Genomic DNA, 110,202 nt, shown 5'->3' with positions numbered 1-110,202 from the left:
GAAAAGGTGAAGCAGCCGCTGGCCGAGGAGCTGCTGTTCGGCAAGCTCGTCCACGGCGGCGAGGTGACCGTGAAGCTGAAGGACAATGCGCTCGCCTTCCAGATCACGCCAGCCGCGCCCAAGAAACCGGGCAAGCCCAAGGGCGGCAAGAAGGCCGAGACCGAAAAGGCGTGACGTTGGCGGGCGGGTGGAGCGCGGCTTCATCCGCCCACAATCTGAACGCTATCCCGCGCCACCGATCCGCGCGCGAAGCCTCATCCTAATGGATGACCCGCTTAACGGGTAATTAGCCCTTCCCCACCTAGACGGGATCGATGTCGGGGGATGTGCTTGTTCGGACGCTGCTGGCCCTGATCGGGGTCGCGACGGCCATGCTTGCGCAACCCGCGGCGGCGCAGGCGGGGCTTGCCGGCACGCCGCTCGCGACGTGCATCGCGCGCGTCCTGCCCGGCGATACCCCGGCGACGGTGCTGCGGGCGCCGGGACGGTTCGACTGCACCACCCCGCAGACCGATTTCGGCCCCGGCGATTATTGGGTGCTGTCCGCCCCGATCGCGACCAGCACCAGCAAGCGCCATATCCGCGTCCGCATCGGCAGCCTGTGGCAGGAGCGCCTGACGCTGCACACCGTCTATGCCGACGGCGCGGTGGCCACGACCGCGACGGACAGCACCACGGTGTCGCGCCACGTCCAGCTCGGCGCGATCGTGGAATTCGCGCCGCCGTGGCGCGCGGCGCCGGTGACGCGGCTGCTGTGGCGCGTCGACGGGTCGGCCAACACCCGCGGCATCATTTTCGGCCAGCGGATCGCCGATGCGCAGGAAAGCGCCCACGCCAATACCACGATGGCGGCGATCTATTCGGCGTTCGCGGGCCTCGCCATCGCGTTCCTGATCTACAACCTGTCGCTATGGGGGGCGCTGCGCCACCGGTTCCAACTGACCTATTGCGCGATGGTCCTGGCGCTGCTTGCCTACGCGGCCTCGTCCTCCGGTGCGCTCGCCTGGGCGTTTCCGGGGATCGACAACAACGACCGCATGCGCATCAACTATGCGACGCTGGGCCTGGGGGCGAGCATGGCGATCGTGTTCGCGCGCGCCTTCTTCGAACCGCGCGTCTTTTCGGGCTGGCTGGGGCGGACGACCTGGGTGGCGGCGGTGCTGCTGGGGATCAGCGGCTTCTGCTTTGCGGCGCTGTCGCACATCAACATGCCCGTGGCCGACCGGATCGCGTCGATAATCTTCCTGTTCGGCCTCACCGTCACCATCCCGATCCTGTGGAACGCCTGGACGCGGGGCAGCAGCTATCTGTGGCTGTTTTCGCTCGGCTGGGCGGCGCCGGTCCTGTTCGCAGGCGCGCGCATCCTGTCGGCGCTGGGCCTGTACCAGAGCAATTTCTGGCTCGACAATTCGACCGTCTTCTCGCTCGCGTTCGAGGCGCTCGTGTCGAGCATCGCGATCGCCTATCGCGTGCAGATGCTCAGCCGCGAGCGGGACGAGGCACTCGCCAGCGAAACCGCCGCGCGCCTGCTGGCCGATGCCGACCCGCTCACCGGCCTGCTCAACCGCCGCGCGTTCCTGGCCCAGTCGATCGGGCGCCGCGGCATCCAGACGCTGCACGTCATCGACATCGATCATTTCAAGGCGGTCAACGAAACCCTCGGCCACGACGGCGGGGACGAAGTGCTGCGCGTCTTCGCCCGCACCCTGCGCCAAGCGATCCCGACCGGCGCCGTCGTCGCGCGGATCGGGGGCGAGGAATTCGCGATCGTGCTGGACGCCGATATCGCGCTGGAGGCGGATCGCATCCTGGCCGCGCTGCGCGCTGCGCGCATGCCCTTCGACCTGACCGTCACGTCCAGCATCGGCAGCTGTTCGGGGTCGCTCGACACCGAACTCGACTGGAAACGCCTGTACCGCAGCGCCGACCGCGCGCTGTTCGAGGCGAAGACCGCGGGCCGCGACCGCGCCCGCCGCGCAGCGCCGCTGACGCCCGATCCGCCCATCGCCAGCGCCGCCTGAAATCCGCTTGGCGCACGGCTCGCCGCGCTGTACCGTCCCTTCATGGACAAGCGCCGCACCGCCATCGTCGTCGCCGCCGCACTGGCGCTGATCGCGCTGACTCCGCATCCGACCGCCGACATCCGCATCGAAACCCACGACATCGCCGATGTCGCCCCGCGCCGCTTCCAGGCCGCGGTCGACCTGGGCGTGATGGCGGTGAAGGTGCTGGTGACCTGGTCGGCGGAGGTCGCGACCCGCTGAGCGGTGCTTGCCCGCGCGCGGCAAGCAACTTACACCTGTGTCAATGAGCGATTCCGAGACCGCCGCACCCGAACCCGCCGACCCGGAAGCCATCTGGCGCAGCGCGTTCCTTCATCCCGGCGCCTGGGATCGCGATTTTCCGCCGCTCTCGATGGTCGATCTGTTCGACGCCAGCGCGACGCGCGCGCCTGACGCCCCGCTCATCGACTTCCTCGGCCGCCGCTACAGCTATGGCGAGACGCAGGACGGCGCCAACCGCGTCGCCTGCGGGCTGAAGGCGCTGGGCTATGGCCGCGGCGACCGCATCGGGCTCTTCCTGCCCAACGTCCCCCACTATGTCGCGGCCTATTACGGCATCCTCAAACTCGGCGCGACTGTCGTCAATTTCTCGCCGCTCTACACCGTCGACGAACTCGCCCATCAGGTCGCGGATTCGGGAACCCGGCTGTTGTTCACGCTCTCGGCAACCGCGCTGCTGCCGACCGCGGTCAAGGTGCTGGAGCAGAGCGCGCTCGAACGGCTGGTCGTCGGCTCGGTCGCGGGCGCGCTGCCGGCGACCAAGTCGTTCTTCTACCGCATGTTCCGCAAGAGCGAGGTCGCCGCGCGGCCCGACGACGCGCGGATCACGGCCTTTTCCGCGCTGATCGCCAACGACGGCGCCTGCGTGACGCCCGCGATCGATCCGGCGCGCGACGTCGCGCTGATCCAGTACACCGGGGGCACCACCGGCGTGCCCAAGGGCGCGGTGCTGACCCACCAGAACCTGTCGGCCAACGCGCGTCAGGTCGCAGCCCTCGACCCCGATCCGCAGACGCCCGACAGCGTGCTCGGCGTGCTGCCCTTCTTCCACGTCTTCGCCAACACCTGCGTCCTCAACCGGACGGTGTGCACCGGCGGAGAGATCGTGATGCTGCCGCGTTTCGAGGCGGGACAGGTGCTGGCCGCGATCGCCCGGACGAAGCCGCGCGCCCTGCCCGGCGTGCCGACGATGTACCAGGCTCTGCTCGACCATCCGAAGTGCGGACACACCGACTTCGCCTCGCTGCGCTACTGCATCTCGGGCGGCGCGCCGCTGTCGGCGGAATTGAAGTCGAAGTTCGAGGCCGCGACCGGCGCCACCGTGATCGAGGGCTACGGCCTGTCCGAAAGCTCGGGGGTGGTCTCGTGCAATCCCTACGCCGGGCCGCAGCATCCCGGCACGATCGGCCAGCCGCTGGCCGCCACACGCGTGCGCCTGGTCGATAAGGAAGACCCGACCCGCCCGCCGCCAGTCGGCGAGCCCGGAGAGATCGTGCTGGCCGGCCCGCAGATCATGGCCGGCTACTGGCAGAGGCCCGACGCCGATGCCGAGGTGTTCGTCACCGACGCCGCCGGCACCCGCTGGCTGCGCACCGGCGATGTCGGCACGATCGATGCGGAAGGCTTCATCCGCATCGTCGACCGGCTGAAGGACATGATCGCGGTCGGGGGCTTCAAGGTCTTCCCCAGCCAGATCGAGGCGCTGCTCCACCACCACCCCGCGGTGAAGGAGGCGCTGGTCATCGGCCTGCCCGACACCTACCGCGGCGAAGTCCCCCGCGCCTACGTCACGCTGAACGACGGCTTCGACGACGCGGGCGCGGCGCTCGCGGCGTGGCTCAATCCACAACTCGGCAAGCACGAACGCGTCGATCAGGTGGTGGTGCGCCTGACGATGCCCAAAACGATGATCGGCAAGCTCAGCCGAAAGGACTTGCTGGCCGAGGTGATGTCAGAGGGTGAAGCCGCGTAGATCGCGGTCGGCGGATAGAACCCGAGCTATCGTCACGATGTCGTCGTCGATCCGGTAGAAGATGATCTGGCGTCGCTCGAAAGTGATCGAGCGATAGCCTTTTCCGAAAACAGACCGGTCCGTGCCACGGTTCGGAAAATCGGCGAGCGTTGCGATCTTGGCGCGAATCCTCCTGTCATACGCGTCCGCACCCGCGCGACTGGCTACTGCCTCGATATAGATGCTGAGAGAATCGAGGTCGGCCACGGCGACCCCCGAAAAGCGAACGATCACGCGCGGCGTCGTGCCTTGGCCTCGTCCAGCTGCCGAAATGCCTCTTCCATCGAGACAGAAGGTCGCGGGTCCGCCAGCGCCTCGGCGATCTTCTCCCGCACGATCGCGTTGAACGCTTCCTGCTGCCGCTCGAGCGCGTTCAGCGCCGCCTCGACGACATGGTCGATCGATTCGAACGCCCCGCCCGCGACAAAACGCGCGGCGCGTTCGGTGTATTCGCCCAGATTGATCTCGGGATCGCGGTCGGCCATCTGACGCTTATAGCATGATCCGCCGGACCCGCTACCGCATCACCGCCTTCAGGTTCATGAATTCGTGCAGCCCCCACGGCCCCAGTTCGCGCCCGTGGCCGGAGCGTTTGACGCCGCCGAAGGGAGCTTCGGGCACCGACGCCAGCATCGCGTTCACCGCGGTCATCCCGGCCTCGATCTCGCGCGCGAACCGCTCCTGCTCGGCGGCTTCGGTCGTCCACACGCTCGATCCCAATCCGAACGGCACGTCGTTCGCGAGTGCAATCGCGGCATCGATATCGGGCACCCGGAACACCATCGCGATCGGGCCGAATATCTCCTGCTTGGCGAACGCACCCTCGGGCGGCACATCGACCAGTACGCCCGGCGTCATCCACGCTCCTGCGCGGTCGATTGCCTCGCCGCCGAACAGCAGCCGCGCGCCTTCGCCTTCCGCCTCGGCAATTTGCGAAACGACCGTATCGCGCTGCTCGACGCTGGAAAGCGGACCCATATCGGTGCCGTCCGTCATCGGATCGTCGATTTTGACCGCCTGCATTCCGTCGGAAAAGCGCGCGAGAAAATCGTCATGCACGTCCGCGTGCACGATGAAGCGTTTTGCGCAGATGCACGACTGGCCGGCGTTCTGCGTCCGCGCCGTCACCGCGACCTTCGCCGCCTTCGCCACGTCGGCAGACGGCATGACGATGAACGGGTCCGATCCGCCCAGTTCCAGCACCACTTTCTTCAGCGCACGGCCCGCCGCCTCGGCCACCTTCATCCCGGCGCCCTCGCTGCCGGTCAGCGTCACCGCGACGATACGATCGTCGGCGATCAGCCCGCCCACTGCGTCCGAGGGGATCGCCAGGTTCTGGAACACCCCGTCGGGCGCTCCCGCCTGCCGCACGATATCCTCGATCAGCGCAGCACACCCTTGCGTCAGCGAGGCGTGCTTCAGCAGCCCGACATTCCCCGCCATGATCGCCGGCGCCATGAAACGGACCACCTGCCAGTACGGGAAATTCCACGGCATCACCGCCAGCACCGGCCCCATCGGCAGCCACCGCGCGGTGGTGCTCCCGCTCGCGGTCTGCACTTCGGTATCGGACAGCAGCGCCGGACCATGCTCGGCGTAGTAGCGGAAACCGCTCACGCACTTCTCGACCTCGGCGACCGCGGATTTCAGCGTCTTGCCCATCTCCCGCACCGCCATCTCGGCGAGCGCACTCTTGTTCGCCTCGAACGCATCGCCGATCCGTGACAGCAACGCGGTTCGCTCGGCGTAAGCACTCGTCCGCCACCGCGCGTACCCGGCATGCGCCGCCGCCACCTTCGCCTCGATCTCCGCGGCGCTCAGCGGCGCATGGGTCGCGATCGTCTCTCCGGTCGCCGGGTTGATGCTCTTGAACATGCCGTACTCCATCCTTGCCCGCCCAAACGTCACGCCCGTGCTTTGGGTTGCAAAGCGATCCGCCCCTGCCGCATAGGTCGGGCATGGCAGAGGACAGCACGATCGAAACGCTCTCGTTCGAGGACGCGTTGAAGGAGCTCGAGACGATCGTCGGGCGGCTCGAAACCGGCACCGCGCCCTTGCAGGAGGCGATTGATCTCTACGCGCGCGGTGACCTGCTGCGCCGCCAGTGCGATGCGCGGCTGAACGCGGCGCAGGCCCGGATCGAGGCGATCCGCACCGATGCCGATGGTCGCGCGACCGGCACCACCCCATTCGCCGCCGGATGATCGCCGGCGTGACCGCTCCGTCCGCGCTGCTCGAACCGGCGCTGCGCGACATCGCGGTCGAGGTCGATCGCCAGTTCGACCAACTGCTGCCCGTCCCCGACGACGCCCGCGGCGACCTGTACCACGCCATGCGCCATTCCGCGATCGGTGGGGGCAAGCGCCTGCGCCCGCTGCTGACGACGGCCACTGCCGACCTGTTCGCGGTCGACCGCACCTGCGCCGTCCGCGCCGGGACCGCGATCGAGTGCATCCACGTCTACAGCCTGATCCACGACGATTTGCCGGCGATGGACGACGACGACCTGCGCCGCGGCAAGCCGACCGCGCACAAGGCGTTCGGCGAAGCGGCGGCGATCCTTGCCGGCGACTGCCTCCACGACCTGGCGTTCGAGATCCTCGCCGACCCCGAAACCCATCCCGACCCGTTCGTCCGCATCGAGCTGGTTGCCGACCTCGCCCGCGCCGCCGGCCCCGCGGGCATGGCGGGCGGCCAGATGATGGACCTGAAGGCCGAGAGCGAACAGTTCGACCTCGCCACCGTCACCCGCCTGCAGGGCATGAAGACCGGCGCGCTGATCGCCTGCGCGGTGGAGGCGGGGGCGATCCTGGGCCGCGTCCCGCCCGAGGGGCGCACCGGCCTGCGCGGCTACGCCCGCGACATCGGCCTCGCCTTCCAGATCGCCGACGACCTGCTCGATGCCGAGGGGGACGAGGCGCTGGCCGGCAAGGCGCTGCGCAAGGATGCCGAGGCGGGCAAGGAAACCTTCCTCTCGCTGCTCGGCATCGATCGCGCACGCGAACAGGCGCGGATGCTCGTCGACCAGGCGCACCAGCATCTGCGCAGCTACGGTACCGAAGCCGACCTGCTCCGCGCCATCGCGGACTATGTCCTGGAGCGCAGGAAATGACCCGCATCGGCGTCTATCCGGGCACGTTCGACCCGATCACTTTGGGCCACATGGATATCATCCGTCGCGGCGCGAAGCTGGTCGACCGGCTGGTCGTCGGCGTCACCACCAACCCGTCCAAGTCGCCGATGTTCAGCGACGACGAGCGGCTGGAGATGGTCCGGCGCGAGGTTGCGGGCGTCGATGGCGACATCGCCGTCGTCGGGTTCGATTCGCTGCTGATGGACTTCGCCGAGCGCGAGGGCGCGAGCATGATCGTGCGCGGCCTGCGCGCGGTCGCCGACTTCGAATATGAATATCAGATGGCGGGCATGAACCAGCAGCTGAACGCGAGGATCGAGACGGTCTTCCTGATGGCCGACGTCTCGCTCCAGCCGATCGCCAGCCGGCTGGTGAAGGAAATCGCGGTCTACGGCGGCAACATCGCCAAATTCGTCAGCCCCGCGGTAAAGGCAGAAGTCGACGCCCGCGTCGAGAAACTGGGGCGCCGGGGTGAGCGGTGACGCCGATGTTCACTTTGCCGCAACGTCGAATTTGATCTAAGCGCGCACACGAACATCTCGGGTTGGGGTACTTACGAACATGCGTTTCCTGTCCGCCGCGACCGCGCTGGCCGCCGCCATCGTCGCCCCGCTTGCCGCCACGCCCGCCGCGGCCCAGCTGATCCCGGTGCCCGGTCGCGCCGCCGCACCGGCGACGACCGACAAGCAGAACCTGTGGCTGCTCGACCTGTCGGACGGTGGCCGCGTCACCATCTGGCTGCGGCCCGACGTCGCGCCCAAGATGGTCGAGCGGATCAAGACGCTCACCCGCCGCAAATTCTATGACGGGCTGCTGTTCCACCGCGTCATCGACGGCTTCATGGCGCAGGGCGGCGATCCAAAGGGGGACGGCACCGGCGGATCGGACCTGGGCAACGTCCCCGCGGAGTTCAACTACCTGCCCCACGTCCGCGGCGCGGTGTCCGCCGCGCGCGAGGGCGCGCCGGAGGGTGCGACCCCCGAACAGAAGACCAAGGCCGAGAACAGCGCCGACAGCCAGTTCTTCATCGTGTTCCAGCCGCGGCTGTCGCTCGACAAGAAATACACCGTGTTCGGTCGCGTGATCGAGGGGATGCAGTACGTCGACGCGATCGAGCGGGGCGAGCCGCCCGCCGCGCCGACGAAGATCGTCCACGCCTATATCGCCGCCGATGGCCCGCCGCCCTACGCCGCGGCGCCGGCACCCGCCCCGGTGATGGTCGATCCGATCAGCCTGCCACCGGGTCCGGGCCGCAAGCTGCCGCCCAGGGCTCCGTCGCCGCGCAAGTAACCGCCCGCGCCGGGCTGTGACCGAAGCCGCTTTCCGATGAACGTCGACCTGTTCGATTTCGCGCTGCCGAACGACAGCATCGCGCTGCGCCCCGCCTCCCCGCGCGACGCGGCGCGGCTGCTGGTGCTCGATGGCGACGCAACGCGCGACCTGCACGTCGGCGACCTCCCCGCGCAGCTCCGCGCCGGCGACCTGCTGGTCTTCAACGACACCCGCGTCATCCCCGCCCAGCTGGAGGGCACGCGCGGCGAGGCCAGGATCGGCGCGACGCTGCACAAGCGCGAGGGGCCGCGGCGCTGGCGCGCCTTCATCCGCAACGCCAAGCGGCTGCGCGACGGCGACGTCATCGATTTCGGGCAAGGGGTATCGGCGACCGCCGGCGACCGCGGCGACGACGGCAGCTTCGCACTCGATTTCGCGGGGACCGAGCCGGTCGAGCTGCTGCTGGAGCGCGCCGGTCGCATGCCGCTGCCCCCCTACATCGCCGCCAAGCGCCCGACCGATGCGCGCGATGCCGACGATTACCAGACGATGTTCGCGAACGAGCCGGGTGCCGTCGCTGCGCCGACCGCGGCGCTGCACTTCACCCCCGACCTGATGGCCGCGCTCGACGCCGCGGGCATCGGCCATGCGACGCTGACCCTCCACGTCGGCGCGGGCACCTTCCTGCCGGTCAAGGCCGACGACACCGCCGACCACCTCATGCACGCCGAATGGGGCCGCATCGACGCCGCCACCGCCGACCGCCTCAACGCCGTCCGCGCCGCCGGCGGACGCGTCATCGCGGTCGGCACCACCAGCCTGCGCCTGATCGAAAGCGCCAGCGGCGACGACGGCATCGTCCGCCCGTTCGAGGGCGACACCGCGATCTTCATCACGCCGGGCTATCGCTTCAAGGGCATCGACGGCCTCGTCACCAATTTCCACCTGCCGCGGTCGACGCTGTTCATGCTGGTGTCGGCACTGATGGGGCTGGAGCGGATGCAGGCCGGCTACGCGCATGCCATCGCGAGCGGCTATCGCTTCTATTCCTACGGCGACGCCTCGCTGCTGCTGCCGTGACGGACGCGCGGTCGCCCGAACCGTCGATCGCAGCCCGCGAGCCGGCCGAGCCCGCAAGCCCCCCGCCCTGCCACCTGCTCGATCTCGTCGCGGAGGGTCTGCTGCCCGCGGGCTGGGAGGAGACGGTCGCCGCGCTGGCGGACGCGCCGGAATGCCTGACGCTCTCCCGCACCGATCAGTGGAGCTTCTCGGTGGTGCAGGGCGATGTCGTGTGCGACCGGCTGGGGTGGCTGTGGGAACTGTACCACGGGGTGTTGCGCGATTTCGCCACCCGTGCGTGCTCCCGCCCCGTTGTCGCCGCCGCGCGGTTGCGCTCCACGATGACGCTCAACATCCTGTCCGGGCCCGGCGCATCGAGCGACTGGCACCGCGACAACAACGCCGTCACCGGCCTGTTCTTCGCGACCGCGCGGACCGACGGCGGCGGCGATCTGCTGTTCCGCGATGCCGCGGGCCGCGAAAGCGCGGTGACCCCGCGCCCCGGCCTGTTCGTCTGCTTCCCGGGCGCGATCGAGCACCGCGTCGCGCCGATCGCGGACGGGCGGCGCCTGTCGCTGCCGATGGTGTATCACGACAGCACCGCCGACCAGCCGCCGGCTTATGGCGACGATGTTTATGTGCTGTAGAACCAGTCCAATGCGGCGGCACCCCGCCACCGTGCCGGGGAACCGACCATGATCCTTGCCGCCCTGCCCGTTATGGCCGCGCTTGCCCTCACCCAGGCCGCGCCGGCGCAGCCGCCGCGTCCGGGCGATCCCTACCGCGCGGCGCCCGCGACGATCGTCGCCGAGCCGGTGGCACTGCTGTTCGCCGGGTTCGACCGCGACGGCGACGGGCGCACGACGCTGGCGGAGATGCGCGCCGGCCTGCGCGCGACCGCCAGCGGCGCGGAATGGGCGACCGGCGTCGGCTATCTCGCCTTCGCCGACTGGGCGGCGCGCTATCTCGGCGACCGCAACGGCGTACCGACCCCGTTCGAGGTCGACCGCAACGGCGACAACCGCATCACCCTCGCCGAGCTAGAGGACCGGGTCGAGGCGCTGTTCACGCGCTACGACCTCGACAGGGACGGCGCGCTGACCCGCACCGAATTGCTCACCATCCGCACCACCCCCACGGGCGAACGTCGCCGACGCGATCGCGACGGCGACCAGCCGGCCATGCCGCCGCGGCGGTAACGGACCTCGATCCTCCCCGGCACGGGGAGGGGAACCAGCCGAAGGCTGGTGAGGGGGCGGGCCGCAAGCGTTACGTGCGCGGACGGCCCCCTCCGTCAGCGCATAGGCGCTGCCACCTCCCCGTGCCGGGGGAGGATCAGAAGTCCGTCCCCTTCCCACGGTCGGGAATTTTGATGTGTCGACACGCTGGCAAAACCACCGTCTTGCCCGCTAAGCATCGGACATGGGCGGAAACCACGGACACGCGAGCCATCACGGGCACGATCATGGCCATGCCCATGCGCCCGCCGACTTCGGCCGCGCCTTCGCGATCGGGACGGCGCTCAACCTCGGCTTCGTGGTGGTGGAGGCGGGGTTCGGCATCGCCGCCGATTCGGTCGCGCTGCTGGCGGATGCCGGCCACAATCTGTCCGACGTCCTCGGCCTGCTCATCGCCTGGGGCGCCGCCACCCTCGCCAAGCGACCGGCATCGGCGCGCTACACATACGGCCTGAAAAGCTCGTCGATCCTCGCGGCACTCGCCAACGCCGTCCTCCTGCTGGTGGCGGTCGGCGCGATCCTGCTGGAGACGCTCCAGCGGCTGAACGATCCCCCGGCGGTGCAGGCGAACGTCGTGATCTGGGTTGCGCTGGTCGGGATCGCGGTCAACACCGCGACCGCCCTGTTGTTCGCGCGCGGGCGGCACGGCGACCTGAACATCCGCGGCGCCTATCTCCACATGGCCGCCGACGCATTGGTCTCGGCCGGCGTCGTCGTCGGCGGGCTGCTGATGCTGTGGAGCGGCTTTGCCTGGATCGACCCGGTCGTCAGCCTGGCGATCGTCGCGGTCATCCTGTGGAGCACCTGGGGGCTGTTCCGCGACGCGCTCGGCATGGCGATGCAGGCGGTGCCCGCGGCGATCGATCCGCACGCGGTCCGCACCGCGCTCGTCGCGCTGCCCGGTGTCGAGCGCCTCCACGACCTCCACATCTGGTCGATGAGCACGACCGAGAATGCGCTGACCGCCCACCTCGTCATGCCCGCCGGCCACCCCGGCGACGCGTTCCTGCGCGATCTCCAGCACCGGCTAGACCATGATTTCGGCATTGGCCACGCGACGATTCAGATCGAGGTCGGCGATGGCACCGGCTGCCGCATCCACGCGCATTGACGTTTTCGCTGTCCTACAGCGGTGACGGCGTGCTTGAGTCGGGCATCGGAGAATCGCGGGACAGGATGGGGTGAAAGTTCCGATATGCGGTCGTTTCGCGGAACTTTCCGAACCTTCGCTACCCCTCGAAATGCACCGCCAGCCACACGACCGGCGGCGTCGTGCTGGTAAAGGTCACCCAATGCGGCACCCCCGCGCCGATCCGCACATGATCGCCCGCCGCCAGCGTTATCTCGTCCGAATCGGCGATCCGCATCCGCGCCTCGCCCTGCAGGACGATCACCCATTCGTCGCGGTCCTGCACCATCGGCGCGTCTTCTGGAGTCACCTGCCCCTTCGACACGATCCGCTCGACCCGAACGCCGCGCGTGTAGACCAGCGTGTCGAACGCCTCCGCCCGCGCCGCCGCGGGCAGTTTCGCGTAAACATTCGACAGCTCCGGTTTGAACCGGGGTTTGGGTTTCGGGGCCGGTTCGGGCTTCGCCTCGGGCGCCGCCTTGCGCCGCTTCAGGCCCTTGGTCGACCCCGCCCAGTCGGCGTGCATCGCGCCGCGCAGATAGGCTTCGACTTCGGCGGCGCTGGCGGTCAGCCCGTCATCGCCGATCCCGAGCACGGCCTTGCCCCCCGCATCGACCAGCCCGAACTTGCCGAAGTCCCCGCCCGCCTTGCGCCGCCGCGACGCCTTCAGTTTCAATCCGCGGTGCGTCGCCATCGCCCGCAGCGCATCGGTGCTCGCATCCGCCATCGCCCGCCAACGCGCGAGCTTTGCCTTGCGTTGCGCGGTCGCTAGAGGCGTCGCCATGCCTCCCCGTTTCGACTTCAGCATTGCCGCCACCGATGGTCGTGCGCGCACCGGTACTATCGCGATGCGTCGCGGCGAGATCCGCACGCCCGCTTTCATGCCGGTCGGCACCTCCGCCACGGTCAAAGCGATGAAGCCCGCCGACGTCCGCGCGACCGGCGCCGACATCATCCTTGGCAACACCTATCACCTGATGCTGCGCCCCGGTGCCGAGCGGGTCGCGCGACTGGGCGGCCTGCACGCGTTCATGGGCTGGGACCGCCCCATACTGACCGATTCGGGCGGCTATCAGGTGATGAGTCTGGCCGACCTGACCAAGCGCAGCGAGGAGGGCGTGGCTTTCAAGTCGCACCTCGACGGCACGCGCCACATGCTCAGCCCCGAACGCTCGATCGAGATCCAGCGGCTGCTCGGCTCGAACATCACCATGGCGTTCGACGAGCTCGTCCCGACCACCTCGACCCGCGAGGTGCAGGCCGCGGCGATGGAGCGGTCGATGCGCTGGGCCCGTCGGAGTCGCGACGCCTTCGACGCCGCCGAGGACCATGCCGAGGGCAACGCCATCTTCGGCATCCAGCAGGGTGCGCTCGACGAGGGGTTCCGCAAGGCGAGCGCCGACGCGCTGATCGACATCGGCTTCGACGGCTATGCGGTCGGCGGCCTCGCGGTCGGTGAGGGGCAGGAGGCGATGTTCGGCTGCCTCGACTTCGCGCCCGGCCAATTGCCCGCCGACAAGCCCCGCTATCTGATGGGCGTGGGCAAGCCAGACGACATTGTGGGCGCGGTCGAGCGCGGCATCGACATGTTCGACTGCGTGCTCCCCACCCGCTCGGGCCGCACGGGCCAGGCCTTTACCCGCTCCGGTCCGATCAACATCCGTAACGCCAAATTCGCCGAGGACACCGGCCCGCTCGATCCCGCCTGCGCCTGCAACGTCTGTTCGACGTGGAGCCGCGCCTATCTCCACCATCTGGTCCGCGCGGGCGAAATCCTGGGGGCGATGCTGATGACCGAGCACAACCTCGCCTTCTATCAGGCGCTGATGGCCGATCTGCGGAGCGCAATCGCGGCAGGCGGGCTCACTGCATTTGCCAACGACTTCCGCGCGCAATATCGCAGGGACAAGGGAGAGTAGGCGTGTCCGAAGAGAAGACCAACGAGATCGTCGCCGCCGCGCGCGCGGCAAAGGTGCGGGCGAAGCGCGAGGCGAAGTCCGGCAAATGGCCGCTGAAGGCGATCGGCCTGGGCGTGGGCATCGGATCGGCGGCGGTGGCCGCGGCGATGCTCTACGCCAATCGCGACCGCGACGACGATGGCAATGGCGACGGGGATTGACGAGAAGTTAGCGTCGAATTCGTTCGTGCCGCACTGGGACAGCACGAAAATCGCGGCGGAAATCGACAGGATTTGGGGCTAAGCGCGCTTGTGATGGGCAAGCGGTGGATTTCGGGACGCTGGCTACCGGGCCAGGGACGCGGCGCGGTCGCCGCATTGCTGGTGTCGCTCGCCGGGGCCGGCTTCTCGGCCCACGCCGGGCGCGACCTGCCGGCGCTTGCCGCCCCCCGCCCCAGCCCGATTCCGGTCGGGTACGAGGCGCAGGATCACTTTCCCGGTGCCGCCCTGCTCTACGTCGATACGCCGCTCGCGACCCCGGCGAAGGGCGTGACCGGCACCGTGGCGCTGCCCGACCTGCCGCCCGAGGCCGCGCAGTTCGCCGGCGCCGCCTCGATCCAGCCCGCCTCGCCCTGGGTGCTGCGCGGCAGCCAGCTCGACAAGGCGCGCGCGCTCCAGTGCCTGACGACCGCCATCTATTACGAGGCGGCGAGCGAGCCCGACGACGGCCAGGCCGCGGTTGCGCAGGTCATCCTGAACCGCGCCCGCCACCCGACTTTTCCCGGCACGGTCTGCGGCGTCGTCTATCAGGGATCGGAACGCCGCGGCTGCCAGTTCAGCTTCGCCTGCGACGGTGCGCTCGCCCGCCTGCCGATGCGCTCGGCATGGCTAAGGGCACAGCGGGCCGCGGCCAGGGCGCTCGCCGGTTACGTCTTCGCGCCGGTCGGCATGGCGACGCACTACCACACCTATGCCGTCACCCCGGCGTGGAACCGCAGCCTGGTGATGACCGGCGTGTTCGGCGCGCATTTCTTCCACCGGTGGAAGGGGTGGTGGGGCACCGCCGCCGCGTTTACCCGCAGCTATGTCGGCGGGGAGCCGATGCCCGGGCCGCACGCCCCGATCGAGACGCCCGCGCCGCTGACGCCGGTCATCATCGCCGCCGCCCTGCCCGCCAGGCCCGCGCCGATCCTGCCCGAGGTCCAGCCCCAGCATGTCGCGAGCGGAACGGTGCAGGAGCAGTACGCGACCAGCGACTCCCAGATCCTCGACAAGTGGAAAGATTCGGGCAAGCCGCTGCGCTGACGCGAAAAAGGGCCCCGCCGTCGCCGGCGAGGCCCTTGTCCGTTCGATAGGGATGGATCAGTAGCGGCGACCCTGGCGATCATGCCGCTCGTACTTGATCCGCGCCGACAGCGCGTCGAAGCGGCGGTCGAGGTCGCGGCGCTCGCCGATCGACAGCCCGCCGCGGCGATAGCGTGCCTCCAGATTGGCCAGCCCGCGGAATTCGGCGCGCAGGCGCATCGCCTCGTTGCGGTTCAGCGAGCCGTTGCGGATGCCGACGTCGATGCGGCGGTCGAGGTTCGCCTGGCGCGCGTTGATCGGCTGCCAATTGCCGTAGTTCTGCGCGCTCGCGACCGAGGGGATGGTGGCAGCGGCGATGCCGAGGCCGGCGATCATCAGCGTGAATTTCTTCATGGTACGCACTCCTCTTTGCCTGCCCGTCGGGGCATGCTCGCAATGTGGAACGCACGTGTCGCAAAGCCGTGCCGCCGAACCCGAAAAAGTGTCGCAGGTTTGTCGCGCCGGCGCAGAAATGTTCAGCTTTTCGCCTGCGACGCTATCCATTTCGATACATGCCCCTCCAGCACGTCGAGCGGCACCGATCCCTGCTCCAGCACCGCGTCGTTGAACGCGGCGAGATCGAACTTCGCGCCCAGCGCCGCCTCCGCACGACGCCGCAGATCGAGGATCTTCAATTCGCCGAGCTTGTATCCGAGCGCTTGCGCCGGCCAGCTGATGTAGCGATTGACCTCGGCATCGATATTGGCCGGCGACAGCGCGGTGTTGTCGAGCATGAACGCAACCGCCCGCTCCTTCGTCCAGCCCTTCGAATGGATGCCGGTATCGACCACCAGCCGGCACGCGCGCCACATGTCGTAGCTCAGCCGCCCCATCTGCTTCTCGGGCGTGTCGTACAGGCCGATGTCGTTCCCCAGCGTCTCGGCATAGAGCCCCCACCCCTCGGTAAAGGCGGTGAAGCTGGCGAGGCGGGTACGCAGCGGCGGCAGGTCGAGTTCCTGTTGCAGCGCGATCTGGTTGTGATGCCCCGGCACCGCCTCATGCGCGGTCAGCGACGGCAATTCCCACAAGGGTCGCTGGTCGAGTTTCGAGGTGTTGACGAAATAGGTGCCGGACAACCCGTTCTGCGGACTGCCCGATCCGTAATAGGCGGTCGTCGTCCCCTCCGCCGTCTCCGCCGGGATCGGCTTCACACCGTACGGCAGCCGCGGCAGGCGGTGGAACAGGCCGGGCATCCTGCCGTCGATCGTCTTGGCGACCCGCGACGCGGCGGCGAGCAATTCGTCGGGCGTTTTCGCGTAATATTTCGGGTTGGTGCGCAGCTCGGCGATGAATGCCTCGCGCGTGTCAAAGCCCGCCGACGTCGCCACCCGGGTCATCTCGGCGCGGATGCGCGCGACTTCGCCCAGGCCGATCTGATGAATCTGGTCGGGCGTCAGGTCGGTCGTGGTCAGCTGGCGCGCGCGGAAAGCGTAATAGGCCGCCCCGCCCGGCTGCGCCGACACCCCTGCCGTCTTCGCGCATTTGGGCAGGTAGCGGTCGCGGAAATAGTCCGCCGCCTTCGTGTAGGCCGGGTTCAGCCGCGCCATGATGACTGTCTGGGCACGCTTTTGAAGCGCCGTCCATTCGGCCTCGCTCGCATCGCGCGGGCGCGTCCCAGCGAAGGGAATGTAGAAGCGCGACGCCACCGGATCGGCGGTGACGACACCCCGGATCGTCCCTTCGAACCCGACCAGCGACACGCACGGCTGGACATACCCGCCCTGCACCGCCTGTGCCGTGATCGCCAGCAATGCGTCGTTAACCGCAGGCCATTTCTCCGATCGGGTCAGATAGTTGGCGAAATCCTGCTTGCCGCGAAACGCCAGGCGCTCACCCATCCCGGCCATGCCCTGCCACGGCGAGGAATAGCTGGTGAAGACGATCATCCGTTGGCCGAATCGATTGGCCTCGACGTCCTCCGACAGCAGCCGGCGCAGCACCGCCTTATTGGCGCGTTCAACCTCCGACAGGCCGACGTCGGGGATGGCGTCGAGGCGCTTCAGATAGGCAGCGGCCTGCGCGGCGCGGCGGTCCTCCGCGGCAAGCGACGGGTCGCCGAGGTCGGTGTCGTAATCATGCACCCCGACCGAGGACGCAAATTGCGGACTCTCCCGCAGCGTCCACGCCCAATGCTCGGCGAGCAGGGCTCTCAAATCATCGGCAGGCGCGGCGAGGGACGGCGTGGCGAGCAGCGCGCACGCCGCGACGGCAAGGGTGCGGAAAGCGCGAAAGGAGCGGCGCGAGGATCGAATCGTCATGCCGGGCAGGCTGCACCAGATCGCGCCGTTCCGAACAGGATTTTCTGCGCGCGTCGCATCCCGACCGAACGCGAGAACTCCGGGGTGGCGCGGCGCCGGTCAGACCGGCAGGCCGAGCGCCTTCAGGTTGTCGCGCAGCGCCGCCGCGTCGGTGAAGCGGATCGCATGGATGCCGATCGCCGCGGCGGCGTCGACATTGGCGGGCATGTCGTCGACGAACACCGCCTGTTCGGGCGCCAGGCCGAATCGCGTCAGCGCCAGCCGGTAGATAGCCGGATCGGGCTTCACCAGCTTCTCCGCACCCGAAACGACGATATCGCGGAAACGGTCGAACAGCTCGGCTTCCTGCGCGCGGAACGGCGGCCAGAATTCGTGCGAGAAATTGGTGATCGCGAACAGCGGCACGCCGGCATCGTCGAGATCGGCGACCAGCGCGGCCATGCCCGGAATCGCCGGCCCGATGCTTTCGTTGAAGCGCGGCCCCCAGTGGCCGATCAGCTCGGCATGCTGGGGAAACTTCGCGACCAATTCCTCCGACGTCTCGGCGAAGGGCCGCCCGGCATCGTGCTGGAAATGCCAGTCCACGGTCACCACGTCGCGCAGGAACGCGAAAAGCGCCTCATCGTCGGGGATGAGGCGCTCGTAAAGGAATCGTGGATCCCAGTCGTACAGGACACGACCGACGTCGAAGATGACGGCGGTCGGCACCGGGGGCGAAATCAGCCCTGGCGCGCCTTGAAGCGACGGTTCGTCTTGTTGATGACGTAGATGCGGCCGCGACGACGGATCACGCGGTTGTCGCGATGACGGTCCTTGAGGGACTTGAGCGAGTTGACGATCTTCATGGGCGTGGGCCGATTCTCGAACTATTGGTTGTCGGAAATTTCGAGGCGCCCGCCTATCCACCGCCCTGTCCCAAGTCAAGATCGAACGCGCCCTCCCTCCTGCGCTTGGAACCGGCGTGCGCCACGAACGCTTCATCGCTCTCAGGAGAATTGGTCATGACGATGCGTACCGCGATCACCGCCCTTGCCCTCGGCTGCGCCGCCGCGGGTTGCGCCACCACCGGCGGCGTCGATCGCGCGGGCACCGATGTCACCCGCTATCACCTCGGCGCGCCGATCCCGGCGGGCAGCGTCGCGACCGAACCGATGGCAATGTCGGGCGCGGTCACCAGCCCCGAATATCGGCTCTACGCCGATGCCGTCGCCGCGGAGCTGGGGCGGATGGGCTTCGCGCCCACCGGGACCGGGACGTCGCAATATATCGCCGCCGTGTCGTTCCAGCGCACGTCGCGCGGCACCGTTCGCACCCCGCCCAAATTCTCGATCGGCATCGGCGGCGGCGGCTTCAGCGGCGGGCGCGGCGGCGGCGGGGTCGGCCTTGGCGGCGGCCTCAGCACAGGGTTCGGCAGCAAGACCAAGGACATCCTGGTCAGCGAGCTCGCCGTGCAGCTGCGCCGTCGCAGCGACGGCACCGTCGTCTGGGAAGGCCGCGCGCAACGACAGTTCCTGTCGGGCGACCGCGGCAGCCAGCCCGTCGATACGGCGGGTCGCCTCGCAAATGCACTGTTCAAGGGGTTCCCCGGGGAATCGGGAATCACTATCAGCGTGAAATGACCATCATCGTTTCGGCCGCGTTCGATAGCGGCAACATTCGCGTCACCGGCATCGACGGTGACGTCGTGTCACTGGAAATCGTCACCGATCACTTGTCCGACTTCTATCAGTGGTTCCACTTCCGCGTCGCCGGGGCGCGGGGGCGGACGCTGACCTTCCGGATCACAAATTGCGCAGGGTCGGCCTATCCGTTCGGATGGCCGGGATACCGGACGCGCGTATCGACCGATCGCGAGACGTGGGCGATGGCGCCCGACACGCGATACGACGACGGCGTGCTGACGTGGACGCACCGGTTCGACACCGAGCTTGCCTGGTTCGCCTATTTCCAGCCCTATACGATGGAGCGCCACGACGCGCTGGTGGCGAAGGCCGCGCTGGCCGAGGGCGTCACCCACCGCGAGATCAGCCAGAGCCTCGACGGGCGGGCGATCGACTGCCTGTCGGTCGGTACCGGCGCCAAGCAGGTTTGGCTCTACGCCCGCCAGCATCCGGGTGAGCCGATGGCGGAATGGTGGATGGAAGGCGCGATCGAGCTGCTGACCGACGCCACCGACGCGACCGCGGCGACGCTGCGCGAAAAGGCGACGATCCACCTCGTCCCGAACATGAACCCCGACGGATCGTACCGCGGCCATCTGCGCACCAACGCCGCGGGCATGAACCTGAACCGCGAATGGGACAGCCCAAGCGCCGAGAAGAGCCCGGAAGTGCTGTGCGTCCGGAGTGCGATGGACGAAAGCGGCGTCGATTTCGCGATGGACGTGCACGGCGACGAGGCGATTCCGGCGAATTTCCTGGCCGGGTTCGAAGGCATTCCGTCGTGGACCGACGCGCTCGGCGCGAAATTCTACGAGTTCGGGCGCCGGCTGGCGCAGGCGACGCCCGATTTCCAGACCGAGAAGGGCTATGACAAGGCCGCACCCGGCCAAGCCAATCTGTCGATGTCGACCAACCAGCTCGCCGAACGCTTCGGCGCGGTCGCGATGACGCTGGAAATGCCGTTCAAGGATCACGATCCCAACCCCGATGCCACGCACGGCTGGGACGGCCCGCGCTCGAAGGCGCTGGCGCACGCCTGCCTGAAGACGCTGGCGGGCATGATCGACGAGATTTGACGCCCGGCTTTCCCATCCCCCATCCAGAATACCGGAGTTGCCGATGCCCACCCTCGTCCTGATCCGCCACGGCCAGTCGGCCTGGAATCTGGAAAACCGCTTCACCGGCTGGTGGGACGTCGACCTGACCGAACAGGGCCGGCAGGAGGCGTGGGCGGCGGGCGAGGCGATGCGCGCGGCGGGGCTCGACTTCGATCTCACCTTCACCAGCTTCCAGAGCCGCGCGATCAAGACGCTGAACTTGGCGCTGGAGGCGATGGGGCGGTTGTGGCTGCCGACCGAAAAGGACTGGCGGCTGAACGAGCGGCATTACGGCGGGCTGACCGGCCTCGACAAGGCCGAGACCGCGGCGCTGCACGGCGACGATCAGGTCAAGATCTGGCGCCGCAGCTTCGACATCCCCCCGCCCCTGCCCGCCGAAGGAAGCGCCTACGACCTGTCGAAGGACGCGCGGTATAAGGGGATCCCGATCCCCCAGACCGAAAGCCTGAAGGATACGATCGCGCGCGTGTTGCCATACTGGGAAAGCCGGATCGCGCCCGAACTGAAGGCCGGCAAGCGCGTCCTGATCGCCGCCCACGGCAATTCGCTGCGCGCGCTGGAGAAGCATCTGTCGGGGATTTCGGACGCCGACATCACCGGCCTCGAAATCCCGACCGGACAGCCGATCGTGTACGAGCTCGACGCGGAACTCAAACCCGTCGACCGCTATTACCTCTCCGAGAGGAGTGCGGTGCATGACGGAGAAAAAGGGCAAGGGTAGCGCGGTTGCCCAGCGCGCCAACGCGATCGCCGCGAAGGAAGGCGAGAAGAACCCGCGCAAGTCGAGTGCCGCGCAGGCGGAATTGGGCAAGGCCGGGGCGAAGGCGAAGAAGGGCTAGCCTCCAGCCGTTCGTTTCGAGCGCAGTCGAGAAACAGGTTTCGCCACCGACGATGCCGTTCGCGCTGAGCCTGTCGAAGCACGTGCCCCGCGCGAATCGTCCGTGGCACGCACTTCGACAGGCTTAGTGCGAACGGTATGAGTGGGATCGCGTTTCTCGACTGCGCTCGAAACGAACGGGTGGGGATGGGATCAGCTGGCGCCAGGTCCGGCGGCTGGCTGTGCCGAACCCTGATCGCATTCCGCGCACACGCCGCGCACCTCGATCACCGGGCGCACCGGCACGAACCCCGCGCCCTTTGCGGCGTTGCGCACCGTGCCGGTGATACTATCGTCGTCGATGTGCGTTGTCTGACCGCAGCGATCGCATACGAGGAAGATGCAGTCGTGCAGGCAATCGGGATGCGCGTTGGCGACATAGGCGTTGGCGCTTTCCACCCGCCGCGCGAGGTTCGCGCCGACGAACAGGTCGAGGATGCGGTACACGCTGTTCGCGGCGACGCGGCGACCCTCCGTCTTCGACACCGCATCGGCGATGTCATAAGCGGAGGCCGGCTTGTCGAACCCGGCCAGCGCGCCGAACACCTGCGCGCGCATCGTCGTCCACTGCTCGCCGGCCTTGACCAGAGTGGCTTCGGCGGCGCGCGTCAGGTCGGCGCCTGCATGTTCGTGATGGTGGTGATGGGCGGCCATGCGGGCGAATGTAGGCGCGGGCGCGGTGCCCGGCAAGCGAGCCGTCAGTAGGTCGCGCGGCGGTTCAGTTCGTGGCCGAGCGCGAGCGTGCCGACACCGATCAGCGTGTACAGCACCTCGACCTCGCTGTGCGGCAGCGTCAGCGCGCCGGCCATGACGCCGAGGCCGAGCCCGCCGATCGCAGAGGGCATCATATAGCCGTGCGTCCAGATGCCCCGCCCCAGCGCCAGCGCGCCAAGCGGGATCGCGATCGCCAGCCCGATCTCATGAATATGCGGGTCGAGCAGCAAGCCCCCCGCCGATGCCGCCAGCGCGACCAGCACCGCGGTCGCCAGGCAATGGACCATGCATAGCCCCGACATCCCGATCGCAAGGCGATCGAGGCCGGAAATCCAGCCGAGGCGAGTCGTGGTGTCCATCGTCCGCCCCAGATAGGCCAAAGCACGCGACGTTACAATATCACATTGCGGATTTTTAGCGGCGTCTGGAGACTTCCGCGGGGCGTCCGCCTCGGCTATCGCGCGCGCCATGCTTCGCCCTTCGCTGACGCCGATCACCGCCCGCCCCGCCGCTCTCGCGCGGTGGCTCTACGCCGTCGCCGCGCTGATCGTGCTGATGGTCGTCATCGGCGGGATCACGCGCCTGACGGAATCGGGCCTGTCGATCACCGAATGGAAGCCGGTAACGGGCACCCTGCCCCCGCTAACCGACAGCGCGTGGGCGGCGGAATTCGCGAAATACCAGCGCATTCCAGAATATCAGCAGCTGAACCGCGGCATGACGCTGGCCGAGTTCAAGGGCATCTTCTTCTGGGAATATCTCCACCGCCTGCTCGGGCGGGTGATCGGCCTCGCTTTCGCGCTGCCGCTGCTGTGGTTCTGGGTGCGCAAGGCGATCCCGCACGGGTTCGGCCTGCGCCTCGTCGCGCTGCTGGCGCTCGGCGGGCTGCAGGGCGTCGTCGGCTGGTGGATGGTGACGTCGGGTCTGTCGGTGCGCACCGACGTCAGCCACATCCGGCTGGCGGTGCACCTCAACCTGGCGCTGGCGATCCTCGCGGCGATCGTGTGGACGGCGCGCGACCTGAACGTGCTCGCCGCCGATCCGCAAGCCCGGCCCGCGCGGCTGACCGGCGTCGGCGCGCTCGCGCTCGGCCTGTTGTTCGTGCAGCTGATCTACGGCGCGCTGATGGCCGGGCTGAACGCCGGGCTGGCGGCGAAGGACTGGCCGCTGATGAACGGGCGGGTGTTCCCGTCCGCGGAGTTCGCGGCGCATCCGATCGGCGATGCGATCGTCAACGATCCTTATACGGTACATTTCATCCATCGCTGGTGGGCGTTCGTCGCCTTTGCCGGGCTGATTCTGCTGGCACGGGTGGCGAAGCGATCGGGCGCGCGGCGCGAATCGGTGCTGATCCACGCCGCGGTCGGCACGCAGATCCTGCTCGGCATCGGTACGGTGATGATGGGCGTGCCGATCTGGCTCGCCGCGCTGCACCAGCTGACCGGCGCGCTGCTGCTGATCGCGACCGTCTTCGGCGCGCATAGCGTCGGTCGCGCGCCGCGGTGAGCCAGATCGCGCTCGTCTCGACGACGTTCGCCGACGCGGCGGAGGCCGAGCGGATCGGCGCGTCGATGATCGCCGAGCGGCTGGCGGCATGCGTCACCGTAGGCCAGCCGGTGCGCTCGATCTTCCGCTGGCAGGGCGAGGTCGATCGCGCGCATGAAATCCCCGCCACCTTCAAGACGAGCGGCATGCGCGCCCGCGCCCTGCGTGACCGGATCCACGCGCTGCACAGCTACGAACTGCCGGTGATCGAGACCGTCACGGTCGAGGTCGCGGCGGACGTTGCGGCGTGGGTCGCGGACGCGACGGCGTGATCGCACTGTTGCTGCCGCTGGCGCAGGCGATCGCGCCGCAACCCGCCGCGCCCCCGGCATTCGCGCCGCCGCCCGAGCGCCGCTATGTCCTGACCCAGACCGAGACCCGCGACGACGGCCACGGCGTGCAGCGGTTCGTGCTGGTCCGCCACGTCACCTTCACGCCGCGACCGGGCGGCTATCTGGCGACCATCGAGGGCGTGCGCGTCGATGGATCGGGCGCGCCCGGAGGAGCGGGTGCGCGCTTCGACGCGATGCTGCGCGGCACGATCGGGCGCCGCTTGCGCCTTCTGCTCGACGATGCCGGCACGGTCGTCGACGTGCAGGACCGCGCGGCGGAATGGGCGCGGCACATCGGCGCGATCGAGCGTGCACTGGCCGGACGCCCCGCCGCGCGCGTCGCGCTGGCGCTGAAGCCGCTGCGCAACATGACCCCGGCGCAGCAGATCGCCCAGCTGGGAGAGGCGGTGGCGCCGCTCGTCGCGACCGGCGTCGTCGCGCGCGGCGCGTTCGCCGATCGCCCGGTTTCGATCGCCGGGACGACGCCGGTCGGCGCGGTGGCGCTGACGGGGCAGGAGCGGGTCGAGCGCCGGGGAGACGGCACGCTCGCGCTCGATCGCACGACCGCCGGCGGCGCGATCACCCGCCGCGAAAGCGCGATTGTCGATGCCGCGACCGGCATCGCCCGCCTGCGCACCGACACCAGCGTCGTGACCAGCGCCAGCGGCAGGTTGACCATCACGCGCCGCTACACGATCGACTGACCGGTATTATTTTACCCGTCAGCAAAGCCCCACTTTGCTTGACTTTTGGGACCGTCAGCGGCAATGGCCCCGCATCCGCGCCGCTCCACGCAAGGGGCGGCGCGATGCATTTAGAGGTCTCGCGCCCCATGAAGGCACTGTTGAAGACCACCAAGTCGGCGAAGCCGCACGAGGTGGAGAAGAAGTGGCATCTGATCGATGCCGAGGGTCTGGTGGTCGGCCGCGTCGCCGTCATCATCGCCAACCTGCTGCGCGGCAAGCACAAGACGAGCTTCACCCCGCACGTCGATTGCGGTGACAACGTCATCGTCATCAACGCCGAAAAGGTGCAGTTCACCGGCAAGAAGCGCACCGACAAGATCTATTACAAGCACACCGGTTATCCGGGCGGGCTGAAGGAAGTGACCGCGGACAAGATCCTCGACGGCCGCTTCCCCGAGCGCGTGCTGGAAAAGGCCGTGGAGCGCATGATCCCGCGCGGTCCGCTGGGTCGCCAGCAGATGCGCAACCTGCGCGTGTTCAACGGCGCCGAGCATGACCATGCCGCGCAGAACCCCGAAGTCCTCGACGTCGCGGCGCTGAGCCGCAAGAACAAGGTGGGCGCATAATGTCCGACAATCGCCAGTCCCTTTCCGATCTGGGTGCGATCGCCGCGGGCCAGCCGGCCCCGACCGAGGCGCCTGCCGCCGGTGCGGATACCGCCACCGACGCGACCGCCATTGAAACCGTGATCCCCGCACAGCCCGCCGCGCCGACCACGCCGCTGCGCGCGCAGGAGATCGACAAGTTCGGTCGCGCCTATGCGACCGGTCGCCGCAAGGACGCCGTCGCACGCGTCTGGCTGAAGCCGGGTTCGGGCAAGATCACGGTCAACGGCCGCGACCAGGAAGTGTATTTCGCACGTCCCACGCTGCGTCTGGTCATCAACCAGGTGTTCGGCGTCGCCGGGCGCGAGGGTCAGTATGACGTGATCTGCACCGTGAAGGGTGGCGGGCTTTCGGGCCAGGCCGGCGCGGTCAAGCACGGCATCGCCCAGGCGATCACCCGCTACGAGCCGGCGCTGCGCTCACCGGTCAAGGCCGCTGGCTTCCTGACCCGCGACAGCCGCACCGTGGAGCGCAAGAAGTACGGCAAGGCCAAGGCCCGCCGCAGCTTCCAGTTCTCGAAGCGTTAAGCTGGAGCCTTCGGGTTCGAAGGCATCGCAGACGAACAAGGGGCGGTCCGGCAACGGGCCGCCCTTTTTCGTGGCCTCACCCCGTGCATTGACCGGTCCGCGCACCCCACCTACATCCCGCCCCGCGGCGACCACGTTCCCGCCCCGCCACGGGTGATCAAGACCGGGACGGCCCGGCAGTCCTTTGTGAGGAGGCTGCTGTGGCGTGGATTTTCTTAGGGATTGCGGGCGTGCTGGAGATCGTGTGGGCAGCGGCGATGAAGCAGTCGCACGGCTTCACCCGGCTCATGCCCAGCATCGTTACCATCGTTGCGATGATCGCCAGCTTCGCCCTGCTGTCGGTGTCGATGAAGACGCTGCCGCTCGGCACCGCCTACACGGTGTGGACCGGCATCGGCGCAGTCGGCGCGTTCCTGGTCGGCGTGCTGGTGCTGGGCGAACAGGCGAGCGCGACGCGCATCGCCGCTGCGGTCCTGATCGTCGGCGGCCTGGTGCTGATGAAGCTGTCGTCACCGGCCTGACCGCGCGCAAACGCGCCCAACGCCGCGTTAGCATTCTTCTGCGCTTCCTGCCCCATCCGAACTAGGGTAAACCTGCGCGCGGGGCCGATGCACGGGGGTGCGTCGGGAGCGGGGATTTCGGGCATGACGGGCATGCACGCGCTGCGGATGGTGATGACGTCGGCGGTGGCGATGGCCGTGCTGTCGGGGTGCGGCGGTGGCGGTACGTCGGGATCGGGCGGCGGGCTGGTCAGCGTCACGCCGACGCCTTCGCCCGCGCCATCCACACCGACGCCGACCCCGGTCACGTCGGTCGATGCGGTCCGCCTGGCGCAGCAGGCGACGTTTGGACCGACGCCAGAGGTGGTGAACCGCATCGTCGCGCTCGGCATCACCGGCTGGATCGACGAGCAGCTTGCCGCCACCGGCAGCCGCTACGACGATATCGCCGCCTCGACCGCGGCGCTGCAGGATTTCTGCACCGCGGGCGCGGGATCGACCGACACCGCGTGCAACCGCAAATATTTCAGCCGCGAGCCCGTCGCGATGCGCTTCTACGCCGATGCGATGAACGCGCCCGACCAGCTGAAGCAGCGCGTCGCCTTCGCGCTGTCGCAGGTGCTGGTCGCGTCCGAGCTGGAGGTGAACGAAACCAACGGCATCGCCGCGTACCAGCAGATCCTGCTCGACGGCGCGTTCGGCAACTACCGCGATATCCTGCAGAACGTCACGCTCAGCGGCTATATGGGCGATTATCTCGACATGGCGGACAGCAACCGCACCGCCCCGTCCGAGAATTACGCGCGCGAGCTGCTCCAGCTGTTCAGCATCGGGCCGGACCAGCTGAACATGGACGGCACCCGACGGCTGGATGCGACCGGGGCGGCGATCCCCAACTATACGACCGACGACATCAAGGGCGTGGCGAAGGCGCTGACCGGCTGGACCTACGCGCGCCTGGGCAGCGCGGCCCTGACCGACAACAATGCCCGCGACTATTCGAAACCGATGGTGCAGGTCGCCGCGCGCTACGACACCACGGCGAAGACGTTCATGGGCACCACGGTGCCCGCCGGCGCCACCCAGGCCGACAGCGTGAAGGCGGTGGTCGACGCCGCGTTCAACAATGCATCGACTGCACCGTTCGTGGCAAAATCGCTGATCCAGCAGCTTGTCACCTCCAACCCCTCGCCCGCTTATGTCGGGCGGGTTGCGGCGAAATTCGCCGACAACGGCAGCGGGATCCGCGGCGACATGAAGGCGGTGGTCCGCGCGATCCTGACCGATGCCGAGGCGCGCGGGGGCGTGCGCAGCGGTGCCGGCGACGGCAAAGTGAAGGAGCCGATCCTGACGCTGACCGCGACGATGCGCGTCGTCGGTTTCTCGACCGACGGCTATCCGTTCGTCACGCAGGATGCCGGCGTGTTGCAGGGCGTGTTCCGCAGCGGGTCGGTGTTCAACTTCTACCCGCCCGACTATCCCCTGCCCGGCAACACGACGCTGCGCAGCGGGCCGTCGAAGCTCATCACGACCTCCAACGTCATCCGCCTGCACAACCTGATCTACAACTGGACGGTCAGCGGCGATCAGGCGCGCAGCGAATTCACGACCAACCCCGGCATCCCGGGCTGGACCGGCAGCAGCACGACGTGGACCGCGTGGGAAGCGCTGGACACCGCCGGCATGATCGACCGCATCAACCTGCTGATGATGGCGAACACGATGAGCGATGCGCAAAAGGCGGCGCTGACGTCGGCGGCGAGCGCGATCACCAACGCGACCCCGTCGCTGCAATCGCGCCGGCGGGCTCAGATGCTGCTCTACATCGTCGCCACCAGCCCGCAGTTCCAGGTCGATCGGTAGGAGCATGGGCATGGATTTCTCCCGCCGCGATTTCTCGAAATTCATCGCCGGGGCCGGGGCCGCCGCCGCGCTCGGCCAGTTGGCTCGCACCTCCGCGATCGCCGCGGGGGGCACCGGCTACCGCGCGATGGTCGGCGTGTTCCTGTTCGGCGGCAACGACGGCTGGAACATGGTGGTGCCGACCGACAGCCGCTACGCCGGCTATGCCGCATCGCGCGGCACGGTCGCGCTGGCGCAGGCGCGGCTGACGACGCTCGGCGGCGCGGCGTTCGCGCTGCACCCGGCGATGGCACCCCTGAACGCGGTGTGGGACGAAGGCGCGCTCGGGCTGGTGCTGAATGCCGGCACGCTGTTCGCGCCGTTGACCAAGGCGACGTACCAGAGCCGCAGCGATCTGAGACCCACCAACCTGCTCAGCCATTCCGACGAACAGGCGCACTGGCAGGGGTTGCGCGCGCGGACCGACAATTTCGATGGATTCATGGGCCGCATCGCCGACAGATCGGCAACCCCTGCGACGCCCGCGCTGATCTCGCTCGGTGGATCGAACCTGGCGGTGATCGGCCAGACCTCGGCGCCGCTGATCCTGCCGTCGACAGGGACGCTCAGCCGCACCGGCTACACCACGGGCAGCTCGGCGAAGAACAGCGCGATCGACGCCTTCGCGACCGCCGCGGGCATGGGCACGATCGCTGACGTGACCGCGAAGCAGATCACCGCGGCGTACACGCAGGCGACGACCGCCAATACGATCCTCACCGCGACCAGCGGCGTCGACGCGTTCTTCGTCAACCCAACGACGGGCGCGACGCTGACCAGCGACGTCTCGCGCCAGCTGCTGCGCGTCGCCCGCATGATCGAGGCGCGCGGCAGCCTCGGCCACGATCGCCAGACCTTCTTCGTGACGCAGGGCGGCTACGACAATCATTCGGCGCAGGTGAACACCGACACGTCGGCGGGCACCCACGCCAATCTGCTCGGCGACCTCGCGCTGGCGCTCAGCGCCTTCCACCGCGCGCTGAAGTCGCTGGGCGTCGCGGACGGCGTTACCACCTTCACGATGAGCGATTTCGGACGGACGTACAAAGGCAATGCGCAAGCCGGGACCGACCATGCGTGGGGCAGCAACCATCTGGTGATGGGGGCGGCGCTGAAGGCGCGGACCGTCCACGGCCTCTACCCCGCGACCACGCTGGGCGGCGCCGACGACGTCGCGTCGGAGGGGCGCTTCCTGCCGCAGATCGCGCAAGAGGAATATCTGGGCGCGATCGCGCGGTGGCACGGCGTGACCGACACCGACATGCCCTATGTCATGCCGAACTGGTCGACCTGGACGACGGGCGGGCGCGGGCCGCTGGGACTGTTCGCCTAGCGCGTGTGGACGCAGCGGCCGGCGACATAGGTCGCCGAGACCGCGCGGTCGTCGCCGAGGATCTGGAGCGCGAACAGCCTGTCGGCGAGCGGCTGCCCCGCGGTGCGACGCGCGAGCAACGGCGTCGCGGCGGGATCGAGCACGACGAAATCCGCCTCCTGCCCCGGCTGCAGCGCGCCGATCCGGTCGTCGAGCCCGAGCACCCGCGCGCCGCCCGCCGTCGCCAGATGCAGCGCGCGGAACGGGTCGAGGCTGACCCCGCGCATCTGGGCGACCTTATACGCCTCCCCCATCGTCGCCAGCAGCGAGAAGGTCGTGCCCGCACCGACATCGCTGCCAAGGCCGGTCTTCACCCCGAAGCGGTCGGCGGCGGCCAGATCGAACAGGCCCGAGCCGAGGAACAGGTTCGACGTCGGGCAGTGCGCGATGCCGCTGCCGGCCTCGGCCATCCGCGTCATCGCGCGGTCGCTCATGTGGATGCAATGCGCGAACACCGATCGCGGGCCGACGAGGCCGAAGCGATCATAGACGTCGAGGTAATCGGTGGCGTCGGGGAAGCGCGCGGCGACCGCGGCGCATTCGCCGGCATTCTCGGCCAGATGGGTGTGCATCAGCACGTCCGGGTGTGCCGCCAGGATCGCGCCGGCATCGGCGAGTTGCGCGTCGGACGAAGTCAGCGCGAACCGCGGCGTGACCGCATAGCCCAGCCGCCCGCGCCCGCGCCACCGTGCGATCAGCGCCTCGGTCTCCGCCCGCCCCGACGCCACATCGTCGCGCAGGGTCGCGGGGCCGCCGTCCATCAGCACCTTGCCCGACACGATCCGCATGTCGCGCGCCAGCGCCGCTTCGAACAGCGCATCGACCGAGGTCGCGTGGACGGTCGCGAACACCAGCGCCGACGTCGTGCCGTTACGCAGCAGCTCGTCCAGAAACACGCCCGCCACCGCATCCGCGTGGGCGCGGTCGGCGAACTTCGCTTCCTCCGGGAAGATGTGCCGCTCGAGCCATTCCAGCAATTGCTCGCCGTGCGCGGCGATGCGGTCGGTCTGCGGGTAATGGACGTGCGCGTCGACGAAGCCGGGCACGATCGTCTTGCCGGGAAAGGCAGTCACCGGCACATCCGCGAATTGCGCGCCAAGATCGGCACGATCGCCGAACGCGACGACGTGGCCATCCTCGACCACGAGCAGACCATCGGCGTGATGCAGCACTCGTCCGATTGCGGGGACGCTCAGCAATTCGGCACGATAGGCGTGGATCATGGGTGGGATTCTCAAGCAGGCGTGGACGATGCGGTGACCGCGGGCGATGGGCCGTGCGTCGGCGGTCGAACTTGGCCGCGGTGTGACCGCGATGGCGCCGGTACGCAACTGTCGAGGATAGAGCGGCCTCGGGCCGCGCACCGCGCTATAGCGTCACGCCCCGCTTCCAGATCGCGATCTCGCGTTCGTCGTTGCGCTCGGCGGCGGTCGCCTCGCCCGACGCGATCGCGATCACGCGGTCGAGCAACCCGGTCGCCGCACCGTCGGCATCTTCAAGCGCCTGCCCCGCATCGAAATCGATCCAGCCCGGCTTGCGTTCGGCGAGCGCGGTGTTCGACGCGATCTTGATCGTCGGGACCGGGAAACCGAGCGGCGTGCCGCGCCCGGTGGTGAACAGGATCGCGGTCGCCCCCGCCGCCGCCAGCGCGGTGCAGGATACCGCGTCGTTGCCCGGCGCCTCCAGCAGAGTCAGCCCGCGCCGGCGCACGCGCTCGCCATAGCGGCGCACGTCGGTGACGGTCGCGTGCCCCGCCTTCTGCACCGCGCCCAGCGACTTTTCTTCAAGCGTGGTGATGCCGCCGGCGATGTTGCCGGGCGACGGATTCTCCGACACCGGCTGCCCGGCATCGACGAAATAGCGTTTGAAGCCGTTGACCATAGCGACCAGCCCCGCGAACACGTCGGCATCGGCGGCGCGGTCCATCAACATCTGTTCGGCGCCGAAGATCTCGGGGATTTCGGTCAGGATCGCGGTCCCGCCTGCCGCCGTGACCGCGTCGCTCATCCGCCCGACCAGCGGATTGGCAGTCAGGCCCGAAAAGCCGTCCGACCCCCCGCATTTGACGCCCAGCACAAGCTCGGACAGCGGCACCGCCGTCCGCTCGACCGTCTCCGCCAGCGCAACGAGTTCGGCGACGTGGGCCACGCCCTCGGCCACTTCGTCGGTCGCCGACTGCGCGCGCACCGTGCGGATGCGGTCGCGCAGGGCGGGGTCGATCATCGCCACCAGCCGGTCGAGCTGGTTCGATTCGCACCCCAGCCCGACCAGCACAACGCCCGCCGCATTCGGATGCTGCGCCAGTGCGGCAAGGATCGCGGTCGTGCCGTCCAGATCGTCGCCCAATTGCGAGCAGCCGAACGGGTGGACCAGCGCGTGGATCCCGTCGATGCGCCCGCCGTGCAGGGCATCGCCCCGCGCCGCGATCTTCTGCGCCGTCCGCGCGACGCAGCCGACGGTCGGGATCACCCACACTTCGTTCCGGGTCGCGACGCACCCGTCCGCCCGCCGATAGCCGAGGAACTCGCGCGGCGCCGGCGGCGTGGCCATCGACGCCGCCTGCGGTACGTAGCGATAGTCGCCGTGCGTGCAGAGCGCGGTCGCGACATTGTGGACATGAACATGCTCGCCGACCGCGATGTCCCGCGTCGCGCGACCGATCGGGAAGCCGAACTTGATGACCGGCGCCCCCGCCGCCACCGCGCGCACCGCGATCTTGTGCCCGACCGGAACCGCGTCGCGCACCACCAGTCCGTCGATCGCCTCCCCCGGCTCCAGCGCGCCGAGCGCCGTCGCGACATCGTCGCCGGGATCGACCTGAAACACGCGCTCGCCTGCCATGCCGCCCGCCATACCGGGCGGGAAGCGTCACCGCCAGCGGCTTATGACACCGGGATCAATCCTCCGCGGCGATCCGCACGCGCAGGCCGTCGAGCGCATCGGTGAACTCGATCTGGCAGGAAAGGCGAGACGTTTCGTCGCGGTCTGCAGACGAATCGAGCAGGTCGTTCTCGTCCTCGCTCATCGACTTCAGTTTGGCCGCAAATTCCGGGTCGATATGGACGTGGCACGTCGCGCACGAACAGCAGCCGCCGCACAGCGCCAGCAATTCGTCGAAGCCGTTGTCGCGGATGACTTCCATCACCGACAGGCCCGCCTCACCCTCGACCGAGCGTTCTTCCCCCTCGCGGGTCGTGACGATAAGTGTCGGCATCTGTCCTCATTCTCCAAAGCGTGTCGCGACCGGCCATGCCTTGCCGCCCGCGCGAATTCAAGAAAGCGTGGAAACCGCATGGGCCTGTCCGCCGACCAGCTTCGCACCTCGCTCGACGCGCTCGCGGATATCGAGCCGGCCTTTGCCGCCGCGATCGCGCGATCGGGCTATCCCGAGCCGCGGATCAGCCAGCCGGGCTATGCCACCTTGCTGCGCACGATCGTCGGCCAACAGATAAGCGTCGCCGCGGCGGCCTCCGTGTGGGCAAAGCTGGAGGCGGCGCTCGGCGACCTGACCGACCCAGCGGTCGTCGCTGCGGCGTCCGACGAGACGCTGCGTACCGCCGGGTTCTCCCGCCAGAAGGCCGGCTACGCCCGCAGCCTTGCCGACGAAGTGACGAGCGGGCGGCTGGACCTTGCCCACCTCCCCGCCGACGACGAGGCTGCGATCGCGCAGCTGGTGCGAGTGAAAGGCATCGGGCGGTGGTCGGCGGAAATCTATCTGCTGTTCGCGGAGGGGCGCGCCGACGTCTGGCCGGCGGGCGACCTGGCCGTGCAGATCGAGGTCGGGCGCATCCTCGGCCACGACGCCCGCCCGAGCGAAAAGGCGACGCGCGCGCTGGCCGAGGCCTGGCGCCCCCACCGCGGCGCAGCGGCGATCATGGCGTGGCATCATTACAAGACCGACATGGCGGTCATCTGAAACGCGAAACGGCGACCGGGTCGCCCCGGCCGCCGTTCCTTCGTCATCGTTGCCGATGGCGTCGCGTCAGAAGCGGAACGCCGCCGTCGCGCGCAGGCTGTGCCAGCGGAACTTGTCGTCCGAACGGCGGAAATCGGTGCCGGTCGTGTTCGGCGCCAGGATGAACGGGTTGGTCGCAGGCGCGGTGCCGGCGCTGGCGCGGACGCGGTAATCGTCGTCCTTGTACTCGTGGTACATATACTCGACGCCGACCGAGAAGTTGTTGCCCAGCAGCTGCTCGATACCGCCGCCGGCCTGGAAGCCGAGCTGGTTGCGCTTGCCGCGGCCGGCGAAGGCGTTGGCAGTGTTGCTGGTGAAGAACTCGTTGTCGATGCGGGCGTAGCCGAGGCCGCCGGTGCCGTAGAACAGCGTGCTGTCACCCGCGACATAGCCGGCGCGCAGGCGGGCGGCGCCCTCCCACTCGATGCTGCGGCGCATGGTGTAGCTCGCCGGCGTCGTCGAGAAGGCCGACACGCTGTCGTTGATCTCGCTCTTGCCGAATTCGCCGACCGCACCGAACACGATCTTGCCCGACTGGATGTCGAAGCCGATCTTGCCGTTGTACGACCAGCCGTCCTTGTCGTTGCGGCACGCGGTCGGCGCGCTGCTGGTGGCGCGGCCGTTGCAGAAGCCGGGCGAAAAGGCATTGGCGCCTGCCGCCGTCGTCACCGTGTCGCCGAACGTGCCGTCCAGGTTGCGATCGAACAGGATGGTCGAGCCGTCGTCGTTCGGCTGCACGTCATAGCCGCCCGACGCGCCCACGTAGAATCCGCCGAAGCGGTTCTCGGTGGTGTCCTGCGCCATCGCGGGCGCGGCCAGCGTCATCGCGGCAGTGCCGATCAGGGTGGCGTAAGCCAGTCGCTTCATCATCGGAATTCCCTTTGTTATCGAGGTTGTCCCCGGTGTTCCCGGCAGGATGTCCGTCGCTGAACGGCGCTTGGATGCATTCGTATCCGCCGCGGCGCACAACAATCTCGATCAGTGACATTTCCGCAACAGCCGTCAGGTCGCCCGCCTTGGCAGCGTCGCGCGATGCGCTCTATAGCTTGGCTCATGTCGTCCGACCTCTTCGCCGCCGGTTCCGCGGCGCCATCATCCGATTACGATGCCTCGTCGATCGAGGTGCTGGAGGGGCTGGAGCCGGTGCGCCGGCGTCCGGGAATGTATATCGGCGGCACCGACGAACGCGCGCTGCACCACCTGGCCGCCGAAGTGCTCGACAACGCGATGGACGAGGCCGTCGCCGGCCACGCCACCCGCATCGAGATGACGCTGGAGCCGGGCAACCGCCTGACCGTCGTCGACAACGGCCGCGGCATCCCGGTCGATCCGCATCCGAAGTTTCCGGACAAGTCGGCGCTGGAAGTCATCCTCTCGACGCTGCATTCGGGCGGCAAGTTCACCGGCAAGGCCTATGCGACGTCGGGCGGCCTGCACGGCGTCGGCGTCAGCGTCGTCAACGCGCTATCGAAGGACACGGTGGTCGAGGTCGCGCGCGGGCGCGAGCTGTACCGCCAGAGCTTCGCGCGCGGACAGACGCTGGGGCCGCTCGAGCATCTCGGCGGCACCCCCAACCGGCGCGGGACCAGTGTCGCCTTCACCCCCGATGACGAGATTTTCGGGCCGGAAATGCACTTCAAGCCCGCGCGCCTGTACAAGCTCGCGCGGTCGAAGGCGTATCTGTTTGCGGGCGTGGAAATCCGCTGGAAATGCGCGCCGGAGCTGATTTCCGACGACACCCCGGCGGAGGCGGTGTTCCAGTTTCCGGGTGGGCTTGCCGATCACCTGCGCGAACAGGTCGGCGCACGCGAATGCGCCACCGCACAGGCGTTCACCGGTCGTCAGGACTTCCCCGACGGCCAGGGCAGGGTCGAATGGGCGGTCGCGTGGCCCTTGTGGTCGGACGGCAGCTACAGCTGGTATTGCAACACCATCCCGACCCCCGACGGCGGCACTCACGAACAGGGCCTGCGCCAGGCGCTGACCCGCGGCATCCGCGCGTTCGGCGACCTGGTCGGGCAGAAAAAGGCGAAGGATATCACCGCCGACGACGTGATGGTCGGCAGCGAGCTGATGCTGAGCGTCTTCATCCGCGATCCGCAATTCCAGAGCCAGACCAAGGACCGGCTGACCAGCCCCGAGGCGACCGGCCTGGTCGAGCGTGCGGTGCGCGACCACTTCGATCATTTCCTGTCCGACAATATGGAGCGCGGCAAGGCGCTGCTCGGCTATGTCATCGACCGCATGGACGACCGCCTGCGCCGCAAGCAGGAGCGCGAAGTCAAGCGCAAGACGGCCACATCGGGCCGCAAGCTGCGCCTTCCCGGCAAGCTGACCGACTGTTCCGCCGACGACCCCGCCGGCACCGAATTGTTCATCGTCGAGGGCGATTCCGCCGGCGGCTCCGCCAAGCAGGCGCGCGATCGCAAGACCCAGGCGATCCTGCCGATCCGCGGCAAGATCCTGAACGTGGCCAGCGCGACCAGTGCGAAAATACTCGCCAATCAGGAAATCGCCGACCTGATCCAGGCGCTCGGCTGCGGCACGCGCAAGGACTGTAGGCCCGAAAACCTGCGCTACGACCGCATCGTCATCATGACCGACGCCGACGTCGACGGCGCGCATATCGCCACGCTGCTGATGACGTTCTTCTTCCAGGAAATGCCCGACATCGTCCGGCAGGGGCATCTCTACCTCGCCCAGCCGCCGCTCTACCGCCTGACGGTCGGCGCGAAGTCGGTGTACGCCCGCGACGACGCCCACCGCGCCGAGATCGAGGCGGGCGTGTTCAAGGGTAAGAAGGTCGACGTCGCCCGCTTCAAGGGGCTCGGCGAAATGAACCCGCAGCAGCTGCGCGAGACGACGATGGACCCGCGCACCCGCGGCATGTTGCGCATCACACTTCCCCAGGAATATGAAGAACGTGCCGGCGTAAAGGATCTGGTCGACCGTCTGATGGGCACCAACCCTGCCCACCGCTTCGCCTTCATCCAGGAAAACGCCGCGCGGCTGGAAGAGGAGGCGATCGACGCATGATGCTGTTGTGGATGGCGCTCGCGGCGCAGGCGGTTCCAGGCACGGTGTTGCGTCCCGACAAGGACAGCGACGTGATCGTCGTGATCGCCCGCGATACGCGAAAGAGCAAGGCCGCGCTGGACGCCTGCATTCGCCGCAAATGCCCCCCGCAAGAGGATATCGCCGCGACGATCACGCACGCTGAAAATCAGTTCATCGATGGCGATTTCGAAAATGCCTGGGCGACGTTGCGCAGAAGCAGGGGACGCAACGATCGATACGCCTCGACATTGCCCAAGTCCGTCAGCGGGTTGCGACAGTTCAGCGCGGATATGGCGACCGTGCTTGGCGAGCCGGATCTGGCCCGGGTCGGAACGATCGATTCGCTTTCGGCCCTGAAGGCGAAAAAGAACGCGTCGCAAGCCGATCTGGAACTCAAGCGGCTGGAGATCGGCGACGCGTTCGCGCGCCAGAGCAACCTGGAGGCGGCAACGACGCCGCTACCACTGCGCAGCCGGCTGCAGATGGCGGTCAGCGTGTATGATGCGGTGGCGAAGCGGGCCGCAGAAGCCCGTCTGCCGGACGTGCAGGGGCGGGCGATGCTTCGGTCGGCGTCGCTGTTTGCGCAACTTGCCAGCGACAACGCCATGTACCGGCAACAGGCGAACCGACGCATCGCGGCGCTGCGGGCGACGACCGACCCGGCGATGCAGACCTATCGCGAGGCCGCCGAAATTCTGGTGGCACGCGCTGCTTATGATCGCGGCGATCCCGCCCCGATCGAGCGCCTGCTCGACACGTATCCGAGCCGCACACGCTCGCCGATGCTGGTGGTCGCTCCGCGGCTCAGTCTCGGAGAAGATGGTAGCTGCGTCGACGCTGGCGCGAACGGTCCCGATGTTCAGGACCAGTGGATCGACTATGACTTCGTAATCGATGCCGGCGGACGCGTCGGCGACATCGTCGAAAGGCGCCGGGGCAAGCATGCCGATGGCGCCTGGATAAATGTCGCCCAATCATCGCTTAGAGGCCGGCGATACCTGCCGCTGGAGATGGCTCAGGGCATGACCGGCGTTTCCCGCCGGGAGCGGTTCGTCCTGGTGGCCGACCGGGCGACGAAGACCGGGACGCGCATCGCAAGCGGCTGCGGGCCGGCGAAGATCATCACGGTCGATCTGACCGGAACGATAACGTCCGCCTCACGATCCTGAAGGCGCTGGAAATCGCCGGGTCAATTCCCGCCGATCAGGTCCCCGAACTGTCCCAGCACGCTGCCTTCTCCGCGATTCTGGCCGCCGCGTGAGCCCGCCGCGGCCAGCATGCGGCCGGCTAGGCGTGAGAACGGCAGCGACTGGATCCACACCTTCCCCGGGCCGCGAAGGCGGGCGAAGAAGGCGCCTTCGCCGCCGAAGATCATGCTCTTGACGCTGCCCGCGCGGACCAGGTCGAAATCGACGCTTGGGGTGTAGGCGGCCAGGCACCCGGTATCGACGTGCAGTTCCTCGCCCGCGGCCAGTTCGCGCTCGACGATAGCGCCGCCCATCTGGACGAAGACCCAGCCATCGCCCTCAAGCCGCTGCATGATGAAGCCTTCGCCGCCGAACAGGCCGGTCATGATCTTCTGCTGGAAGTGGATGCCGATGGCGACCCCCTTCGCGGCGCACAGGAAGCTGTCCTTCTGGCAAATGAGCGTACCGCCGACGCTGTCCAATTTCAGCGGGATGATCGCGCCCGGCGTGGGCGAAGCGAAGGCGACGCGCGCCTTGCCGCTGCCGAGATGCGTGAAGACGGTGGTGAACAGCGATTCGCCGGTCACCAGCCGCTTTCCCGCGCCGAGCAGCTTGCCCATGAAGCCACCGCCCTGCCCGCCCGATCCGTCGCCGAACACGGTCGTCATGTCGATGCCGGCATCCTTCCACACCAGCGCCCCCGCCTCCGCCACCGCGCTTTCGCCCGGATCGAGCTCGATCTCGACGAACTGCAGTTCCTGGCCCTTGATCTCGAAATCGATGTCGTCGGCGAGGCCCGCCTTACGATGATGGGTCCAGGGGCTGGGTGCGGACATCGGCGATTCCCTTCTTGCGGCGGCGCGCGGCTGGTGTAACACTACACTAATACACAAAGAGGGGCTCCATGCGCAATATCCTCGCCATCGCACTCGCCGCCATGCCCTTCGCCGTGGCCGCGCCCGCTACCGCACAGGTTGCCCCCGCCGCCCCGGTCGTGGCCGCACCGCAGCTGACCGCGCGGATCGAAGAGGTGCTGACGATCCTGAAGGGCGGCGGCGACTATGACGCCACGTTCGCGCCGCCATTCCGCGCGCAGGTACCCAGGGAGAAATTTGCCGCCGTCACGAAGCAGTTGACCCAGGCCGCTGGCGCGCCGCAGCGGATCGCGTCGGTCAGGGCCGTGAGCCCCTATGCCGCGGTCGTGACGATCGCCTGCGAACGCGCGGTCGCCACCTTGCAGATAGCGATCGATGCGACCGCGCCCTACCAGGTGTCGGGCCTGCTGCTGTCGGGCGTATCGGCGGCGGAGGCGAGCGTCGGTGCCGTCGATGCTGCGCTCGCGGCACTGCCCGGCACGACCGGCTTCCTGCTCGCTCGGCTGGACGACGGCGGTCCGAAGTCGATCGTCGCGCGCAACGCCGACCGCGCGTTCGCGATCGGGTCGGAGTTCAAGCTGGTGATCCTGGCCACGCTGGTGCGCGATGTCGCCGCCGGCAAGCGTCGCTGGGAAGACCGCGTGACGCTGGACGGCAGTGAGCGGCCCGCGGGCGGCTGGGCGCGGGCGGCAAAGGGCACGCAGGTGTCGCTGCGCGATCTGGCGGCGAAGATGATCTCGGTCAGCGACAACAGCGCGACCGACATTCTGCTGGAAACGGTCGGGCGGTCGCAGGTCGAGGCGATGATGCCGGTGGTCGGCATCGCCGCGCCCGCACGCTCGCGCCCGTTCCTGACGACGGCGGAAGTGTTCAAGCTGAAGGCGGTGTCGGCGCTCGCCGACCGCTATCTTGCGCAGACCGAGGCAGGCCGCCGCGCGATGCTGGCCGGGGAGATCGCGCGGATGCCGCTGTCGGCGGTCCCCTCGACGCTGTTCGCCGATGGCAAGCCGGTGCGGATCGGCGAGCTCGAATGGTTCTTCTCGCCAAGCGACGTCGCGCGCACGCTAGACTGGATCCGCCGCGCGAGCGCGTCCGGCCCTGCCGCCGACGTTCGCGCGATCCTGGCGATCAATCCGGCCCTGCCGCCGGCGACGGCATCGCGCTGGACCTACGCCGGGTACAAGGGCGGGTCGGAGCCGGGCGTAATGGCGATGAGCTGGCTGCTCCAAGCGAAGGACGGGCGCTGGTATGCGGTGTCGGGCAGCTGGAACGACTCCGCCAAGGGCGTGGACGAAATGCGTTTCGCGTCGCTGATGCAGCGCGCGGTCGAGCTTGCCGTTCCCTAGAGCCCGCGCATCCGCCCAAGATGATAGCGCGCACGGCGGACGATGCCGATCAGCATCAGCCCAAGTGCCGTGACGATCAGCACCAGCGGTACCAGCTCCGGCAAGCCCGGCATCACTGTCCCGCGCAGGATCGCGGTCAGGATGCCCAGCCCGGCGAGCAGGAAGCCGAGCTGGCGGGTGCCGGCGGCGACGTGGCGCAACTCCGCCTTGTAGCGAGCGAGTTCGACCGGGTCGGCGAGGTCGGGGGCCGGATCGCTCACCGCCGCCATTCCTCACGCAGCAAGCCCCATATCCACGCATCGCGCACGCCGATGTGCGTTTCCCATTCGCCGCGCAGATGCCCCTCGCGGGTGAAGCCCAGCCGGGTCAGCAACGCGTTCGAGGGTAGGTTTTCGGGATCGGTGTCGGCCCAAACGCGTCGGTACCTCTCGGTTTCGAACAGCAGGTCGATCAGCCGCGACACGCCCTCGCGCGCCAGGCCGCTGCCCCAGTCGCGCCGCAGGACCATATAGCCGATCTCGGCGACGCGCGGCTTGGTCTCGCACGCGGCAAGCGTGCCGACGACGCGGCCGTCGTCCTTGGCCCGTATGGTCCAGCCACGCCAGTCGGTGGAACGCGCCCCGTCGGCGAGGTAGATGCGGGTTTCGTCGATGGACGCATGCGGCGCGCTCGACCACCACGTCATCGCTGCGACGTCGCTATAGGCGGGGTGCAACGCCTCGGCATCGTCGATCGACTGCGGGCGCATCGTCAGCCGCTCGCTGTCGAACTCCGGGTTCAGGAACGCTGTCGGCTCCGCCCCGCTCATTGCGCCAGCGCGTCGACCAGTGCGCGGACCTTCTTCTGGCGCCACTGCGGCAGCGGCGCGACCAGCCAGTATCCGCGGCCCGACGCCCGCGGCTCGCCCACCAGTACCACGCGGCCCGCAGCGATGTCCGCGCGCGCGACCAGTTCGGGAACGCACGCGCGCCCCAGCCCGGCGGCAGCGGCATCGACCGCTAGCCCCGCGTCGGCAACCCGCACCTGCGCGCCGGCATCCTCGCTCAGACAGCCCGGCCACGCGATCGGCGTGTCGGCCCCGCCCGCAGGCGCCGCCACCGTCACCATGCCGTCCGATTCGATCGCCTCGCCCTCATGCTCGCCCGGCCCCTCGCCCCAGCGGATCGCGAGGTCGAGGTTGGCTTCGCTGAAGTCGACGCTCTCGTCGCCGACGATGGCAAAACGGATTTCGCCATCGCCCGAAGAAATCTCGGCCAGCCGCGCCATCAGCCATTTCGAGGTCAGGTCGCGCGGGGCGGCGATGGTCAGCGCCTTGGACGACTGGCCCGCCTGCATAGCCCGCACCGATTCCTCGAACTGGAGAAAGCCGGCGCGCAACGGCGCAAGACCCGCCTCGCCCTCCGGCGTCAGCTCCAGCCCCTTGGTGGTACGGCGGAAGAGGACAGTACCGAGCGTATCCTCCAGCGCGCGGATCTGCTGGCCGACCGCGGCGGGCGTCACCGCCAGTTCGTCGGCGGCACGAGTGAACGACAGATGCCGCGCCGCCGCGTCCAGCACGCGCAGGCCGTTCAGGGGGAGGTGGGTACGCTTCAAAACCGCAACTCGTATCGATGAAGCGCGCCCCGCCCGTTCGCCTTGAGCTTGTCGAAAGGCGTGCCCGGAACACGTGCTTCGACAAGCTCAGCACGAACGGGTTTTTGGAGATAACCACTCACGCCCCCACCGCCGGCGCCATCAGCGCGAAGTGCGGGATCGCGACGTCGAACGACGCGCCGTCGTCGGCGATCATGCGGTAGCTGCCGCGCATCGCGCCGGTCGGCGTTGTCAGCGGGCAGCCCGAGACGTAATCGTAGCTTTCACCCGGCGCGATCACCGGCTGTTCGCCGACGACGCCCTCTCCCTCCACCGTGTGCCGGGCACCGCGACCGTCGGTGATGATCCAGTGGCGGGTCAGCAGCTGGACGGTGCGTTCGGACGTGTTCTCGATGCGGATGTGGTACGACCAGAACCAGCGCCCCCGCGCCGGCTCAGACTGGTCGGCGAGGTAGCTGACCGCGACCCGCACGACGATGCCGTCGGTGTCGGCGACCTGCCCGAACAGCCGGTCCATGACGCCGCTCACGCTACAGCCCCACCGTGCGGAGCGCCTGGTCGAGATCGTCGATCAGGTCCTGCGGATCTTCCAGCCCGACGTTCAGGCGCAGCATCCCCTCGGTCACGCCCATCTCCACGCGCTTCTCCTCGGCCAGCCCGGCGTGGGTGGTCGACGATGGATGCGTCATCAGCGAGCGCGAATCGCCGATGTTGTTCGAGATGTCGATCAGCCGCAGCGCGTCGAGCAGGCCGTGCGCCTGCGTCCGCCCGCCATCGAGGATGATCGCGAAGATGCACCCGGCCATGTCCATCTGCGACATGGCGAGCGTGTGCTGGGGGTGGCTGGCGAGGCCGGGATGCAGGATCTGCGGCACGCGGCCTTCCAGGAACGTGCCGACCTTCAGCGCATTCTCGCTCTGACGGCGGATGCGCAGGTCGAGCGTCTCGAGTCCCTTCAGCACCACCCAGGCATTGAACGCGCTCAAGGTCGGCCCGGTGTTGCGCGTGAACGGCAGCAACGTGTTGGTGATGAAATCCTCGGTGCCGCACACCGCGCCCGCCAGCACGCGACCCTGCCCGTCCATCATCTTCGTCGCCGAATAGGCGGTGATGTCTGCGCCATATTCCATCGGCCGCTGGAGAGCGGGCGTCGCGAAGGCATTGTCGACGAGCGTCCGCACGCCGCGTTCGCGCGCCATGCCGCACACCGCGCGCAGATCGACCACGTCCATCGTGGGATTGGCCGGCGTCTCGAAGAAATAGAGCTTGGTATTCGCTTTCGTCGCGTCGGCGAACTGGTCGGCGTCGCGCGCGTCGACGATCGTGGTTTCGATCCCGAATTTCGGCAGCAGCGTGTCGGTCAGCCAGCGGCACGACCCGAATGCCGCGCGGCCAGCGACGATATGGTCGCCGCTTTCAAGCTGGCACAGCAGCGCCGCGGTCATCGCGGCCATGCCGGTCGCCATCGTACGGCACGCCTCGGCGCCCTCCAGCAGGGCGATGCGCTGCTCCAGCATCTCGACCGTCGGGTTCTGGAGCCGCGAATAGGTCATGCCGGCCTGCTCGCCGGCAAAGCGCGCCGCGGCGTCGCCGGCACAGTCGTAGGCATAGCCAGATGTCAGGAACAGCGCCTCGCTCGTCTCACCGAACTCGCTGCGCGCGGTTCCGCCGCGCACCGCCTGGGTGGCGGGCCGCCAGTGGCGGGTGATCGACTGGTCCTGTCCGGTGCGCCGCTTCATGTTTTCCGCCTTGCCGGAGCGTGTGCGCTGACGCAACCGTGCGGACGATGCCCGCCCGCCTGAGCCACCCCGCCTTCGCCGCGCTGCTGATCGCGCTCGCCGCGCAGTTGCTGTTCTCGATCAACCTCGCCCGCCCGTCGAAGCCGGTGTTCGACGAGGTTCATTACGTCCCCGCCGCGCGGACGCTGCTGACGCTGGAGCGACCGGCGAACATCGAGCATCCGCTGTTGGGCAAGGAGCTGATCGCCGCCGGCATGGCGGTGTTCGGCGACAATCCGATCGGCTGGCGCGCGGCATCGACGCTGGCGGGCACGGCGACCGTCACCGGCATCTTCGCGATCCTGATGCTGCTTTTCGGGTCGGTGCGGACCGCGAGCTACGGCGCGGCGTTCGCGGTGCTGGGCAACACGCTCTACATCCATGCGCGCATCGCCATGCTGGAGCCGTTCCTGGCGGCGTTCGTGGTAGGCGGGGTGGCGGCGCTGCTGTGGGCGATGCGCAGCCCGCCGGATCGCGTCACGCGGCGCTGGGTGCTCGGCGCGGTGCTGCTCGGCCTGGCGACGGCGGTGAAGTGGACTGCGGCGCCTTACATAGCCTTCGCCTCCCTCGCCTTCGTCGCGATCCGTGCGCGGCGCCACGATCTGTGGCCGGGATTGGCGGCGGCGAAGGGCGTCATCCTGCTCGGCGTGATCAGCGTCGCCGCCTATGCCGTCACGTTCCTGCCCGCCTTCTTCTACGCGCAGGACGCGATGACGCCCGGGGGGCTGATCCCCTTCCAGTTCGAGATGTACGCGCGCCAGACGCAGGTGCTCAGCCCCCACCCCTATCAGTCCGGCTGGATGACCTGGCCGCTCGAACTCCGCCCGATCTGGTATCTGTACGAGCCGGTCGACGGCGCGGTGCGCGGCATCCTCTATGTCGGCAACCCGGCGATCATGTGGGGCGGGCTGATCGCGGTCGGCTGGCTGGCGTGGCGCTGGTGGACGACCCGCGACGCGCGCGCCGGCGCGATCGCGCTGCTGTGGATCGCGAGTCTCGCGATCTGGGCGGTGATCCCGAAGAGCCTGGGCTTCTATTATTATTACTATCTCAGCGGCATCTGGCTGTGCGTCGCGTTGCCCGCCGCGTTCCACCTGCGCGCCCACGGGGAACGAGACAGCGCGATGTTCTGGTTCGGCTGCATTGCGCTCGGCCTGTTCGCCTATTTTTACCCGATCCTGTCGGCGGCGGCGCTGCCCAGCGACCAGGCGTTCAACCACTGGATGTGGTTCGACAGCTGGCGTTAACGATAGCGCCCCCACACGAAGCGCGAGCTGAGCGCGAAGTTCCACACCGCGGCAACGACGATCCCGGCCAGCGCCGACACCGCCCAGCCGCCCTGCTGCACGTCGTGCAGGAACGCCGCGACGCCGACATTGGCGACCGCTCCGATCGCGCAGACCAGGCAGAAGCCGATCCAGCCGTCGAACAGCTGGCGTGCCCCCTTCAGCCGGCGGTCGCGGTAGGTCAGCGCATTGTTGAGGAAGAAATTGAACGTCATCGCCACCGCGGTCGCGACGATGGTCGCGGTCAGGAAGCGCATGCCGAGCCCGCGGAACAGCGGCCACAGCACCGCCAGATGCACCGCCGCCCCCGCCGCGCCGATCGCCGAGAACATCGCGAAGCGCACCGGCACGACCTTGCCGAACATGCGGTCATACAGCGCGATCAGATATTCCATCGCGACGACGTGATCGAGCTTGCTCTCGCCCGCCTCGCGCACGCGGAAGGTATAGGGCAGTTCGCGGAATTTCAGAGGGCGCGGGCTGGCCGTCATGATGTCGAGCAGGATCTTGAACCCGATCCCCGACAGCACCGGCACCAGCCCCCGCAACACATCGGCCCGGATCGCGAAGAAGCCCGACATCGGATCGGACAGGTCCGCCTTCAGGACGCGCCGCGACAGGCGGGTGGCGAGGGCCGACTTGGCGACGCGGTCGCGGTCCCAGTCGCCGGTGCCGCCGCCCGTCATGAAGCGCGAGCCGATGACGACGTCGACATCCGGCTCGGCGGAAAGCACGTCGAGCATCTGCGGCAACAACCGCTCATCATGCTGAAGATCGCCGTCGATCACCGCGACGACGGGCGCGGCGCTGGCGCACATCCCTTCGATACAGGCAGTCGACAGGCCGCGCCGCCCGATGCGCTGGATCACCCGGACGCGCGGGTCGATGCGGGCCAGGTCGCGGGCGGCGTCGGCGGTGCCGTCGGGCGAATCGTCGTCGACGAAAATCGCTTCCCAGGAGCGCCCGGCGAGCGCGGCGTCGAGCTTGGCGACCAATGCGGCGACGTTCGCGCGCTCGTTGAACACCGGCACGACGACGGCAATTTCGAGCGGGCGGCTCACAGGCGCGCGAGCACCGCGTCGCCCATCTGACTGGTCGACAGCGCGCCGCCGAGGTCCGCGGTCCGCGCGCCGCCGACCAGCGCCGCGGTCACCGCCGCCTCGATCCGATCGGCCATGTCGGCGCGGTCGAGCGAATGGCGCAGCATCATCGCCGCCGACAGGATCGTCGCGCACGGGTTCGCCTTCCCCTGGCCGGCGATGTCGGGGGCGGAGCCGTGGATCGGTTCGTACAGCCCCTTGACCCGCCCACCGATCGCCTCGCCGAGCGACGCCGACGGCAGCATCCCGATCGACCCTGCGCACATGCTCGCCTGGTCGGACAATATGTCGCCGAACAGGTTGCCCGTGACGATCGTGTCGAACTGGCCCGGATTGCGCACCAGCTGCATCGCGGCGTTGTCGACGTACATGTGGGTCAGCGCCACGTCGGGATAGTCGGCGGCAGTCTCGATCACCACGTCGCGCCACAGCTGCGACGTCTCGAGCACATTGGCCTTGTCGACCGAACACAGCTTGCCCGTCCGCCCGCGCGCGGTTTCGAAGCCGACGCGAGCGATGCGCCGCACCTCGATCTCGTCATAGGCCATCAGGTCGTAACCCTCGCGCAGGCCCTCGATCGTCTCGCGGCGACCCTTCTCGCCGAAATAGACGTCGCCGGTCAGCTCGCGGACGATCACCAGATCGATTGCGCCGGCGACTTCGGGGCGGAGCGCGGACGCATCCTCCAGCCCCGGGAACAGCTTCGCCGGACGCAAATTGGCGAACAGGTTCAGCTCCTTGCGCAGCCCCAGCACCGCCTGTTCGGGGCGCAGCGACCGCTCGACGCCGTCGAAGCGCGCATCGCCCACCGCGCCGAACAGGATGGCGTCGGCCTGCTCGGCCAGATCGAGCGTCGAGATCGGCAACGGATGACCGAGCGTTTCATAGGCCGCGCCGCCGACCGGCGCTTCCTCGAACGTCAGGCCGAGGTCGAGCGCATCGAGCACGCGGCGCGCCTCCGCGACGACTTCGGGTCCGATCCCGTCTCCGGGCAGGAGGGCGATGAGTGGCATGCGTGATCCCCGTTGCGCCCCGCTTCCTTGGCGGGAGGCCGGGATTTACGCAACCGCCCGCTTGATCCGGTCGACCAGCCGCTCGCGTGCCGCCAGCGCATCGGCGGCGCGGCCGTGGAGCAGGTCGCGCTCCAGGAAATGGCCGGTGATCGCCAGGCCGGCGAGGATATCGTCCCACGCCCCGGTCCCGCCCGCGGTCAGGAACGGCGGCAGGCGCATGAGCCTCGCTTCATACCCCGTCGCCGCCGCTCGGCTCACCGCGCCGCTGCTTTTCGGGCTGACGAAGGCGAGGTCGTCGCTCGCGCCCGTCGCCACGCACGTCGTAAGGTCGAGCCCGAAGCCGAGTTCGGCGAGCAGCAGCAGCTCGTAGCGCACCAGCGCCACCGCCCAACCGCGCGCGCCGGGCGCCGCCTCGATCGCATCGATCACTGCGTCGAGCGCGGCATGGAGGCGGGGGTAGGACTGTCCCTCAGGCAGCACCGCGGCCGTCAGCGCCGTCGTCCAGTCAAGCGCGGCGGCGGCCAACGGCTCGGCATACAGCGGCGCGCGACTATCGAGCAGCTCGACCGTCAGCCCCGGCAAGGCGTCCTCAGTTCGTGCCCGCCACTCGCCCAGCACGCGGTTGCCAGGCTGCAGCACCGGGCGCAGCCGCCGTCCATGACCGCCGCGTACATAGCCCGCCTGCAGCCCGTGCTCCGGCGTCAGCGCCCGCACCACCGCGCCATGCTCGCCGTGCGCGCGAATGCTCAGGACAATGGCGGGCGTACGAAGGTGCATGGCCCCCTTCTGCCGTCTCCAAAGGGAGAAGGATACCGCCGCTTGCCAGCGTGCGGCTTAGCGAAGGTTGGATGAGGGTAGGCGTTCTCGACAAACACGCCGGAGACGATCAGCCACGCCGCAGCTTGCGCACCATATCCCGCAGCCCGCCGCGCGCGACGAGCCGCTTCGCCCGCGCCACCGCGCCATCGAAGCCCGCCAGCGCCGCGATCGCCGCGCGGTTCGCCACCGTGGGCCGCAACAGCAACAAGTCGACGCAGGCCACCCCGCCGCTCGCCAGCGCGCGTTTGTGCTGGCCCTCGCCTTCCGTAAAGTCGAACGCGCGCAAATCGCCTTCCGCGAACAGATCGCGCATCGCCTCCCATTGCAGCAGCGTGCCGGGCGACAGCACCCCAACCGCCGGATCATGCCCGACATAGGCGTAGATCACCACGCTATCGACGATCGGGCAATAGAGATAGGCAACCGCCCGCCCCTCAACGAAAAGCAACCAGGCCCGGACCTGCCCCGCCGCCGCCAGCGCGACCATCTCGTGGCGGAATACCGGCGTGTCGGGCAAGCCAGCGCCGAGCAGCTTCTCCTGATAGGTCGTCGCCGCCACCACGCGCGCCAGGGCATGAAATTCCTCGATTTCGGCAGGCGTGCGATACCGCCGCACCTCGACCGCCCCGGCCTTCTTCGTCTTGCGCTTCAGCGTGGACCGGGTGTTGCCCGACAGCCCGGCCCACCACGCGTCGTAGCCCGGCGCCAGGTCGGCGAAATAGCGCGTGTAGCGTTGCCGGACGTGCGCGATCATGCCGCGCGCCGCCGCGACCTCACCCAGCCGATCCTCGGGCAGCGACGTCACCAGATAGCCGTCCGCTCCTGCATCGAGCGCGGGCACCACCGGCGCCCGCTCGGCCCGCGCGTCGTCGAGCGACAGCGCCACGCGCACCAACCGGCGTTTCAGCGTGAACAGGGTTCGCGCGCCGATCTGGAATTTCAGCGGCAGGGGTGCGGCGATGGTCATGCCGCGCGCTCGGCGACCAAGTTCGACCACAATTGCTCGACCTGCCGCCGCCGCGTACGCCAAAGGCTCGGGCCAAGCGGCGTATCGGCGCGATCGAGCGGCAGCGCGGCGCGCTCGGCGAAATGCGTGGTCACCAGCGTATCGCGCCGCGCCGCCAGCATCGCGCACAGCGCCTCGAACCGGCGAACATGGACGGTATTGCGCTGCGTGCCGGCGCGGTTGGCGAGTTCGAAGCCGTGGCTGACGATCGTAACCGCGGCATGATCGCGGATTGCGGCGTGGTCGAGCGCGGCGCGCATCTCGCCCACCGACAGCGCGCACAGCTGGAAATGGCGCAGCCGCCCGGCGCGATCCTCGATCACCGTCACCGGCACCTCGGTCACCCCGCGGTGCGCGACCGGCGCGATCTGCCGCACCGGCAACGCGATCGCGCTCGGCCAGGGATGTTCGGAGCCGTTATGGCTGCTGTCATAGGCGAAGCCGAGCGCCGCGAGTGCGTCCAGCGTAGCGTCGTTGGCGGAATAGCTGCCCGACCGGAACGCGACCGGCGCCGGTGCACCCGCTTCGATCAGCAGGTCGCGCGCCTGCGCGATCAGCCCGCGTTGCTCTGCCGCAGAAAAGTCGATCAACTCGAACCGACCGTGCGCGGTGCGATCGACGGCTTTCGCATCGATCCAGTTGGGATGCAGGTGCAGCTGCACTTCCTGCCCCGCCGCCAGGATCGCCGCGACGACGGCGCGGACATGCTCGATCCCGTGGACCAGCGCCGGCATCGGATCGACGAAGAACGTCGCCTTAAGCCTATGCTCCGCCAGCGTCGCGAGCTGGTACGCGATCCCGACCCCCGCCGGTTCCAGCGACCGCGCGACGATCTCCGCGGACGGCAATCCCGCCGCATGGTGCCGCCACAGCAGCTCGGTATCGACCGTCAGGAACACGCGCGTCGCCATGCGTGCGGGCGTAGCGCGGGTGGGTGAAGGAAGTGGAAACTTCGGAGCGGGCAGGCGCGATCGATTACGGGCGGGCGGACGCGGGAGTAAATCCCGCGTCGTCGGTTGGCGCTGTGCGCCGCCAGCCGGCGGTGCGCGTCTCATGATTTGCTGCGCAAATCATGTGCGCGCTACCGCGCATGATAGAAATCATACACCTGTTGCGCAACCGCCGCCGACACGCCCGGCGCCTGTTGCAGGTCGGCAAGGCTGGCGTTGCGCACCGCACGGCCCGTGCCGAAATGCATCAACAGTGCCTTCTTCCGCGCCGGGCCGATGCCGGGCACGTCGTCGAGCGGGCTAGCGCCGATCGCCTTGGCGCGTTTCGCCCGGTGCGCGCCGATCGCGAAACGGTGCACCTCGTCGCGCAGCCGCTGGAGGTAGAACAGCAGCGGTGAATTCACCGGCAGCGTCAGTTCGCGCCCGTCCATCAGGTGGAACACCTCACGCCCCTCGCGCCCGTGGTGCGGCCCCTTGGCGACGCCGACCAGGCACACGTCCTCGATGCCCAGATTCTCGAGCACCGCCTTCGCCGCGTTCAGCTGCCCGCGACCGCCGTCGATCAGCACCAGGTCGGGCCACTCGCCCGAATCGCGGTCGGGATCCTCCTCCAGCGCGCGGGCGAAGCGGCGGCTGAACACCTCGCGCATCATCCCGAAGTCGTCGCCCGCGATCGTCTCCGGCCGCTTGATGTTGAACTTGCGGTACTGGCCCTTGCGGAACCCCTCGGGCCCGGCGACGACCATCGCGCCCAGCGCCGCCGTGCCCTGGATATGGCTGTTGTCGTATACCTCGATGCGCTGGGGCGGCTCGGCCAGCTCGAAGAAATCGGCGACCTCGCGGTTCAGCCGCGCCTGGGTCGTACTCTCGGCGAGGCGCCGCTCCAGCGCCTCCTTCGCGTTACGCTGCGCCTGTTCGAGCAGCCGCTTGCGCGTACCCCGCTGCGGCACCGAGATCGCGACCTTGTACCCCGCAGCCTCGCCCAGCGCCTCGGCGAGCAGCTCGCTTTCGGGCAGCTCGCGGTCGACCAGGATCGTGCGACCGGGCGGCACCTCCTCATAGAATTGCGCGAGGAACTGGGTCAGCACCTCGGTCTCCGCCACGTCGCCGGTGTGCGCGGGGAAGAAGCCGCGGTGCCCCCAATTCTGCCCGCCGCGGATGAAGAACGCCTGGATGCCCATCACGCCTTCGTGTGCGGCCAGCGCGAAGATGTCGGCGTCGCCGACCCCCTCGGCATTGATGAACTGCGTGCCCTGGATGAAGGTCAGCGCGCGCAGCCGGTCGCGGATTACCGCGGCCAGCTCGAAATCCATGTTCTCCGCCGCCGCGGTCATCTGCGCGCCGAGCTTCGCCTGGACGTCGGTCGCCTTGCCGGCCAGGAATTTCTTGGCGTCGTCGACCAGTTCGGCATAGCCCGCAGTGTCGATCCGACCCACGCACGGCGCCGAGCATCGCTTGATCTGGTAGAGCAGGCACGGCCGGTCGCGGGTCTTGAAGAAACCATCGGTACACGACCGGAGCAGGAACAGCTTCTGCAGCGCGTTCAGCGTGTTGTTGACCGATCCCGCCGACGCAAACGGGCCGTAATAATTTCCCTTCGCCCGCCGCGCCCCGCGATGCTTCTGGATGCGCGGAAAGTCGTGATCGGCACGCAGCAGGATGAACGGAAAGCTCTTATCGTCGCGCAGCAGCACGTTGTACGGCGGGCGATACCGCTTGATGAGCTGCGCCTCGAGCAGCAGCGCCTCGGCCTCGTTGTTCGTCGTCACGATCGTCATCGACCGCGTCTGCGCGACCATCCGCTGGAGCCGCTTGGTCAGGCGCGTGACATGCAGGTAATTGGCGACGCGGTTCTTCAGCGCGCGCGCCTTGCCGACGTACAGCACCTCGCCCTTGGCATCCTGCATCCGGTACACGCCGGGGCGCACGGGGAGCGTCTGGACGACGTTGCGGATCGCCGCCACCCCCGCCTCCAGGTCGGGCGCATCGCTCCCGCGGACGGTATAGGTGGCCTGTTCCTCGTTGAAGCGATTGGGGGAGGTCGGGTCGATCACGCGCCCGATCTAGGAATCAATCGCCGTGCGGGCAACTTCCCGCGCACACGAAAGCGGCGTAGCATCGCCGCGGACATCAGGGAGAGTCGCCATGAAACGCCTGCTCGCCGCCGCTCTGCTCGCCGCCCCCGCCACGCTGATCGCCCAGGGTCCGTCGCCCGAGGTCAGGGCCGCGCTCGCCAGCCCGACGCGCCCCGCCGCCGACACCGCCCGCGACGTCGCGCGCAAGCCCGGCGCGTTCATCGCCTTCGCGGGGATCAAGCCCGGCATGAAGGTCGCCGACTATATCATGGGCGGCGGATACTGGACGCGCATCCTGTCCGGCGTCGTCGGTCCTCGCGGAAAGGTCTATGCCTATCAACCCGCCGAATTCATCGGCTTCCGCGCCGCCTACGGCACCGAACAGGACGATGCGGTGAAGGGCCGGGCGAACGTCGTGCCGCTGCGCCCGGGCATCGGCGCCCTCGCCTTTCCAGAGCCGCTGGACGCGATCATCACCGTGCAGAACTGGCACGATCTGCACCTGAAAGTGTCGGGCGCCACGACCGGCAGCCTGGTCGCCAGGCAACTCTACGCCGCGCTGAAGCCCGGCGGGACGCTGGTCGTCGCCGACAACGCCAGCGCCGCGGGCACCGGCTTCACCGTCGCCGACACGCTCCACCGCGCAGAAGGTGCCGCGGTGCGCAAGGAGATTGAGGCCGCCGGCTTCCGCTACGACGGCGAGACGAAGCTGTGGGCCAACCCCGCCGACCCGCACGACAAGATCGTGTTCGACCCCAGCATCCGCGGCAAGGCCGACCAATTCGCCTATCGGTTCAGAAAGCCGAAGTGATTGAGTCCTCCCCGGCACGGGAGGGGGACCAGCCGTAGGCTGGTGGAGGGGGCGGGCCACGTACGGTATCGCTTGTGGCCCGCCCCCTCCGTCAGCGCTGCGCGCTGCCCCCTCCCCGTGCCGGGGAGGAGTTTATGCCATCCGCGCGCGAACCACGCGCTCCAGCACGGTCAGCGGCATAGCACCCAGCTTCAGCACGTCATGGAACGCCCTCGGATCCCACGTCGCTCCTGCCCGCGCCTTCGCGGCATCGCGCAGCTCGACCCATTTGGTGTGGCCGATCTTGTAGCTCGTCGCCTGCCCCGGCCATACCGTGTAGCGATCGATCTCGCCCTGGCTGCGACCGCGCGCGATGCCGGTCGTCGCGATCAGGTAATCGGTCGCCTTCTCGCGGCTCCAGCGTTTCGCGTGCATACCGGAGTCGACTACCAACCTCGTCGCACGGAACAGCAGCGACTGGAGGTAGCCGACCTGCCCCAGCGGGTCGCCGTCGTACATGCCCATCTCGTCGGCGAGCTGCTCGGAATACAGTCCCCACCCTTCCGAATAGCCGCTGAAGCCGCCGCGGCGGCGGATCAGCGGGATGTCCTGGCTCTCCAGCGCGATCATCACCTGCATATGATGCCCCGGCACCGCCTCGTGATAGCTGAGCGTCGCCAGTCCGAACTTCGGCCGATCGAAAGTGTCGCGCAGGTTGATGTAGTAGATGCCGGGCCGCGACCCGTCGAGCGACGCCGCCTGATAATAGCCGCCCGGTGACCCCGCCTGGATCGATGGCGGCACGCGGCGGACCTCGACCGGCGCCTTGGGCAACGTCGCGAATTGCTCCGGCAGGCGCGCGTACATCGCTTTCACCTGCCCGTTCAGCAGCGCCAGCAACTGCTCGCGACCCGGATCGGTGTTCGCGAACAACTGATCGGGCCGCTGGTTGAGCGCCACCAGCCGCGCGCCGACGGTCCCCTGCGTCATCCCCTGCCGCTTCAGGATCGCATCGATCCGCGCCGCAATCTGCGCGACCTGGTCGAGGCCGAGGCGGTGGATGTCGTCGCCCGACAGCGCCACCGTCGATGCCGCCTCCGCCGCGGCGGCGTAATAGGCCTCTCCGTCAGGCAGCCGCCAGACCCCGGCGTCATGGACCGCTTTGGCCCGCAACTCGGTGACCAGCGCGCGCTGACGATCAAGCGCGGGGAACACCTTGTCCGCCACGATGCGCTCGGCGGCGGCGACCCGCGCTCCATCCAGCTTTGCGGCCTTCAACTTCGCCGCCAGTGCCGTCACCATGACGGTCGCTGCGGCGGGCTGGTCGCGGACCGCCGCCAGCTGCTTCAGCGTCGTGTCGAGGATATAGTCGGGCGCGAACACCCCCTTGGCCGCATCCTCGCGCTGCTGCTCAGAACTCTGGTCGATCGCGGTGGCGAACGCGGTCAGGCGGGCGAGATAGGCGTCGGCGTCGCCAGCTGACACGATGCGATGCTGCGATTCCAAGAAGTCGGGAACGTCGCGGTACGGCCCGCTCAACTGGCTCAGCACATAAGGCGCATACCGCCCGCCCGCCGAGCCATAGGTGAAGCGCGCACCCTTCAGCGTCTGCGCCAGCTGATAGTCGACGATATCGTAATCGAGCTGCGACGCCGGGGACAGCGCCGCCCGGTCGAACTTGCGCAGCTCCGCCTGCTCGGTCCGCGCCCGCGCCAGCCCGCGCACCCGTCCGCGCGACCCCTCGTCCGACAGCTTCGACCGCAGCCCCGCCCGCGCGCCCGTGTCGAGCCCCAGCCGCGTCGCGCCCTCCGGGCTTTCGGCCAGCCGGTCGTAGAAGAACCGGTCGAGCATCGCCCGAAACGCCGCATCGTCCCGCGCCGCGGCGGTGGCCGGAACCACGGGCAACGCCGAAGCCACCGCCAAGGCACCACCCCCGGCCAGCAATGCGCGACGATCCATGAAGCTACTCCCGATGATTACCGTATCACCGGAAGGCTATGCGGCAGCACGCCGGGTGTCGAGGCAGTCGGCTGCATCGGGCGTGCGGGTGATCGGGAGGCACAGTGTCAGTAACTCGCGCACGGATGGCCCCTGCAACGCAAAACGGCGGACCCGAAGGCCCGCCGTCCGCTTGTCCATCCGATCCCGCCGCGTCCGCAGCCGAACCGACGATCAGTTCAATCGGCCCAATCCGGCGATCGTCTTGTCGACCAGCGACTGATCGGCCTCCGCACCATGCTTCGCCGCGATCAGCGTGCCCGCGGCGCGGGTAGCGGCGTCGGCGGCCTTAGCGCGGACGTCGGCGATCGCAGTACGCTCGGCGGCCGCGATCTTGTCCTCGGCCATGCGCGCGCGGCGCGTCACCAGGTCCGCGGCGTCGGTTTCGGCCTTGGCGATCATCGCCTTGGCCTCGTCCTCGGCATGTTCGACGATCGCGCGGGTCTGGTTCTCGATGTCGCCCAGCTTGCGCGCATATTCGTCGCGCAGTGCTTCCGCCTCGGTACGAAGCTGCTTGGCTTCCTCCAGACGCTGGCGGATCGCCGCGATCTGCTTGTCGAGGCCAGCGGCGATCACCGCCGGTACCTTCTTGACGATCAGGATCGCCAGGAACGCCAGCATCGCGAGCGACACCCAGACCGTCGCGTCGAGGCCCAGGAAGGCGGGGTCGGCGTGATGCTCGGTGCCGACCTCGGCATGTTCGGTGGTCACGGCCTTGCCGCCCGTATCGGGCAGGCCCTGCGCGTGGTCGGCGTTCGACAGGTTCTGCGCGACCTCGACCGAACCGGCGGTTACGTTAGCCATGCATCGCCGCCTTCACCGCTTTCGCGGCATCCGTCTTGGTGACCTTGGCACCCGACAGGCGCTGGACGATGTCCTGCGCCGCCTCGGTCGCCACGCCTTCGATCTCGGCCATCGCCGCGGTCGATGCCGCCGCGATGTTCGCCTCGGCGGCGGCGATCTGCGCGTTCGAGGTTTCGCCGGCCTTGGCCAGCGTCGCCTCGGTCGCGGCAGCCGCCTTGGCCCGCGCCTCGCCGATCGTGCGCTGGGCACGGTCGCGCGCGGCGTTTTCCTGCGTCCGCCAGCGATCTTCCTGCGCATCGGCTTCGGCCCGCGCGGCTTCCGCCGCGGTCAGGTCGGCCGCGACGCTGGCGTCGCGCAGGTCGATCGTCGACTGGACCTTGGGCACCATCCCCCGGCCGACGACCAGGAAGACGATGCCGAACGTCAGCACCAGCCAGAAGACTTGGCTGGCCCATGTCGCTCCGAGTTGGGCTATCTGGGGCATTGGTTTCCTCGTCGGGCCCGGCGCGCCTGCACCGGACCCCGACTTGAAAAGGATGTTACGCGACGAAGATCAGGATCATCGCGACGACGAACGCGAGCAGGCCGAGCAGCTCGGCGGCCGCGAAGCCGATGAACAGGCGACCCTGCTGGCCGTCGGCAGCGCCCGGATTGCGCAGCGCGCCTTCGAGGAACTGACCGAAGACCGTGCCCACGCCGATGGCGGCCATGCCGGCGCCGATTGCCGCGAGACCCGCACCGATCAGCTTGGCTGCTTCTGCGTCCATTTTAATAACTCCTGCGTGTAAGATGTTGGTTGGTAGTAGAAAACTCAGTGCAGATGCTCGGCATCGTTGATGTACAACGACGTCAGCAGCGCAAAGACATAGGCCTGAATGCCCGCGACCAGCAGCTCGAGTGCCGAGATGCCGACCATCAGCGTGAAGCTGGGGATGCCGACCAGCACGCCGTAGCCGGCGCCGGCGTTGGCCGAATTGATGACGAAGCCGGCCAGCACCTTCAGCAGCACGTGGCCCGCCGTCATCGCGACGAACAGTCGCAGGCCGAGCGAGAACGGCCGCACGATGAACGAGACGAATTCGATCGGCGCGATCACCGGAATCATCGGCAGCGGCGTGCCGTGCGGCACGAACAGGCTGAAGAAATGCAGGCCATGCTTCCAGAAGCCGACGACCAGCACGATCGAGAAGCTCATGATCGCCAGCACGCCGGTGATCGTGAAGTGGCTGGTGAAGGTGAACGGATGCACCCCGACGACGCCCAGCGGCAGCAGGCCCAGCACGTTGGCGAACAGGATGAACATGAACAGCGAGAAGACGTAGGGCAGATACTTGCGGCCGGTCGCCTTGCCCAGGTTCTGAGTCAGCAGCGAATCGATGAAGTTCGTGAACCCCTCGACCATCATCTGCCAGCGGCCGGGTACGATCTGGCGCTTCATGCCGCCCAGCATGAACAGCCACAGCACCACGACCGTCACACACATCCATGCGGCGGAATTGGTGAAGGCGATCTGGTGGCCCCCGATCGTGAAGCCGTCCCAGATCGTCTGCACCTGGAACTGGTGCATCGGGTCGATCTTGGTGGACTGTCCTGACACGCGCTCGCTTCCTGAAAACCTGGCCAAAGATACGTGGCCGAAATTACAAGAGACGCCCGAAAATCACTTCGAGCGTCCGCTGGAAATCCTGATGATGTTCCTGAACGCCGCCGCTATCCCGAGGAACAGCAGGCCGAGCAGGAGCCACGGGGACGTACCGAGGAACCGGTCGAGCACCCAGCCGACCAGCGCCCCTCCGACCATTCCCCCGATCAGTTCGGCAAGCACACGATTGCCCAGGCGATAGCTCGCCTCGGATCCATCCTGTGCCTCTCCGGTCCTGATCGCCTCGTCGGTCTTCGCCCGGGCCAGCCGCTCATCGAGCGAAATCAGTCGGGCGTCCTCTGCGAGTGGGTCCAGTCCGGGCTCTCTCTCTGCCACGCGTCATGCTCCACTCTTGCGATAAAGCGGGCATGTCGAACAGCCGAGCGGCGAGCCCGCCAAGGCACGCGCGCTTTAGAAAACGGGTTGGGCCGAGTCAACCGAAACCCCATCTCCCGCGGGGGAGATGGGGCGAAGGTATCAGCCAGTCGCGCAGCAGCCAGCGTTCAGACGCAGCGCGCGTCGCGGGTCGGTGCGCCAGCACCGCGGGTCATCCACTGGCCGGTCGGCGACTGGTATTTCTCGCCCGGCTGGGTCTGTGCGATCAGGTTGCAGCCCGAGACGAACGCGAATTGCTCGATCGTCGATCCGTTGCCGGCCTGCTTGGCATACGCCGCCTTGCGCTGGATATTGATGTTGTTGACCAGCGCGCGCAGCGCCGCCGTCGGGCTGCCGACGATGCCCAGATAGCCGTCGGGCTGCTCGCCGACCTCGCCCGATGCGCGGGCAGCGGCATAGGCGGGATCGCGCTGCGCATAGGCGGCGGTCGCGACGAACGCGCCAGCGGCAGCGACGGCGATCAGCGCAGCGATGTGAAGCGTCTTCATGGTCAGAAAATCCCCGGGTTGTTCTGGATCAGCGATTTCGCCTCGCCATCGAGACGATACACCACTTCCTGGGTGATCGAGATGTTCAGGTTGATGACGATCGGCTTGTCGGGCGCGGTCACGTTCACGCACCCGCCCGTCAAACCGGTCATTGCCATCGCCAGAACCATCGTCCTCTTCATTCCCAGGATGCTCGCGCAACCCCGCGCAGAGTGCAATCCGGTATCGTTCATGGCTTCTTCTCGCTTTCGGGAGGCTGAATGGCGGGAGGCTGAATGGCGGGAGACTGAATGACGTTGGGCAGCAGCCCCTGCTCGCGGCGTTTCCGCTCCTCGAGCAAGGCGGGCAAGTTGCGTTCGATCAGACGCGACGGATCGTAATAGCTGCGCACCGAATCGGCGAGCTGTCGGAAGGGCGCCCGAATCGTGATGTTGAAGACGAACGGCAGCTTCGCCAGCCGGCGGATGATGAAATTGCTCTTGGTCCCCGCCCCCTGACTGACCCCGGCAAAGCGGATCTCGGTCACCATCTCGCCCGCCAGCGGGCCGTTCAGCGTCAGGTTGAGCTGGCGGTAATTCAGCGCCTTCAGCGCCTGGAACGCCAGATTGCCCCAGACGCCAACGTCCTTTTCGGTGATCGTCCCGATATAGGCGATGCTGCCGCCCGCACGGCTGGCGAGCCGCCCGTTCTCGATCCGCCCGCCGCGTTCGTCGAAGATCATCGGCAGCGTCCCGTCGAAAATGCCGGTCGCCTGGAGATTGTCGAAATCGAACTGCTGAAGGAACGCGGCGGCGTCGGCGCGGACGACGTTGAACGTCATCCGCCGTTCTTGGTTGGCGTTGAAGTCGAGCAGGGTCGGGTCGAGCGTCAATTCGCCGCCGGCAAACGGCCACCGCGCACCCGCCACCTGCACGCGCGAATTGCCGACCAGCTGAAACCGCACCGTGCCGTTTTCGACCGTGATGCCGGGATTGATCGTCTCCACGGTCGCAATCTGTTCGGGCGCTGAGACGAGGCCTAGCAGGTCGGTGAACACGATCCGCCCCTTGATCCCCGATACCGGCCCGAACGCGGCGGCCAGGTCCATGCGATCGGTGCCGAAGCTGCCGGTGCTGGTCACGCCATCGCGGTTCCAGGCGATGTCGCCCTGTCCCGCCACGCTGCCGTCGACCGCGGCGATGACGCCGTAGGTGATCGGGGTCAGGTCGTCGGGCTGGAGTCCCTTGGTGGCGAAGCGGATGTTCGGGACGGTCAGGCGCGCCCGCCCCGCGCCGCTCGACAGCAGATGCGCGAGCGTGACGTCGGCGACCTTCGACCCGTCCTTCGGCGCGATCAGCACGCCGCGGGCGGTGATGCGACCGCCGGCGAGCGTCAGCGCGACCTGCCTTCCGTCCAATGGCTTGAACCGCGGTTCGGGCGCGGCGTCGGAGACTTTCAGCGCGCCGGTCAGGTCCAGCACCCCGCGCTGCAATCGCCAGTCGCCGGCGGCATCGGAGAGAATCAGCGGCACGTTGCCGATCTGCCCGCCTGCGCCCGCGAAACTGCCCGACACCCCACCGCCGGCGATCCGCCCCTCGATCCGCCCCGCATCGATCCGCGTGACGCGCCCCGCCGCACCGATCCGCGCGGCGACCTCGCGCAAGCCGAAGCCACCGTCGCCCAGCCGCAACTCGGACCCTGCCGCCGCCAGCGTCAGCGGACTGCCGCCGAGCGTGCCCGTCAGCCGCGGCGCCGCGATCCGCGCGCCGCCACCCAACTGCCCGCGATCGAGCGTCACCAGGGCACCCTGCGTCGGGCATAGCGCCAGCCGCGCCGGGTTCAGCACCAGCCCCGAGATCGACAGCCGCCGCCACGCAACCGGCGTACAGGCCGGATTGACGACCAGCCGCGCGCCCCGCCACCGCGCATCGACGGGCAGGCGCAAGCCGTCGATGCGACCGTCGCCGAGCGGGCCCGACAGCGTTGCCACGGTCGTCACCTGCGTGATGGATGCCCCCAGCCCGCGGAAGGCGACCGGGGTCAACGCCAGCGTTGCGCCGCCCGCGCTGTAGGGGGCGACGACCGCGCGCCCGCTCAGACCGCCGGGGGTCTGCACGAGGTCGACCGTCGCCTGCGGCAGGCCGCCGCCCGCGATCGCGATGCGCCCGCCCGTCTCGATGTTGCCGAAGCGCAGTTGTTCTCCGCCGACGCTCATCCGCGCGCCGCTGGTCGACGAGGCCTCCAGCGCGGTCAGCCGCACTGCCGCACGCCCGCCGCGCACCACCGCCTCGACCGCGCCGTCCGCGCTTAGGTCGCGGGCCGCGGCGACGACTGCGCGCGACAGCGCCGTCGCCAGCGGCGCGATCGGAGTGCCGGCCCCGGTGTCGAGCCGACGCACGCCCGCAACCAGATCGGGTGCGATGGCGGCGTGCGCGACCTGCGTCCGTCCGGCGAATTCTGCCCCGCCTGCTCCGACACGATAGCGCCCGTCGAGCGTCAGGCTTTCGGCACCGCCCTGCGGCGCACGCGGCCGGGCGGCGGTCAGGCTGGCGTCGCCGGCGGTCGCCTGCGCAGTGCCGGCGAAGGTCAGCCGCGCCATCGTCTGCCCGACCGCATAGCTGCCGCTGCGCGCGCCCGCCGCCGCCAGGCGCGTCCGACCAGTCCAGCGATCGAGCGCGGCGCCGAGCGTCACCGCCACGTCCGCGGCGATGCCGGAAACTTCGGCGCCGCCGCAGTCCAGGCTTGCCAGCCGCGTCGGCCCCTCGATCGTCGGGCGCCCGCCGCTGATCCGCACCGCCGTCGCCGCCGCCGCGCGCGTTGCGGTGCAGCCGTCGAGCACCAGCCGGTCGCTGACTGCCGCCAGACGCCCGGCAAAACCGTCGTTCAATTTGCCCGAACCCTTGAGCTTCACGCCGACCAGCCCGTAGGGTGTCTCGACGCGCAGCCGCACGTCCTCCAGCCGCGCATCGAGCGCGGGCAGCGCGAACGGCTTGCCGCTCGGCGGCGGCATCAGCCGGTCGATCGCGCCGAGCGAGAGCTTTCCGTCGATCAGCCGCGCGCGCATCCGCACGTGTCCCGCCGACAGCCCGGTGACGGTCGCGCCCGACAGGCCGACATGCGTCGCGACCTCGACCCAATCGGCGACCAGATCGGGGTTCGCGGGATCGCCGATGACGACATCGGTCAGGCGCTGCGTCGACAGTCCGATGCTGGCGATCTTGTAGCGCGCGGGCACGCCGCGCTTGGCAAGTTCGCGTGCCACAAAGCCGGTCGCGATCGGCTTGCGCTGCGTCCACACGCCGACCACGGCGATGACGAACACGATCAGCAGCGCGATCAGCGTGCGCCAGCGCCGCTTCATGCGCCGCCTGCCGCCCCCTTCGCCCATCGTCTCGCCATCGGCGTCCGTCACTCGATACTCCCGATTGCGCCGCGACGCCGGATCGTCGTAACTCTGGCCGCGGATGGACGTTCCTGCAACCACGCCCGACGATGCCATCGGCCACCGCGCCCGGTTGCGCAGCCGCCTGTTCGAACATGGCGGCGAAACCCTGCCCGATTACGAACTGCTCGAATATCTGCTCGCGCTCGCCATCCCGCGCCGCGATACCAAACCGCTGGCGAAGGCGCTGCTGCGCGAATTCGCAACCCTGTCGGGGGTGATGACCGCCGACGCCGCCGACCTGGCGCGGGTGAAGGGCATGGGCGAAACCTCGGTCGCGGCGATCAAGGCGGCGCATGCGATCGCGCTCAGGCTGTTGAAGACGACGACGTCCGATCTGCCGATCCTGTCGAACTGGCAGGCGCTGCTCGATTATCTGCGCGCCGACATGGCGCACCACGCGGTCGAGCGCGTGCGGGTGCTGCACCTGTCGAGCAGGAACCAGCTGATCCGCGACGAAGTGATGAATGAGGGGACCATCGACGAGGCGCCGGTCTATGCCCGCGAAGTGATCCGCCGCGCGCTGCAGATCGGATCGGCGGCGATCATCCTGGTCCACAACCATCCGTCGGGCGACGCCAGCCCCAGCCGCGCCGACATCCAGATCACCCGCGCCATCGCCGATGCCGGCAGGCCGCTGGGCGTCGCGCTGCACGACCATATCATCATCGCTGCGGGCGGCCACACAAGCCTGAGGGCGCAGGGGCTGATCTGAGAGCGCCTTGTCGCCGCTGTCTCAGCGACCGAAGCCGAAGCGCCACCATTTGCGCCGCCGCGCCGGCACCCGCCCCTCGCGCACATCGGCGGCGCGGATCAGGTCGTAGCCAAGGATGCGCAGCTGTTGCACGGTCAGCACGACGTCGAATTCGTCGAAGGCATCCTTGCGCAAGTCGAGCTTCGAGCGCGCCGCCTGGATGCGCAGGATCGCGCCCTTACCGGTCGCGATGTGTCGCCAGCCGATTAGCGACCCCATGAACACGGCCTCGGCAGGGGCAGGCTGGGCTTCGGGCATGACGACGACCTTCGAACGATGCGTTGCGGTCGCCGTCCAACGGTGGACCGACCGGCGCTCGCCTGCATACGCCACGCAAGCGCCGGTCGTCATCTCCCCTTAGTTGAGGTGATGGGTCAGCGTGATCTCCGCATTCAACAGCTTCGACACCGGGCAGCCCTTTTTCGCTTCTTCGGCGATGGTCGCGAATTCCTCGGCGCTCATGCCGTCGACCGTGGCGGTCAGGTCGAGTTCGGACTTGGTGATTTTGAACCCGTCGCCATCCTTTTCCAGCGTCACCGCGGCAGTCGTCGCCAGCGTGCCCGCGGTCTTGCCCGCCTTCGCCAGCGCGAAGCTCAACGCCATCGTGAAGCAGCTGGCATGGGCGGCGGCGATCAGCTCCTCGGGGTTGGTACCCGGCTCGTTCTCGAAGCGCGTATTGAAGCCGTAAGGGTTATCGGCGAGCACGCCCGACTGGGTCGAAACGCTGCCCTTGCCATCCTTGCCGAGGCCTTCGTAGCGGGCGGATGCAGTGCGGGTCGTCATGATCGTATCTCCTGGTCGGGATGGAACTCCCCGCCCGAACGCCTCCGCACGGCTTCGGGTCCGTCGCGCGTTGCAGCCGGCGCGGCGAACGGGCATCACCGCGCGATGGGACCATCGCTTGCGCACCGGCTGAGGATCGAGACCCACGCGGTGTGGCTGGCGGTGCGCGATCCGCGGACGCCGTGGCCGGCACGCGCGCTCGGCATGATCGTCGCGGCCTATGCGCTGTCGCCGATCGACCTGATCCCGGACGTGATCCCGGTGCTGGGCCTGCTCGACGACGCCCTGCTGATCCCCGCCGGCGTCTGGTTGATGACGCGGCTGATCCCGGCGGCGCTGATGGCCGAGTTTCGCGCGACGGCCGAGCAGGCGGCAGAGCGACCGGTCAGCCGGACCGGCGTCGTGTTGGTCGTCGCGACGTGGATCGCGGTGCTGGTCGCCCTGTGGTGGCTACTGCGCGGACGCTGGGACTGACGCTCGTTCAGCCGGGGTGCGCGGCGATCCAGTCCTCGACTACCGGCGCGATTTTCTCGCGCCACTTGCTGCCGTTGAAGATGCCGTAGTGCCCGACACCCGGCGCCATGTGGTACCGCTTCAGCTTCGCCGGCAGCTTGGTTGCGATGGTCAGCGCCGCCTTGGTCTGGCCTAGCCCGGAGATATCGTCGCGCTCGCCCTCGATCGCCAGCACCGCGATGTCAGTGATCGCGGCGGGATCTACCGTGCGCCCGCGGTGCAGCATCGTGCCCTTGGGCAGGCTGTGGTCCTGGAACACGGTGTGGATGGTCTGGAGGTAAAATTCGGCGGTCATATCGCAGACCGAACGATATTCTTCGTAGAAATCCATCGTCGCATCGGCGCTCTCGCCGTCGCCCGCGACCAGATGCTTGAACAGCTCCCAATGCGAATTCATGTGGCTGCCGAGGTTCATCGTCATGAAGCCGGCGAGCTGCAGGAAGCCCGGATACACTCGACGCCCCGCACCCGGATAGGTCACCGGGATGGTGGCGATGACGTTCTGCGAGAACCAGCTGTGCGGGCGTTCGGTCGCCAATGTGTTGACCGCGGTCGGCGCCTCGCGCGTGTCGATCGGACCGCCCATCATCGTCAGCGTCGCCGGGCGATTGGGGTGCTTGTCGGCGCTCATCACGCAGGCGGCGGCGTAGCAGGGCACCGACGGCTGGCACACTGCCAGCATGTGCGGACGCTCAGCGCCTTCGCCACCGATCACCTCGAGAAATTCGATCAGGTAATCGACATAATCGTCCAGGTCGAAACTGCCGTCCGATACCGGCACCAGCTTCGCGTCGCGCCAGTCGGTGATGTACACGTCGTGCCCCGGCAGCGTACGCTCGACCGTGCCGCGCAGCAGCGTCGCGTAATGGCCCGACATCGGCGCCACGATCAGCAGCTTCGGACCGCCCTCGACACCCTCGCGCACGAACCGCTTGAGCTGGCCGAAGGGCTTGCGCAGCACGATCTGCTCGGTGACCGCGACGGTCTTGCCGTCGACGACCGTTTCGGTCAGCCCGAACGCCGGCTTGCCGCGCGGGGCGGAGGCGTGGGCGAACACTTCCAGCGCCGACGACAGCACCGGGCCGCCGCCGAAATAGGAGAAGGGATTGGCCGGATTGTTCAGCCAGCCGACCGAGAAATTCGCCAGCGCACTCGCGCCGGCCAGCATCGACCGCTGCATTTCATAGGCATTATAGAGCATTCGGTATGTCCCTGCCGCCAAGGCCCCGCGCACGGCTTTCGATCGACGGTATAGCGCCGACAGGTTGCGAAACAATCATCATATAGTGCAGTGCAGCGAGCGGGCCGTGGCAAAGGTTCCCCCGACGCGCAGTTCACGCTAGGCGCTGGTGTAACATGGCAGCCTCCCCGACCCCGCCCGCCCCCATTCCCGCCACCGGCCGCATCGGCAATCTGCGCACGATCTGGGCGATCACGACGCGCTATCCGGCGCGGATCGCCGCCGCGCTGTCGGCGATGCTGGTCGCGGCGCTGGCGACGCTGGCAATCCCGTCCAGCTTCAAGCTCATCATCGACCGCGGCTTTGCCGGTGGCGGCGACGATATCGGGCGCTGGTTCCAGTATCTGCTGCTGATCGTGCTGGTGATGGCGATCGCGACCGCGTTCCGCTTCTATTTCGTGTCGTGGATCGGCGAGCGCGTCGTCGCCGACCTGCGCATTGCGGTGCTCACCAACCTGCTGCGCCAGAGCCCGAGCTTCTTCGAGGAAAATCGCCCCTCCGAAATCGCCAGCCGGATGACGTCGGACACCACGATCATCGAACAGCTCGTCGGATCGACGATCTCGATCGCGGTGCGCAATGTCATCGTCGGGGTGGGCGGGATCGTTTATCTGTTCACGCTGTCGCCGAAGCTCACCGGCCTGCTGCTGCTGGGCATCCCGCTCGTCATCCTGCCGATCGCGCTATTGGGCCGGCGCGTGCGGTCGATCTCGCGCTCCAGCCAGGACCGGGTCGCCGACGTCGGCGCGATGGTCAGCGAGACATTGGGCGCGATGAAGATCGTCCAGGCGTTCGGCCAGCAGGACCGCGAGCGCACGCGCTTCACCGACACCGCCGAGCGCGTGTTCGGCACAGCCAAGCGCCGCATCCTCCTGCGCGCGATCATGACCGCGACCGTCATCGGGCTCATCTTTTCCGCGATCACGATGGTGATGTGGCAGGGCGCGATCGACGTGTCGGAAGGGCGGATGACCGGCGGCACCATCGCCGCGTTCGTGCTGACCGGCGGGCTGGTTGCGGGCGCGTTCGGCGCGCTGACCGAGGTGTGGGGCGACCTGCTACGCGGATCGGGCGCCGCCGGGCGGCTCGCCGAACTGCTGGCCGTCCACCCCGACATCGCCGCGCCAGCGCACCCCGTCGCGCTGCCCGAACCGGCGCGGGGCGCGATCCGCTTCGAGCATGTGACGTTCCGCTATCCCACTCGCCCCGATTTCGCTGCGCTCGACGATTTTTCGCTCGACGTGCGGCCGGGCGAAACCGTCGCCGTCGTCGGCCCGTCGGGCGCGGGCAAATCGACGCTGTTCCAGCTCGTCCAGCGCTTCTACGATCCCGACGCCGGCACCGTCAGCGTCGACGGCGTGCCGGTGCCGCAGGCCGATCCGGAGGCGATCCGCGCGCGCATCGCGATGGTGCCGCAGGAGACGGTGATCTTCGCCGCATCGGCGCGCGATAATCTGCGCTACGGCCACTGGGACTCAAGCGACGCGCAGCTGTGGGACGCGGCCGAAGCCGCCAACGCCGCCGATTTCCTGCGCGCGCTGCCCGACGGGCTCGATACCTATCTGGGTGAGGGCGGTGCGCGATTGTCGGGCGGCCAACGCCAGCGCATCGCCATCGCCCGCGCGCTGCTGCGCGACGCGCCGATCCTGCTGCTCGACGAGGCGACCAGTGCGCTGGATGCCGAAAGCGAGCGGCTGGTACAAATCGCGCTGGAGCGACTGATGGCCGACCGCACCACCCTGGTCATCGCCCACCGCCTGGCGACCGTCCGCGCTGCTGGGCGGATCGTGGTGATGGACGGCGGGCGCATCGTCGAGACGGGCACGCACGGCGAACTGATGCGGACCAGCGGGCTGTATGCGCGGCTGGCGAGCCTGCAATTTTCGGAGCATGCGGCTTAGGCGGGGGACTGGCGAGGCTTCTTCTTCACCCGTTCGCCTCGAGTAGTCGTCGAGCTTGTCGAGACGACGTATCGAGAGGTGGGTGCCTCATGGAGACGACTTCTCGATACGGGCTCTCGACAAGCTCGATCCCTACTCGAAGCGAACGGCTTTGACGGAGAGGCTCACCGCGTCGCGTTATACTGCAACTGCTCCGCGGTCAGCTGGAAGCCCACCAGCGTCTCGAAGGTCGCACGCGCCACCGCCGAGCGCACCGTGGGGTCGGCGAGCGGGTCGAGGGCCGCATCTTCCTGGCCGGGCTTGCGCTGGCGGGTGATCTGGGCGCGGACGTCGGCGGGCAATGTCGCCGCGGAGCGGACGACGTAGCTGGTCGCGGTCGCACTGGTCTGCGCGCGCGACTGGCCGGCGGCGAAGCGGATGGCCACGCGGTTCACGCGCTTGGCGACGATCACCGATCCACCCTGCGTCACCACCGTGAAATACGGCAGCACGACTTCGCGCGCGCTGTCGGTGCGGGTGCGGCGGGCGAGCACGTCGAACGTCACTGTCGTCGCGATCGGGTCGGCGGCGTCGTTGCAGGTCGAGCGGACGTTGGTGATGATCGCGTTGACGTCGATCGCATCCGAGGTGCGCGCGCCGCTGGGATCGAACAGCGTGATGTCCCCGGTCGCGGCGGGCACGGCGACCGCCGGACACACGGTGCGAACCGCGGTGATGCCGCCCGACGAATCGATCTCACCGGTGCGCGAACAGGCGGTGGTGGCGAGGAGCGCGACGGTGGCGACGGCGACGAGGCTGCGGGAGATCACGTGAAACACCTTTCGAAACTCGTGCGCGACCGAACTCCCGCGCTGCGGCTTTGCGCTACCAAGCGCCTTCACCCCGCGCAAGCAATCGCGTAGAGGCGTGGGCGACATGACCGATCAATCCAAACCCGTCCTGGAACTGATGATCGCGGCGCCCCGCGGCTTTTGCGCAGGCGTCGACCGCGCGATCCAGATCGTCGAGCTGGCGATCGAACGCTATGGCGCGCCGGTGTATGTGCGGCACGAAATCGTCCACAACAAATTCGTGGTCGACACCCTGCGCGGCAAGGGCGCGGTGTTCGTCGAGACGCTGGACGACGTCCCCGACGGCGTACCCGTCGTGTTTTCCGCCCACGGCGTGCCCAAGGCGGTGCCGGCCAAGGCCGAATCGCGCGGGCTGTCCTACCTCGACGCCACCTGCCCGCTGGTCAGCAAGGTGCATCGCCAGGCCGAGCGGCTGGTCGCTGCCGGGCGCCACATCCTGTTCGTCGGCCACGCCGGCCACCCCGAGGTCATCGGCACGTTCGGCCAGGTGCCCGAGGGGTCGATGACGCTGATCGAGACGGTCGCCGATGCCGAGGCGCTGGCGCCGGCCGACCCCGAAAACCTCGCCTTTCTGACCCAGACCACGCTGTCGGTCGACGACACCGCGGCGGTGATGGCGGTGCTGATGCGCCGCTTCCCCAGCATCGTCGCGCCCAAGGCCGACGACATCTGCTACGCGACGTCGAACCGCCAGTCGGCGGTGAAGGCGATCGCGGCGTCGGTCGACCTGGTGCTGGTGCTGGGCGCCTCAAATTCGTCCAATTCGGTGCGGCTGGTAGAGGTTGCCGAGCGCGAGGGCACGCCCGCCCGGCTGGTCCAGCGCGCGACCGATCTCGACTGGGCGTGGCTCGACGGCGTCGGCGCGGTCGGCATCACCGCGGGCGCCTCCGCCCCGGAAGTGCTGGTGCGCGAACTCGTCGACCTGCTCGCCACCCGCTTCGACGTGCGCGAGCGCGAGGTCGAGACGACGCGCGAATCGATCGCTTTCAAGCTGCCGCGCGAACTTCAGGCGGCCTGACTTGGCCGTCTATACCCACGTCTCGGCGGAGGCGCTGGGCGATTTCCTCGCGCGCTACGACGTCGGAGAACTGGTGTCGGCGAAGGGCATTGCCGAGGGTGTCGAGAATTCGAACTACCTTGTCGACACGACTGCGGGTCGCTTCATCCTGACGCTGTACGAACGCCGCGTGGCCGCGGGTGACCTGCCCTATTTCATGGCGCTGCTCGATCACCTCGCAGCCAAGGGGCTCGCCGTCCCGCCCGCGATCAAGGACCGCGCCGGCGTTGCGATCCAGACGTTGGCCGGGCGGCCCGCGTGCCTGATCGCGTTCCTGCCCGGCGTATCGGTCAGCCACCCGACCGTGGCGCAGGCGCACGCGGCGGGGGAGGCGCTGGCGCAGATGCACGTCGCGCTCGGCGATTTCGCCGGCGACCGTGCGAACACGATGGGGCACGCGCATTGGCGCCCGCTGCTCGATCGGTGTGGCGACGGGATCGACTCCATCGCGCCCGGCCTGTTCATTCGCGTCGCCGCCGCGCTCGACGACGTGCTCGCCGCCTGGCCGAGCGACCTCGCGACGTCGGCGATCCATGCCGATCTGTTTCCCGATAACGTGCTGATGCTCGGCGACCGCGTCACCGGGCTGATCGACTTCTATTTCGCCTGCACCGATATCCGCGCCTACGACCTTGCCATCACTCACTCGTCCTGGGCGTTCGACGCATCGGGCGCGCCGATCGACCCCGCCGTGGGCCAGGCGCTGCTCGACGGCTATGAATCCGTCCTGCCGCTGACCGAAGCCGAACGCGCGGCGATGCCGGTGCTGGCGCAGGGAGCCTGCATCCGCTTCCTGCTGTCGCGCGCTTACGACTGGGTAAACACGCCCGCCGACGCGCTGGTGACGCGCAAGGATCCCCTCGCCTATCTCCGCCGCCTCGACTGGTACGAGGCGCATCCGAAAGCCTTTACCCGATGACTTCTGAGCTGCCCCATGTCGAAATCGCCACCGATGGCGCATGCAAGGGCAATCCCGGCCCCGGCGGCTGGGGCGCCCTTCTGCGCTTCGGCGGGGTGGAGAAGGAGATGTCGGGGGCGGAAGCCGTGTCGACCAATAACCGCATGGAATTGATGGCGGCGATCCGCGGGCTGGAGGCGCTGACGAAGCCGTGCCGCGTGACGCTGTCGACCGACAGCCGCTACGTCATGGACGGGCTGACCAAGTGGATCCACGGCTGGCAGAAGAACGGCTGGAAGACCGCCGACCGCAAGCCGGTGAAGAATGCCGAGCTGTGGCAGGCGCTGCTGGCCGCGTCGAAGCCGCACCGCATCGAATGGAAATGGGTGAAGGGCCACGCCGGCCACCCCGACAACGAACGCGCCGACCGGCTGGCGAGCGACGCGGCGCTGTCGGTGGGCTGAGCCGGTCCGGCGCTACTCCTGGGCGGCGCCGGGTCCGTTCTTCAGGATCGAATCGATCGCGTTCTGCGCGCTCGACCGGCTCTTGTAGCCTTCGGTCCAGAAGATCGTTTCGGCGTTGTATTTGAATTTGGCGACATATTCGCCCGCCTTGTTCTGCTCGATCACGAACTTGTGCGCCATGACGCCCTCCCGCTCCAGATGTTGCTAGACAAGGCTAGTCGCAAATCGCGCCGGTGAATAGCGGTCGAGATCGATCGCGGCGATCGTCGGGTCGGGGGCGCGGCCCAGCAGCAGCGCGGCGGTGACATGCGCGGCGGCCGGCGCGGTCTGGATGCCGAAGCCGCCCTGCCCCGCACACCAGAAGAAGCCGGGGACATCGGCATCGAAGCCGTACACCGGCAGCCGGTCGGGCGCGAAGCTGCGCAGCCCTGCCCATTTCCGCTCCAGCGCGGTCACTCGCCAGTCGACGACGTGTTCGAACCGGTCGATGGCGATGGCGACGTCCAGTTCCTCGGGCTGCACGTCGTGCGGATCGACCGGCGTCTCGTCGGTCGGGGAGAGCCAGAGTTTTCCGCCGGCTTCGGGCTTGAAGTAGAATTCGTGACCGATGTGGGCGACATGCGCCATGCCCGCGGGCGCCTCCGGATCGGTGCGCAGCTGCATCAGCGTGCGGCGATAGGGCTGGATACCGAGCGGGCGAGCTCCGGCCATCGCGGCGACCGGATCGGCCCAGGCGCCGGCGGCATCGACGACGATCCCCGCGGTCAGCGACCCGCTCGCCGTCTCCACCTGCCAGTCGCCGCCGGAGCGGGTCAGACCGGTGACGCCGGCGCCCAGCCGCACCTCCGCACCGCTGCGCTTTGCCCGCGACAGGGCCTCGGCGTGGAGCCCGGCGACGTCGATGTACGCGCAGCTCGGCTCCATCACCCCCAGCACCCAGTCTGCACGCAGGCCGGGAACATGCTCGGCGGGATCGACGCGCGACAGGGTGACGCCGGTGCCGTCGAATTCCGCCAGAAACGCGTCGATCGCCGCGGCCTCGTCGGCGCGCCCGATGTGGAGCGAGCCGAGCGGTTCGAGGAACCCGCCGTCGCGTAAAGGTGCTTCCGACGCGCTGGTCAGCGGCTGGATGCCTGCCCCGCCATAGGTTTCGGACCAGAACGCCGCCGAGCGACCGGTGGCGTGGTATCCGGCGACGTCCTCCGCCTCCAGCACCACGACCGAGGCGTGGGGCGCGACTTCGGCGGCCAGCGTCGCGCCGGCGATCCCCCCGCCGACGATGGCGATATCGAACCGACTCATCCCTGAACTCCCACGCGCGTCTCCAGAAAATCGTCGATCTCGACAAGCGCACGGTCGCGCACCGCGTCGCACTCGCGCAGGATCTCGTGCGCCGATTCGGCCCCGAAGCGTACCACGCGCACGTCGGGCAGCTTCGCCGCGACCGCCAGCGCCGCACGCGGATCGACCAGCCTGTCCGCCTCCGCCACCAGCATCAGCACCGGCGTCGAGAGCGTTGCGAGCGCCGGCGAGGCCCGCAGCAGCCGCGTCGATTCGAACCCTTGCACCACCCAGCGCCAGCTCGGCGGGCCGGTGATGAGCCGCGGATCCTGCTGCTGCCACCACAGCTCGTCGGCATAGCGATCGAGGTCGGTGGTCAGCAGCTTCTGGCGGGGGATCATGGTGTGGGGCCGCTCATTCCCCTTCCACGCCGGACGTGCGGGCTTGCCGAGGGCGCCGATCAGCCGGGCGACGCGCTCGCCGATCGCGGCACCGCCCGGTGCGTGCAGCCCGAGCATCGGCGCGACAAGCACCGCGGCATCGGGCGCGATCGCTCCTTCGGCAAGTCCGCGCAGCAGCAGATGCCCGCCCATCGAATGGCCGATCGCGACCTTCGGCCCCGTCACGCCCGCCGCCCACTCCGCCCAGAACGCGCGCAGATCGGCGATGTAGGTGGCGTAATCGTCGATATGGCCGACGTGCGGCGCAGGCGTCAGCCGCCCTGACCCCGCCTGTCCGCGCCAGTCGAAGGCGGTGATGCGCCAGCCACGGCTATGCCAGTACGCCAGCGTCTCGAGATACTTCTCGAAGAAATCGCCCCGTCCGGTCTGGAACAGGATCGCCCCCCGCTCCCGCCCCGCCGGCGCCGGCCAGTCGAAGGTGCGTAGCGGCCAGCCGTCGGGCGCGTGCCACGTTCCCAGCGTCGCGCCATCGGGCAGCGCGCGGCGGACGGGATCGGCGGGCGGGGACGGCGCGGGGTCGGTCATCCGCGCTGGTTACGTTTTCGAAAGAGGCTGCGTCTAGGACTTTAGGGTTGATGGGGGATTCAGTCGCCATAGCCTTGCTCGGCGCGCTCGGGCTTCTGCTGGTATCGGCCGGCATCGAGGACGCGCGCGTCCGCGAGATCGCCAACTGGAAGAATGCGGTCATCGCGCTGTTCGCCCCCGCATGGTGGTGGGCGGCGGGATACACGCTGTGGCCGGACGTCGGCGTGCAGCTGATCGTCGCCGCGCTCGTCTTCGGGCTGTTCGTGGCGGCGTTCGCGCTCGGCCAGATGGGCGGGGGCGACGTGAAGCTGATCGGCGCGCTGGCGCTGTGGATTCCGCCAACCGCGCTCGTGTGGATGCTGATCATCATGTCGCTGATCGGCGGCCTCGTCACGATCGTGCTGCTGATCGAGGCGCGCTGGCAGGCGAAACGCGAGCCGCTGGAGATCCCGTACGGCGTCGCGATCGCCATCGCGGCGCTGCTGTGGATTCGCGAACCAATATTTAACCACTTCGGGTGATGCTTAACGGCGGATCAACCGCTGCGACTGCGAAAGGCGCGTGAGGATAATGGACGGACGCAAGATCATGCTGCTGGTAGGTGCCCTGCTGATCGCAGGCATCACCGCGTTCATGGCGCGGAGCCTGATGATGGGCTCTGCGGCTCCCACCGCCGCCAGCCAGCCCGTCATCGACGGGCCCGAAGTGCTGGTCGCGACCAAGGCACTGCCGGTCGGCACGATCATCGACGCGACCGCGCTGAAGTTCCAGCCGTGGCCGAAGGAGCTGGTGGAGAACGCCTATTTCCTGCGCCAGGGTACCGACCTGAAAAACGTCGTCGGCACCGTCGTCCGCTTCCCGATTCCCGCCGGCCAGCCGGTCAGCCAGGGCGCGCTGGTGAAGCCGGGCGACCGCGGCTTCCTGGCCGCCGCACTCGGCGCCGGCATGCGCGCCATCACGGTGCCGGTGTCGGCCCAGACTTCGGTCGCGGGCTTCATCTTTCCGGGCGACCGCGTCGACGTCATCCTGACCCAGTCGGTCGCGGGCGGCGGCGACGGTCCGCCGCTGAAGGCGTCCGAGACGATGCTGCGCAACGTCCGCGTGCTCGCCACGGGCACCAAGACGGACAAGACCGTCGACGACAAGGGCAACACCATCGTCACCGACTATTCGACCGTCACGCTGGAGGCGACGCCCCAGATCGCGGAGAAGATCGCGGTCGCACAGACCGTCGGCTCGATCTCACTGTCGCTGCGCTCGATCGCAGACAATGCCGGCGAGCTCGAGGAAGCGATCGCCAGCGGCGCGGTCAACGTACCCGACGGCAAGAAGGCCGAGGCCGAGATGCTCGCCGGCGTCGCCGCCCGCCCGATGGAGGGCAAGGGCAGCTTCTCGACCGGTGCCGACGTCTCGCGCTTCCAGCGCTCGTCGGTCCCGGGGAAGCCCGGATACGACCGACCGTCGATGATGACGACGGGCGTGCCGATGACCACGCGCAGCTTCCCGGGTGCAGCCGCTCCGGTCGCAGTCGGTCCGATCGTCCGCGTCGCACGCGGCAATGATGTCACCGTGGTTCCGGTGGGGGGGAAGAATTAAGATGCGTAGCCAGGGATTCATCCGGCGCTCGCTCGCGGCCAGTGCCGCCGCCGCGCTGACGCTGAACGCGGCGGTGCCGGCAGTCGCCGGTCCCGGCGGCGGCCAGCGGGTCCGCGTCGGCCAGCCTGCCGGCACCCAGCGTCCGACCAGCGAAGTGCTGTTGTCGGTCGGCCAGGGCCAGCTGGTCAACCTGCCCGCCGACGTCACCACCGTGTGGACGTCGAACCCGGGCGTCGCCGACGTGTACGTAAGTTCGTCGCGCCAGATCAACGTGTTCGGCAAGGATTTCGGCGAGGCCACGATCTTCGCCACCAGCGCCAGCGGCGCCGTGGTCTATTCGACCAACGTCCGAGTCAGCCAGAACCTGACCTCGATCGACCGCATGATGAAGCTGGCGATGCCGGACGCGGATATCCGCGTGACCACGGTCGGCCAGCTTGCGGTCATCACCGGCACCGTCGCCTCGCCGACCGACAGCCAGGAGGCGCAGCGGCTCGTCACGATGCTGCTGAACCCGGGCATCGACATCTCGGGCAGCGCGCCGCTGAAGATCGGGGTGGTCAACCGCTTGCGCACCGCGACGCCGCTTCAGGTCAACCTCCAGGTGAAATTCGCCGAGGTCAGCCGCAGCTTCATCAAGAACATCGGCGTCAACCTGCAGACCCGCGACCTGACCGACGGCTTCCAGCTAAACGTCGCCAGCGGGCGCTCGGTCGGCAGCATCGGCTCGGCGAGCACCGCGGGCTTCCCGCTGCTCGACGCCTCGGCACGCTACGGCCTGCCGACGGGGTCGATCAGCCTGCCGTTCAACCCGGCGACGGGCGACTTCGTCCTGCCGAACACCGGCACCGCGTTCGACTTCTCGAAGCTCGCCGGTACCGAGCGCACCGCGATCGGCCTCGCCACCAAGCTTGCCGGCCTCGACATCCTGTCGGCGATCGACCTGGGTGAGACGGTCGGCCAGGTGACGACGCTCGCCAATCCCAACCTGACTGCGTTGTCGGGCGAAACCGGCACGTTCCTCGCCGGCGGCGAAATCCCGATCCCGGTCAGCCAGGGCCTCGGCGCCGTCTCGGTCGAATACAAGCAGTACGGCGTCAGCCTCGCCTACACCCCGACCGTCCTGTCCGACGGCCGCATCTCGCTGCGCGTCCGTCCGGAAGTGTCGCAGCTGTCGGCTGCCGGCGCAGTCACCATCGGCGGCACCTCGATCCCCGCGCTCACCACGCGGCGCGCCGAGACCACCGTCGAGCTGGGTTCGGGCCAGAGCTTCATGATCGCCGGGCTGATGCAGAACAGCCACGACAACCAGTTCAGCAAGACACCGGGGATCAGCGACATTCCTGTGCTGGGCGCGCTGTTCCGCTCGAACGGGTTCAAGCGCAACGAGACCGAGCTCGTGATCGTCATCACCCCCTATCTGGTGAAGCCGGTCAACGCCGCCGACGTCGTCCTGCCCACCGATGGCTACAAGGCGCCGACCGACCTCAGCCGCGTGCTGCTCGGCACGCTCGCCAGCGGCAAGTCGGGCGGCGACCGTCCCAAGCCGCAGATGGCGCAGCCGTCCGCGCCTCCGCCTTCGATCGGCGTCGTGACGCCCGCCCCGGTCCTGCCGGCGCGCGCACCGCAGGACGACCGCAGCGTCGTCGGTACGCTGCCGGCGGCCACGCCGACGCCCAGGAAGGGCAAGGACAAGAAGGATGCCGGCGGCGCGATGCCCGGCTTCAGCTTCAAGTGATCGCGCGCGTTAGGGAGAAGACGATGGCCCGTGGTTTCCGCATCCTGGCGATGACCGCATCCGCACTGGCGCTGGCCGCGTGCGGGACGCCCAATCGCGGCCTCGAATCGGTTCACCAGCCGGTGGTCGAGCGTGCCGACTATGCCTTCGACGTCGCGACCAGCGGCGGCGGGCTGGCGCCGGGCGAGGCCGATCGCCTCGCCGGATGGATGAGCTCGCTGCGGCTTGGCTACGGCGACCGCGTCGCCGTCGATACCGGCAACGGCGAGGTCGCGGTTCGCGATGACGTCGCAACCCAGGCGGCGCGCTACGGGCTGCTCGTGTCGGACGACGTGCCGATCACCACCGGCGTCGTGGCCCGCGGTACGGCGCGCGTCGTCGTATCGCGGATGCGCGCCTCGGTCCCGACCTGCCCCGACCACAGCCGCGTCAGCGGCATCGAGTTCGAGGGCAACACCCAGTCGAATTATGGCTGCGCGATCAATTCGAACCTGGCGGCGATGGTCGCCCGGCCCGAGGATCTCGTCCGCGGCCAGCCGGGCACGTCGGTGTCCGATCCGGCCACCGGCTACAAGGCCATCGAATCGCTCCGCAAGGCCGCGCCCACCGGCGCCGGCGGGCTGAAATCCGAAACCACGAAGGGCGGCAACTGATGAACGCTCCCTGGAATCCTGCGCGCAACACCACCCGCGAGCCTTTCGTCGCCTATGTCTGCGACGAGACCACCGCTGCCGCGATCCGGCCGATCGTGGTCGAACTCGGCTGGGCGGCGGAAAAGGTGCACAAGGGCGGCCTGCGCAATGCCGTGCAGTCGCTGTCGGTAGCCGCGAGCCCGAACATCCTGTTCGTCGACCTGTCCGAAAGCGGCGATCCGCTGAACGACATCAACGCACTGGCCGAAGTGTGCGAGCCCGGCACCGTCGTGATCGCGGCGGGCCAGGTCAACGACGTCCGCCTGTACCGCGACCTGGTCGCCAGCGGCATTCAGGACTATCTGCTGAAGCCGCTGAACCCCGACGTGCTGCGCGAGAGCTTCTCGAGCGCGCATGCGGTGCTGAACGCGCCCAAGCATGTAGAGGCTGCCGTCGAGCGCCCGCATTGCTCGACCGCCGTCATCGGCGTGCGCGGCGGTGTCGGCGCGTCGACGCTGTCGACGTCGCTTGCCTGGCTGCTGAGCGAAAAGGGCAAGCGCACCACCGCGCTGCTCGACCTGGACGTGCATTTCGGCACCGGCGCGCTGTCGCTCGACCTCGAGCCGGGGCGCGGCCTGACCGATGCGATCGAGAACCCGAGCCGCATCGACGGGCTCTTCATCGAACGCGCGATGGTGCGTGCGTCGGAGCGGCTGGCCGTCCTGTCGGCGGAGGCGCCGATCAACTCGCCGATCGTCACCGACGGCAGCGCGTTCTACCAGCTGCAGGAGGAAATTCGCGGCGCGTTCGAATGCACGATCGTCGATATGCCGCGATCGATGCTGGTCAATCACCCGCACCTGATCACCGACGTGCAGGTCGCGGTCGTCGCGACCGACTTCACGCTGGCGTCGGCGCGCGACACGATCCGCATCCTCGCCTGGTTCAAGTCGAACGCCCCGGCCACCAAGGTCGTCGTCGTCGCCAACCGCATCCAGCCGTCCGCGCAGCTCGAGATCAGCCGCAAGGACTTCGAGGGGTCGATCGAGCGCAAGGTCGACTTCGTGATCCCCTTCGAGCCCAAGGTCGCCGCGCAGGCAGCCAAGCTCGGCAAGCCGTTTGCCGAGGCGGGCAAGAACACCAAGACACTGGCACCAATCGCCGCGCTTGCCGAGCATCTGCTGGTGCTGGGCGATGCGGCCGACGACGCAGCTCCGGCTGCGGGCAAGTCGAAGGTGGCAAAGGGCGATGCCAAGGGCGGCGCCTCGCTGCTCGGCAAGCTTGGCGCGCTGACCGCGAAGCTGCCCGGCAAGAAGCAGAAGTAAGCCGACCGATCCCGCGGGCTGGCCGCGGGACGTGACGAAAAGGACCAGGTCCGCGTGGAAATCGTGCCGTTCGTGATGATGTGCGCCGGGGCCTTCCTGGTGCTGGTGATGCTGGCGATCGCGTTCAGCGGCCCGTCGGCGGCACGCGTCGGCTCGCGCCGGCTGACCGCGGTCAAGACGCGGCTGACGACCGATTACCTGACGCAGAACATGGAAGCGCAGGTCCGCAAGATCTCGATGGGTCGCGCCACGCGCATGGACCTGACGATGGGCCGCATCCTGCCCAACCCCGCGCTGCTGCAGAAGCGGCTGGCGATGACGGGCAAGGACTGGACGGTCGGCAAATACGGCATGGCGACGTTCGGGTTGGCGGCGTTCGTCGGGCTGCTGCTGGCGCTAAAGGGAGCGCCGGTGCTGCTGACGCTGTTCGTCGCGCTGTTCGTCGGTATCGGTGTGCCGCACGCGGTCGTCGGCTTCTTCATCAAGCGCCGCATCGCGAAGTTCACCGCGAAGTTTCCCGACGCGATCGAGCTGCTGGTGCGCGGCCTTCGCTCCGGCCTTCCGATCACCGAGACGATGGGCGTCGTCGGCCAGGAGGTCGAGGGTCCGGTCGGCGAGGAATTCCGGATGGTGTCCGACAAGATGAAGATCGGCCGCACGATGGACGCCGCGCTTCAGGAGACATCGGACCGCTTGGGCACGCCCGAGTTCCAGTTCTTCGTCATCACCATCGCCATCCAGCGTGAGACCGGCGGCAATCTGGCCGAAACGCTCGCCAACCTCGCCGAAGTGCTGCGCAAGCGCGGGCAGATGAAGCTGAAGATCAAGGCGATGTCGTCGGAATCGAAGGCGTCGGCCTATATCATCGGCGCGCTGCCGTTCATCGTGTTCGGGCTGATCTGGTACATCAACGGCGGCTACATGCAGAACTTCTTCATCGACGAGCGGCTGATGGTCGCCGGCGGCGGCGGCATGGTGTGGATGGCGATCGGCGCCTTCATAATGCGCCAGATGATCAACTTCGAAATCTGAGGGCCGAGCATCATGACCCCTCCCTCCGGTGGCCCCACCATTCTCGGCTTCGATGTCATCATGGTCGCGACCATGCTGGCCGGCGTCGCGGCGCTCGCGGTGATGTTCGCGATCTACACCGCGACCACGGTCAGCGATCCGATGGTCAAGCGCGTGAAGGCGCTGAACGAACGCCGCGAGCAGCTGAAGGCGGGCATCACCGCATCGACCAGCAAGCGTCGCGCGAAGCTCGTCCAGAAGAACGAGGCGACCGACCGCATCCGCGCATTCCTGTCGTCGCTGAAGATGCTTCAGGATTCGCAGGTGAAAGCTGCGCAGCACAAGCTGATGCAGGCCGGCATCCGGTCGAAGGAATGGGCCGTCGCTGTCATCTTCGGGCGGCTGGTCGCGCCGATCGTGCTCGGCGGGCCGATGCTGTACATCGTGTACGGGACCGACACGTTCGCCGACTGGAGCCCGCTGAAGGCGTACGGCCTGGTCGCCGGCACCTTCATCCTGAGCTACAAGGCGCCCGACATCTATCTGAAGAACAAGATTTCCAAGCGCCAGTCGGCGATCCGCAAGGGATTGCCCGACGCGCTCGACCTGCTGGTGATCTGCGCCGAAGCGGGCCTGACCGTCGACGCCGCCTTCCACCGCGTGGCGAAGGAACTTGGGCGCGCGTATCCTGAGCTGGGTGACGAGTTTTCGCTGACCGCGATCGAGCTGGGCTTCCTGACCGATCGTCGCCAGGCGTTCGAGAATCTGGCGATGCGCACCAATCTCGACGCGATCAAGGGCGTGACCACGACCATGATCCAGACCGAGAAATACGGTACGCCGCTCGCCTCTGCGCTGCGCGTGCTGTCGGCGGAATTCCGCAACGAACGCATGATGCGCGCCGAGGAAAAGGCCGCACGCCTGCCCGCGATCATGACGGTACCGCTGATCCTGTTCATCCTGCCGGTGCTGTTCATCGTCATCCTCGGGCCGGCTGCTTGTTCGATCAACGATGCGCTGCTGACGGGCTGAGGGAACGCCCGCGGGCACGCGCCGTTATGCTTCCGTAACGGGAGACGGATGATGCTGTTCACGACGACTTCGCAGTTCGCGGTGCTGGCGCTGTGCCTCGTCGCGGGCTGGATCTTCGGACTGGCGAGCCATCCGGGCGGCAAGAAGGCCAAGGCACGGCTGCGCGAAGTGCAGGCCGAGCATGACATCTACCGCAAGGATGCCGAAACCCGCGTCCGCGATGCCCAAGCGCGGGCCAAGGCCGCCGAGACCGAGCGCGACCGGCTGGCCAAGGCGGCACCGGTTGCGACCGCGGCACCGGTGGCAGCGGCGGCAGCCACGCCCGCTGGCGGCGGGGTTCGCGGCCTGTTCGGCGGCGAGCGCGACACCCTGTCGCGCATCCGTGGGATCGACGCCGATCTGGAGGCGCGGCTCCATGCCGAGGGGTTCCGCACCTACGGCCAGGTCGAGAGCATGTCGGTGTCCGACGAGCACGAACTGGAGCGACGGCTGGGCCTGTCGGCGGGCCGGATCGCTCAGGAGCAATGGCGCGAGCAGGCGGCGATGCTGGCCAGCGGCGCCGCCGACGAACACGCGCGACGCTACGTCTGAACGCGTCCCAGGGCGACCGGGAGGTACCGCTCGTCGACCAGGGCCAAGGCACGCCCCTCCCCGTCCAGCACGACCGCGCGCACCCGCAGGATGAAGCTGCCGCCCCATAGCCGTTCGCACAGCAGTGTCCGCCGGGTCGGGGCGAGCGACTGGATCGCCCGTCCGAACGGCGTGTCCCCGACGGTCAGCGCATGGTTGATCTCCGGCGTCAGTCGCGACGGCAGATACCAGAGGTCGGCATCCGACAGCTCTACCTCGCCATGCATCAGCCGCGTCGCGCGGTGCGCCACGACGTCGTTGGCGGCACAGCCGAGCAGGTCGCGGATCGCGGCATCGACGGTGACCGAGGTAGAACCGACCGCTTCCGCCCGTACACGACCGCCAGCGCGCCGCTCGAGCACCTGCGTGACGATGCCGCCGGACGAAAGCTCGCGCGCGAACGCGCCGAGCGGGTCGTGAACGTGTTCGGGCGTCATTTGGCGGCAAGCGCCGCCTGCGCCGCCGCGAGCCGGGCGATCGGCACGCGGTAGGGGGAGGCGCTGACGTAATCGAGGCCGACCGATTCGCAGAAGGCGATGCTCGCCGGATCGCCGCCATGTTCGCCGCAGATGCCGAGCTTGATCTCGGGGCGCGTCGCCCGGCCCCGCTCGGCGGCCAGCTTCACCAGTTCGCCGACCCCGTCTACGTCCAGGCTGACGAACGGATCCTTCGCGTAGATGCCCTGTTCGACATAGCTGGTCAGGAAACGCGCGGCGTCGTCGCGGCTGACGCCCAGCGTCGTCTGCGTCAGGTCGTTGGTGCCGAAGGAGAAGAATGCCCCCGCCTCTGCAATCTCCCCTGCGCGCAGTGCGGCGCGGGGCAGTTCGATCATCGTGCCGACCAGGTACTCGATCCGGCGCCCCTTGTCGGCGAAGACGGCTTCGGCGGCGGCATCGACCACGGCCTTCATCAGCTCCAATTCGCGCTTGGTACCGACGAGGGGGATCATCACTTCGGGCACCGGCGCGGCGCCCGACTTCTCGGCAACCTCGCACGCCGCCTCGAAGATGGCGCGCGCCTGCATCTCGTAGATTTCGGGATAGGTGACGCCCAAACGACAGCCGCGATGGCCGAGCATCGGGTTGAATTCGTGCAACTCCGCCGCGCGACGCTTGAGCGTGTCGACGTCGAGCCCGGTCGCCTTCGCGACTTCCCCGAACTCGGCATCCTCATGCGGCAGGAATTCGTGGAGCGGCGGGTCGAGCAGGCGGATCGTGCAGGGCAGGCCGACCATGACCTCGAAGATCTCGACGAAGTCGCTGCGCTGTTCGGGGAGCAGCTTTTCGAGCGCGGCGCGGCGTCCGGTCTCGTCGTTGGCGAGGATCATCTGGCGGACGCTGGTGATGCGCGCGGCGTCGAAGAACATGTGTTCGGTGCGGCACAGCCCGATGCCCTCTGCGCCGAATTCGCGCGCGGTGCGGCAGTCCTGCGGGGTTTCGGCGTTGGTGCGGACTTTCATGCGGCGGATGCCGTCAGCCCATTCCATCAGCGTGCCGAAATCGCCGACCAGCTCGGGCTGGATCGTCGGGACGGCGCCCGCCATGACCTCACCGGTCGAGCCGTCGATGGTGATGATCTCGCCCGCTTTCACCTCGCGGTCCCCTACCCGCATCACGCCCTTGCCGATCGAGAGCGATCCCGCCCCCGAGACGCACGGACGCCCCATGCCGCGCGCGACGACCGCGGCGTGGCTGGTCATGCCGCCGCGCGCGGTCAGGATGCCGCGGGCGGCGTGCATGCCGTGGATGTCCTCGGGCGATGTTTCGACGCGGACCAGGATGACGTCGTCGCCACCCGCCGCGGCGCGCTCGGCCTCGTCGGCGGTGAAGACGATCCGGCCCGAGGCGGCGCCGGGCGACGCCGGCAGCCCCTTCGTCAGCACGTCGCGCGCCGCCTTCGGATCGAGCGTCGGGTGGAGCAGCTGGTCGAGCGCGGCGGGATCGATCCGCGCGATCGCTTCCTCGCGGGTGATGAGCCCCTCGCTCGCCATGTCGACCGCGATCTTCAGCGCAGCCTTGGCGGTGCGCTTGCCCGAGCGGGTCTGGAGCATCCACAGCTTGCCCTGCTGCACCGTGAATTCGATATCCTGCATGTCGCGGTAATGGCGTTCGAGCAGGTCGAAGACGGCGGCGAGTTCGCCGTACACCTCGGGCATCGCCTCTTCCATCGAGGCGGGCTTGGCATTGGCGGCTTCGCGCGCGGCCTTCGTCAGATATTGCGGCGTGCGGATGCCGGCGACGACGTCCTCGCCTTGGGCGTTGATGAGGAATTCGCCGTAATAGGCGTTGTCGCCCTTCGCAGGATCGCGGGTGAAGGCCACCCCCGTCGCCGACGTGTCGCCCATGTTGCCGAACACCATCGCCTGCACGTTGACCGCGGTGCCCCATTCGGAAGGGATGTCGTTCAGCCGGCGATAGACCTTTGCGCGGTCGGATTGCCACGATCCGAACACCGCACCGATCGCGCCCCACAGCTGGTCGTGCACATCCTGCGGGAAGGGCCTACCCCACAGTTCGGCGACGATCGACTTGTATTCGTCGACCAGCCCCTGCCAGTCGGCGGCGGACATGTCGGTGTCGAGGTAGTAGCCGCGGTCTTCCTTGGCGATCTCCAAGGCTTCCTCGAACCGGGCGTGATCGAGTTCGAGCACGACGTCCGAATACATCTGGATGAAGCGGCGATAGCTGTCCCACGCGAAGCGCGCGTCGCCCGACACCTGCGCAAGGCCGGCGACGGTCGCGTCATTGAGGCCGAGGTTGAGGACGGTGTCCATCATCCCCGGCATCGAGGCGCGCGCGCCACTGCGGACGGACACCAGCAGCGGGTCGGCGGCGTCGCCGAAGCGCTTGCCGGTGACCCCCTCGATATGGGCGATGCCGGTCGCGACCTCGTCGCGCAGCGACGGCGGAAAGGCGCGGCCCTCGTCATAATAGACCGCGCAGAAGGCGGTCGAGATGGTGAAGCCCGGCGGCACCGGCAGGCCGATCGACGCCATCTCGTCCAGGTTCGCGCCCTTGCCGCCGAGCAGATTCTTGTCGCCGCGCCCACCGTCCGAAACCCCGCCGCCGAAGCGGTAAACATACTTGGTCATCGTCGCGTCCTGTGTGTGCGCGGGCAGCGCGAATGTTGACAAAGTTGACGGCCGAAACGGGGGGTCAGCCCTCGATCTTCGAGAAGTCGGCGACCGCGTGGACCGCATCGCGGACGCGGACGAGCAGGCCGAGGCGATGGGCGCGCTTGTCCGGGTCGGCATCATTGACGGTCACGCCATCGAAGAACGCGTCGATCGGTGCGCGCAGGGTTGCGAGAGCGGCCATAGCGGCTTCGAAATCCTCCTGCTCGACGGCGGTGCGTGCCTTGAGCTCGGCGAGGTCGAGCGCGTCGGCGAGCGCCTTTTCGGCGGGTTCGGGGGTGTAGGACAGGGACTTGTCGTCGGCTTCGGTGAAACCTTCCTTCTTCAGGATGTTCGCCGCGCGCTTGTACCCGGCGAGCAGGTTGGTGCCGTCCGGGGTGGCGACGAAGGCTTGCAGCGCGTGGACGCGGGCGAGCAGGCGGACGAGGTCGTCCTCTCCTCCGAGCGCGAATACGGCGTCGATCAGGTCGTGGCGGACGCCGGCTTCGCGTTGCTGAACTTTGAGACGGTCGATCAACAGAGCTTCTACCCGCGACGAAACTTCAGCATACGGCGCAAGCCAGCTTATATCGTCTGCGTAATAAGTACGAGCGTGATCAATTGCCCAGTCAACGAACCCGTTTCCCTTTAGTTCTTCTCGCGTGGCAGCCTTAGCTCTGAAGGCACGATCTAGATAATCTCTCACGTTAGCAGCATGGGCATCGGACAAACCGGCGCCGAACATAGGAGTTTCGATATCCCGGATTTCACCTTTAATGCCCGTCAATCTCTCGACCGCATAAAGATTGCGATGAAACCCGAATGTCTCAACTAGATTGACATAAGATATTTTTATCAGATCGGAAATTTTCAAACGAAGTTTACTCGTAAGTATTGCCGCTACAACCGCCTGCGCAGATTGTCTAATCCCATAAGGGTCACCCGACCCCTTGAACCAAATCCCGACCGCTGCAAAACCAACGACATTGTCGATTCTGTCTGCCACTTGCAGCAGGTTTTCTGGCTTATTTTCCCCATCAGCTATGATCTGAGAGGCGTTTTTATATAAACCTCGAACGGCCTGCGCATAAGGCGCGGCATACTGATCATTCTTGAGTAGGTAAGAACCTACAACTCCTTGCAGTTCAGGAAATTCACCGACAGTACCACTTAGAAGATCAACTTTACAAAGCTCTGCTGTCGACCATAGTCGCTTTAATTCAGGAAAATAAAGAGCAACTAACTCTTCTATAAGCCGCCCTATCCGCTCTTGTTTCTCCTGATAGGTTCCGAGCCCTTCAAAGTATTTTACATTGGCGAGGCGACGAGACTGTTCGCGAGGCTCAACTTTCAAATCTTGAGCCCAGAAAAACCGCGCATCGCTCAGCCGCGCGGCGAGGACCTTGCGGTTGCCCTCGACGATCAGCGCGCCGCCGTCCTTCGCGTCGATGTTGGCGACGCAGACGAAGGCGTTGGCGAGCTTCCCGGCGGCGTCGGTGCAGACGAAATACTTCTGGTTCACCCGCGCGGTCAGCTGGATGACTTCGGGCGGCACGGTGAGGAATTCGGGGTCGAAGCGGCCGAGCAGCGGCACCGGCCATTCGGTCAGGCCGGCGTTTTCGGCCAGCAGCCCCTCGTCGCGGATCAGCGTCAGGCCCGCCTTCTTCGCGGCCATCGTCGCGCCGGTGGCGATGATCGCGGCGCGCTCGTCCTGGTCGACGATGACGTGGCAGGCGCGCAGCTTCTCGACGTAATCGCCCGCCGAGCCGATCGTGATGACGCCGGGATGGTGGAAGCGGTGGCCGACGGTCGCGGCGCCGCTGGCGATGCCGGCGATCTCGCAGGGGACGACATCGTCGCCGAACAGCGCGACGATACCCTGCAGCGGGCGCACCCAGCGCAGGGATTCGGTGCTGGCGGAGGCATCGCCCCAGCGCATGGACTTCGGCCAGGGGAAGGCGCGGACGATCGCGGGGATCGCTTCGGCGAGCACGTCGGCGGTGGCGCGGCCGGGCTTTTCGATCACCGCGAACCAGATGCCGTCGCGGTCGGTCAGCTGGTCCTGGGTGAGGCCGGTCTTGCGGAGGAAGCCCTCCAGTGCCTGCGCGGGGGCGGAGGTCTTGGGGCCCTTCACCTCGTCGCTGACCGCCTCGGTCGCCAGCGGCAGGCCGCGCGCGATCAGGGTCAGGCGGCGCGGGGTGGCGTAGGTGGTCGTGTCCGTCGCGGTGAGGCCGGCCTTCGCCAGTTCGGCTGCGAAGAGCTTGGCCAGATCCTCCCGCGCGCGTGCCTGCATGCGAGCGGGGATTTCCTCCGAGCGGAGTTCGAGGAGGAAATCGGTCATCGGGTCGGGGCCTGAATGGGTTCACGCGGAGGCGCGGAGACGCGGAGGAGGGAAGAATGAGAAGAAATCGTTCTCGCGAAGGCGCGAAGGCGCGAAGGGGTTGCGGGCGCTGCTCCGGCTCGCGTCAGCGAGACTTTATCGCTTGCTGTACGCTCATGGATTAAAGGCCGCCGGCGCGGCGGGCGCGACATCTTCGCGTCTTCGCGCCTTGGCGTGAGCCTGCTCACGCCCCGCAGATCCTTTTCTTCCCGAGCCGCCGCCATCACGCTGCCCACCCGTTCTTCTCCATCCACGCCGCGCAGCTGCCCTTCGCGAGGTCGCGGACGCGGCCCATATAGGCCTGGCGCTCGGCGACGGAGATGACGCCGCGGGCCTGGAGCAGGTTGAAGACGTGGCTCGCCTCGATCGCCTGTTCGTAGGCGGGGATGGGAAGTCCGGCGGCAAGGCTGTTCTCGCACTCTGCGGCGGCCTTCCTGAACTGGTCGAAGAGGGTGTCGGTGTCGGCGACCTCGAAATTCCACGCCGACATCTGGCGCTCGTTCTCGAGGAACACGTCGCCGTAGGTCACGCCCGCATCGTTGAAGGCGAGATCGTACACGCTGTCCTTGTCCTGAATATACATCGCCAGCCGCTCGAGGCCGTAGGTCAGCTCGCCGGCGACGGGCTTGCAGTCGAAGCCGCCCATCTGCTGGAAATAGGTGAACTGGGTGACTTCCATGCCGTCGCACCAGACTTCCCAGCCGAGGCCCCAGGCACCGAGCGTCGGGCTTTCCCAGTCGTCCTCGACGAAGCGGATGTCGTGGGCCTGCATGTCGACACCGATCGCGGCGAGCGACCCCAGGTACAGCTCCTGCAGGTCGGGCGGGCTGGGCTTCAGGATGACCTGATACTGATAGTAATGCTGGAGGCGGTTGGGGTTTTCTCCGTAGCGGCCGTCGGTCGGGCGGCGGCACGGCTGGACGAAGGCGGCGTTCCACGGATCGGGGCCGAGCGCGCGCAGCGTCGTTGCGGGGTGGAAGGTGCCCGCCCCCATCCGCATGTCATAGGGCTGGAGGATCACGCAGCCGCGCGCCGCCCAATAGTCATGGAGCGTCAGGATCATGCGCTGGAACGAGAGCGGTCCGGGCGGGGAATTGGTGTCGGTCACGTGGCGGCGTTTGGCTTATGGGGCGAGCGAGGGCAAGCCTGTGGGCCGCGCGTCAACCACGATTGCGGATTGACAGCGCCGCCGCCCGCCCCACTTGTCGGGCGAAAGTCCCAGACGGAGTATGCGATGCCTGCCCTGAAGTCCCTGTTGACCGGTGCGATGACGCTGGCCGCGCTGTGTGCCCTGCCCGCCTGTGCCCAGCCGGCGCCGGCACCCAAGGCGACGCCGACCGCGGCGAACGATGCCGATCCGGCGCTGTGGGTGGTGAAGGACAAGGACACGACGATCTATCTGTTCGGGACGGTGCATGTGCTGAAGCCCGGCCTGACCTGGTTCGACGAGGCGGTGAAGTCGGCGTTCGACAAGTCCGACACTTTGGTGCTGGAAATGGTCGAGCCCGATGCCGCGACCATGCAGGGGATCGTGATGGCCAAGGCGATCGCCCCGACCGGCGCGCCGACCCTGACCCAGCGCCTGCCCGCCGACAAGCGCGCCGCCTTCACCACCGCCATCGCCGAAGCCGGCATCCCCGGCGCCGCCGCCGAGCGGCTGAAGCCGTGGTTCGCCAGCATCGCGATCTCGATGGTGCCGATCCGCAAGGCCGGATACGACGGCGATCAGGGGCCCGAGAAGATCCTGACCGCAGCGGCCAAGGCGGCGGGCAAGACCGTGACGGGGCTTGAGACCGCCGAGCAGCAGATCGGCTATTTCGACGGCCTGTCGGACGGTGCGCAGGTGACGTTCCTGACGTCGACCCTCGACGAACTGCCCAAGGGCGCGGCGACGCTCGACACGATGGTGGCGGACTGGTCGGCGGGGCGCACCGATGCGCTCGCCAAGACGATGAACGACGGGCTGAAGGATTCGCCCGAGGTCGCGGCGAAAATCCTCTACGACCGCAACGCCCGCTGGGCGACGTGGATCGGCGAGCGGATGCAGAAGCCGGGCACGGTCTTCGTCGCCGTCGGCGCGGGGCATCTGGCGGGCGACAAGAGCGTCATCGCCGATCTTGCGACGAAGAAGCTGAAGGCGGTGCGGGTCAAGTATTGAGAGGAAGTCCCTCTCCCGGCGGGAGAGGGAGGGAGCAGCGCAGCTGCGGAAGGGTGAGGGCAGCGGTCGTCACGGCCCTCACCCTTCCCATTGCCTTCGGCAACGGGCCCCTTCCCTCTCCCGATGGGAGAGGGAGTTAGATTTGCCATCGCGCGCCTTTCCCGCTATGGGCGCGCGCTTGTCGCGGCAGGGTCATCCCTGGAGGCTTGCCGGGCAAATATACGAAACACCAAGCGCAAGATCGGATAATTCTATGAGCGAACAGCTGAAGCTGTCGGCCGAGACGCGCGACCGGGCTGGCAAGGGAGCCTCCCGGGCGCTGCGTCGTGATGGCCGCGTCCCCGCCGTCGTGTACGGCAACAAGCAGGAGCCGCTGAGCATCAGCGTCAACGAGCGCGAGCTCGCCAAGATGCTCGGTTCGGGCCACTTCATGAACTCGGTCGTGATGATCTCGACGGGTTCGGGCAAGGCCGTGCGCACGCTGCCGAAGGACGTCGCCTTCCATCCGGTCACCGACCGCCCCCTGCACGTCGATTTCCTGCGCATCAGCGAGCACGCGACTGTCACGGTCGCGGTGCCGATCGTCTTCACCGACGAAGAGGACGCGCCGGGCATCACCAAGGGCGGCGTGCTGAACATCGTTCGCCACGACCTGGAGCTGGTCTGCGATGCCGCGGAAATCCCGTCGGAAATCCAGGTTTCGCTGAAGGGCCTGGAAGTCGGCGATACCATCCACATCTCGAACGTCACGCTGCCCAAGGGCACCGAATCGGCGATCGACGACCGCGACTTCACCATCGCCACCGTCATCGCCCCGTCGGCGATGAAGGCGGACGTGCAGGAAGCGCTGGCCGAGGCTGACGCCGAAGCCGAGGCGAACGCCGCCGAGCAGCAGGCCGAGGAAGCCGCCGCTGCCGAGGGCGAGGAGCCTGCAGTCGAGCCGAACGACGACGACAACGACGACGACAAGATCACGACCCAGAAGGACGACTGATCCGTCGATATCGACCAACCGGGGGGCGGGATGCGACGACGCATTCCGCCCTTCGTCGTTTTTGGGGAATTTGTTGATGCAGCTGTGGGTCGGCCTGGGCAATCCTGGCCCGGACTATGCCATGCACCGCCACAACGTCGGGTTCATGGCGGTCGATGCGATCGCCGCAACCCACGGGTTTTCCGCAGCGAAGAAGGCGTTCCAGGGCTGGGCGCAGGATGGACGCATCGGCGCGCACAGGGTCGTGCTGCTGAAACCGGCGACCTACATGAACGACAGCGGCCGCGCGATCCGCGCCGCGCTCGATTTCTACAAACTCGCGCCCGAAGACGTCACCGTCTTCCACGACGAGCTCGACTTACTGCCGCTGAAGATGAAGGTGAAGCGCGGCGGCGGCACCGCGGGGCAGAACGGGCTGAAATCCGCGGTCGCCCATATCGGCGCCGACTTTCGCCGCGTCCGCATCGGTATCGGCCATCCGGGGCACAAGGACCGCGTGACCGGCCATGTCCTGTCGAACTGGCACAAGACCGAGATCGAGCCATTGAGCGACTTGCTCGGCGCGATCGCCGCGGAGGCGCCGTGGCTGGCGGCGGGGGACGATGTGCGCTTCATGAACGAGGTCGCGCTGCGGCTGGCTGCGTGAAATTGGCAACATCTTGATCTAAATTAATCTATTTAGGGGAACACTGACGGGGGCCGGGCAGTTGTCGCGGTTCGTCACGAAGTTCCTCGCGGCTTCGCAGACGGGCACGATGCGCCCGCCGACGCCGGATTGTCTCAGTGCCACGCTACCGCTTCAACATTCACTCCCCGGGAAATCACCTGTCCGACGGCGAAGGGCTGGTGCTGCTGGACGATGCGACCGCGGTCGAGCGCGCACGCCAGATCGTGCGCGAGATGGTGGCGATCGACCTGCGCGAGGACGGCGTGGTCTGCCTCGCCCAAACCATCGAGATCGTGGGCGACGGCGGCAAGCCACTCGCCTCGATGCCCTTCGGCGACATCATCCAGATCATCCACGACGACATGGACGCCCCGCCCCGCCGACGCTAACCCGTGCCCGCATGACGACGCGCGCGCTGTTCCCGACCCAATTTTACGAGGCGCCGCTGGGCGACGACGCGCTGGTCGCCGAGCTGGCCGAGGCATGCCGCGAACTGGCGTCGGAGGACCGCGCGGGCCGCACTTGGTCGCGCGACCACGGCTACCGCGGCTATACCAGCTATGCCTCGCTCGACGACCTGCCGATGCGCGACCCGCGCTTCGCCGATCTGGTGCGGCTGCTCAACCGCCACGTGGCCGCCTTCGCCCGCGACTGCGGCTTTGATCTCGCGCGGCGGCTGAAGCTCGACAGTATGTGGGTCAACGTCCTGAAGCCCGGCGGCACGCATTCGGGCCACATCCATCCGCACAGCGTCGTGTCGGGGACGCTCTATGTCGCGGTGCCGCCGGGGTCGGGCGCGCTGAAGCTGGAGGACCCGCGCCTGCCCATGCTGATGGCCGCCCCCGCCCGCCCCGACACCTTCGTCTATGCCGAACCCGCGGAAGGCGGCGTATTTCTGTGGGAAAGCTGGCTGCGCCACGAAGTGATGCCGAACGCCGCGAAGCACGAACGGATCAGCATCAGCTTCAACTATCGGTAGGCGGCAGGCCACCGGTCTCGCGCGACAGCGGCGCACACGCTGGCGTCAACGCCCGCGATGCCCTATCGCGCGCGCCGACCTCCCACTTCATTCACGCGAAGGCATTTTCCATGGGTTTCCGCTGCGGCATCGTCGGCCTGCCGAACGTCGGCAAATCGACGCTTTTCAACGCTCTGACGGAGACGGCGGCGGCGCAGGCGGCGAATTATCCGTTCTGCACGATCGAGCCGAACGTCGGCAACGTCGCGGTGCCCGACCCGCGGCTCCAGAAGCTTGCCGCCATCGCCGGATCGGCCAAGATCATCGAGACGCAGCTCGGCTTCGTCGACATCGCCGGGCTGGTGCGCGGCGCGTCGAAGGGCGAGGGGCTGGGCAACCAGTTTCTGGGCAACATCCGTGAGGTCGATGCGATCGTCCACGTCCTGCGCTGTTTCGAGAACGACGACATCCAGCATGTCGACAACAAGGTCGATCCGATCGCCGACGCCGAGACGGTCGAGACCGAATTGATGCTGAGCGACCTGGAATCGCTCGAAAAGCGCGTGCCGGCGCTCGCCAAGAAGGCGACGCAGGGCGACAAGGAAGCCAAAATCGGCGCGAGCGTGCTGGGCCAGGCACTCGACCTGCTGCGCGAGGGCAAGCCGGCGCGGCTGACGGTGCCGAAGGATGGCGAGGAGGAGCGCGTGTTCAAGGCGTCGCAGCTCATCACCGCCAAGCCGGTGTTGTACGTCTGCAACGTCAACGAGGAGGATGCCGCGAACGGCAACGCGCTGTCCGAAAAGGTGTTCGCCAAGGCGAAGGCCGAGGGCGCCGAGGCGGTCGTGGTGTCGGCGGCGATCGAGGCCGATATCGCGACGATGCCGGCGGAGGACCGCACCGAATTCCTGGCCGAGCTGGGGCTGGAGGAAACCGGCCTCGCCCGCGTGATCCGCGCCGGGTACGAGCTGCTCCACCTGCTGACGTTTTTCACGGTCGGGCCGAAGGAAGCGCGGGCGTGGACGACGCATGTCGGCGCGAAGGCGCCGCAGGCGGCAGGCGAGATCCACACCGATTTCGAACGCGGCTTCATCCGTGCTGAAACCATCGCGTACGAAGATTACGTCGCGTTTTCGGGCGAAAGCGGCGCGCGCGATGCCGGGAAACTCCGGTCCGAGGGCAAGGAATACGTCGTCAAGGACGGCGATGTGTTGCTGTTCCGCTTCAACGTGTGATGTTTGCGCGTCTTATACTTTAGGTGTATGAGGCGCGCATGACGCTGCGGCTCCTGATCGCGCTGTTCGCCCTGTTGCTGTCGCCGCTGGCGGTGGTGACCCCGGCCTGTGCGTCGGAAACGCCGGCCAGCGAATCGAGCGCGAGCAGCCAGCATGATGCCGGCCAGCACCAGCAACAACGCCGCCAGAACGACAAGGCCAAACCCGGCCAGGGCCAGTGCCTGGGCTGCGTCGCGCCCTCCACCGCGCGCCCGCCGCTGCTGGAGGCGCCGAACCGGGCGCTGATGATGATCCCGGCGGCGCATATCCGCATCTCGCATGCGCTGAAGCCGGCGCGACCGCACACGCCCCCACCGAAGCAGGCGTGATCCGACGCGGGCGTTCGTCCCGCGCGTGTCCTTTTCAGCTTCGAAAGTTCAGATGATGTCGAGATTTCTCCTGCTCGCGGCGGTTGCCGCGGGCGCGTTCGTCGCGTTTCCGGCGGCGGCGCAGCATATGCACATGCCGATGCCGGCCCCCAACCCCGCCCCTGCCGCCGGTCCGTCGCAGGCGGACCAGCCCGCACCGATGACGCACGATGCGCATCAGGATCATGAGATGACCGCCGTCGACGATGCCGCGATGGGGCACGACATGGGCGCGATGAACATGGGCGCGATGCGGATGGGGGATGCCTGCGCGGCGTTCGGATCGGGCACCGCGCTGTTGCCGCTGGGCAGCGGAATGATGACCGGGCAGCATATTCCGGCAGGCAACTGGGATCTGATGGCGCACGGCTATGTCTGGGGCGCCTACACCGACCAGTCGGGGCCGCGCGGCGACGACATGGCGTTCGTCCAGTCGATGGCGATGCTGACCGCCGACCGCGAGCTTGGCTCCGCCGCGCATCTGCAGCTGCGGTCGATGCTGAGCCTGGAGCCGCTGATGGGGCGGCGCGGCTATCCCAATCTGCTGGCGACCGGGGAGACGGCGTTCGGGCGCCCGCTGGTCGACCGCCAGCATCCCCACGATTTGTTCATGGAGCTGGCCGCGCGCGTCGATCTCGACATCGGCGAGGACACCCGCGCATTCCTGTATGGCGGGCCGGTCGGCGAACCCGCGCTGGGGCCGGCGGCGTTCATGCACCGTCCGTCGTCGCGCTACATGCCGCTGGCGCCGATCACGCATCACTGGTTCGACAGCACGCACATCACCTACGGCGTGGTGACAGCGGGGGTCAGGGCAAAGGTGGTGCAGGTCGAGGCATCCGCCTTCCGCGGGCGTGAGCCGGATGAGGCGCGATGGAACATCGAGACGCCGGCACTCGATTCGTGGAGCGTGCGCGCGACCTGGACGCCCTCCCCCAACTGGGTGGCGCAGGTCAGCCACGGGCGGCTGAAGGAGCCCGAAGCGCAGCATCCCGGCGAGGACGAGGGGCGGACCACCGCCAGCGTCCATTATGGCGACCGGCGGCTGGCGGCGACGCTGGCGTGGTCGGCGAAGAACCGCATTCCGGGCGAGACGTTGACCGCGTGGCTGGCGGAGGCCAACTGGAATCCGGCGGGAGGCCACAATCTATTCGCGCGTGCGGAGAATGTCGCCAATGACGAGCTGTTTCCCGACCATGCCGACCCCCTGCACGACGTGAAATTCCGGGTGAGCCGGGTCGAGGGGGGATATGCCTATCGCCTGCCGATCGCGGGGCCGCTGAACGTGGCGCTGGGGGGCAGCGTGCTGGCGACCGCGGTGCCCGACGCGCTCCAGCCGCGTTACGGGTCGGGCACGGGCTATACGCTGTTCGCCAAGCTGTCGCTCGACAACTGACGCGCGGGCTTGTCGCAGGCGTCCGGCCGCGGCAAGCCCTGTGCCCATGACGATACGACTCGCGTTGCTGGCGGCGATGGCCGCGCTGTCCCTCAATGGCTGCGTGGCACCGGGCGAGAGGCCTGCGGCGATGGCCGCCGAGCGGCGCGCGCCGGTCACCATCCTGGTGTCGATCGACGGTTTCCGCCCCGATTACCGGTCGCGCGGGGTGACGCCGACGCTGGATGCGCTGGCGGCGGCGGGCGTGTCGGCGGCGATGCGCCCGTCGTTCCCGTCCAAGACCTTCCCCAACCACTGGACCATCGTCACCGGCCTGCGCCCCGACCGCAACGGCATCGTCGCCAACAAGATGGAGGACGCGCGCCGCCCCGGCGAAACCTTCACGATGGCCAGCGACGACCCGTTCTGGTGGAACGAGGCGACGCCGATCTGGGTCGATGCCGAGCGTGCGGGCATCCGATCGGCGACGATGTTCTGGCCGGGATCGAACGTGGCGGTCGGCGGCGCGCGGGCAGAGGCGTGGCCGCACGCGCTGACCGGCGGGGTGCGTCCGCATGACTGGCAGCAGTATAACGAGGCGATCAGCCCCGAGCAGCGGGTCAACGCCGTGCTGGACCTGCTGCGCCGGCCCGAGGGCATCCGGCCGAAGTTCCTGACGCTGTATTACGAGGCGGTCGATACCGCGGGGCACGAACATGGCCCCGACGCGGCGGAGACGACCGCGGCTGTGGCAGGGGTCGATCGTTCGATCGGCCAGCTCGTCGCGGGGCTGCGCGCGATGGGACAGCCGGTCAATTTCGTCATCGTCGCCGACCACGGCATGGCGGCTACGTCGAGCACGCGGACGATCGCCCTCGACCGTGTCGCCGATCCCGCCGACTATCGCATCGTCGAGAATGGGCCCTACGCCAGCCTGGCGGCGATGCCGGGGCGCGAGCGCGCGCTGGAGTCGCGGCTTCTGCGACCGCAAGACCATATGACCTGCTGGCGCAAGGCCGATATCCCCGCGCGCTTCGCCTATGGCCGCAACCCGCGGGTGCCGCCGTATCTGTGCCTGGCCGAGGTCGGGTGGACGATCGAGAAGACCGCGCCGAAGGCCGAGGATCACGGCGGGGCGCATGGCTATGACAATGCCGCGCCCGAGATGGCGGCGCTGTTCATCGCCAGCGGGCCGGCGATCCGCAACGCCGGCACGCTGGCGCCGTTCGACAATGTCGACGTCAACCCGCTGCTGCGCGACCTGATCGGTCTGCCCCCCGCCACCGGCATCGACGGCGATGACGCGCCGTTCCGCACCATCCTGAAACGCTGATCCGACGGAGACGCCCGTGCGCTATTTCGAGGACCTCGCCGTCGGCGACACCAATGCGTTCGGATCGTACGAGGTCACTCGCGACGAGGTGCTCGACTTCGCCGGCAAATATGATCCGCAGCCGTTCCATCTGTCGGACGAAGGTGCCGAGGGCACGCATTTCGGGCGGCTGGCGGCGAGCGGATGGCACACCTGCGCGATGACGATGGCGATGATCGTGCGCGACATGCAGGCGAACGATACCGGCGGACTGGGCGCGGCGGGGATCGACGAGTTGCGGTGGCTGAAACCGGTGTATCCGGGCGACGTGCTGCGCGTCGAGAGCGAGGTCGTCGAGACCCGCGCATTCCGCAGCAAGCCGGACATGGGCAGCGCCCTGACCCGCAGCACGGTGTTCAATCAGGCGGACGAGCCGGTGATGAGCTTTCTCGCGACGGGTTTGTATCGGCGGCGGGAGGGGGCGGCCTCGTAACGATTTCCGTTCGCCTCGAGTAGCCGTCGAGCCTGTCGAGACGGCGTATCGAGAGGTTGATGCCTCTCGCGAGGACTTCTCGATACGGGCTCTCGACTGCGCTCGATCCCTACTCGAAGCGAACGGTTTGTGGGGAGAGGCGAGGCGCACCCGCACCTCCCCCACCAACCTCAATCCCGTCGGTCGCGGCGGTTCTCGCGGCGTAGCTGGCGACCGTCCTGACGACGTTCGCGATTATACTCGCGGCGGTCCTCGCGGCGTTCGGTGCGGAATTGTTCGCGGGTTACCTCGCCCTGGCGATAATCCTGCCGGTCGTCGCGGCGATCCCGGCGATAGGCGCGGTCGTCCTGCCGGCGATCGCGGGCGTAGTCGTTCCAGTTGTCGCGGATCTCGCGGCGGTCGCCCTGCCAGTTGCGGGCGCGGCCCTGCCAGTAATTGCGCTGGTTGTCGTTCCAGCGATACGGGCGGCGGTACTGGTCGTACACGTAGTAACCGGTGCCCGGATAATAATAGTCGCCGTACCAGCCGTAATAGCTGTTGCCGTAGCCGCCGCCATAATAGCCGCTGTCGTAATAGCCGTCGCCATAGCCGCCGTATCCGCCGCCGTAGCCGACCGACACGCCCGAATAGCCATAGCCGTCCGTGCAGGCGGCGAGCGATACGCTGGCGACGGCGGCCAGCGTCAGGCTACGAAGCAAGGACATGGCGAATACTCCCGATACGCGGATGGGAGTCGAAACGAGCACGGCGGCGCAACGGTTCCGTCGCGCCGCCGTGCAGGGCGTTCTTATGTACGGTCGCGGGGCTCGCCCGCTACCGGATCAATGCTTCACGTCGCGCCAGACGCTCTGATAGGCGCCCCAGGTCAGCACGCAGAAGATCAGCAGGAAGATCACCGCCGCCCAGCCCGCCGAGTGGCGCGCCTCGAGCTTGGGTTCCGCCGTCCACACCAGGAACGCCGAGACGTCCTTGGCCATCTGATCGACGGTCGCCTTGGTGCCGTCGGTGTAACCGACCTGGCCGTCGCCGGTCAGCGGCGGCGCCATCGCGAGGTTGAGGGTCGCGAAATATGGGTTGTAGTGCAGCCCCTCGGGCGTCTTCGCCTCCGGGAATTTCTTGAGCAGTTCGGCGGGCTGTTCCTGAAAACCGGTCAGCAGCGAATGAACGTAGGCGGCGCCGTCGTGGCGTGCCTTCGTCATCAGCGACAGGTCGGGTGGGACCGCATTGTTGTTGGCGGCACGCGCGGCGATATCGTTGGCGAACGGCGCCGGGAAGTGATCCGACGGCAGGTTCTTGCGCGTCGCCATCTCGCCCGTCTCCGGGTTCGGGGCCGGCGTTTCGATCGCCCACTGGGTCGCGATCGCCTTAACCTCGGCTTCCGAATAGCCGATCTGCTGGAGATCGCGGAACGCGACGAGCTTCAGCGAATGGCAGGCCGAGCAGACTTCCTTGTACACCTGGAAGCCGCGCTGCAGCTGGCGGCGGTCGAACTTGCCGGTGATGCCGTTGGACGCGAGTTCAAGCTCCTTGGGGTGCTTGTGAAACTCGTGCTCCGCAGTCGGCTTTTCCGGCTCCTGCACCATGCCGACGACGGTCGAGATGCCGCCGATCAGCGCCATCATCGCAAAGGCGAGCCCGGCCAGGAAGGCGAACGGGCGAACTCCGAGGAAACTGAGCATCGTCTGTCCTTATTCGGCCGGCGCGATGACGCCGCCGCGCATCGCGGTCTGTGCAGGGCTGGTGCCGCCATGCTTTGCCAGCACGGCTTCGGTGATCGAATTGGGCAAGGGGCGCGGACGCTCCATCGCCGACACGATCGGCAGGATCACCAGGAAGTGGAGGAAGTAATAGGCCGAGGCGAGCTGGCCGAGCAGGATCACGCCCGCTTTCGGCTCCGCGCCGCCGACATAGCCGAGGACGAGGACGTCGATGACCAGCGCAACCAGGAACCAGCGGTACACCGGCCGGTAGTTGGCCGAACGCACCGGCGAGGTGTCGAGCCACGGCAGGAAGAACAGCAGCAGGATCGACCCGAACATCGCCAGCACGCCCCACAGCTTCGCCGGGAACAGGAAGTCGATCGTGAACGACTTCAGGATCGCGTAGAACGGCAGGAAATACCATTCGGGCACGATGTGCGCGGGCGTCGAGAGCGGGTTGGCCGGGATGTAGTTGTCCGGATGACCCAGCAGGTTCGGCGAGAAGAAGATCAGCGACGCGAAGATCAGCAGGAAGACGCCGAGCCCGAAGCCGTCCTTCGCCGTGTAATACGGATGGAAGGGGACGGTATCCTGCTCGTCCTTCACCTCGACGCCGGTCGGGTTGTTCGACCCCGGAATATGCAGCGCCCAGATGTGCAGGATGATGACGCCCGCGATCACGAACGGCAGCAGATAGTGGAGCGAGAAGAAGCGGTTGAGCGCGGCGTTGTCCGGCGCGAAACCACCGAGCAGCCACACGCGGATCGTTTCACCCACCAGCGGGATCGCCGAGAAGAAGCCGGTGATGACCTGAGCACCCCAGAAGCTCATCTGCCCCCACGGCAGCACATAGCCCATGAACGCGGTCGCCATCATCAGCAGGAAGATGACGACGCCCAGCAGCCACACCATCTCACGCGGGGCCTTGTACGAGCCGTAATATAGCCCGCGCCCGATGTGGATGTAGACGACCGCCAGGAACATCGACGCGCCGTTGGCGTGCGCGTAGCGGATGAACCAGCCCGCGTTCACGTCGCGCATGATGTGCTCGACCGAGTTGAACGCGATGTCGCCGTTGGCGGCGAAATGCATCGCCAGCACGATGCCGGTGACGATCTGGATGGCCAGCGCCGCCCCGGCGAGGACGCCGAAGTTCCAGAAATAGTTCAGGTTGCGCGGGACGGGATAGCCGCCGCCGATCGCACCATAGACGAAGCGCGGCAGGGGCAGGCGCTCGTCCATCCACTTCATCAGCGGATGCTTCGGCGCGTAATGCTTGGCCCAGGGAAAGCTCATATCAGTCTAGCCCCTCACCCGACCGTCACGACGGTATCGGACGTGAATACATAATCCGGCACATGCAGGTTCTGCGGCGCCGGGCCCTGGCGGATACGGCCCGCGGTATCGTAGGCCGAGCCGTGGCACGGGCAGAAATAGCCGCCGAACGGACCCTTGTTCTCGCCCTCGCCCGCGCCCAGCGGCACGCAGCCGAGATGGGTGCAGACGCCGAGCGTAATGAGCCAGTTCTTCTTGCCGGTCTTGGTGCGCTCCTCCAGCGTCTGGGGATCGCGCAGCGACCCGACGTTGACGGCATCGGCCTCGGCGATTTCCTTCGGCGTCAGGTTGCGCACGAACAGCGGCTGCTTGCGGAACGTCGTCTTGATCGCCTGGCCGGGCTGGATCGCGGAGATGTCGATCTCCGTGGTCGACTGCGCGAGCACGTCGGCGGACGGGTTCATCTGGTTGACCAGCGGCAGCGCGATCACGCCGACGCCGACCCCGGCCCAGGCGACCGCGCCGATCTGCAGATAGTCGCGGCGGCGCGGGTTCTGCGGTCCGTCGACGACGCCTCCCGCTGCTACGCCTTCGTGGTCAGTTGCCATGCACAAGCCCTTGCACTTCGAATTCTGTGACGCCCGGAAACGCGGCGCCGATACGGAAACCGCGCCAGATAGCCGCGGACCGCCCCCGGTTGCCCCCGGTGACTGGCGGGCCTGATAAACGCGGGGGGCGCGCTTTGCCAACAGCAATTTGCGAGGCGATCCCCGCTCGCCTATCCGCAGCCACCATGCGGATCGCCCTGTACCAGCCCGAGATCGCCGGAAACGTCGGCGCCACCCTGCGAATCGGGGCGTGCCTGGCAACGCCGGTCGACCTGATCGAACCGATGGGATTCGCGTGGGACGACAAGCGCGTGGCGCGGGCCGGCATGGACTATATCGACCACGTCCGCGTGACCCGGCACGAAGACTGGGCGGCGTTCGAAGATCAGGCACGCGGACGCATCGTGCTGCTGACGACGAAGGGCGCGACGCCGCTGCATGACATCGCGTTTCGGCCCGACGACATATTGCTGTTCGGGCAGGAGGGCGCGGGCGTGCCCGAACACGTCCACGCGCGCGCCGACGCCCGCGTGGTCATCGCGATGGCGGCGGGGAGGCGGTCGCTGAACCTGTCGGTATCGGTGGGGATCGTGCTGGCCGAGGCGCTGAGGCAGACGGGCGGGTGGCCCAGCTAGGGCCGATCGACTTCAAGCCCCCGTTCGTCTCGAGTAGGGATCGAGCTTGTCGAGAGCCCGTATCGAGAGAGGCTCTCTTGCGGCACAGCCCTCTCGATACGCCATCTCGACAGGCTCGACGGCTACTTGAGGCGAACGGTGAAGGTGGGCGCGACGATTACCGCCCGCCTCCTCCACCAGCTTCGCTGGTCCCCCTCCCCGTGCCGGGGAGGATTTGCTAGGCCCGCACGATGCAGCCTCTCGATTCCGAACAGACCGCCGCCCGAACGTGGTTCGAAACCTTGCGCGACCTGATCTGCGCCGAATTCGTCGCTGTCGAGCGCGAGGCCGGGTCGGACGCCGACTTCGACTATATCGCGTGGGACCGCACCGATCCCTCTGGCGAGCCCGGCGGCGGGGGCGTGCGCGGGGTGATGAAGGGGCGCGTGTTCGAGAAGGTCGGGGTCAACGTCTCGACCGTCGGCGGCACGTTCGAAGGCGAGTTCGCCAAATCGATCCACGGCGCCGGCGACGACCCCAAATTCTTCGCCACCGGCATCAGCCTGGTCGCGCACATGGCCAATCCGCATGTGCCGGCGGTCCACATGAACTGCCGCTTCCTGGCGACGACGAAGCGCTGGTTCGGCGGCGGCGCGGACCTGAACCCGCCGCTGCCGGTCGAGAGCGATACCGCCGAATTCCACGCGACCCTTCGCCGGGCGTGCGACGCGCATCCGGTCGCCGACTACGACAGGTTCGCGAAGTGGGCCGGGGAATATTTCTACATCCCCCACCGCCAGGTGAGCCGCGGCGTCGGGGGCATCTTCTTCGACCATCTCGACGGCGATTTCGCCGACAGCTTCGCGTTCACGCAGGACGTGGGGCGCGCGTTTCTCGAGGCTTATCCGCGGATCGTCAGGCGGCGGATGAACGACGCCTACACTCCGACGGACGAGGCGGCGATGCTGGCATGGCGCGGGCGCTATGCCGAATTCAACCTGGTCTATGACCGCGGCACGCTGTTCGGGTTGAAGACCGGCGGCAACATCGACGCGATTCTCATGAGCCTGCCGCCGCGCGCCGAATGGGCCTGATCCCGGTCGCGCCGCACGAGGTGGCGACGATCGTCACCACGCTGGAGATGCGCGAGCGTCCCCGCCCCCGGCCGCTGCCGGCGTCGCACCTGCGGCTGGTGGCATGGCCGGCGCCGGCGCTCGACAAATACCGCGCGCTGTTCCGGCGGGTGGGCGCGCCGTGGCTGTGGTTCAGCCGGCTGGTCATGGACGACGCGCGGCTGGCGGGGATCGTCCACGATGCGGGCGTGCAGGTGTTCGCGGTGGTCGATCCGGCGGGGATCGAGGTCGGGATGCTGGAGCTCGATTTCCGGACCGCCGGCGACTGCGAGCTGTCCTATGTTGGGCTGATTCCCGAACTGACCGGCGCGGGGCATGGCCGTTGGCTGATGGCGCAGGCGCTCGGGCGGGCCTGGGCGAAGGACGTAACGCGGGTGTGGGTGCACACCTGTACGCTCGACCACCCGCGCGCGCTCGGCTTCTACCGCGCGAGCGGGTTCGTCGCGGTCAAGCGGACAATCGAGACCTTCGCCGATCCGCGCGTGTCGGGCGTCCTGGCGGAGGACGCCGCCCCTCAGGTGCCCTTGCTCGCCAGCCGGCGGTAGAGCGCGACCTGCACCAGCGCGAGCGTCAGCGCCGCCGCCGAGGTCACCACCGCCGCCGCCCCGTCGAACACCGTCGCCACCACCGGATTCGCGCCCGCGCTGCCCGTGCCCATCGCCGCGAGCGACAGGAACACGCCGCCGACCAGCTGCGCGCCCATCAGGATCGCGGCATAGGTGGCGGCGAGCATCCAGCCGTGGCCGCGGGTCAGCGCCCAGCTGCGGCGGATCGCGGCGACCGCACCGACCGGTGCCTGCGCGACGATCACCGGCCCGGCGAGCATCGTGCGCCCGAGGATATAGAACGCCGGCGCGATCATCGCGGCGAGCAGCAGGCGCGAGGCGGCGCCCGGCATCAGGATGCCGATGGCGGCGATCGCGATCAGGATCGAGGCGAGCAGATAGCGCAGGAACAGCATCGCCCCGCGCGCGAGCGCACCCCCGAGCGTCGGGCGCTGCCGGTCGAGGTACAGCGCCATCACCGCCAGCGCGCCGAACAGCCCGACCGCGGGGGCGAGCGCATACCAGATGCCGTGCTGCCCCGCCCACAGGGTGAAGGCATCGGCCCAGGCCTGCGCTGCCGCTTCTGTCATCTGACCATCCTCGGGCGTGGCCATCGGCGGCAACGGCGGGACCAGCAGCAGCACCGCCAGCTGCGGCAGGAACATCGTCAGCCCGGCGAGCGGCAGCAACAGCGCGGTGTCGCGCCGCCACGCCGCCCATGCATCCCCGAAAGCGGTCGTAAACGGCAGCTTCACGCAGATGCGGCCGGGGCGAGCGTGGTTTCGTTGTGGCGCACGACGGCGGCATAGAGCTTCGCGCAGAACGCCGCCGCCAGCGTGGTGAAGCCCGAGGACACCGCCGCGACCACGACCGAGGTGATGACCCCGGCGATGGTGATCGTGCCCCGCGCCGGCTCCCCCGACACGATGCGCAACACCGACCCGAACACGGTCTGCGCCGCCAGCACCGCGACGATCGCGACAACTGCGTAGAGGATGACGACGCCGACCAGCTTCCACGTCAGCCCGCGAGTCAGCGCGAACGCGCGCGGGATCGCGCCGAGGCCGCGGCGTTCCGCGACGATGACCGCTGTCAGCGTCGCCAGCCGCGCGCCAACAAACAACAGGATGAGGATGGCGACCAGCGTCACCGCGAAGATCGCAAAGCCGTAGCCGGGCGTGATCGTCGGCGTCACGCGCTCCCCCGCTGCCATCGCCGCGAAGTCGAACCCTGCCGCCGACATGAGGGCGAGGATCGGGATCGCCAGCAGCATTGCCCCTGCCAGTACGGCCAGGAACACGCCGATCGCCGGCAGCAGGCGCGCCGTCGCCACCTGCGCCGCGCGCGAGCCGAGCGCGGGGTCGATCGCGAGCGCGGCGATCGCGAGCTGCGCCCACAGCGACAGTAGCGAGAAGGCGATGCCGAGCAGGCCGAGGCCGAGCTTCAGCCCGAAGCCTGCGGTTTCCTGCACATCGGCCAGGCTGCCCGAGATGCTGGCCGGCACGAAGATCGCGAGCACGACGATCGGCAGCAGCACGCCGATGTTGTCGCCCAGGAATTCGGTCGTCCGATCCCAGACGGTTTCGATCTTCACCATCGCACGCCCCCACTGCCGCATTGCGCGAGGGCTTAGCGCAGCCGCCGCGCGCTTGCCAATCGCGTTCGTGGGGCACATCTGCGCGAGGATGAGCGACATCCAGACCGTCGAATGGCGCGTGACGCCGGGCCTGAGCGACTATGCCGCAGCGCTGGGCGAGATGGAGGCGCGCGTCGCCGCGGTGCAGGACGGCGCAGGTCGTGAACTGGTGTGGCTGCTCGAACATCCCCCGCTCTACACCGGCGGCACCAGTGCGGATGCCGCCGAGCTGATCGACCCGCGCTTTCCTGTGCACGCTACCGGACGCGGCGGGCGCTATACCTATCATGGGCCGGGCCAGCGCGTCGGCTACCTCGTCCTCGACCTCGGCAAGCGCGGGCGCGACGTGCGCTGCTTCGTCCACGCGCTGGAAGGGTGGGTGATCGACGCGCTCGCCGGCATCGGCATCGATGCGTTCCGGGCGGAGGGACGGATCGGCATATGGACCCGCGATCCGGTGCGCGGCGAGGCGAAGATCGGCGCGATCGGGGTGCGGGTGAAACGCTGGGTAACGATGCACGGCTTCTCGGTGAACCTGTCGCCGGACCTGGCGCATTTCGGCGGAATCGTGCCGTGTGGGATCGCCGAATACGACGTGACGAGTGCGGCGGCCCTTGGCGCGCGGGCCGATTTCGCCAGCTTCGACGCGGCGCTGCGCGCGGCGTTTCCGGCCTTTCTCGACCGGCTGTCTCCCTGCCCGGTGAAAACGGGGGCTTGAGGGGGGCGGGGTTGTTGGCTAATGTCCCACCTGATTTGGGGTATAAAAGGCCATCCAGCCGACCCGGGTCGCCTTATCTAGGGAGCTTCCACATGCGTTCTATTTTTGCCAAGGGCCTGACGGCCTCGATGATCGCCGGCGCGGCGCTGCTCGTTTCGGCCTGCGGCGGCTCGACCGAGACCACCACTGAGAACACCGTCGTCACCGACCTGAACGTCACCGACGCCACGATGGACGGCACGATGACCGACAACATGACCGCCGTCGACGGCGCCATGGGCAATGACGCGATGATGGCCAACAGCATGGCGCCGATGGACGGCAACATGACGATGACCACGAACACCACGACCACGACCACCAACGCGATGTAATCATCGCGAGGCCGTAGTTTCGGTTTCGAAGATTTGGGGCCGTCCGGGCGACCGGGCGGCCCCTTTTCGTTGTTCTGCGCGGCATTTCACCGGGGCGGCGGGGCAAGCCCGCTGAAAATTGCGAGAAACCGCTTGGGAAGGTTACCGGAATTGCCTAATCGTGCCCGCGTCGCCCGAACGATCGCGCGGCACGAGAGGTTGTCGATGAAGCTGTTGCGTACCCTGATTGCCCCCGTCGCCGCGATCGCCGCCGCGACCACCGCCCTCCCCGCTTCGGCGCAATTCTTCTTCCAGCCGCCCGATCTGCGCGGTGCCATCGTGACGGGGGCCGAGCCCGGCATCCTGGCGCAGGCGCTGCCCGGTGCTACGCCCGACGAGCTGCGCGCCGCGCTGATCTGGAACATGCGCGCGGGGCTGAACGTCGCCGCGCTGCAGTGCCAGTTCATGCCGCCGCTGCTGACGCTCTATAACTACAACAAGATCTTGGGCGATCACGGCGCCGAGCTGAACGCATCCTATGCGACGCTCAGCAATTATTTCGTCCGCGTCGCGCCCAGCAAGAAGGCCGGCCAGACCGCGCTCGATCAGTACGGCACGCGCGTCTATTCGAGCTTCTCGACGGTCGGCGCGCAGCTGACCTTCTGCCAGACCGCCGGCGAGATCGCGAACCTGGCGGTGTTCACCCCGCGCGGCAGCTTCGGCACGCTGGCGCAGGAGCGGCTGCGCCAGCTGCGCAACAGCCTGGTGCTGTCGGGCGAACAGAAATTCCCCTGGGGCATCTACGTCCCGCGCTGGACCGGCCCGCGCTGGGACAAGGTGTGCTGGAAGAACGAGAACTGGGTCGCGAAGAAGTGCGGGGCGCAGACGTTCGGGTGACGTGATTGGGGGGTATTGCTCCCCGACACGACCTGCAATCCGTTCGTTTCGAGCGTAGTAGAGAAACTGCCACGGGCTCTACCGCTGCGGTTTCTCGACTACGCTCGAAACGAACGGATTTTTTGTAGGGACGGCGTTAAGTCGGTGGGGGCCAAAACCCAGCTTTTCGCGGCGCGCCAACTGGACCCTCACCGTGCGTGCTGAGCGCAGTCGAAGCACATGTCACGGGCGCACCGTTCTTGGCATGTGCTTCGACTGCGCTCAGCACGAACGGGGGGACGGCACAGCACTGGCAGGCGTGGGGGATCGCACCGCACGGAAGCGGAGCGGTGACGCAGCGACCCGGCTCGAATTCAGCGCAGCCCGAGCAGCTTGTGCGTCTGCAAGGACAGCCGCCATTTCGGCCGCGCCATCGCCACGTCGATCGCCGCCGCCACATTCGCCTGGCCGCGGGCGTCGTCCATCGGCTGGATCAGGAAATCGGCGAAGTCCCAGCCTTCGAGTTCGGCCGGATCGATGCCGTCCTGTGGCCACACCAGCTTAAGTTCGTCGCCCTTACGCTGGACAACGTCGCTGCCCGCCTTCGGGCTGATGCAGACCCAGTCGATGCCGGGGTGGACCGGCAACGTGCCGTTGCTCTCGATCGCGATCTCGAAGCCCGCCGCGTGGAGCGCGTCGACGAAGGCGTCGTCGACCTGGAGCATCGGTTCGCCCCCGGTCACGACCACGAAGCGGCGGGCGTCGCCGTCGCCCCATGCCGCGACGACGGCAGCGGCGAGCGCGTCCGCATCGGCGAACTTGCCGCCCCCCGCCCCATCGGTGCCGACGAAATCGGTGTCGCAGAATTTGCAGACCGCGGTGGCGCGATCCTGCTCGCGCCCCGACCAGAGGTTGCAGCCGGCGAACCGCACGAACACCGCGCGGCGCCCGGCGTTCGCGCCCTCCCCCTGCAGGGTCAGGAACAGCTCCTTGACCGCGTAGCTCACGGCGTCGTCGCGTAGACGGTGGGATCGGGCAGCCCGGCGTCGGCGAAGCCCTTGGCGCGCAGGCGGCAGCTGTCGCACAGGCCGCAATGGACGCTGCCCGGTGCCGGATCGTAGCACGACCAGCTGATCCCGGCGTCCAGGCCCAGCCGCGCGGCCTCGACCACGATATCGGCCTTGGTCATGTGTTGCAGCGGCGCGCGGATGCGGAAGGGCGCACCCTCCACCCCCGCCTTGGTCGCGATGTCGGCCAGCCCCTCGAACGCGGCGATGAATTCGGCGCGGCAATCGGGATAGCCCGAATAGTCGAGCGCGTTGACGCCGATATAGATGTCGCGCGCGCCCGCCGCCTCGGCCCAGCCGAGCGCAAGGCTGAGGAAAATGGTGTTGCGTGCAGGGACATAGGTGACCGGGATGCCCGGCTCCACGCCCCCCTTCGGCACCGCGATGTCGTCGGTCAGCGCCGATCCGCCAAACGCCGACAGGTCGAGCGGCAGGACGACATGGCGCTCCGCCCCGAGCGCGCTCGCGACGCGGCGCGCGGCGGCGAGTTCGACGCGGTGGCGCTGGTTGTAGTCGACCGACAGCGCGAGAATGCGGTGGCCATCCTCCCGCGCCCGCGCGGCGGATACCATAGAGTCGAGGCCGCCCGAGACGAGGACGACGGCGGTCGTTTGCGGAAGTGTCATGATCCGCGCGCCCCTACGCCTGTCGCGCCCGCGCTGCAATGCCGTGCCCTTTCCCGCGGCGGTCGGGATCGGCTACACCGCCGCCCGATGCGCTTTCTCCTAGCCCTGTTCGCAATGCTGGTGGTCGCCCCGCCCGCGCACGCCGATGACATCACCGCCGCAGGCCGCGGGGTCGTGCGGGTCGTCACCATCGCTGTGGCGGAGGACGAGGTGGTGGGCTTCGGCCACGGATCGGGCTTCGCGATCTCACCCACGCGCATCGTCACCAACGCGCATGTCGTCGAACTCGCCGCGCGCTATCCGGGCAACGTCGTCATCGGCGTGGTACCGTCCGATGGTGACCAGTCGGTGCAGGGCAAGCTGGTCGCGGTCGATCCCGCCCGCGACCTGGCGCTGATCGAGGTGACGGGCGTGCGGCTCGCCCCGCTGGCGCTGTATGCCGGGCCGGCGGGCGAAGGCGAGGCGATGATCGCGCTCGGCTATCCCGGCAACGTCGATCTGGCGACGGCGCGCTCGGCGGCGGACTTCATCACGCCGACGTCGCCGGTGCGATCGCAGGGGGTGTTCTCCGGTCGGCGGAGTCTCGCGGGCACCGACATGCTGCTCCACACCGCCAGCATCGCGCGGGGCAATTCGGGCGGGCCGCTGCTCGACCGGTGCGGCCGGGTGCTGGGCGTCAACTCGGCGCTGACCCGCGGCGACGACGGCGATGCGAGCTTTGCCCTCGCCATCGCCGATACCGAGCTGATCGCGTTCCTGCGCGAGGCGAAGCAGCCGGTCGCGAGCGTCGGCACGCCGTGCATGACGATGGAGGAACGCCTGGCCGCAGACCGCGCAGCCGACGACGATGCGAAAAGCGCGAGCGACGTCGCCAGCCGCGAGGCGATGGCGCGTCAGGCCGCTGCGCGCGACGCGGCGCTGGTCGAGGGGCGCGCCGCCGCGCAGGTGCGCCGCGAGAATTACATGGCGGCGGCGGCGCTGGTGCTGGTCGCGGGTGCGCTGGCGCTCGGGGCGGCAGGACTGCTGCTGTCGCGCGGCGACCGACGCTGGCGCTACGTGGCGGTCGCCGGCGGGGTGCTGGTGATCGGCGCGATCGCGACCTTCTTCCTGCGGCCGTCGTTCGACCCGCGCAGCGTCGCCGCGGCGCACGCGGCGCGGGCGACGACCGCCGATGCCACCGGCCCGATGCTGTGCAGTTTCGACGCGGCACGCAGCCGCGTCACGGTCTCGCAGCCCGAGGATACGAAGCTCAGCTGGGGCGGCAACGGCTGCATCAACGGACGCACCCAATATGCCGAGGACGGCCGCGGCGGCTACGCTCGCGTGCTGGTGCCCGACGGCGAATCGACCGTGTCGATCCTGGCGTACCAGCCGGCGACGCGGACCTACACCAACACCCGCTATTTCCTCGACGCGGCGCGCATGGCCGAGGCGCGGCGGCTGCGAAAGGGCGTCAGCGTGAAGGCCTGCACCGACGACGGCGCGGCGCGCGCCAACCTGTCGAGCCAGCAGTCCGCGATCCGCGCCGCCCTGCCGCAACTGCCCAATGAGAAGCTGGTGTACACGTGCAAGCCGGCGGGGTGAGCGGCGTGCGGACCATCCTGTTCGTGTGCAGCCAGAACCGCTTGCGCAGCCCGACCGCCGAGCAGGTTTTCGCCGATTTTCCCGGCATTGAGGTGAGTTCGGCGGGCACCAACAACGACGCCGAAAATCCCCTGACCCACGAACTCGTCGCCTGGGCGGACCTGATCGTGGTGATGGAGCGCACGCACCGCGCGAAGGTACGGACGCGGTTCCGTTCTGCACTGCACGGCAAGCGCATCGTCTGCCTCGACATACCGGACGACTACCGGTTCATGGACCCGGATCTGATCGGGTTGCTGCGGGCGCGCATGGCGCGACACCTTCCCGGCTCCGCGACTTGACCCGGATCAGGACGATAAACCGCGTGCCGGTGCTTGCGCGTGCCCGCGGATCATGCGCCTAGCGCGGGCGATGAGTATCCAGATCGACGCCCGCCTGTCCTACGACTTTGCCGAAACCAGCGACATATTGCTGCAGGTCGAGGCGGCGATGATCCCCGAGCAGGTCGTGCGCGATGCGCGCATCGACATCTCCCCGGTCGAGCATTTCGCGCGGGTCAGCGGCCACGACATGATCGGCGACCGCATCTGGCTGCGCCTGCGCGGGCGGCTGACCGTCGATTACCGCGCGACCGTGACGCCGCAGCGGATCGTCGCCGACCTGGCGGGGCTGGCGGCGACGCCGTTCCACATGCTGCCGGGCGAGGCGGTCCAGTATCTGATGGCGTCGCGCTATTGCCAGTCGGACCTGTTCGAGGAATTCGTGACGGCGGAGTTCGAGCATCTGTGCGGGGGCGAGCGCATCGCCGCGATCCGCGACTGGATCGAGCGCAACTTCAGTTACGAAGCGGGCACGAGCGCGTCGTTCACCACCGCGATGGAAAGCTTCGTCCAGCGCAAGGGGGTGTGCCGCGATTATTCGCATGTGATGATAACGCTGGCGCGCGCGGCGGGCGTTCCGGCGCGCATCGCCAGCGTCTATGCGCTGGGGGTCGACCCGCAGGATTTCCACGCTGTCGCCGAGGTGTTCCTGGACGGCGCGTGGCATCTGGTCGACCCGACCGGCATGGCGCGGGCGGAGGACATGGCGAAGATCGGCGTCGGTCGCGATGCCGCCGACGTCGCGTTCCTCACCAGCTACGGCAATGCGGTGTTCTGCGAGCAGCGGGTGCGGGTGAGCGCGGTTTCCGAGGCCTGACCAGCATCCATTCAACCGTTCGTCTCGAGTAGGGATCGAGCAAGGTCGAGAGCCCGTATCGAGAGAGGCTCTCCTGTGGCACCCACCTCTCGATACGTCGTCTCGACAAGCTCGACGACTACTCGAGGCGAACGGTTGGAGTGAGCGTCAGACTGGCCAATCTGCCGGATCACTCTCCTTCGCGCTTCAACAGCGCAGCCTTGCGGGTCGGGCCATAGGCATAGCCGCCGACCGCGCCGTCGCTGCGGGTCACGCGGTGGCAGGGTATGACCACCGCGACATTGTTCGATCCGCACGCGGTGCCGACCGCGCGGACGGCGTAGGGGGAGCCGGCGGCGGCGGCGATCTGGGCGTAGCTGCGGGTTTCGCCCTTCGGGATCGCTTTCAGCGCGGCCCACACCGCTTCCTGGAACGCGGTGCCCTGCACGTCGAGCGGCAGGTCGGTGTGGCGACCGGGGCTCTCGACTTCGCCGACGACACGCGCGGCAAGATCGGCGAGCGCGGCGCCGCCCTGAACGATCTCGGCGTTCGGGAAGCGCATCGACAGGCTCGCCCAATCCTCGTCGAAGGCGACGCGGCACAGCCCCTTGTCGGTGGCGGCGATCAGCAGCGCCCCGAGGCTGGTGTCAGCAACGGTCCAGCGGATCGTCACCCCCGCCCCGCCCCGTTTCCACGCCGACGGCGTCATGCCCAGCCGGGCGGGTGCGGTTTCGTAGAAGCGGCTGGGGGCGGAATAGCCGGCGTCGTAGATCGCCGCGGTCACGGTCTCCTCGCCGCCCAGCGCATCGGCGGCGCGACGCGCCTTCAGGCCGCGGGCATAGGCGGCGGGGGTGACCCCGGTGGCGCGCTTGAACAGGCGGTGGAAATGGTGCGGGGCATAGCCGACCCGCGCCGCAAGCGCGTCGAGGCCGATGGAATTCTCGGCGGCTTCCAGCAGCGCGACCGCTTCCGCCACCGCCACCCGGTCCCGCCCCACAGCGTCGGGTAGGCAGCGCAGGCAGGCGCGATACCCCGCGGCGCGCGCGGCTTCGGCGTCGGGGTAGAACACGACATGCTCGCGCTTCGGGCGGCGTGCCGGGCATGACGGCTTGCAATAGATGCCGGTGGTGGTGACCGCGCCGATGACCCGCCCGTCATAGCGGCGGTCGCGGCTCACGAAAGCGGCCCAGGCTCTGGCGTCGTCGATCTGCGTCATGTCAGGATATATATGCCAGCCGCCGCACTTTTGCGTCCCGTGGCTTGCGGTCAAAACGCTCGACCTTGACTTCCCGACGCGGCCGCCGCATATGCTGCAGCTGCGAAGCCCGTCAGAAGGCTGCGTGATCGGGCGGTTTCGCCCCCGGCTCGGCTTCGCTTTCCCAAAGCTTCCCCAATCACGCGGGTCGCCATCAACGGGTCGCCGTCGGTTTGGCGCGACCCACATGGCCCGTCGTTTCGCGCGCTCCGCATTTCGGGGCGTCGCGCGCCGACTCCATTTCGTAGAGTCCAGATTTCATGACCGTACAATTCGACCAGCTCGGCCTGTCCAAGCCCGTCCTCGATGCCCTGACCGCCAAGGGCTACACCACCCCCACCCCGATCCAGGCGCAGTCGATCCCGCCGCTGCTC

122 protein-coding genes (2 of these 122 cut by a window edge) are annotated in these 110,202 nt (G+C 68.2%); 67 read left to right on the top strand and 55 right to left on the bottom strand.

Annotated features, from left to right (window positions below; translation table 11 throughout):
* The 4 genes from clpA to M9980_RS02170 all read left to right on the top strand — a co-directional run.
* On the top strand, positions 1-174 hold the 3' end of the coding sequence (gene clpA / locus M9980_RS02185; RefSeq protein ID WP_250752878.1) for an ATP-dependent Clp protease ATP-binding subunit ClpA. 2,151 nt of this gene lie to the left of the window's left edge; only the last 174 of its 2,325 coding nucleotides appear in the window; its start codon lies beyond the left edge, outside the window; the stop codon is at positions 172-174.
* Between the two features lie 140 nt (positions 175-314).
* Positions 315-2,021 carry a GGDEF domain-containing protein gene (locus tag M9980_RS02180; RefSeq protein ID WP_250752876.1) on the top strand — a complete coding sequence of 569 codons (1,707 nt, stop codon included), beginning with the start codon at positions 315-317 and terminating at the stop codon, positions 2,019-2,021.
* A gap of 42 nt (positions 2,022-2,063) precedes the next feature.
* Positions 2,064-2,264: a hypothetical protein gene (locus M9980_RS02175; protein ID WP_250752874.1), complete on the top strand. Its 201-nt coding sequence runs from the start codon at positions 2,064-2,066 to the stop codon at positions 2,262-2,264.
* A gap of 43 nt (positions 2,265-2,307) precedes the next feature.
* Entirely contained in the window at positions 2,308-4,035 is a 1,728-nt protein-coding gene (locus M9980_RS02170) for a long-chain-fatty-acid--CoA ligase (RefSeq protein WP_250752872.1), read from the top strand.
* On the opposite strand, the gene M9980_RS02165 is transcribed toward M9980_RS02170, so the two are convergent.
* The 3 genes from M9980_RS02165 to M9980_RS02155 are packed head-to-tail and all read right to left on the bottom strand — an operon-like array spanning position 4,015 to position 5,949.
* Positions 4,015-4,281, bottom strand: a complete 267-nt coding sequence (locus M9980_RS02165) for a type II toxin-antitoxin system RelE/ParE family toxin (protein WP_250752870.1) — start codon at positions 4,279-4,281, stop codon at positions 4,015-4,017. The genes M9980_RS02170 and M9980_RS02165 overlap by 21 nt on opposite strands.
* A gap of 23 nt (positions 4,282-4,304) precedes the next feature.
* A complete protein-coding gene (locus M9980_RS02160) occupies positions 4,305-4,559 on the bottom strand; it encodes a type II toxin-antitoxin system ParD family antitoxin (protein WP_250752868.1) in 255 nt (84 codons plus the stop codon).
* Positions 4,560-4,590: 31 nt separating this feature from the next.
* The gene (locus M9980_RS02155; protein WP_250752867.1) at positions 4,591-5,949 is read right to left on the bottom strand and encodes an NAD-dependent succinate-semialdehyde dehydrogenase; all 1,359 of its coding nucleotides are present in this window, start codon (positions 5,947-5,949) and stop codon (positions 4,591-4,593) included.
* An 83-nt stretch (positions 5,950-6,032) separates the two neighbouring features.
* Between M9980_RS02155 and M9980_RS02150 the strand changes: the two genes are divergently transcribed.
* From M9980_RS02150 to M9980_RS02115, 8 genes are all read left to right on the top strand, one after another.
* Positions 6,033-6,278, top strand: coding sequence for an exodeoxyribonuclease VII small subunit (locus tag M9980_RS02150; RefSeq protein ID WP_250752865.1), 246 nt, complete (start codon positions 6,033-6,035; stop codon positions 6,276-6,278).
* The gene (locus M9980_RS02145; RefSeq protein WP_250752863.1) at positions 6,275-7,186 is read left to right on the top strand and encodes a polyprenyl synthetase family protein; all 912 of its coding nucleotides are present in this window, start codon (positions 6,275-6,277) and stop codon (positions 7,184-7,186) included. Before M9980_RS02150 ends, M9980_RS02145 begins: the two co-directional genes overlap by 4 nt.
* On the top strand, positions 7,183-7,689 hold the full coding sequence (gene coaD, locus M9980_RS02140; RefSeq protein ID WP_250752860.1) for a pantetheine-phosphate adenylyltransferase: 507 nt from the start codon (positions 7,183-7,185) through the stop codon (positions 7,687-7,689). The genes M9980_RS02145 and coaD overlap by 4 nt, the downstream gene beginning before the upstream one ends.
* Before the next feature lie 79 nt (positions 7,690-7,768).
* Entirely contained in the window at positions 7,769-8,497 is a 729-nt protein-coding gene (locus tag M9980_RS02135) for a peptidylprolyl isomerase (protein WP_250752858.1), read from the top strand.
* 36 nt (positions 8,498-8,533) lie between these two features.
* Positions 8,534-9,559 (top strand): tRNA preQ1(34) S-adenosylmethionine ribosyltransferase-isomerase QueA, encoded by a 1,026-nt coding sequence (gene queA, locus M9980_RS02130; RefSeq protein ID WP_250752855.1) that lies wholly within the window; start codon positions 8,534-8,536, stop codon positions 9,557-9,559.
* The gene (locus tag M9980_RS02125) at positions 9,556-10,185 is read left to right on the top strand and encodes a 2OG-Fe(II) oxygenase (protein ID WP_250752852.1); all 630 of its coding nucleotides are present in this window, start codon (positions 9,556-9,558) and stop codon (positions 10,183-10,185) included. Before queA ends, M9980_RS02125 begins: the two co-directional genes overlap by 4 nt.
* A gap of 48 nt (positions 10,186-10,233) precedes the next feature.
* Positions 10,234-10,737 (top strand): EF-hand domain-containing protein, encoded by a 504-nt coding sequence (locus M9980_RS02120; protein WP_250752850.1) that lies wholly within the window; start codon positions 10,234-10,236, stop codon positions 10,735-10,737.
* Between the two features lie 223 nt (positions 10,738-10,960).
* Positions 10,961-11,887, top strand: coding sequence for a cation diffusion facilitator family transporter (locus tag M9980_RS02115; protein WP_250752847.1), 927 nt, complete (start codon positions 10,961-10,963; stop codon positions 11,885-11,887).
* Positions 11,888-12,005: 118 nt separating this feature from the next.
* On the opposite strand, the gene M9980_RS02110 is transcribed toward M9980_RS02115, so the two are convergent.
* Positions 12,006-12,689, bottom strand: coding sequence for a cupin domain-containing protein (locus M9980_RS02110; RefSeq protein WP_250752844.1), 684 nt, complete (start codon positions 12,687-12,689; stop codon positions 12,006-12,008).
* Here M9980_RS02110 and tgt point away from each other — a divergent pair.
* The 3 genes from tgt to M9980_RS02095 all read left to right on the top strand — a co-directional run bounded on the left by tgt (position 12,688) and on the right by M9980_RS02095 (position 15,107).
* Entirely contained in the window at positions 12,688-13,824 is a 1,137-nt protein-coding gene (gene tgt / locus M9980_RS02105; RefSeq protein WP_250752841.1) for a tRNA guanosine(34) transglycosylase Tgt, read from the top strand. The genes M9980_RS02110 and tgt overlap by 2 nt on opposite strands.
* A 2-nt stretch (positions 13,825-13,826) precedes the next feature.
* Positions 13,827-14,024 (top strand): hypothetical protein, encoded by a 198-nt coding sequence (locus M9980_RS02100; protein WP_250752838.1) that lies wholly within the window; start codon positions 13,827-13,829, stop codon positions 14,022-14,024.
* A gap of 93 nt (positions 14,025-14,117) precedes the next feature.
* Positions 14,118-15,107 carry a cell wall hydrolase gene (locus tag M9980_RS02095; protein WP_250752835.1) on the top strand — a complete coding sequence of 330 codons (990 nt, stop codon included), beginning with the start codon at positions 14,118-14,120 and terminating at the stop codon, positions 15,105-15,107.
* A gap of 57 nt (positions 15,108-15,164) precedes the next feature.
* On the opposite strand, the gene M9980_RS02090 is transcribed toward M9980_RS02095, so the two are convergent.
* The 4 genes from M9980_RS02090 to ykgO all read right to left on the bottom strand — a co-directional run bounded on the left by M9980_RS02090 (position 15,165) and on the right by ykgO (position 18,249).
* Entirely contained in the window at positions 15,165-15,500 is a 336-nt protein-coding gene (locus M9980_RS02090; protein ID WP_250752833.1) for a hypothetical protein, read from the bottom strand.
* A 122-nt stretch (positions 15,501-15,622) separates the two neighbouring features.
* Positions 15,623-17,404: a DUF885 domain-containing protein gene (locus M9980_RS02085; protein ID WP_250752831.1), complete on the bottom strand. Its 1,782-nt coding sequence runs from the start codon at positions 17,402-17,404 to the stop codon at positions 15,623-15,625.
* A 99-nt stretch (positions 17,405-17,503) separates the two neighbouring features.
* Positions 17,504-18,112 (bottom strand): HAD-IA family hydrolase, encoded by a 609-nt coding sequence (locus M9980_RS02080; protein ID WP_250752829.1) that lies wholly within the window; start codon positions 18,110-18,112, stop codon positions 17,504-17,506.
* 11 nt (positions 18,113-18,123) lie between these two features.
* Positions 18,124-18,249, bottom strand: a complete 126-nt coding sequence (ykgO, locus tag M9980_RS02075) for a type B 50S ribosomal protein L36 (RefSeq protein WP_055755695.1) — start codon at positions 18,247-18,249, stop codon at positions 18,124-18,126.
* A 156-nt stretch (positions 18,250-18,405) separates the two neighbouring features.
* On the opposite strand from ykgO, the gene M9980_RS02070 reads away from it, so the two are divergent.
* The 4 genes from M9980_RS02070 to M9980_RS02055 are packed head-to-tail and all read left to right on the top strand — an operon-like array spanning position 18,406 to position 21,022.
* Entirely contained in the window at positions 18,406-19,023 is a 618-nt protein-coding gene (locus M9980_RS02070) for a DUF4136 domain-containing protein (protein WP_250752827.1), read from the top strand.
* On the top strand, positions 19,020-20,141 hold the full coding sequence (locus tag M9980_RS02065; protein ID WP_250752824.1) for a M14 family metallopeptidase: 1,122 nt from the start codon (positions 19,020-19,022) through the stop codon (positions 20,139-20,141). The genes M9980_RS02070 and M9980_RS02065 overlap by 4 nt, the downstream gene beginning before the upstream one ends.
* A 43-nt stretch (positions 20,142-20,184) precedes the next feature.
* Positions 20,185-20,904, top strand: a complete 720-nt coding sequence (gene gpmA / locus M9980_RS02060; RefSeq protein WP_250752822.1) for a 2,3-diphosphoglycerate-dependent phosphoglycerate mutase — start codon at positions 20,185-20,187, stop codon at positions 20,902-20,904.
* Complete coding sequence (locus M9980_RS02055; protein WP_250752820.1) at positions 20,879-21,022, top strand: hypothetical protein; 144 nt, start codon at positions 20,879-20,881, stop codon at positions 21,020-21,022. The genes gpmA and M9980_RS02055 overlap by 26 nt, the downstream gene beginning before the upstream one ends.
* A gap of 191 nt (positions 21,023-21,213) precedes the next feature.
* Here M9980_RS02055 and M9980_RS02050 read toward each other — a convergent pair whose 3' ends face one another.
* Both M9980_RS02050 and M9980_RS02045 read right to left on the bottom strand, forming a co-directional pair.
* Positions 21,214-21,714, bottom strand: a complete 501-nt coding sequence (locus M9980_RS02050) for a Fur family transcriptional regulator (protein ID WP_250752818.1) — start codon at positions 21,712-21,714, stop codon at positions 21,214-21,216.
* 44 nt (positions 21,715-21,758) lie between these two features.
* Positions 21,759-22,133 (bottom strand): MerC domain-containing protein, encoded by a 375-nt coding sequence (locus M9980_RS02045; protein WP_250752816.1) that lies wholly within the window; start codon positions 22,131-22,133, stop codon positions 21,759-21,761.
* 109 nt (positions 22,134-22,242) lie between these two features.
* Between M9980_RS02045 and M9980_RS02040 the strand changes: the two genes are divergently transcribed.
* The 8 genes from M9980_RS02040 to M9980_RS02005 all read left to right on the top strand — a co-directional run bounded on the left by M9980_RS02040 (position 22,243) and on the right by M9980_RS02005 (position 29,264).
* Positions 22,243-23,280 (top strand): COX15/CtaA family protein, encoded by a 1,038-nt coding sequence (locus tag M9980_RS02040; RefSeq protein ID WP_250752814.1) that lies wholly within the window; start codon positions 22,243-22,245, stop codon positions 23,278-23,280.
* Positions 23,277-23,591 carry a divalent-cation tolerance protein CutA gene (gene cutA, locus M9980_RS02035; protein ID WP_250752812.1) on the top strand — a complete coding sequence of 105 codons (315 nt, stop codon included), beginning with the start codon at positions 23,277-23,279 and terminating at the stop codon, positions 23,589-23,591. The genes M9980_RS02040 and cutA overlap by 4 nt, the downstream gene beginning before the upstream one ends.
* Positions 23,588-24,355 (top strand): hypothetical protein, encoded by a 768-nt coding sequence (locus tag M9980_RS02030; RefSeq protein WP_250752809.1) that lies wholly within the window; start codon positions 23,588-23,590, stop codon positions 24,353-24,355. Before cutA ends, M9980_RS02030 begins: the two co-directional genes overlap by 4 nt.
* A gap of 128 nt (positions 24,356-24,483) precedes the next feature.
* Positions 24,484-24,963, top strand: coding sequence for a 50S ribosomal protein L13 (gene rplM, locus M9980_RS02025; protein WP_250752806.1), 480 nt, complete (start codon positions 24,484-24,486; stop codon positions 24,961-24,963).
* On the top strand, positions 24,963-25,529 hold the full coding sequence (gene rpsI, locus M9980_RS02020) for a 30S ribosomal protein S9 (RefSeq protein WP_250752803.1): 567 nt from the start codon (positions 24,963-24,965) through the stop codon (positions 25,527-25,529). Before rplM ends, rpsI begins: the two co-directional genes overlap by 1 nt.
* 200 nt (positions 25,530-25,729) lie before the next feature.
* Entirely contained in the window at positions 25,730-26,050 is a 321-nt protein-coding gene (gene sugE / locus M9980_RS02015; protein ID WP_250752800.1) for a quaternary ammonium compound efflux SMR transporter SugE, read from the top strand.
* Positions 26,051-26,173: 123 nt separating this feature from the next.
* Complete coding sequence (locus M9980_RS02010; protein ID WP_250752798.1) at positions 26,174-27,892, top strand: DUF1800 domain-containing protein; 1,719 nt, start codon at positions 26,174-26,176, stop codon at positions 27,890-27,892.
* 10 nt (positions 27,893-27,902) lie between these two features.
* On the top strand, positions 27,903-29,264 hold the full coding sequence (locus tag M9980_RS02005; protein ID WP_250752797.1) for a DUF1501 domain-containing protein: 1,362 nt from the start codon (positions 27,903-27,905) through the stop codon (positions 29,262-29,264).
* On the opposite strand, the gene guaD is transcribed toward M9980_RS02005, so the two are convergent.
* The 3 genes from guaD to M9980_RS01990 form a co-directional block, all read right to left on the bottom strand.
* Complete coding sequence (guaD, locus tag M9980_RS02000; protein ID WP_250752795.1) at positions 29,261-30,526, bottom strand: guanine deaminase; 1,266 nt, start codon at positions 30,524-30,526, stop codon at positions 29,261-29,263. The genes M9980_RS02005 and guaD overlap by 4 nt on opposite strands.
* Positions 30,527-30,671: 145 nt before the next feature.
* On the bottom strand, positions 30,672-32,144 hold the full coding sequence (locus M9980_RS01995; RefSeq protein WP_250752793.1) for a UxaA family hydrolase: 1,473 nt from the start codon (positions 32,142-32,144) through the stop codon (positions 30,672-30,674).
* A 55-nt stretch (positions 32,145-32,199) separates the two neighbouring features.
* Entirely contained in the window at positions 32,200-32,517 is a 318-nt protein-coding gene (locus tag M9980_RS01990; protein ID WP_250752792.1) for a 2Fe-2S iron-sulfur cluster-binding protein, read from the bottom strand.
* A 78-nt stretch (positions 32,518-32,595) separates the two neighbouring features.
* Here M9980_RS01990 and M9980_RS01985 point away from each other — a divergent pair, with 78 nt between their 5' ends.
* Positions 32,596-33,219 carry a DNA-3-methyladenine glycosylase family protein gene (locus M9980_RS01985; protein ID WP_250752791.1) on the top strand — a complete coding sequence of 208 codons (624 nt, stop codon included), beginning with the start codon at positions 32,596-32,598 and terminating at the stop codon, positions 33,217-33,219.
* Between the two features lie 66 nt (positions 33,220-33,285).
* On the opposite strand, the gene M9980_RS01980 is transcribed toward M9980_RS01985, so the two are convergent.
* Positions 33,286-34,125: an outer membrane beta-barrel protein gene (locus M9980_RS01980; protein WP_250755029.1), complete on the bottom strand. Its 840-nt coding sequence runs from the start codon at positions 34,123-34,125 to the stop codon at positions 33,286-33,288.
* Between the two features lie 186 nt (positions 34,126-34,311).
* Here M9980_RS01980 and parE point away from each other — a divergent pair, with 186 nt between their 5' ends.
* Positions 34,312-36,294: a DNA topoisomerase IV subunit B gene (gene parE / locus M9980_RS01975; RefSeq protein WP_250752790.1), complete on the top strand. Its 1,983-nt coding sequence runs from the start codon at positions 34,312-34,314 to the stop codon at positions 36,292-36,294.
* Positions 36,291-37,484, top strand: a complete 1,194-nt coding sequence (locus tag M9980_RS01970) for a hypothetical protein (protein WP_250752789.1) — start codon at positions 36,291-36,293, stop codon at positions 37,482-37,484. Before parE ends, M9980_RS01970 begins: the two co-directional genes overlap by 4 nt.
* A 20-nt stretch (positions 37,485-37,504) precedes the next feature.
* Here M9980_RS01970 and M9980_RS01965 read toward each other — a convergent pair whose 3' ends face one another.
* The gene (locus M9980_RS01965; RefSeq protein WP_250752788.1) at positions 37,505-38,338 is read right to left on the bottom strand and encodes an AIM24 family protein; all 834 of its coding nucleotides are present in this window, start codon (positions 38,336-38,338) and stop codon (positions 37,505-37,507) included.
* A gap of 68 nt (positions 38,339-38,406) precedes the next feature.
* Between M9980_RS01965 and M9980_RS01960 the strand changes: the two genes are divergently transcribed.
* Positions 38,407-39,723, top strand: coding sequence for a serine hydrolase (locus tag M9980_RS01960; protein ID WP_250752786.1), 1,317 nt, complete (start codon positions 38,407-38,409; stop codon positions 39,721-39,723).
* Here the strand turns inward: M9980_RS01960 and M9980_RS01955 are convergent.
* The 5 genes from M9980_RS01955 to M9980_RS01935 form a co-directional block, all read right to left on the bottom strand.
* The gene (locus tag M9980_RS01955) at positions 39,720-39,983 is read right to left on the bottom strand and encodes a hypothetical protein (RefSeq protein ID WP_250752784.1); all 264 of its coding nucleotides are present in this window, start codon (positions 39,981-39,983) and stop codon (positions 39,720-39,722) included. The two genes, M9980_RS01960 and M9980_RS01955, sit on opposite strands and share 4 nt — an antisense overlap.
* Positions 39,980-40,531, bottom strand: a complete 552-nt coding sequence (locus M9980_RS01950) for a GNAT family N-acetyltransferase (RefSeq protein WP_250752782.1) — start codon at positions 40,529-40,531, stop codon at positions 39,980-39,982. The genes M9980_RS01955 and M9980_RS01950 overlap by 4 nt, the downstream gene beginning before the upstream one ends.
* Entirely contained in the window at positions 40,528-41,316 is a 789-nt protein-coding gene (locus M9980_RS01945) for a LysR family transcriptional regulator (protein WP_250752779.1), read from the bottom strand. The genes M9980_RS01950 and M9980_RS01945 overlap by 4 nt, the downstream gene beginning before the upstream one ends.
* 118 nt (positions 41,317-41,434) lie before the next feature.
* Positions 41,435-41,833 (bottom strand): Co2+/Mg2+ efflux protein ApaG, encoded by a 399-nt coding sequence (apaG, locus tag M9980_RS01940; protein ID WP_250755028.1) that lies wholly within the window; start codon positions 41,831-41,833, stop codon positions 41,435-41,437.
* A 13-nt stretch (positions 41,834-41,846) separates the two neighbouring features.
* Positions 41,847-43,055 (bottom strand): trans-sulfuration enzyme family protein, encoded by a 1,209-nt coding sequence (locus tag M9980_RS01935; RefSeq protein WP_250752776.1) that lies wholly within the window; start codon positions 43,053-43,055, stop codon positions 41,847-41,849.
* A 47-nt stretch (positions 43,056-43,102) separates the two neighbouring features.
* Between M9980_RS01935 and M9980_RS01930 the strand changes: the two genes are divergently transcribed.
* Positions 43,103-44,341, top strand: coding sequence for a phospholipid carrier-dependent glycosyltransferase (locus M9980_RS01930; protein ID WP_250752773.1), 1,239 nt, complete (start codon positions 43,103-43,105; stop codon positions 44,339-44,341).
* Here M9980_RS01930 and M9980_RS01925 read toward each other — a convergent pair.
* From M9980_RS01925 to uvrC, 6 genes are all read right to left on the bottom strand, one after another.
* Positions 44,338-45,441, bottom strand: coding sequence for a glycosyltransferase family 2 protein (locus M9980_RS01925; protein WP_250752771.1), 1,104 nt, complete (start codon positions 45,439-45,441; stop codon positions 44,338-44,340). The two genes, M9980_RS01930 and M9980_RS01925, sit on opposite strands and share 4 nt — an antisense overlap.
* Positions 45,438-46,493, bottom strand: coding sequence for a 3-isopropylmalate dehydrogenase (gene leuB / locus M9980_RS01920; RefSeq protein WP_250752769.1), 1,056 nt, complete (start codon positions 46,491-46,493; stop codon positions 45,438-45,440). Before leuB ends, M9980_RS01925 begins: the two co-directional genes overlap by 4 nt.
* 45 nt (positions 46,494-46,538) lie before the next feature.
* A complete protein-coding gene (gene recO / locus M9980_RS01915; protein WP_250752767.1) occupies positions 46,539-47,270 on the bottom strand; it encodes a DNA repair protein RecO in 732 nt (243 codons plus the stop codon).
* 109 nt (positions 47,271-47,379) lie between these two features.
* The gene (locus M9980_RS01910) at positions 47,380-48,279 is read right to left on the bottom strand and encodes a GNAT family N-acetyltransferase (RefSeq protein WP_250752765.1); all 900 of its coding nucleotides are present in this window, start codon (positions 48,277-48,279) and stop codon (positions 47,380-47,382) included.
* Positions 48,276-49,229 carry a polysaccharide deacetylase family protein gene (locus tag M9980_RS01905; RefSeq protein ID WP_250752764.1) on the bottom strand — a complete coding sequence of 318 codons (954 nt, stop codon included), beginning with the start codon at positions 49,227-49,229 and terminating at the stop codon, positions 48,276-48,278. Before M9980_RS01905 ends, M9980_RS01910 begins: the two co-directional genes overlap by 4 nt.
* Before the next feature lie 170 nt (positions 49,230-49,399).
* Positions 49,400-51,322 (bottom strand): excinuclease ABC subunit UvrC, encoded by a 1,923-nt coding sequence (gene uvrC, locus M9980_RS01900; RefSeq protein WP_250752761.1) that lies wholly within the window; start codon positions 51,320-51,322, stop codon positions 49,400-49,402.
* 91 nt (positions 51,323-51,413) lie between these two features.
* Between uvrC and M9980_RS01895 the strand changes: the two genes are divergently transcribed.
* Positions 51,414-52,154 (top strand): class I SAM-dependent methyltransferase, encoded by a 741-nt coding sequence (locus M9980_RS01895; RefSeq protein ID WP_250752759.1) that lies wholly within the window; start codon positions 51,414-51,416, stop codon positions 52,152-52,154.
* Positions 52,155-52,286: 132 nt separating this feature from the next.
* Here M9980_RS01895 and M9980_RS01890 read toward each other — a convergent pair whose 3' ends face one another.
* The 9 genes from M9980_RS01890 to M9980_RS14260 form a co-directional block, all read right to left on the bottom strand.
* On the bottom strand, positions 52,287-54,092 hold the full coding sequence (locus M9980_RS01890; protein ID WP_250752758.1) for a DUF885 domain-containing protein: 1,806 nt from the start codon (positions 54,090-54,092) through the stop codon (positions 52,287-52,289).
* A gap of 213 nt (positions 54,093-54,305) precedes the next feature.
* Complete coding sequence (locus tag M9980_RS01885; protein ID WP_250752756.1) at positions 54,306-54,935, bottom strand: F0F1 ATP synthase subunit B family protein; 630 nt, start codon at positions 54,933-54,935, stop codon at positions 54,306-54,308.
* Positions 54,928-55,419, bottom strand: a complete 492-nt coding sequence (locus M9980_RS01880; protein WP_250752753.1) for a F0F1 ATP synthase subunit B family protein — start codon at positions 55,417-55,419, stop codon at positions 54,928-54,930. Before M9980_RS01880 ends, M9980_RS01885 begins: the two co-directional genes overlap by 8 nt.
* A gap of 55 nt (positions 55,420-55,474) precedes the next feature.
* Positions 55,475-55,702 carry a F0F1 ATP synthase subunit C gene (locus M9980_RS01875; protein WP_250752750.1) on the bottom strand — a complete coding sequence of 76 codons (228 nt, stop codon included), beginning with the start codon at positions 55,700-55,702 and terminating at the stop codon, positions 55,475-55,477.
* 44 nt (positions 55,703-55,746) lie between these two features.
* Positions 55,747-56,532 (bottom strand): F0F1 ATP synthase subunit A, encoded by a 786-nt coding sequence (locus M9980_RS01870; RefSeq protein WP_250752747.1) that lies wholly within the window; start codon positions 56,530-56,532, stop codon positions 55,747-55,749.
* A 63-nt stretch (positions 56,533-56,595) separates the two neighbouring features.
* A complete protein-coding gene (locus M9980_RS01865; protein WP_250752745.1) occupies positions 56,596-56,913 on the bottom strand; it encodes an AtpZ/AtpI family protein in 318 nt (105 codons plus the stop codon).
* A gap of 167 nt (positions 56,914-57,080) precedes the next feature.
* Complete coding sequence (locus M9980_RS01860; protein ID WP_250752743.1) at positions 57,081-57,461, bottom strand: YdbL family probable chaperone protein; 381 nt, start codon at positions 57,459-57,461, stop codon at positions 57,081-57,083.
* Between the two features lie 2 nt (positions 57,462-57,463).
* On the bottom strand, positions 57,464-57,643 hold the full coding sequence (locus M9980_RS01855) for a YnbE family lipoprotein (protein WP_250752741.1): 180 nt from the start codon (positions 57,641-57,643) through the stop codon (positions 57,464-57,466).
* A 47-nt stretch (positions 57,644-57,690) separates the two neighbouring features.
* Positions 57,691-60,852, bottom strand: coding sequence for an intermembrane phospholipid transport YdbH family protein (locus M9980_RS14260; protein WP_277998307.1), 3,162 nt, complete (start codon positions 60,850-60,852; stop codon positions 57,691-57,693).
* A gap of 52 nt (positions 60,853-60,904) precedes the next feature.
* Between M9980_RS14260 and radC the strand changes: the two genes are divergently transcribed.
* Positions 60,905-61,597, top strand: a complete 693-nt coding sequence (gene radC, locus M9980_RS01845) for a RadC family protein (RefSeq protein ID WP_250752739.1) — start codon at positions 60,905-60,907, stop codon at positions 61,595-61,597.
* Between the two features lie 21 nt (positions 61,598-61,618).
* Here radC and M9980_RS01840 read toward each other — a convergent pair whose 3' ends face one another.
* Together M9980_RS01840 and M9980_RS01835 are read right to left on the bottom strand one after the other, a co-directional pair.
* On the bottom strand, positions 61,619-61,987 hold the full coding sequence (locus M9980_RS01840; RefSeq protein ID WP_250752737.1) for a hypothetical protein: 369 nt from the start codon (positions 61,985-61,987) through the stop codon (positions 61,619-61,621).
* A 6-nt stretch (positions 61,988-61,993) separates the two neighbouring features.
* Complete coding sequence (locus M9980_RS01835; RefSeq protein WP_250752735.1) at positions 61,994-62,419, bottom strand: OsmC family protein; 426 nt, start codon at positions 62,417-62,419, stop codon at positions 61,994-61,996.
* A gap of 105 nt (positions 62,420-62,524) precedes the next feature.
* On the opposite strand from M9980_RS01835, the gene M9980_RS01830 reads away from it, so the two are divergent.
* Positions 62,525-62,893, top strand: coding sequence for a YkvA family protein (locus M9980_RS01830; protein ID WP_250752733.1), 369 nt, complete (start codon positions 62,525-62,527; stop codon positions 62,891-62,893).
* Between the two features lie 7 nt (positions 62,894-62,900).
* Here the strand turns inward: M9980_RS01830 and M9980_RS01825 are convergent, their stop codons facing one another.
* Positions 62,901-64,133 (bottom strand): polyhydroxyalkanoate depolymerase, encoded by a 1,233-nt coding sequence (locus M9980_RS01825; protein ID WP_250752731.1) that lies wholly within the window; start codon positions 64,131-64,133, stop codon positions 62,901-62,903.
* Positions 64,134-64,288: 155 nt separating this feature from the next.
* On the opposite strand from M9980_RS01825, the gene M9980_RS01820 reads away from it, so the two are divergent.
* Positions 64,289-66,073, top strand: a complete 1,785-nt coding sequence (locus tag M9980_RS01820) for an ABC transporter transmembrane domain-containing protein (protein ID WP_250752728.1) — start codon at positions 64,289-64,291, stop codon at positions 66,071-66,073.
* Between the two features lie 164 nt (positions 66,074-66,237).
* Here M9980_RS01820 and M9980_RS01815 read toward each other — a convergent pair whose 3' ends face one another.
* Positions 66,238-66,882: a hypothetical protein gene (locus M9980_RS01815; protein WP_250752725.1), complete on the bottom strand. Its 645-nt coding sequence runs from the start codon at positions 66,880-66,882 to the stop codon at positions 66,238-66,240.
* A 106-nt stretch (positions 66,883-66,988) separates the two neighbouring features.
* On the opposite strand from M9980_RS01815, the gene ispH reads away from it, so the two are divergent.
* From ispH to rnhA, 3 genes are read left to right on the top strand one after another with little or no spacing between them, the layout of a single operon-like run.
* The gene (gene ispH / locus M9980_RS01810; protein ID WP_250752722.1) at positions 66,989-67,942 is read left to right on the top strand and encodes a 4-hydroxy-3-methylbut-2-enyl diphosphate reductase; all 954 of its coding nucleotides are present in this window, start codon (positions 66,989-66,991) and stop codon (positions 67,940-67,942) included.
* Position 67,943: 1 nt separating this feature from the next.
* On the top strand, positions 67,944-68,900 hold the full coding sequence (gene thrB, locus M9980_RS01805; RefSeq protein WP_250752720.1) for a homoserine kinase: 957 nt from the start codon (positions 67,944-67,946) through the stop codon (positions 68,898-68,900).
* On the top strand, positions 68,897-69,343 hold the full coding sequence (rnhA, locus tag M9980_RS01800; protein ID WP_250752718.1) for a ribonuclease HI: 447 nt from the start codon (positions 68,897-68,899) through the stop codon (positions 69,341-69,343). The genes thrB and rnhA overlap by 4 nt, the downstream gene beginning before the upstream one ends.
* Positions 69,344-69,355: 12 nt before the next feature.
* Here rnhA and M9980_RS01795 read toward each other — a convergent pair whose 3' ends face one another.
* The 3 genes from M9980_RS01795 to M9980_RS01785 are packed head-to-tail and all read right to left on the bottom strand — an operon-like array spanning position 69,356 to position 71,610.
* Entirely contained in the window at positions 69,356-69,523 is a 168-nt protein-coding gene (locus M9980_RS01795; RefSeq protein WP_250752716.1) for a YegP family protein, read from the bottom strand.
* Positions 69,524-69,547: 24 nt separating this feature from the next.
* A complete protein-coding gene (locus tag M9980_RS01790; RefSeq protein ID WP_250752715.1) occupies positions 69,548-70,645 on the bottom strand; it encodes an NAD(P)/FAD-dependent oxidoreductase in 1,098 nt (365 codons plus the stop codon).
* Entirely contained in the window at positions 70,642-71,610 is a 969-nt protein-coding gene (locus tag M9980_RS01785) for an alpha/beta fold hydrolase (protein WP_250752713.1), read from the bottom strand. Before M9980_RS01785 ends, M9980_RS01790 begins: the two co-directional genes overlap by 4 nt.
* 50 nt (positions 71,611-71,660) lie before the next feature.
* Between M9980_RS01785 and M9980_RS01780 the strand changes: the two genes are divergently transcribed.
* The 8 genes from M9980_RS01780 to M9980_RS01745 are packed head-to-tail and all read left to right on the top strand — an operon-like array spanning position 71,661 to position 79,535.
* Entirely contained in the window at positions 71,661-72,131 is a 471-nt protein-coding gene (locus M9980_RS01780; RefSeq protein ID WP_250752711.1) for an A24 family peptidase, read from the top strand.
* Between the two features lie 49 nt (positions 72,132-72,180).
* Positions 72,181-73,206, top strand: coding sequence for a Flp pilus assembly protein CpaB (gene cpaB / locus M9980_RS01775; protein ID WP_250752709.1), 1,026 nt, complete (start codon positions 72,181-72,183; stop codon positions 73,204-73,206).
* 1 nt (position 73,207) lies between these two features.
* The gene (locus M9980_RS01770; RefSeq protein WP_250752707.1) at positions 73,208-74,944 is read left to right on the top strand and encodes a type II and III secretion system protein family protein; all 1,737 of its coding nucleotides are present in this window, start codon (positions 73,208-73,210) and stop codon (positions 74,942-74,944) included.
* Between the two features lie 23 nt (positions 74,945-74,967).
* Positions 74,968-75,597 carry a CpaD family pilus assembly protein gene (locus tag M9980_RS01765; RefSeq protein WP_250752705.1) on the top strand — a complete coding sequence of 210 codons (630 nt, stop codon included), beginning with the start codon at positions 74,968-74,970 and terminating at the stop codon, positions 75,595-75,597.
* Positions 75,597-76,901 carry a nucleotide-binding protein gene (locus M9980_RS01760; RefSeq protein ID WP_250752702.1) on the top strand — a complete coding sequence of 435 codons (1,305 nt, stop codon included), beginning with the start codon at positions 75,597-75,599 and terminating at the stop codon, positions 76,899-76,901. Before M9980_RS01765 ends, M9980_RS01760 begins: the two co-directional genes overlap by 1 nt.
* Before the next feature lie 54 nt (positions 76,902-76,955).
* A complete protein-coding gene (locus M9980_RS01755; RefSeq protein WP_250752700.1) occupies positions 76,956-77,933 on the top strand; it encodes a type II secretion system F family protein in 978 nt (325 codons plus the stop codon).
* 12 nt (positions 77,934-77,945) lie between these two features.
* Positions 77,946-78,944, top strand: a complete 999-nt coding sequence (locus M9980_RS01750; RefSeq protein WP_250752698.1) for a type II secretion system F family protein — start codon at positions 77,946-77,948, stop codon at positions 78,942-78,944.
* Positions 78,945-78,992: 48 nt separating this feature from the next.
* Complete coding sequence (locus M9980_RS01745; RefSeq protein ID WP_250752696.1) at positions 78,993-79,535, top strand: hypothetical protein; 543 nt, start codon at positions 78,993-78,995, stop codon at positions 79,533-79,535.
* Here M9980_RS01745 and M9980_RS01740 read toward each other — a convergent pair.
* The 4 genes from M9980_RS01740 to M9980_RS01725 all read right to left on the bottom strand — a co-directional run bounded on the left by M9980_RS01740 (position 79,526) and on the right by M9980_RS01725 (position 86,129).
* Positions 79,526-80,011, bottom strand: a complete 486-nt coding sequence (locus M9980_RS01740) for a hypothetical protein (RefSeq protein ID WP_250752695.1) — start codon at positions 80,009-80,011, stop codon at positions 79,526-79,528. The two genes, M9980_RS01745 and M9980_RS01740, sit on opposite strands and share 10 nt — an antisense overlap.
* Positions 80,008-82,665: a pyruvate, phosphate dikinase gene (gene ppdK, locus M9980_RS01735; protein ID WP_250752694.1), complete on the bottom strand. Its 2,658-nt coding sequence runs from the start codon at positions 82,663-82,665 to the stop codon at positions 80,008-80,010. The genes M9980_RS01740 and ppdK overlap by 4 nt, the downstream gene beginning before the upstream one ends.
* A 64-nt stretch (positions 82,666-82,729) precedes the next feature.
* Positions 82,730-85,027, bottom strand: coding sequence for a glycine--tRNA ligase subunit beta (glyS, locus tag M9980_RS01730; RefSeq protein WP_250752693.1), 2,298 nt, complete (start codon positions 85,025-85,027; stop codon positions 82,730-82,732).
* A gap of 262 nt (positions 85,028-85,289) precedes the next feature.
* Positions 85,290-86,129: a glycine--tRNA ligase subunit alpha gene (locus tag M9980_RS01725; protein ID WP_250755026.1), complete on the bottom strand. Its 840-nt coding sequence runs from the start codon at positions 86,127-86,129 to the stop codon at positions 85,290-85,292.
* A gap of 171 nt (positions 86,130-86,300) precedes the next feature.
* Here M9980_RS01725 and M9980_RS01720 point away from each other — a divergent pair, with 171 nt between their 5' ends.
* The 10 genes from M9980_RS01720 to M9980_RS01675 all read left to right on the top strand — a co-directional run bounded on the left by M9980_RS01720 (position 86,301) and on the right by M9980_RS01675 (position 94,662).
* Positions 86,301-87,224 carry a TraB/GumN family protein gene (locus tag M9980_RS01720; protein WP_250752691.1) on the top strand — a complete coding sequence of 308 codons (924 nt, stop codon included), beginning with the start codon at positions 86,301-86,303 and terminating at the stop codon, positions 87,222-87,224.
* Between the two features lie 253 nt (positions 87,225-87,477).
* Complete coding sequence (locus M9980_RS01715) at positions 87,478-88,218, top strand: 50S ribosomal protein L25/general stress protein Ctc (RefSeq protein WP_250752690.1); 741 nt, start codon at positions 87,478-87,480, stop codon at positions 88,216-88,218.
* Positions 88,219-88,294: 76 nt separating this feature from the next.
* Positions 88,295-88,864 (top strand): aminoacyl-tRNA hydrolase, encoded by a 570-nt coding sequence (gene pth / locus M9980_RS01710; RefSeq protein ID WP_250752687.1) that lies wholly within the window; start codon positions 88,295-88,297, stop codon positions 88,862-88,864.
* A gap of 137 nt (positions 88,865-89,001) precedes the next feature.
* Positions 89,002-89,274: a DUF6894 family protein gene (locus M9980_RS01705; RefSeq protein ID WP_250752686.1), complete on the top strand. Its 273-nt coding sequence runs from the start codon at positions 89,002-89,004 to the stop codon at positions 89,272-89,274.
* A gap of 11 nt (positions 89,275-89,285) precedes the next feature.
* Positions 89,286-89,864, top strand: coding sequence for a TIGR02466 family protein (locus M9980_RS01700; RefSeq protein WP_250752683.1), 579 nt, complete (start codon positions 89,286-89,288; stop codon positions 89,862-89,864).
* 110 nt (positions 89,865-89,974) lie between these two features.
* Positions 89,975-91,075, top strand: coding sequence for a redox-regulated ATPase YchF (gene ychF / locus M9980_RS01695; RefSeq protein ID WP_250752681.1), 1,101 nt, complete (start codon positions 89,975-89,977; stop codon positions 91,073-91,075).
* A 38-nt stretch (positions 91,076-91,113) separates the two neighbouring features.
* The gene (locus M9980_RS01690) at positions 91,114-91,443 is read left to right on the top strand and encodes a hypothetical protein (RefSeq protein WP_250752679.1); all 330 of its coding nucleotides are present in this window, start codon (positions 91,114-91,116) and stop codon (positions 91,441-91,443) included.
* A gap of 52 nt (positions 91,444-91,495) precedes the next feature.
* Positions 91,496-92,878 (top strand): hypothetical protein, encoded by a 1,383-nt coding sequence (locus M9980_RS01685; RefSeq protein WP_340689107.1) that lies wholly within the window; start codon positions 91,496-91,498, stop codon positions 92,876-92,878.
* Positions 92,879-92,924: 46 nt separating this feature from the next.
* Complete coding sequence (locus M9980_RS01680; protein WP_422921377.1) at positions 92,925-94,190, top strand: alkaline phosphatase family protein; 1,266 nt, start codon at positions 92,925-92,927, stop codon at positions 94,188-94,190.
* Between the two features lie 16 nt (positions 94,191-94,206).
* Entirely contained in the window at positions 94,207-94,662 is a 456-nt protein-coding gene (locus M9980_RS01675; protein WP_250752678.1) for a MaoC family dehydratase, read from the top strand.
* A gap of 170 nt (positions 94,663-94,832) precedes the next feature.
* Here the strand turns inward: M9980_RS01675 and M9980_RS01670 are convergent, their stop codons facing one another.
* The 4 genes from M9980_RS01670 to petA form a co-directional block, all read right to left on the bottom strand.
* Positions 94,833-95,366 (bottom strand): hypothetical protein, encoded by a 534-nt coding sequence (locus tag M9980_RS01670; protein ID WP_250752677.1) that lies wholly within the window; start codon positions 95,364-95,366, stop codon positions 94,833-94,835.
* Positions 95,367-95,483: 117 nt separating this feature from the next.
* Positions 95,484-96,341 (bottom strand): cytochrome c1, encoded by an 858-nt coding sequence (locus M9980_RS01665; protein WP_422921376.1) that lies wholly within the window; start codon positions 96,339-96,341, stop codon positions 95,484-95,486.
* Positions 96,342-96,350: 9 nt separating this feature from the next.
* A complete protein-coding gene (locus M9980_RS01660; RefSeq protein WP_250752676.1) occupies positions 96,351-97,658 on the bottom strand; it encodes a cytochrome b in 1,308 nt (435 codons plus the stop codon).
* Positions 97,659-97,672: 14 nt separating this feature from the next.
* Positions 97,673-98,245, bottom strand: a complete 573-nt coding sequence (gene petA, locus M9980_RS01655) for a ubiquinol-cytochrome c reductase iron-sulfur subunit (RefSeq protein ID WP_250752675.1) — start codon at positions 98,243-98,245, stop codon at positions 97,673-97,675.
* A 185-nt stretch (positions 98,246-98,430) separates the two neighbouring features.
* Between petA and M9980_RS01650 the strand changes: the two genes are divergently transcribed.
* From M9980_RS01650 to M9980_RS01640, 3 genes are all read left to right on the top strand, one after another.
* Positions 98,431-98,880 (top strand): tRNA (cytidine(34)-2'-O)-methyltransferase, encoded by a 450-nt coding sequence (locus M9980_RS01650; protein ID WP_250752674.1) that lies wholly within the window; start codon positions 98,431-98,433, stop codon positions 98,878-98,880.
* Positions 98,881-99,110: 230 nt separating this feature from the next.
* Positions 99,111-99,953 carry an oxygen-dependent coproporphyrinogen oxidase gene (gene hemF / locus M9980_RS01645; protein ID WP_250752673.1) on the top strand — a complete coding sequence of 281 codons (843 nt, stop codon included), beginning with the start codon at positions 99,111-99,113 and terminating at the stop codon, positions 99,951-99,953.
* Positions 99,944-100,537 (top strand): GNAT family N-acetyltransferase, encoded by a 594-nt coding sequence (locus M9980_RS01640; protein WP_250752672.1) that lies wholly within the window; start codon positions 99,944-99,946, stop codon positions 100,535-100,537. The genes hemF and M9980_RS01640 overlap by 10 nt, the downstream gene beginning before the upstream one ends.
* Here M9980_RS01640 and M9980_RS01635 read toward each other — a convergent pair.
* Both M9980_RS01635 and M9980_RS01630 read right to left on the bottom strand, forming a co-directional pair.
* A complete protein-coding gene (locus M9980_RS01635) occupies positions 100,507-101,292 on the bottom strand; it encodes a hypothetical protein (protein WP_250752670.1) in 786 nt (261 codons plus the stop codon). The two genes, M9980_RS01640 and M9980_RS01635, sit on opposite strands and share 31 nt — an antisense overlap.
* A complete protein-coding gene (locus M9980_RS01630; protein ID WP_250752668.1) occupies positions 101,289-102,134 on the bottom strand; it encodes a hypothetical protein in 846 nt (281 codons plus the stop codon). The genes M9980_RS01635 and M9980_RS01630 overlap by 4 nt, the downstream gene beginning before the upstream one ends.
* A gap of 88 nt (positions 102,135-102,222) precedes the next feature.
* Here M9980_RS01630 and lipB point away from each other — a divergent pair, with 88 nt between their 5' ends.
* From lipB to M9980_RS01615, 3 genes are all read left to right on the top strand, one after another.
* Positions 102,223-102,891: a lipoyl(octanoyl) transferase LipB gene (lipB, locus tag M9980_RS01625; protein ID WP_250752665.1), complete on the top strand. Its 669-nt coding sequence runs from the start codon at positions 102,223-102,225 to the stop codon at positions 102,889-102,891.
* A gap of 92 nt (positions 102,892-102,983) precedes the next feature.
* A complete protein-coding gene (locus M9980_RS01620) occupies positions 102,984-103,265 on the top strand; it encodes a hypothetical protein (RefSeq protein ID WP_250752664.1) in 282 nt (93 codons plus the stop codon).
* Between the two features lie 204 nt (positions 103,266-103,469).
* On the top strand, positions 103,470-104,141 hold the full coding sequence (locus tag M9980_RS01615) for a hypothetical protein (protein WP_250752662.1): 672 nt from the start codon (positions 103,470-103,472) through the stop codon (positions 104,139-104,141).
* A gap of 353 nt (positions 104,142-104,494) precedes the next feature.
* On the opposite strand, the gene queE is transcribed toward M9980_RS01615, so the two are convergent.
* Positions 104,495-105,127 carry a 7-carboxy-7-deazaguanine synthase gene (gene queE / locus M9980_RS01610; protein ID WP_250752661.1) on the bottom strand — a complete coding sequence of 211 codons (633 nt, stop codon included), beginning with the start codon at positions 105,125-105,127 and terminating at the stop codon, positions 104,495-104,497.
* Positions 105,124-105,813, bottom strand: coding sequence for a 7-cyano-7-deazaguanine synthase QueC (gene queC / locus M9980_RS01605; RefSeq protein ID WP_250752660.1), 690 nt, complete (start codon positions 105,811-105,813; stop codon positions 105,124-105,126). Before queC ends, queE begins: the two co-directional genes overlap by 4 nt.
* An 87-nt stretch (positions 105,814-105,900) precedes the next feature.
* On the opposite strand from queC, the gene M9980_RS01600 reads away from it, so the two are divergent.
* The 3 genes from M9980_RS01600 to M9980_RS01590 all read left to right on the top strand — a co-directional run bounded on the left by M9980_RS01600 (position 105,901) and on the right by M9980_RS01590 (position 108,594).
* Positions 105,901-107,397 carry a S1C family serine protease gene (locus tag M9980_RS01600; RefSeq protein ID WP_250752659.1) on the top strand — a complete coding sequence of 499 codons (1,497 nt, stop codon included), beginning with the start codon at positions 105,901-105,903 and terminating at the stop codon, positions 107,395-107,397.
* 5 nt (positions 107,398-107,402) lie between these two features.
* Positions 107,403-107,738, top strand: coding sequence for a low molecular weight protein tyrosine phosphatase family protein (locus M9980_RS01595; protein WP_250752658.1), 336 nt, complete (start codon positions 107,403-107,405; stop codon positions 107,736-107,738).
* A gap of 70 nt (positions 107,739-107,808) precedes the next feature.
* Positions 107,809-108,594: a transglutaminase-like domain-containing protein gene (locus tag M9980_RS01590; protein ID WP_250752657.1), complete on the top strand. Its 786-nt coding sequence runs from the start codon at positions 107,809-107,811 to the stop codon at positions 108,592-108,594.
* Between the two features lie 169 nt (positions 108,595-108,763).
* On the opposite strand, the gene ada is transcribed toward M9980_RS01590, so the two are convergent.
* On the bottom strand, positions 108,764-109,789 hold the full coding sequence (gene ada / locus M9980_RS01585; protein ID WP_250752655.1) for a bifunctional DNA-binding transcriptional regulator/O6-methylguanine-DNA methyltransferase Ada: 1,026 nt from the start codon (positions 109,787-109,789) through the stop codon (positions 108,764-108,766).
* Between the two features lie 299 nt (positions 109,790-110,088).
* Here ada and M9980_RS01580 point away from each other — a divergent pair, with 299 nt between their 5' ends.
* Positions 110,089-110,202, top strand: the 5' end (the start) of a protein-coding gene (locus M9980_RS01580; protein ID WP_250752653.1) for a DEAD/DEAH box helicase. The gene runs 1,269 nt beyond the window's last position; only the first 114 of its 1,383 coding nucleotides appear in the window; it begins with the start codon at positions 110,089-110,091; its stop codon lies beyond the right edge, outside the window.

It is taken from the genome of Sphingomonas donggukensis (assembly GCF_023674425.1).
Classification (GTDB): Bacteria; Pseudomonadota; Alphaproteobacteria; order Sphingomonadales; family Sphingomonadaceae; genus Sphingomonas; species Sphingomonas donggukensis.
The sequence above is the reverse complement of the archived record's forward strand: the minus strand, read 5'-3'. Positions and strand labels throughout refer to the sequence as shown.

Excerpts from the sequence above, each read along its gene's own strand:
- M9980_RS02180 (WP_250752876.1), top strand. The coding sequence starts at position 315 with ATGTCGGGGGATGTGCTTGTTCGGACGCTGCTGGCCCTGATCGGGGTC.
- M9980_RS02175 (WP_250752874.1), top strand. The coding sequence starts at position 2,064 with ATGGACAAGCGCCGCACCGCCATCGTCGTCGCCGCCGCACTGGCGCTG.
- M9980_RS02170 (WP_250752872.1), top strand. The coding sequence starts at position 2,308 with ATGAGCGATTCCGAGACCGCCGCACCCGAACCCGCCGACCCGGAAGCC.
- M9980_RS02160 (WP_250752868.1), bottom strand. The coding sequence starts at position 4,559 with ATGGCCGACCGCGATCCCGAGATCAATCTGGGCGAATACACCGAACGC.
- M9980_RS02155 (WP_250752867.1), bottom strand. The coding sequence starts at position 5,949 with ATGTTCAAGAGCATCAACCCGGCGACCGGAGAGACGATCGCGACCCAT.
- M9980_RS02150 (WP_250752865.1), top strand. The coding sequence starts at position 6,033 with ATGGCAGAGGACAGCACGATCGAAACGCTCTCGTTCGAGGACGCGTTG.
- M9980_RS02145 (WP_250752863.1), top strand. The coding sequence starts at position 6,275 with ATGATCGCCGGCGTGACCGCTCCGTCCGCGCTGCTCGAACCGGCGCTG.
- coaD (WP_250752860.1), top strand. The coding sequence starts at position 7,183 with ATGACCCGCATCGGCGTCTATCCGGGCACGTTCGACCCGATCACTTTG.
- M9980_RS02135 (WP_250752858.1), top strand. The coding sequence starts at position 7,769 with ATGCGTTTCCTGTCCGCCGCGACCGCGCTGGCCGCCGCCATCGTCGCC.
- queA (WP_250752855.1), top strand. The coding sequence starts at position 8,534 with ATGAACGTCGACCTGTTCGATTTCGCGCTGCCGAACGACAGCATCGCG.
- M9980_RS02120 (WP_250752850.1), top strand. The coding sequence starts at position 10,234 with ATGATCCTTGCCGCCCTGCCCGTTATGGCCGCGCTTGCCCTCACCCAG.
- M9980_RS02115 (WP_250752847.1), top strand. The coding sequence starts at position 10,961 with ATGGGCGGAAACCACGGACACGCGAGCCATCACGGGCACGATCATGGC.
- tgt (WP_250752841.1), top strand. The coding sequence starts at position 12,688 with ATGCCTCCCCGTTTCGACTTCAGCATTGCCGCCACCGATGGTCGTGCG.
- M9980_RS02110 (WP_250752844.1), bottom strand. The coding sequence starts at position 12,689 with ATGGCGACGCCTCTAGCGACCGCGCAACGCAAGGCAAAGCTCGCGCGT.
- M9980_RS02095 (WP_250752835.1), top strand. The coding sequence starts at position 14,118 with ATGGGCAAGCGGTGGATTTCGGGACGCTGGCTACCGGGCCAGGGACGC.
- M9980_RS02090 (WP_250752833.1), bottom strand. The coding sequence starts at position 15,500 with ATGAAGAAATTCACGCTGATGATCGCCGGCCTCGGCATCGCCGCTGCC.
- M9980_RS02085 (WP_250752831.1), bottom strand. The coding sequence starts at position 17,404 with ATGACGATTCGATCCTCGCGCCGCTCCTTTCGCGCTTTCCGCACCCTT.
- ykgO (WP_055755695.1), bottom strand. The coding sequence starts at position 18,249 with ATGAAGATCGTCAACTCGCTCAAGTCCCTCAAGGACCGTCATCGCGAC.
- M9980_RS02070 (WP_250752827.1), top strand. The coding sequence starts at position 18,406 with ATGACGATGCGTACCGCGATCACCGCCCTTGCCCTCGGCTGCGCCGCC.
- M9980_RS02065 (WP_250752824.1), top strand. The coding sequence starts at position 19,020 with ATGACCATCATCGTTTCGGCCGCGTTCGATAGCGGCAACATTCGCGTC.
- gpmA (WP_250752822.1), top strand. The coding sequence starts at position 20,185 with ATGCCCACCCTCGTCCTGATCCGCCACGGCCAGTCGGCCTGGAATCTG.
- M9980_RS02055 (WP_250752820.1), top strand. The coding sequence starts at position 20,879 with ATGACGGAGAAAAAGGGCAAGGGTAGCGCGGTTGCCCAGCGCGCCAAC.
- M9980_RS02050 (WP_250752818.1), bottom strand. The coding sequence starts at position 21,714 with ATGGCCGCCCATCACCACCATCACGAACATGCAGGCGCCGACCTGACG.
- M9980_RS02045 (WP_250752816.1), bottom strand. The coding sequence starts at position 22,133 with ATGGACACCACGACTCGCCTCGGCTGGATTTCCGGCCTCGATCGCCTT.
- M9980_RS02040 (WP_250752814.1), top strand. The coding sequence starts at position 22,243 with ATGCTTCGCCCTTCGCTGACGCCGATCACCGCCCGCCCCGCCGCTCTC.
- rplM (WP_250752806.1), top strand. The coding sequence starts at position 24,484 with ATGAAGGCACTGTTGAAGACCACCAAGTCGGCGAAGCCGCACGAGGTG.
- rpsI (WP_250752803.1), top strand. The coding sequence starts at position 24,963 with ATGTCCGACAATCGCCAGTCCCTTTCCGATCTGGGTGCGATCGCCGCG.
- M9980_RS02010 (WP_250752798.1), top strand. The coding sequence starts at position 26,174 with ATGACGGGCATGCACGCGCTGCGGATGGTGATGACGTCGGCGGTGGCG.
- M9980_RS02005 (WP_250752797.1), top strand. The coding sequence starts at position 27,903 with ATGGATTTCTCCCGCCGCGATTTCTCGAAATTCATCGCCGGGGCCGGG.
- guaD (WP_250752795.1), bottom strand. The coding sequence starts at position 30,526 with ATGATCCACGCCTATCGTGCCGAATTGCTGAGCGTCCCCGCAATCGGA.
- M9980_RS01995 (WP_250752793.1), bottom strand. The coding sequence starts at position 32,144 with ATGGCAGGCGAGCGCGTGTTTCAGGTCGATCCCGGCGACGATGTCGCG.
- M9980_RS01990 (WP_250752792.1), bottom strand. The coding sequence starts at position 32,517 with ATGCCGACACTTATCGTCACGACCCGCGAGGGGGAAGAACGCTCGGTC.
- M9980_RS01985 (WP_250752791.1), top strand. The coding sequence starts at position 32,596 with ATGGGCCTGTCCGCCGACCAGCTTCGCACCTCGCTCGACGCGCTCGCG.
- M9980_RS01980 (WP_250755029.1), bottom strand. The coding sequence starts at position 34,125 with ATGAAGCGACTGGCTTACGCCACCCTGATCGGCACTGCCGCGATGACG.
- parE (WP_250752790.1), top strand. The coding sequence starts at position 34,312 with ATGTCGTCCGACCTCTTCGCCGCCGGTTCCGCGGCGCCATCATCCGAT.
- M9980_RS01970 (WP_250752789.1), top strand. The coding sequence starts at position 36,291 with ATGATGCTGTTGTGGATGGCGCTCGCGGCGCAGGCGGTTCCAGGCACG.
- M9980_RS01965 (WP_250752788.1), bottom strand. The coding sequence starts at position 38,338 with ATGTCCGCACCCAGCCCCTGGACCCATCATCGTAAGGCGGGCCTCGCC.
- M9980_RS01960 (WP_250752786.1), top strand. The coding sequence starts at position 38,407 with ATGCGCAATATCCTCGCCATCGCACTCGCCGCCATGCCCTTCGCCGTG.
- M9980_RS01950 (WP_250752782.1), bottom strand. The coding sequence starts at position 40,531 with ATGAGCGGGGCGGAGCCGACAGCGTTCCTGAACCCGGAGTTCGACAGC.
- apaG (WP_250755028.1), bottom strand. The coding sequence starts at position 41,833 with ATGGACCGGCTGTTCGGGCAGGTCGCCGACACCGACGGCATCGTCGTG.
- M9980_RS01935 (WP_250752776.1), bottom strand. The coding sequence starts at position 43,055 with ATGAAGCGGCGCACCGGACAGGACCAGTCGATCACCCGCCACTGGCGG.
- M9980_RS01930 (WP_250752773.1), top strand. The coding sequence starts at position 43,103 with ATGCCCGCCCGCCTGAGCCACCCCGCCTTCGCCGCGCTGCTGATCGCG.
- leuB (WP_250752769.1), bottom strand. The coding sequence starts at position 46,493 with ATGCCACTCATCGCCCTCCTGCCCGGAGACGGGATCGGACCCGAAGTC.
- recO (WP_250752767.1), bottom strand. The coding sequence starts at position 47,270 with ATGCACCTTCGTACGCCCGCCATTGTCCTGAGCATTCGCGCGCACGGC.
- M9980_RS01910 (WP_250752765.1), bottom strand. The coding sequence starts at position 48,279 with ATGACCATCGCCGCACCCCTGCCGCTGAAATTCCAGATCGGCGCGCGA.
- M9980_RS01905 (WP_250752764.1), bottom strand. The coding sequence starts at position 49,229 with ATGGCGACGCGCGTGTTCCTGACGGTCGATACCGAGCTGCTGTGGCGG.
- M9980_RS01895 (WP_250752759.1), top strand. The coding sequence starts at position 51,414 with ATGAAACGCCTGCTCGCCGCCGCTCTGCTCGCCGCCCCCGCCACGCTG.
- M9980_RS01890 (WP_250752758.1), bottom strand. The coding sequence starts at position 54,092 with ATGGATCGTCGCGCATTGCTGGCCGGGGGTGGTGCCTTGGCGGTGGCT.
- M9980_RS01885 (WP_250752756.1), bottom strand. The coding sequence starts at position 54,935 with ATGGCTAACGTAACCGCCGGTTCGGTCGAGGTCGCGCAGAACCTGTCG.
- M9980_RS01880 (WP_250752753.1), bottom strand. The coding sequence starts at position 55,419 with ATGCCCCAGATAGCCCAACTCGGAGCGACATGGGCCAGCCAAGTCTTC.
- M9980_RS01875 (WP_250752750.1), bottom strand. The coding sequence starts at position 55,702 with ATGGACGCAGAAGCAGCCAAGCTGATCGGTGCGGGTCTCGCGGCAATC.
- M9980_RS01860 (WP_250752743.1), bottom strand. The coding sequence starts at position 57,461 with ATGAAGACGCTTCACATCGCTGCGCTGATCGCCGTCGCTGCCGCTGGC.
- M9980_RS01855 (WP_250752741.1), bottom strand. The coding sequence starts at position 57,643 with ATGAAGAGGACGATGGTTCTGGCGATGGCAATGACCGGTTTGACGGGC.
- radC (WP_250752739.1), top strand. The coding sequence starts at position 60,905 with ATGGACGTTCCTGCAACCACGCCCGACGATGCCATCGGCCACCGCGCC.
- M9980_RS01840 (WP_250752737.1), bottom strand. The coding sequence starts at position 61,987 with ATGACGACCGGCGCTTGCGTGGCGTATGCAGGCGAGCGCCGGTCGGTC.
- M9980_RS01835 (WP_250752735.1), bottom strand. The coding sequence starts at position 62,419 with ATGACGACCCGCACTGCATCCGCCCGCTACGAAGGCCTCGGCAAGGAT.
- M9980_RS01830 (WP_250752733.1), top strand. The coding sequence starts at position 62,525 with ATGGGACCATCGCTTGCGCACCGGCTGAGGATCGAGACCCACGCGGTG.
- M9980_RS01825 (WP_250752731.1), bottom strand. The coding sequence starts at position 64,133 with ATGCTCTATAATGCCTATGAAATGCAGCGGTCGATGCTGGCCGGCGCG.
- M9980_RS01820 (WP_250752728.1), top strand. The coding sequence starts at position 64,289 with ATGGCAGCCTCCCCGACCCCGCCCGCCCCCATTCCCGCCACCGGCCGC.
- ispH (WP_250752722.1), top strand. The coding sequence starts at position 66,989 with ATGACCGATCAATCCAAACCCGTCCTGGAACTGATGATCGCGGCGCCC.
- rnhA (WP_250752718.1), top strand. The coding sequence starts at position 68,897 with ATGACTTCTGAGCTGCCCCATGTCGAAATCGCCACCGATGGCGCATGC.
- M9980_RS01795 (WP_250752716.1), bottom strand. The coding sequence starts at position 69,523 with ATGGCGCACAAGTTCGTGATCGAGCAGAACAAGGCGGGCGAATATGTC.
- M9980_RS01790 (WP_250752715.1), bottom strand. The coding sequence starts at position 70,645 with ATGAGTCGGTTCGATATCGCCATCGTCGGCGGGGGGATCGCCGGCGCG.
- M9980_RS01785 (WP_250752713.1), bottom strand. The coding sequence starts at position 71,610 with ATGACCGACCCCGCGCCGTCCCCGCCCGCCGATCCCGTCCGCCGCGCG.
- M9980_RS01780 (WP_250752711.1), top strand. The coding sequence starts at position 71,661 with ATGGGGGATTCAGTCGCCATAGCCTTGCTCGGCGCGCTCGGGCTTCTG.
- cpaB (WP_250752709.1), top strand. The coding sequence starts at position 72,181 with ATGGACGGACGCAAGATCATGCTGCTGGTAGGTGCCCTGCTGATCGCA.
- M9980_RS01770 (WP_250752707.1), top strand. The coding sequence starts at position 73,208 with ATGCGTAGCCAGGGATTCATCCGGCGCTCGCTCGCGGCCAGTGCCGCC.
- M9980_RS01765 (WP_250752705.1), top strand. The coding sequence starts at position 74,968 with ATGGCCCGTGGTTTCCGCATCCTGGCGATGACCGCATCCGCACTGGCG.
- M9980_RS01760 (WP_250752702.1), top strand. The coding sequence starts at position 75,597 with ATGAACGCTCCCTGGAATCCTGCGCGCAACACCACCCGCGAGCCTTTC.
- M9980_RS01750 (WP_250752698.1), top strand. The coding sequence starts at position 77,946 with ATGACCCCTCCCTCCGGTGGCCCCACCATTCTCGGCTTCGATGTCATC.
- M9980_RS01745 (WP_250752696.1), top strand. The coding sequence starts at position 78,993 with ATGATGCTGTTCACGACGACTTCGCAGTTCGCGGTGCTGGCGCTGTGC.
- M9980_RS01740 (WP_250752695.1), bottom strand. The coding sequence starts at position 80,011 with ATGACGCCCGAACACGTTCACGACCCGCTCGGCGCGTTCGCGCGCGAG.
- ppdK (WP_250752694.1), bottom strand. The coding sequence starts at position 82,665 with ATGACCAAGTATGTTTACCGCTTCGGCGGCGGGGTTTCGGACGGTGGG.
- glyS (WP_250752693.1), bottom strand. The coding sequence starts at position 85,027 with ATGACCGATTTCCTCCTCGAACTCCGCTCGGAGGAAATCCCCGCTCGC.
- M9980_RS01725 (WP_250755026.1), bottom strand. The coding sequence starts at position 86,129 with ATGATCCTGACGCTCCATGACTATTGGGCGGCGCGCGGCTGCGTGATC.
- M9980_RS01720 (WP_250752691.1), top strand. The coding sequence starts at position 86,301 with ATGCCTGCCCTGAAGTCCCTGTTGACCGGTGCGATGACGCTGGCCGCG.
- M9980_RS01715 (WP_250752690.1), top strand. The coding sequence starts at position 87,478 with ATGAGCGAACAGCTGAAGCTGTCGGCCGAGACGCGCGACCGGGCTGGC.
- pth (WP_250752687.1), top strand. The coding sequence starts at position 88,295 with ATGCAGCTGTGGGTCGGCCTGGGCAATCCTGGCCCGGACTATGCCATG.
- M9980_RS01700 (WP_250752683.1), top strand. The coding sequence starts at position 89,286 with ATGACGACGCGCGCGCTGTTCCCGACCCAATTTTACGAGGCGCCGCTG.
- ychF (WP_250752681.1), top strand. The coding sequence starts at position 89,975 with ATGGGTTTCCGCTGCGGCATCGTCGGCCTGCCGAACGTCGGCAAATCG.
- M9980_RS01690 (WP_250752679.1), top strand. The coding sequence starts at position 91,114 with ATGACGCTGCGGCTCCTGATCGCGCTGTTCGCCCTGTTGCTGTCGCCG.
- M9980_RS01685 (WP_340689107.1), top strand. The coding sequence starts at position 91,496 with ATGATGTCGAGATTTCTCCTGCTCGCGGCGGTTGCCGCGGGCGCGTTC.
- M9980_RS01680 (WP_422921377.1), top strand. The coding sequence starts at position 92,925 with ATGACGATACGACTCGCGTTGCTGGCGGCGATGGCCGCGCTGTCCCTC.
- M9980_RS01670 (WP_250752677.1), bottom strand. The coding sequence starts at position 95,366 with ATGTCCTTGCTTCGTAGCCTGACGCTGGCCGCCGTCGCCAGCGTATCG.
- M9980_RS01665 (WP_422921376.1), bottom strand. The coding sequence starts at position 96,341 with ATGCTCAGTTTCCTCGGAGTTCGCCCGTTCGCCTTCCTGGCCGGGCTC.
- M9980_RS01660 (WP_250752676.1), bottom strand. The coding sequence starts at position 97,658 with ATGAGCTTTCCCTGGGCCAAGCATTACGCGCCGAAGCATCCGCTGATG.
- petA (WP_250752675.1), bottom strand. The coding sequence starts at position 98,245 with ATGGCAACTGACCACGAAGGCGTAGCAGCGGGAGGCGTCGTCGACGGA.
- M9980_RS01650 (WP_250752674.1), top strand. The coding sequence starts at position 98,431 with ATGCGGATCGCCCTGTACCAGCCCGAGATCGCCGGAAACGTCGGCGCC.
- hemF (WP_250752673.1), top strand. The coding sequence starts at position 99,111 with ATGCAGCCTCTCGATTCCGAACAGACCGCCGCCCGAACGTGGTTCGAA.
- M9980_RS01640 (WP_250752672.1), top strand. The coding sequence starts at position 99,944 with ATGGGCCTGATCCCGGTCGCGCCGCACGAGGTGGCGACGATCGTCACC.
- M9980_RS01630 (WP_250752668.1), bottom strand. The coding sequence starts at position 102,134 with ATGGTGAAGATCGAAACCGTCTGGGATCGGACGACCGAATTCCTGGGC.
- lipB (WP_250752665.1), top strand. The coding sequence starts at position 102,223 with ATGAGCGACATCCAGACCGTCGAATGGCGCGTGACGCCGGGCCTGAGC.
- M9980_RS01620 (WP_250752664.1), top strand. The coding sequence starts at position 102,984 with ATGCGTTCTATTTTTGCCAAGGGCCTGACGGCCTCGATGATCGCCGGC.
- M9980_RS01615 (WP_250752662.1), top strand. The coding sequence starts at position 103,470 with ATGAAGCTGTTGCGTACCCTGATTGCCCCCGTCGCCGCGATCGCCGCC.
- queC (WP_250752660.1), bottom strand. The coding sequence starts at position 105,813 with ATGACACTTCCGCAAACGACCGCCGTCGTCCTCGTCTCGGGCGGCCTC.
- M9980_RS01600 (WP_250752659.1), top strand. The coding sequence starts at position 105,901 with ATGCGCTTTCTCCTAGCCCTGTTCGCAATGCTGGTGGTCGCCCCGCCC.
- M9980_RS01590 (WP_250752657.1), top strand. The coding sequence starts at position 107,809 with ATGAGTATCCAGATCGACGCCCGCCTGTCCTACGACTTTGCCGAAACC.
- ada (WP_250752655.1), bottom strand. The coding sequence starts at position 109,789 with ATGACGCAGATCGACGACGCCAGAGCCTGGGCCGCTTTCGTGAGCCGC.